Raw genomic sequence first — 111904 nt, 5'->3', positions numbered from 1 at the left:
CTCCCGGGCAACCCGCTGCCGGACAGCTGGTCCGACCCGGAGGTCCGGGCGGCGCTGCCGTACCACGAGACGGTCGGGACGGCGGCGATCTGCCTGCTGGCCGCGGTGGCCGCGGCCTGTCTGCGGACGGTCGTCCGGCACCTGCGGGTCCGGGCCCGGGCGCGCCGGGCGCTGGGCCGCCGCGTCGTGGGCGGCGCGGGTGGTGTGGGCGGCGCGGGCGGCACGGGGGCTGCCGGCGCAGGTGCACCGGGCGCCGACGACGTGGCCGTGCTGCCGGACGCGAGCCCGTACGCGTACGCGCTGCCCGGCTCGCCCGGGTGGGTGGTGGTCTCCACCGGAATGCTGGCCGGCCTGGCCGCCGACGAGCGGGCGGCACTGCTCGCCCACGAGCGGGCGCACCTGGAGCACCGGCACCACCGCTACCTGCTGGCCACGCAGCTCGCCGGCTGCGTCAACCCGTTCCTGCGGCCGCTGCAGCAGGCGGTGGCGTACAGCGCGGAGCGCTGGGCGGACGAGGAGTCGGCGCAGGCGGTGGGCGACCGGCGGGTCACGGCCCGGGCGGTGGCCCGCGCCGCGCTGGTCTCGCACCGGGCGCCGGTGCCGGGGTTCGCCGCCTTCGCCGCCCCCGGGCCGGTGCCGCGGAGGGTGGCCGCGCTGCTCGGCCCGGTGCCGGCCGCGCGGAACTGGCCCCCGGCCCACACCCGGGCGGGCGTCGCCGCCATGGTGGCGGCGATCGGGACGGCGGCCTCGGCGCTCTGCGCGGTCAACGCGGCGGTGGCCCTGCTGCTGGTCCTGAAGGCCGTCACCCCGCTGTAGGAGCGGACCGGCGCCGGCCGGTCCGGCCCGGTTCACCCCGCCGGGCCGACGCGGGGTCCCCCCACCGAGTGGATACGCCCCCGGGCGGGGATGATCGGTACCAAGTACCGGATGTCCACCGCGAGAGGGTGCTCGCCATGAAGGTCCTCGAAGTGATCCTGAACGTGATCTGGCTGATCTTCTGCGGCATCTGGATGGCGATCGCCTACGCGGTCGCGGGCATCATCTGCTTCATCCTGATCATCACCATCCCGTTCGGCATCGCGGCCTTCCGGATCGCCGGCTTCGTGATCTGGCCGTTCGGCCGGACGACCGTGGAGCGGTCGGACGCCGGGGCGCCGTCCTGCGTGGGCAACGTGATCTGGATGGTCTTCGCCGGGTGGTGGCTGGCGCTGGCGCACATCGCGACCAGCATTCCGCTGTTCCTGTCGATCATCGGGATCCCGTTCGGCTGGGCCAACCTCAAGATGATCCCGATCTCCCTGATGCCGCTCGGCCGCGAGGTGGTGTCGACCGACGAGCGCTTCGGCTGGGGCTGAGCCGGCCGCCGGGGTCGGTGCCGCGGCCCCGGCACCGCCCGCGGGCGGACCGGTCAGGGGGCCTCGGCGAGCTGGACGATCATCTTGCCGGTGTTGGCGCCGCGGAGCATGCCGAGGAACGCGTCCACCACGTGCTCGAAGCCCCGGACGACGGTCTCTCCCCGGTCGGGCGTCGGCCAACGCGCCGTGCAGGGGCGGAGGTCGGCGCGTCCGCGGAGCGGGCCTGCCGTCAGCGGGCGGCGGCCGCGACCGGCCGGTGCCGCAGCGCCCAGGCCGCCGCCGGGGCCGCGCAGGCCGCCGCGACCAGGACGCAGGCCGCCGCCACCGCGCCCATCGGCCGCCACGGCACGGTCCACGGCGCCGGCGCTCCGAGCGCGGCCAACCCGGCGCGCATCACGCCCAGTTGGACGGCGGTGACGAGACAGCCGAGGACGGCGCCGACGATCGCCACCAGTGCCGACTCGGCGGTCACCAGCCGCACCACCTGCGCCCGGGTGGCGCCCGCCAGGCGGAGCAGGGCCAGTTCGCGGCGACGGTCGGCGGTGGACGTCAGCAGGGTGTTGGCGAGCGCGATGCCGGTGTACAGCAGGGCGAGGCCGAGCACCAGGACGGTGCGCAGCCAGGCGATCCGCCCGTTGGACGGGGAGGTCGCCGCGAGCCAGCCGTCCCGGGTGAGCACCGTCGCGCCGTACGGCCGCGCGGCCTCGCGGAGCTGCGCGGTCGTGGCGGCCCGCTGCGCAGGGCCGGTGCCGGGGGTGAGCCGGACCTCGATCCGGTCGACCCGGGCGCCGGGGGCGTTGCGCGCCGTCACGTACAGGCCGTTGTCGCCGACACCGTCGCGCAGGACTGCGGCCACCCGGAGCGTGGTCCGGCTGCCGTCGGCGCGGATCACCGGGACCGGCTCGCCGACCGTCGTCCGGCCCCATTCGGCGGGGAGCACGATGGCGTCGTCGGCGAGGTCGGCGGGCGAGCCGGCCCGGACGGGCAGCCGGCCGAGGGCGACCAGCCCGGCCGGATCGGCCGCCCTGGCCTCGGTCGGGACGGTGGTGCCGTCCGGCTCGACCAGGGCCAGCCGGGTGGGCGCGGTGGGGGAGACGCCCGCCGTCCCGGGCACGGCGCGCAGGGCCTCGACGAGCCGCCCGGTCGCCGGGGCCGGCCCCGCGGGCGCTGCGGCGGGTCCGGCGCTCGCCGGCGCCGGTCCTTCGGCCGCCGCGGTGGATCCGTCGCCGGCCGGGGCCGGTCTTGCGGGCGCCGCGGCGGGCACGATCACCAGATCGGCCGCGGTCCGCGCGGCCGCCTCGGCGGTGCGGGCCGCACCCACCGTGTCCAGCGCCCCGGCCAGCGAACCGGTCAGCGCCACCGCCATCAGGACCGGTGCCGCCACCGCCCCCGTCCGGCGGACCGCCGCCGCGGCGTTCCCCCGCACCAGCCGGGCCGCGAACGCGGCCGACCGGGCGGGCCGGGACCGGAGCCGGCCGAGCGGCAGCCGCCCCAGCAGGTGGACCAGCGGGCGGGTGAGGACCGGCGCGAGCAGCCCGCAGGCGGAGATCAGCAGCATCGGCCGGGTGGTGTAGGTCTTGCGGTGCAACAGGTCGGCGGGGCCGGTGGCGAGCGCGACCGCGGTCAGGACGGCGGCGGTCAGCAGCAGTCCCAGACCCCAGAGGAGGCGGCCGGCGGTCATCGCCCCGGAGTCGAGGTCGGCGGCGCGCAGGGCGTCCAGCGGGCCGACCCGGCCGGCCCGGCGGGCCGCCGCCGCGACACCGGCCAGCGCCACCAGCAGGCCGGTCCAGAAGGCGCACGGCAGCGGCCAGGCGGCGTCGCGAAGAGCGAACCCGGCCGGTGCCATACCGACCTCGCCCAGCCACCGGACCAGCACGGGAGCGCCGAGCCGCCCGAGCGCGCAGCCCGCGGCGGAGGCGGCGGCGCCCAGGAGCAGCGCCTCGGCGAGGACGGTCCGCCGCACCTGCGCCGGGGTGGCGCCCGCCAGCCGGAGCAGGCCCAGCTCGCGGCGGCGCCGGGCCACGGCGTAGGAGAACGTCGACGCGACGACGAACGCCGAGACGAACGCGCTCACCCCGCCCGCCGTCCCGAGTGCGGCCACCAGCGAGACCAGCTCCTCCCCGCCGGGCGCCCCGACGGCGGAGGCCAGCCCGAGCAGCATCACCGACGTCATCGCCACCCCGAGGGCGAGCGCGGTGAACGCCCCGAGGAGCGAGGCCCAGCGGGCCTTCAGTGATCCGAGCGCGATTCGCAGCATCCTCATGCCCGCCAGCCAACCGGCGTTCCCGGCTCGGGTCAGCAGCCCGGGACCCACCCCGCGGGGTAGGGCGGTCCCTACCCCGCAGATCCCTCAGGCGTCGTCCGGGGGAGGGTGTGGCGCGGGAAGTCGGCCGGTCCGACTTCCTGCTCCGGGCGGTCCGACTTCCTGCTCCGGGCGGGCGGGGCGGGGCGGTCCGGGCGTCCGGGGCGGGGCGGGGCCCTCGGCCCGCTCCGGGAGGGTGGGGCCAGCCCTACCGACGGCCGGGACGGGGCTGCTTAGGGTGGCCGGACGGGTGGCTGGACGGGTGGCGGGCCTACGGGTGGTGGGCCCAAGGGGGGAACGGGATGCGGGAGATGGGCGAGCGGGGCGGGCGCCCGGCGGAGAGCCGGGCGAACGACAGCCCGGCGGGGGCCGTCGGGGTCGGCGGCGGCCGGGCACGGCGCCTCCGCGGCGAGTCGGCCCGGCCGGGCTTCCTGCGGTCCCGGGCGCCCTGGCGCGCCGCGGCCTATCTGCTGGTGAGCGGCTCGGCCGGGCTGCTGCTCTGCGCGCTGCTGCTGGTGGCCGGCGTGGCCGCCGGGGCCCTGGCGGCGCTGCTGGTCGGCCTGCCGCTGCTCGCGGCCCTGGCCCTCGTGGGGGTGCCGTACGCGGCGTGGGAGCGGCGGCTGTTGCGGCTGTTGGACGGCACTCGCGTGCCCGACCCGCACCTGGTGCCGGACCGTCCCGGCCTTCCGGCCTGGCTCCGCCTCCGCTTCCGCGAGCAGGCGACCTGGCGCGAACTCGGCTTCACGGTGCTGGCGGCCGTCGTCCTCTGGCCGATCGACCTGGTCGTGGCCGGCTGCGCCCTCGTCGTCCCCGGCCACCTGCTCGCCGCCCTGCCGCTCCTGCTGCTGGACGGCGAGCAGGTGAACGTGCTGAAGCTGTGGCAGGTGCACTCCCCGGCGACCGCCGCGCTCCTCGGAGCGGCCGGGATCGCCCTGCTCCCGTTGCTGGCCTACCCGTTGACGGTGGTGGCGGCCGGCCGGGCGGCCCTGGTCCGGATGGTGCTCGGGCCCGGCGCGCAGGAGGAGCGGATCGGTGAACTGGTCAACTCCCGTGCCCGGTTGGTGGATGCGTTCGAGGCGGAGCGCCGCCGGGTCGAGCGGGACCTGCACGACGGCGCCCAGCAGCGCCTGGTCGCCCTCACGATGACGCTCGGCCTGGCCCGGTTGGACGCCGAGCCGGGCGGCCCGCTCGCCGACCGGCTCGCCGAGGCGCACCGGCAGGCGGGCGAAGTACTCTCCGAGCTACGTGAGTTGATCAACGGCATCCACCCCCGGGTGCTCGCCGACCGCGGCCTCCCGGACGCCTGCGCGGACGTCGCCGACCGCTCACCGATCCCCGTCACCACCCGGTTCGACCTGCCCGGACGCCTGCCCGCGCCGGTCGAGTCGGCGGGCTACTTCGCCGTCTCCGAGGCGCTCGCCAACATCGCCAAGCACAGCGGTGCCGGCTCGGCCGGCGTCGAAGCCCGCTACGCCGGTGGGCGGTTGACCATCGAGGTCACGGACGACGGCTGCGGCGGCGCCGACCCGGCCGCCGGCACCGGACTGACCGGCCTGGCCGACCGGGTGGCCGTCGTGGACGGCAGACTGGCGCTGAGCAGTCCGCCCGGTGGCCCGACCCTGTTGCGCGTGGAGATCCCTTGCACCCCGATCAGCCCCTGACCGACACGGACACGGACACGGACGCGGCGGGGACGCCGGTGCCCGGGCCGCCGGTGCCCGGGATGCCGGTGCCCGGGCCGCCCCCGGTGGAGGCGCCGCGGAGCTACCCCCCGGCCGGGAGCCCGGGCCTGCGCATCGTGCTCGCCGAGGACGGTGTCCTGCTGCGCGAGGGCCTGATCGGCCTGCTGGGCCGGTTCGGCCACCGGGTGGTCGCCGCCGTCGGCGACGCGGACGCGCTGCGCACGGCGGTCGTCGAGCACGGGCCGGACCTGGTCATCACCGATGTCCGGATGCCCCCGGGCCAGACCGACGAGGGCCTGCGGGCGGCCGTCGCCCTGCGGGCGGAGCGCCCCGGCCTGCCCGTCCTGGTGCTCAGCCAGTACGTCCAGCGCTCCTACGCGGCCGAGCTGTTGGACTCCGGGGACGGATCCGGCGTCGGGTACCTGCTGAAGGACCGGATCGGCCAGATCGAGCAGTTCACGGCCGCGGTCGGCACGGTGGCGGCCGGCGGCACGGTGGTCGACCCGGAGGTGGTGCGCCAACTGCTGCGCCGCCGCCGGGACCCGCTGGAGCGGCTGACCCCGCGCGAGCGCGAGGTGCTGGCGCTGATGGCGGAGGGCCGCTCCAACGCGTCGATCTGCCGGGAGTTGGCGGTGTCGGACGCCGCCGTGGGCAAGCACATCGGCAACATCCTGATGAAGCTGGACCTGCCCCCGGCCGAGGAGACCCACCGCCGGGTGCTGGCCGTGCTGGAGTTCCTGCGCGCCTGAGCGCCTGAGCGCCTGACCGGGCGAATGGTCGAGCGGTTGAGCGGTTGAGCGGTTGAACGGTCGAGCGGTTGAACGGCGGAGCGCCGGCCGCTCCGCCGCTACTCCGCCGTCGGCTGCTCCACGGCCTCCCGCAGCCGACGGAACTCGGCCGCCAGCCCGTCCAGGGTGTAGTGCGCGTTGAGGCCGCTCGGGTTGGGCAGGACCCAGACCTCCGTCGTCCCGATGCCGTCCGGCTGGCGTCCGATCGCGGCCGTCCGCCGCCCGAACGCCGTGCGGTAGGCGCCGATGCCGAGGACGGCCAGGACGCGCGGACGCAGCCGCAGCACCCGTTCGGTCAGCGCGGCGCCGCCCTCGCGCAGTTCGTCGGCCGACAGCTCGTCGGCCTTGGCGGTGGCACGCGGGGCGACGTTGGTGATGCCGAGGCCGAGGGCGAGCAGCTCGCGCTGCTCGTCCGGGCGCAGCTGGTGCGGGGTGAAACCGGAGCGGTGCAGCGCCGGCCAGAAGCGGTTCCCGGGGCGGGCGAAGTGGTGGCCGGTGGCGCCGGACCAGAGACCCGGGTTGATGCCGCAGAAGAGCACGTCCAGGCCGGGCGCGACGATGTCCGGGATGGTGGTGTCACGGGCGGCCAGCAGCTGCTCGGCCGTCGGCTTCGCCACCGCCGGCGTCGCGGACTTCGCCGACCTCGCCGATGCCGTGGTCGCCGTGGGTTTCGTGGACTTCGTGGACTTCGCCGGACGCGGGGACTCGGCGTGCTTCGCGGGCTTGTCGGTCACCCGCCCAGTCTGCCCGGCCCACGCCCACCGCCGGGTTGCCGGGGGCCGCCGGGGCGCCGGATCCGGCCGGGACCCCGGGGACGGCGGCCCGCAGCCGTGCGTGGCGCCGCTCCCGCAGCCACCGCAGCCCGTACACGACGGCCGCCGCGTACGCCCAGCCCGCGAAGATGTCGACGATGAAGTGCTCGGCCCCGTAGACCAGGGTGAACGCCATCGCGAGCGGGTAGGCGACGAGCACCACCCGCATCCGGCGCGTCGCCGTCGGCCAGAAGAAGAACAGCAGCATCGCCGGGTAGGCGGAGTGCAGCGAGGGCATCGCGGCGACGTCGTTGGCGAACCGGCTGCCGTTCTCGAAGATCGAGCCGGCCCGTGGCAGCCCGCTCTGGACGAGGACGTCCGACACCACCCGGGTGAGCGCTGGCATGTTCCCCTCCTGGGCGGTGAGCCAGGGCGGGTCGGCGGGGTACAGCAGGTACGTCGCGAAGCCGGCGAAGGTGAGGGCGAGGTAGCAGGTGAGCAGCCGGCGGAACCGGTCGTGGCGCCGCCGCCAGAGCACGGCCAGCACCACGAAGACCACGAAGAAGTGCGACAGGTAGACGGTGACCGCCGCGTAGTCGTACCAGCGCGGCGAGCCGGGGGTGTAGAGCCCGTACTGGAGCCGGACGGTCCAGGTCTCGCCGAAGCCGAGCAGTTCGTCGGCGCGCAGCTGCGGCCGCCAGTGCGGTGCCCACGGGGTGTGCGCGCCGTAGCCGCGCAGCAGCGAGTACGCCCAGACGGCGGCCATCACCGGGACCCAGTCACGCAGGACGAGCAGGAAGCCGCGCGGCCCGTGGCCGCTGTGCACGGCGGCGGCCAGCAGCGCGCCGATGAGCCAGCAGAACACCACGTCGTTGGCGTACGGCAGCCCGTACGCGCGCAGGTACCAGAGCAGGGCGAGGAAGTAGAGCGGCCACGCCAGCAGCCGGAGTCGGGACAGGGCGCCGGCAGGCGCACCCGGCCGGGGCCGGTTCACCGGACGCAGCCGCCCGGCCCGCTCGGGTGGGAGCGGTGCCGGGCGGAGCAGTTTGGTCATGCCGGTCGAAGCTAGCAAGGCATTCTTTGAGGACTCTCTACGCGAACGGCCCGGCGCCCAGCAAAGGCTCAGAAAGCCGCCGGTCGGCGTAACCGCGGGCCGGTGGGAACGCCGGACCGGCCGCCCCGCGCGGCCGTGCCGCCCTACGCGATCGTGCGGCCCTACGCGACGATGCCCAGCTCGTGAGGGGTGTTGTTGAGCCGTCGCCCGCCGTTCTCGGTCACCGTCACGATGTCCTCGATCCGCACGCCGAACCGCCCCGGCAGGTAGATGCCGGGCTCGATCGAGAAGCACATGCCCGGGACGAGCGGCCGCTCCTCGCCCTCGACCAGGTACGGCGGCTCGTGGGTGGTGATGCCGATGCCGTGGCCGGTGCGGTGGATGAAGTACTCGCCGTAGCCGGCCTCGGTGATCACCCGGCGGGCGATCCGGTCGATCTCCTGGCAGCTCACGCCGGGCCGGACGGCCTCGAACGCGGTCTGCTGCGCCCGCCGGACGATGCCGTGGACCTTCCGGACCTCGTCCGGGACGTCCGTCCCGACGTGCACCGTCCGGGTGGTGTCCGAGCCGTAGCCGTCCTTGAGGCCGCCGAAGTCCAGCACCACGGTGTCGCCGGGCCGGATGACCCGGTCGCCGGCCTCGTGGTGCGGGTTGGCGCCGTTGGGGCCGGAGCCGACCACGGTGAAGTCGACCTGGCTGTGCCCGTACTGGATGAGCAGCGCGCTGAGGTCGGCGGCCACGTCGGTCTCCCGCCGGCCGGCGAACCGGACCTCCAGGATCCCCCGGTACGCGGCGTCGGCGGCGCCGCCGGCCGCGGCCAGGCGCTCCAGCTCGTCGCCGTCCTTGACCCCGCGCAGCATCGGCAGGGCCTCGGTGAGTGACGTCCAGCCGGTGCCGGCGAGGGCGGCCTGGAAGCCGAGCAGGTGCATGGCCCAGGCGTTGTCGGAGATGCCGTACCGGCCGGCGGGTTCGAGCAGCGGGACGGCGGCGGCGTACGGGTCGTCGCCGTCGGTCCAGTCGACCAGCCGGACGGCGGGGGCGCCGGGGGCCTTCTCGGCGTCCGGGCGCTCCAGCTTGGGGACGATCAGGGCGGGCTCGCGCCCGGCGGTGAGGACGAGCGCGGTCAGTCGCTCGGTGATCGCGGTGGGCTGGTAGCCGCAGAGGTAGACCAGGTCGGGGCCGGGGGCGACGACCAGGCCGGTGAGCCCGGCGGCGGTGGCGTCGGCGGCGGCCCGGGCCATCCGGGCGGTGTAGTCCTCGGTGGTGAACGGTCGTGGCACGGGTGTCTCCCGCCTTCCTGGATCGGCAGCGTCTCGGGGTGGGCACTGTTCTCGGGCGTCCGGCGACCCGGTCCGGCGGCGCGCGACGGATCCACCGCGCGCCGCCGGACGCCGGTGCGGCGGCCGTCACTGATGCCCTATCACGACCGGGTCGGGGCGGCGTAGTGCCGCAGGAACGAGGCCTGGACGGTGGCCTTGTGCTCGACCTCGCCGGGGTCGACGCTCTCGTTCGGAGGGTGGGCGAGGCCGCGCGGCTCCTCGACGTCCGTCGGGACGATCCCGGCGCCGGGGAAGGCCTGGGGGAACACGGCAGAGCGGGATCGAGCCGCTCCGGCCGAGGTAGGACGTCGGTTCCCCGGCCCCTTCCTCGCGGCGGTCCCGACGTCTGTTCCGGGGGAGATCCGGGCGGGCCCTGCCCGGTCAGTTCACCCGGTTGCCGGGTGTGCCGCATGCGGCGTACACCCGGACGGGTGAGCGGCTGTCAGGAACGACGGGCGCCGGGCAGTGTGCGGCGGGCGCCGGGTCGGCCAGCCGGTGCAGCCGGCCCACCAGGAGCGCGCCCGCCCGGCGCGCCCACCCCTCGCGTCCGCGGCTGTCATTCACGTTCCCGCAAATGATCACCCTGTAGTGATTGCTTGCGCAAGGGTGATTGCTAGTCCGGGCCGCGATCTGCCAGGGTGGTCCCGTGGCCGAGAACGCTGAGCAGCAGGCCGGTACCGCCGGCGAAGGCGGACGCCCCGACGGGCGCGTCGACGGACGCCCCGACGGACGCACCCCCGAGCGCCTCCCGGAGCGGCGGGTGGACGACGTTGCGACCCTGAAGGCGCTGGCCGACCCGCTCCGTCTCGCCATCCTGGGCGCCCTCGGCTCGGCGAGGTCGCAGCCCGGCCCCGGCGGCGGCTCGCTGACCGCCAAGGAGCTCGCAGCCGCCCTCGCGGAGCCGCAGACCAAGCTCTACCGCCACATCAAGCAGCTGGAGAAGGCCGGGCTGATCCGCGTCGCCGGCACCCGACTGGTCTCCGGCATCGTCGAGAGCCGCTACGCCGTCGCGCACGACTCGGTCCGGCTCTCGTCGGAGATCTTCTCCGCCGGCTCCCCGGCCCGCTCCGAGGCCCACGACGCGATGCTCGCCGCGGTCGACCGGGTCCGCGGCGACTTCCACGCCAAGGCGGCCTCCGGCCGGCTCGACCCGAGCGCCCCGAGGGACGGCTCGGCCGGGCCGCCCAGCCTGTTCGCGCACTCGGAGCTGCGGATCAGTCAGGACCGCCTGGTCCGGCTCCGGAGCCGGCTCGCCGAGGTCTTCGACGAGCTGTTCACCGAGGTGCGGAACGGGCCGCAGGAGGAGGCGGAGGACGCCGTGGACGTCACCGTGCTCACCCTGCTCTACGGCGTCCGGCCGGAGCGCCCCGCTCGGGCCGATTCCCATCCAGCCACGGATTCGTAAATCGCGGGCGGACTGTCGGCGCAGTGGTTCAGGATGACTGAATGCCATACGAACTTCAGGCGCTGATCGGCACGGCGGAGCTGCTCGCGGTGGCCGCCGCCGAGGTGCCGGTCGCCCGCCTCGCCCCGCTGTCGCAGGGGCTGGCCCTGATCCCGGCCACCCCCGCGTTCCTCGCGGCGCTCGCATACCAAGTCGGCGGCAATGAAGGTGCGTTGGGTGAGGCGGCCGGTTTCGACTGGCTTCCGGGCGGCTCCGCGCGGCGGCTCGCCGCCTGGTCCAAGGCCGGGCCGATCGCCTGCGTCGAGGCCTGCTTCTTCGGCGGCAGCGGTACCCAGCGCGCCGCCGTCTGGGCCGACGGCCGTCTCGCCCTCGGCCCGCTCACCAGCGCCGAGTTCGCCCCGTTCCCGCCCGAGGGCAGTCCGATCTCCCGCGCCCTGCGCCGCCTCGGTGCCCGCGTGGAGTCCGGCCGGGCCGACGAGGCCCACCACGTCGACGAGTTCGAGGCCGTCGGCCTCCCGGCCCACCGCAGCACGGCCCGCTGGGCGGCCCCCGCCTGAGTCGTTCCGCCCCTCCCCGGCTTCCCTCTCACCGTTCGGCGTACGCGCAGTGGCTGGCTCAACTGCCCTGCCCCAACGTGTGAACCAGGCGAACTCGCCTGATTCGCACCGAGAGGAAGCAACACCCATGCGTGCCACCTGGATGGCCGCCGCGCTGACCGCAGCCATCGTGCTGACCCCGGTCGCCACGGCGTCCGCCACCGCCGCCGGAAACGGATCCGCGGCCCCCCGAACCTCCCCCTTCGCCGCCGCCCTCCCGGGCTCGTCCGCCTTCGCGGCCGTTTCGGCGGTCCCCGTGCGCCCCGTGCTCCCCGCGGTTCCGGCCGTCCCGGCGATCCCGGCAGTGCCCAAGTCCGCCGGAGCCCCGGCGGTCCCCGCCCGCCCGGCCGACGCGCCGCTGCCCGTCACGGTGCCCCCGGCCGCGGACCCGGCGGCCGACGCCCCGGTCCTGCCGGTCACCCCCGAGTTGCCGGCCGCCCCCGAGCTGCCGACCCTGCCGGAGCTGCCCGCCACCCCCGACACGTCCGCGCTCCTCGGGACGGTCGGTGACCTCGCCGACACCGTCACCGGCCTGCTCTCGTCGCTGACGTCCGCGGTCGACCTCGGCGTCGTGCAACAGCTGGTCAGCTCGCTCCAGGCGGTCCTGCAGGGCCTGCTCGGTCAGCTGCCGACTCCGCCGGTGACCGTCCCGGCCCCGCCGACGATCCCCGGCAGCGGCACCCAGACCCGCTCGGACCAGCTCGCCTCCCTCAAGGCGCAGGCCCAGTCCTTGGCCGACACCGTGGCCGCGGCCCGCGCCGCCGCCCTCCACCCCCACCCGACCGCCGGCTGACCGGCCCGGCCGACGCACGAGGCCCCGCTCCCGAACCCGGGACCGGGGCCTCTCCGCACATCCCGCAGGGTCAGCGGTAGTTGACGAACTGGATCGCGAAGTCCAGGTCCTTGCCCTTGAGGAGCGCCTGCACTGCCTGCAGGTCGTCGCGGCTCTTCGAGCTGACCCGCAGCTCGTCGCCCTGGACCTGGGCCTTCACGCCCTTCGGGCCCTCATCGCGGATGATCTTCGCGACCTTCTTGGCATCGTCCTGGGAGATGCCCTCCTTCACGTCCGCGAAGATCTTGTACTCCTTGCCGGACAGCTGCGGCTCCTTGGCGTCCAGCGCCTTCAGCGACAGGCCGCGCTTGATGAACTTGCTCTGCAGCACGTCCAGAATGGCCTTCACGCGCTCCTCGCCGCTGGCCTTCATCTCGATCGTTTCGCCGGAGCGGCTGATCTCGGCGCCGACGTTCTTGAAGTCGAAGCGGGTGGCGATCTCGCGGGAGGTCTGGTTGATCGCGTTGTCGACCTCCTGCCACTCGACCTTCGAGACGATGTCGAAACTGGAGTCGGCCATGGGTGTTGGTCTCCTTGATGCTGTGGCTTCACTGACACGGCCCGCCCCACCGGGCGACCGCCGCCCCAGCCTATCCAGCACCACCCCGCCCCCGCCCGCGACGAGCGCGCCGCGCGCCTTGATCATCACGTGACCAACCGAGTGGCGAACCACCCCCTGGCATCGGGTATCGTTTACGGAGTCGAGCGGGGGAAGCCCACGCGAGACACCAATCCTGGCTGGTTGCCCGAGCGGCCAAAGGGAGCAGACTGTAAATCTGTCGCGCAAGCTACGCAGGTTCGAACCCTGCACCAGCCACAGGATAGAAAACAGGCCCTGATCTGCGGAAACGCAGATCAGGGCCTGTTTCGTTGTGCTCGAACACCGGTCACGCCGGATGGCCGTTTTGCGTGTTTTGTCTCACCTCGTTTCGCCCGGATCCCAGTCCTGACCAGCAGTTCCGGACCAGGTGCGGACCAGAATCAGGAGCCGTCGGGCGCCGGCCGGGGAGCGGGTCGCCGCTGGAGCCGTTCGGTGATCAGCCGGTTGGCGTGGTCCTCGTCACCGTGGATGCACTTGGCGTAGACCCGGAGCAGGACGGCGATGCTGTGCCCCGCGCGACGGGCGCACTCGGCCACCGGCACCCCGGAGGCCAGCCAGAGCGAGATCCCGGCGTGCCGGGCGTCGTACGGGCGCTTGGCGAGCGGGGTGGCCCGCTCCTCCTCGTTGAACACCTCGGCCCGTGCGGCGGCCCAGACGACGCCGTACCCGCTCTCCTGCACCATGCCGTTCCGGAAGGTCCGGAACAGGCGGCCGTCGGGTGCGGTGCCGTGCTGATCGATGTGCTCCCGCAGCAGCTTCACCAGCTCGGGCGGGATCGGGACCGGCCGGGTGGCCTTCTCCGGTCGATGCTTCAGGCTCCGGGGATCGTGGGATGCGCCGCTGTCGGTCCAGGACGATCCGACCCGGGGGCTGTTCCCGTTGAGGTTGAGCTTCCCCCAGCCCTCCGCCGGCAGCACGCACCGGTCCTTGCGGAGGTGGACGACCTCACCCGGACGCATGCCCGCGTAGTACATGCACCCGAAGAACGCCACCAGTCGCGGCCCGCGCCGCCCCTGACGGCCGACGGCTTCCAGCATCGCGGCGGCCTGCTCGGGGCTCATGACGTACTCGGGGTCGACCTCCTCCTCGGTCCGGGGCGGCTGCCACTGCACGGATGACAGAGGGTTGGCGGCCAGGAGCCCGTCCTCGACGGCGCGGCCCAGGACGTGGTTCAGGATCCGGCGCTTCCGGAGCGTGGTGGAGGCGGCGGCCTTTGTGCCGTCAAGCCTTACCGAGAGGGCGGCGAGCAGGCGGCGGACCATCTTCGGGTCCGCCAGCTCGGACACGTCCACGGAGTTCCGCGCCACCCACACCAAGGCCTTGGCGACCTCGGCCGGCGGCTCATCGGTCCAGCGGTTCACGTTGAACGCCCAGCTGTACAGCGCGCGCCGCACGAGCAGCTTGTCCGGCATCCCGGTCTTGCTCTTGACCAGCTCGAACGTGACGCTGGCCAGGGCGTCGGCCCACGTCGTTCGCGTCTTGGCCGGGGCGCCGTCCCATCGGGCCTCGACGTAGTTCCGTCCGTGCTGGTACCAGGTGACGGAGTTCTGCTCCTCCTGGCGCCGGCGAAGCTCCGTGAGCGGGAGGCCCGTCTCGGTGTCGAAGGGCTGGTGCGACGCCGCTGCGACGAGCAGTTCGGCCTTCCGGCCGTCCGCCTGGGTCTTCGTGAGGTAGGACTCGGAGAACTCCCGGCCGTTCACCGTCCACCGGACCATCCACGGTTTGCGACGGTCAGGACGGTGGCGGTGGTCCCAGAACGTGACCTTGTAGGAGGTGGGCATCAGGCGGCCACCTCGCAGGAGTCGAGCCACGTGTCCAGGTCGGCCCGGTCGACCCGGACCTGACCGTTGGGGAGCTTGATGAGGCGCGGGCCCTTGCCCCGGGCGCGCATCCGGTAGAAGGCGGCACGGGACATACCGAGTTCGGCGAGCACGACGGGGAGCTTGAGCAGTTCGCGCTTGGGCATGGCGAAGTCTCCTGCTGTGGGTGCGGATGGTGGTTGCGGAGTGTTGCGAGCCCTCTCGCGGGCGGATGCGGAGGGCGGAAAGCGTCAGGGATGTCAGGGGAACTCGGTGACCTGCCGGTATGGCCCCTGCTGGGGCGTCAGGGATTGTCAGGGATGTCAGGGGATCTCGGTTATCCCTGGCAACCCTGACGTTCCCTGACAGGGCGTCCGGTGACGTTTTGGGCTGGTCAGGGCTTTGTCCTGACATCCCTGACGGTTACGTCGTCGCGTCCGAGCCGGTGGGGGTGCTCACGACCGGGTGGACACGGTAGGTGAGGGCCTGGGGTCGCCCGCGCTGGCCACTGGCGGGGGGCTGGTCGGTGCGGAGCCAGCCGTGCTGTTCGAGCAGCTGCAGGGCAGGCTCGACGTCGGCGACCTTCTTGAAGCGGCGGCTGCTGGCTACGGCGTCGTGGGCCTTGATGTGGGTGCGGTGGGTGCCGTCCTTGCGGGGCCGTTGGAGCCACTGGAGGAGGGCGTGGGCGTCGTCGGTGGCGGGGTCGGCGGCGATGAGGTCGAAGACGGCGAGGGTGTGCGCGGTGAAGTACTCGGCGATCTCGGCCGCGCGGTCGACGGTGGCCGGCTCGACCGGGGCGCGCCAGTCGCCGGCGATGTGGTCGGCGAGGTGGAGCAGGGTGGCGATGCGGGCGATGTGGCCGACGAGCTTGCCGGCCCAGTCCTTGATGTGGGCGAGCGGCTCGTCCGGGCGGAGCTGGACCTCGAACCGCTCCTGGAGCCTCTCGACGGCGAGGTCGGCGGCCTCGGTCATCGTCACGGTGACGGGCTCGTCCAGGGCGGTCAGGGTGTGCAGGAGCGCGGTGAGGCGCACGTCGTAGGTGGTGGCGACCGGCGCGGGGACGGGTGTGGTGCGGATCTTTCGGTAGCCGAGGTTGGAGGGCGGGAGGGAGTAGAGGAAGCGGGCGAGGAGGCCGCGGTCGCGGGCGCCGGGGGCGGCGCCGAGTTCCTGCAGGACGGCCGGCTGCGGGGTGACGCCGATGGTCAGGGCGGGCTTGTCGACGGTGGGCTGCTCGCGGGTGATGCGGTCGGTCTGGAGCCGTTCACCCTTGTGCGCCTGCAGGAAGACGCCGAGGTTGGGCTTGCTGCTGTAGCGGCCGGCGATGCTGTCGAACAGGTCGCCCTCCGGGCTCAGCGCGGCCAGGCAGCGGTGGACGCCGAGGTGGTGGGTGACGGTCTCGGGGGTGAGGTCCCCGGACATCGTCAGGCGCGGAGTGGGCGGGACGGTGATGTCGTCGGCGACCATCCGGGCGGCGGTGATCTCGGCGACCAGGTGCGCGCGGTCGAGGTCGGGGTTCTTGCGTGCCTTGTTCATGAGGGCCTCGACCTCGGCGAGGGCGGTCTCCTTGGCGGTCTGGGCCTCGATGATGGCCATCTTGGCGCCGGCCTGGAGCTCGTCCTCGACCCGGTAGACGGGTCCGGTCATGAACGCGAACACGTCGGACTTGCGGCTGGCCGGGGGCATTGCACAGACCAGGTAGAGGTTGGACTGCTCGCGCCAGCCGGGCCTGATCTCCACGTTGACCCGGCCGCCGGCCGCGGTCGAGAGGGCGGCCAGGGCCATGGTGGCGGCCATGTCGGGCGGGGTCTGGGTGAACTCCGCGACTGCGTCCACGTAGGCGCCGACCCAGTCGGGCAGGGCGTGGACTGGGAAGGTCGGCAGCGCACCGTGGGAGCCGAGCGGGACAGGGTCGAGCCAGGTCTCGCCGGAGGCCAGGTCCGCGAGCGCGGCCAGGGCGGCGGTGCGGACGTCGGAGAGGTCGGCCTGCTGGTCGCCGGCCATGTGGGCGAGGCGGCTGGTGGCGATGTTGATTCGGCGGCGCTCGGCGCCGGCCCGGACGAGGTCGGCGTAGTACTCGCCGTTCGCGGCGGTGGGCGTGGCGGCGATGCAGGTGTGCAGGTAGCCGGGCCCGCCGACCTTGTTCAGGTCGCCCTGGGCGTGCAGGACGTCCGTCAGCAGCAGCGGGTCGACGGGATGCCCGGCCGCGCGCATGCGGGTGATAGTGCGCCAGATCGCCTCGTGGGCGGGGCGGTAGAACACTCCGGGGTCGCCGAGGATTTCGGCGATGGCGGGGATGCGTGTGGGGTCGAGCAGAGCGGCGCCGATGACGGCCTGCTCGGCGGCGAGGACCTCAGTGGGCTCCGGCCGGAACGGGATCACGTTCAGGGGGTTCTCGGTCACCGCTCGTCCTCGTTGGGGAGCTGGTGGTGGTCGAGCCAGGCGAACGCGGACGCGCCCTGGGCGCGGTTGTAGACCTCGATGGCCGCGCCGGGGACGCTGCCGGGGCGGACCCGGGGGTCGATGAGGCTGGCGTAGAGGCGCGTACCGTGGTGCACGCAGGCCTTGGCGGCGTCGCCGTGGCGGTCGAGGACGATCACGGCGTCGCGCGAGCCCTCGCAGGGGCTGGCGTCGCCGAGGTGGGCGGCCTCGCAGCGGGGCTGCGGCGCGGTGGTGTTTCCGGGCATGCTTGAAGACCTCTGGTCTCTGAGAGGGATCGGATCGGTCCCGCAGCAACCGCCAGTCACCCGGCAAGGTCGACGGTTGCTGCGGGGCTTCGTGTCGTGGTGTCAGTCAGTAGAGGGCGCTGGGACGGGTGTGCATCGGGTCGTCGGCGCAGTCCTCGGCCCAGCACTGGTGGGTCCAGCAGGTCCGACGGTCGTCGGCGTGCATGCCGGCGTCGTCCTCGACGAGGGCGGCGGCAAGCTTCTGGTCCATCGGGGTCTCCTCGCGTCGGTGAATCAGGCGGCGTTGGTGCGGCTGACGATGATCGTCCGGGCGGGGTTGTCGGGGTCGGTCCGCATGATGAACCCCTCTCGGGTGGACCACTCCTGACCGTTGTTGGCGTTGTTGTTGTTGCTCTGACCTGCGACAACAACGCGATCAGGGGCACTGTCGGAGGGGGAGGGGAGCGGGGGCACGTCGTCGTGGTGGATGCCGGGCACGCTGACGCCCTCCACGCGCACCCCTCCTCGGACCTCCACACCGGCCTCGTGGAGGAGGCCGCGGACGGCCTTCCCGGACCGCTTCCAGAGGGGGTGGTCGGCAGCCAGGCGGGCGGTCACGGCGGTGAGCGCGACGTGCGTGCCGGCGGCCCCGAGGAGGGCCACCGCGCGGCGGGCGTCGGCGGGGGTCGGGGAGGTCGCCGCCGAGGTCTCGCCGCGGGCCTCGGCGGAGGCCTGATCGGGGGTCGGCGGCGGTTGCTCCGAGACGTCCTCGGCGACGTTCTGCTCGGCCTCCTCCTCCTTCTCCTCGACGGCCTTCTTGCCGGGGGCGGGTGCGTGGATCAGCGCGGCGATCCACCACACGCCGATCAGCAGCCCGATGCCGGGCTCGATGAGGGGGCGGGCGAGGGCCCAGACCAGCGGGCCGCCGACGATCAGCATCAGCGCCGCGGCGCCGGCCGCGTCCCCGGCGCGGCCGCGCTTCTCCTGGCGGGTGGCCTTGGCCTGCTCCGCCTCGATCTCGCGGGCGGTGACCCGGGCGCTCTCCCGGGCGTGGATCATCGCGGCGCGCCGTGTCGGGTCGGGGGTCTCGGCGAGCTTTTTGGCGAACTCGGCGTCGGCCGCCTGGGCGGCCTCGGCGGCGAGCCGTTCCTGGTCCGCCTTGAGTGCGGCGGCCTCGGCCCGGCGCTCGCGCTGGGGGGCCGTCAGCCGGCGGATCAGAACGGGGGTGCCGGCGGCCAGGCCGGTGAGCGGCCACACCAGGGTGGCGCTCAGCTTCTCGGTGGGAAAGATCTTCTCCATCGTCGTCGCCCTCACTTGATGAACGCGCTGATCAGGCCACTGAGGATCGACGAGGGCAGGACCCAGAGCCCGCCGGCGGCGGCGAACAAGCTGGGGGCGACGGCCCCGCACAGCGCGTCCTTCCACGGCTTCGGCTTGAGTCCGAAGACGGCGAGGGTCAGGACGGCGGCGGTCGCGCCGGTCTGCCAGTCCCCCAGGGCGGCGTTGCCCTGGAACGCGTCGCTGAGCTGCGTGCCGATCCCGGCGAGCTGCTGGAACGCCGTGCCCGCGTTCGCGGCGAGCAGGCCGATCCCGAACGCCCAGTAGGGCACGTGATCGTCCTGGACGTTGATCTTGTTCTTGCCGCGGACGCCGACATACAGGTACATGGTCGCGACGGTGGCGGCGCCGCCGGTGCCCAGCGCGATGAGGCTGCTCATGGTGTGTAACTCCTTGGTGGCTAGAAGAGGGGCAGGGCGGCGAAGAGCGGGGAAAGGCCGGTGGCGACGGCGAGGCCGGAGGCGAGCGGGATGCGCAGGGCGACGAGGACCAGGAGGGGTCCGGCGCCCCGGACCTCGCTCACGCGCAGGCGGCCCCGGTCACGGGTGTGCAGGTCGAGGGCCCACCCTGCAGCGGCCAGCAGCAGGCCGACGTATGGCCCGCCGGGCTCGATCAGCGACACCAGGCCGGTGGTGTAGCCGCCCACCGCGCTGATCGCGGTGAGGATCGCCCAGCGGCGGAACCGGACCGCGCGGTCGGAAGGGTCGGCGGCGCGGGCGGCTCGGCGGCGCTCGCGCCGGGCCCGGGTGCGGGCCTCGCGTCGATCGGCCAGCTGCTGCTGACGATGGCGCAGGTCGCGTTGGGCGGGGGTCTCCCCGGCCGCGGCGCGCTCCCGGTCCTCCAAGGCGCGAGCGCGCTGCTTGGCGAGCTCGCGCTCGGACTCCCGGCGCTGGGCCCGGTCCTCCGGGGTCTCGGAGATCCGCTCGGCGAGCAGATCGGCGAAGCCGACCAGGTCGTCCTGCCGGGTGGGGCGGTCGGGGGCGAGGACGTCCTCGACGCGGTGGCGTTCGGCGCGCTCATTGGAGGTCTCCCCGACCTTGCCGAGCGCCGAGTCCATCCGGGCACGCTGCGCGGCGAGCAGGTCCTCGTACTCGACCTGCTGGCGGGCGGCGCGCTGGGCCTCGCTCTCGGTGAGGAGCTGTCCGACCTGGGAGGTGATCGTCGAGGCCTGCTCGGACAGGATCCGGCCGAACGGGGCCCAGAACGCGTGCGCGGCGTCCTCCATGGAGGCAGCCTGGGCGGGGCCGGCGTCGATCGGGACCGGGATGTGGACGTCGGGCTCCGGCTGGACCGGGGCGGGGATGCGGGGGCCGGACTTGCGCCACCACTCGTCCACCGGCTCCGGGTCGGAGCCCGGCATGCCGGCGGTGGGCGGCTCGGTCGGGGGCGGGGGGATCGTCACCGGAGCCACCCCCGGCGGGCCAACTCACAAAGGCCCCACACGGCGAGCCCGACGTCGACCAGGATCAGCAGCAGGCAGAGCAGGTAGATCACGGCTGTGTCCTCTTGGGAGAGAAGAGGGCCCGGCTGGGGCCGGGCCCTCGACGGCGGGTCAGGAGGAGCGCCACCAGGCGCGGACGGGGTTGGCCTCCAGGGCCGTGGTGCGGCGGGTCTTGGCGTCCATGGCGGCGTGCCCGGCGCGGTCCGCCTCGCGGACGGCCTTCGCCCTCCGCTGCTGGCGGGACTGCGCGGGCTGGGCGGGCTGCTTCTTGCCGAAGCCGAGCATCAGGAGCCCTCCCCGATCCGGCCGACCAGCACGAACGGCTCGCCGTCCAGCTCGCAGAGCGCGCGGAACTCGGCGGGGCACCGGCCGTCGGCGGAGGCGTCGGAGACTGTCAGGCGGCGGCACCAGGTCTCGCGGAGCAGGCCGGCGACCTCATCGATCGTCAGCGGCTCGGAGAGGCGGTAGGCGAGGCCGCCGCGGTCGAGGCGGGCGATGCCCAGGCCGGGCACTTCCTTGAGCGTGTTCACCGGGCACCGCCCCTCGCGCCGAGGAGGCGGGTGAGCAGGCGATCGGCGGCACCGGCCGCCTGGTCGCGGTCCTCGTCGGTGATGGGCGGGATGGGAGGCGGGGTACTGGTCAGGCTCATGACACTGCCCTCGATGTGCGAGTGGTGGGGCGAAGCTGGGTCAGCTGGTGGTCAGGCGGGGGGAGTAACCGGAGGCGATCAGCTCGGCCGCCTCGGCCCGGCGCCCGGAGGCGGTGGCGAGGGAGACGTCGAGGGCGTCGGCGATGGACTGGAGGGTGACGGCCTCGGGGTTGCCGCCGGCCGTGAGGACCATCCGGGCGACGCGGCGGGTGGCGCGGGCGGCGGGGGTCAGCTTCGCCGCGTCCTCCGCTTCAACCGCGTGCAGCTCGGCTTCAGCCGCGCGTCGGCGGGCTTCAGCAGCACGCAACCGAGCTGCCTCGGCGGCCTCTTCGGTGTCGGCCTGGGCGCGCTTGGCGGCGGCCGTGTCGCGCTCGGCTTCAGCCGTGCGGCGGCCCGCTTCAGCGGCGGCCTCCTCCACTTCAGCCGCGTGCTTGGCCGTTTCAGCCGCGCTCAGACGAGCGGCCTGGGCGGCTTGTTCGTTCTCGGCGCGGGCCCGCTCGACGGCGGCCGCCTCGCGGTCTGTTTCAGCGGCGCGGCGTCGAGTTTCAGCGGCGACCTGCTCCGTTTCAGCGGCGGTGCGGTGGGTTTCAGCGGCGCGCCGGCGGGCCTCGGCGGCCTGCTGTTCAGCGGCGGCGGCCTTCAGCTCCTCCTCTGCCTGGTCGAGCCGTTCGGCGGCCTCCGCCTCCCGGCCGGCGGCCAACGTCCGGGCTTGAGCCTGCGCCCGGGCGGCGGCGGTTTCGGCGCCGACCTCGTACCCGGCCGCCTCGATGCGGCCTGCCATGCGAAGGCTGGAGATCCGGGCATCGGCAGTCCGGGCCTCGGCGCGGGCGGTGACCTCGGCCTCGAATGCGGCCCGCCGTTCGGCCCGCAGGCGGGCGCGTTCCTCGGCTTCCAGCGGCAGGGCCAGGGCCTCGTCCACGCTCAGCCCGAAGCGCTCCATGGTGAGGGGAAGTCGCTGGTCAGCGGGAGCATTGCGCCAGTCGCCCTCGTGCTCGCGCTCCAGCATCACCCGGTAGACGAGGCGTTCGCGTTCCAGCTCGACCGCCTGGTCGTAGCTGGCGATGCCGTTGAGGCGCATCTGCCGGTACATCCGAAAGGACGGCCACGGGGCGAGGATCCAGCGGTGCAGCGGCACCCCGTCGTGCTGGTGGCCGGACTCGATCCGGGTGATCCGGATGACCAGGCGCCGCCCGGCCTCCACCACCGCGACGAACATGATCGGGATGACCGCGTGCATCGCGGTGCCGGTCGGGTTCTTCAGCAGCGGCCCGGCGGAGGCGGCGTTGAAGTAGATCGTCGCGGCGGTGAAGCCGTGAGCCAGCAGCCGCAGCATCGGCCACGGAGTGCCCTTGCGGATCAGGTGCAGATCCATCGCGAGCAGGGCCACGATCCCGGCGTCCACACCGACCGGGAACGCGTAGCTGAAGTCCCCGAAGCCGTGCCTGAAGCCGAGAACCCGCAGCGCGGTGTACGAGCCGCTGAAGCCGATGCCGGCCAGTGCCGCGCCGCCGACCGCGGCCAGGATCGTCAGCCCCAGCATCAGCGCGCCGGGGGTCGTCGCCGACGCGGTTGAAGCGGCGGGCCGTGTGGCTGAAACGGCCGCCGGCGCGGCCATGGTCGTCACGCGGCCACCCGCTCGACGCTCACCGTGCGGCGGACGACCGCCGGGAATCGCAGCGGCACCGGCGCCATCCTCAGCAGCCGCTCGGCGTAGGCGGCCAGCTCCGGGTCCTCCCGGCGCAGGTCCGCCAGCACCGCGTGCGCCACGTCCAACCGGGCCTGGCGCTCGATCGCCGACTCGCCGTGTACACCGGCGAACAGCTCCTCGTCCACGCCCAACGCCAGTTCCACGAACTGACCGGAGTCCAAGGCGTGTTGACCTGCAACAATCGACTTCACGGGTCTACCTCTTCCAGTGGGAGGTGGGCCCCAGGGGCTGCCGCGCGCCCGGCCAAGGAAAGCGCGGCGGCCCCGAATCCAGGGCCAGCTACTCGTCATGTCACGAGCAGCCATGACCCCCGACCCGCCGCGGGCGGCACGGATCGGGGACCAAAGACACTCGTTCGCTGAGACCGCGCCGGTCCGGAGCCGAGGAGTTCGGCGGTGAACTGGCGGGGGGTGCGTCTTCAAGGCAGACGCGGACCTCTCGGTCCATGCCATCCGCATGCCAAGGCGCGGTCGACCTCGGCCCGATCTGTCCCGGGCCCCTTCGCCTATCCCCATAGGCGCATTTGCGCAGCTCAGAGCAGCCCAAAGAAGGCCCCTCTGTGTCGCCCCTGTCTCACTTGGTGCGGCACTCACAACATAGACAACCTGCTTAGGCAGGTCAAGAGAGTTGGGTTTCTCGCGCCTGTTGGGCACCTCCCCTAGCATTGGCCCATGGCCCTAGACCCGGATGACTCTCGCCCCCCGTATCAGCAGGTCGGCAGCTCTCTGCGGGCCTCGATCCTCACGAAGAAGCCGGGCTTCGAGACCGGCGACAAGCTTCCTTCCGGCCCCGAGCTGGCGAAGCACTTCGGCGTGGCGCGCGGCACGGTGGACAAGGCGCTCGACCTGCTCCGCACCGAGGGGCTGATCGTGACCCGGCAGGGGAGCGGTTCCTTCGTCCGCGAGAGGACCTCTCGACCGGTCGGGCTGCGACCCCACCTTGAGGCGGCCTTCGAGCAGCAGCAGGTGACCCTCGACTTCGCCGGATTCTCCAGCGAGACGCTGCACAACGCGCTCCAGGAGCCGCTCGACAAGGTTCGCTCCGGCCGTCTGGCGCCGGAGTCCATCACGATCCGGCTGCTGCTGCCGGACACCACGGCACCGATGGCCGTGCCGGTCCTGGTCGACGGGCTCCAGGACGAGGCCGCCCTCCGGGAGCGCGCGCGCAACATCGCCCTGACGAACGCCGGCGGGATCGCCCACTCGGTGGAGATGCTGGCGGAGCTGGGCCTCGTCCAGAAGGCGAGCGTCCAGGTCAAGGTGCACCGGGCGTCCAGCCTGTTCAAGCTGTACATCCTGAACCGGTCTGAGGCGTTCTTCGGCTTCTACCCGCTCCGCGAGCGCACCGTAGCGATCGACGGCACGGCCCACACCTTCTACGACGTGACCGGCAAGGACACCACCCTGTTCCACCACGCCGCCGGCCCGGACGACGCCTCGCTCGGATCGCAGTACGTCCAGCAGGCCCAGATGTGGTTCGACAGCGTGTGGAGCACGATCGCCTACGAGCGGCAGTCATGAGCGCCACCCCTCAGCAACTCGCTGCCGTGCTGCGGCCGGTGAAGCACGTGCTCCTCGACTTCGACGGCCCCGTGTGCTCGGTCTTCGCCGGCCTGCCCGCTCCGGAAGTCGCGCGCCGACTTCGTGAGGGCCTGCTCGCCAGCGGCGAGCAGGCCCCGGCCGGGGCGGAGGAGGAGACCGACCCGCTCGCCCTGCTCCGGCTAATCTCAGATGCCCGGCCCGACCTCACGGAGAGCACGGACGCCGCGCTGGCCGCGCTGGAGACCGAAGCTGTTCGGGTAGCCCGCCCGACCCCGGGCGGAGAATCGGTTCTGCGCACTGCTGTCCGCTCCGGCCGGCTGGCCTCCGTGGTCAGCAACAACGCGGGCATGGCCATCGAGGCCTACCTGACCGAGCACGGTCTCAGCGACTACGTGGCCGGCGTCTTCGGGCGCGCCCCGGGCGACCCCTCGTCAATGAAGCCGAACCCGCGCCTCCTGCTCGAAGCCATGGACGCCGCTGGCACCAGGCCGGAGCACTGCATCTTCATCGGCGACGCGGCCCGCGACATCGAGGCAGGGACGGCCGCTGGCATCCCGACGATCGGCTACGCCAACAAGCCGGGGAAGGCCGAAAAGCTGGGCGCTGCTGGCGCCGTGGTGATCGTGGACTCGATGGAGCTCATCGCGGACGCCCTGACCCGATGAACAAGTTCTGATTAGGCACCCTGCTGGCCTGCGAACGGATCCGATTCCGGCTCGCTGGCCAGCAGGATCGCTGTCGCCGGTTGTCATCGTTGATTGGCGCTGGCTGACCTCACGCGGCCCAGAGACGGTCCCGGGACTCACTGCCCGGGGCCGTCTGCGTTGGTTGGCACCTTGCAGGCCGGGACTTACGTCGCCCAGTGGCCAAATCCGCTTGATGGGCGCCAGCCCGTGCGGAACCCCTCGGAGACATGGACGACACCGCTGATGAGATCGGGCTGTCTCGCAGGCTGAGTGAAGCACCCGGTTCGAGAGCTATCGCACGTCATCGCCCATGCAGCTCACCACAGGCGGCGCTCATGAGATCCCCATGCGATGTTGGTCGGACCAGGGATGCTCAGAAAGAGGCATGGTCGGTGTGAGTTACTACGCGAGAGGAAGACGCGAACGCCTGCAACTTGCACTGGATACGCTGAATCGCTACTTCGAGGAACTCAGTAAGTCGATCGATTCGCAGCAAACCAGGGCGGGTAATCTCGTCGCGATTTCAGCTTTTGTTGTCACCTTCGCTTCGGCCTCCGGATTCATCGGCAAGGACGCTGCTCTAAGATTTCCGGCGTGGGCATCTACGGCCCTATGGGCCGTCATTGCTGTGCAAGTGATCGCTGTGGCGTATGTCCTGCTTCCTCGCCCCTACGTGCGAGGACCAGACGTCAAGGAAATGATGGAAGGAGACGCTTCCGAGCCGTGGTTGACAGATGATCGGATCGCAGATCTCCGTATAAAGCTAAATTCAACCGCGAAAATGTATCGCCACTCAGGCATTGCTTACGAATTTGCCCTACTGTGCCTACTGGGCGAGATTTCAGTGATTCTGGCTGCGGTCATCTCTTCAACCTAGGGGAGTGTCGATGGACAAGCAGGAGGCATATTCCTTCTTTGGTCGTCGCAGAAAGAAGGGTAATTCTGCAGATCAAGGGGTTTTCGAGTACACCGGTCGGTACATGATCTCGCTTGACCCGAGTAATCAGGAGAGCGGGCTGAACGCACTACGGTCCTCCGCCGGCGTCGCGGCCGTCGAACGAGTCCGAGGAGCTGACTTCATGAACGTCGCCGAACTCCTCGAGCGCCCCGACGTCTCGGTGTTCTTCGAAGACCTCGCCGTCGCGGTCGTCGAGGTGCGGCCCGAGCAGCGGCACGCGCTGGTGACCGCGGCCGAGGCGGAGCCGTCGATCATCGCGGCGGAGCCGGAGCGCGTGGTATATGCCATGACGAGCGCCGGCCCGACGCAGGCGCGGACCGAGTTCTATCCGGCGTACCGCAGCGACGAGGACGTCGTTGCAGGCCAGACCAGGGCCGAGACCGCCATGGCACAGGGCCCTGCCTGGGACGAGCAGAGCTTCACCTGGGGCCTGCAGGCGATCCGGGCCACCGAGTCCGGACTGACCGGACGCGGTGTGAGGGTCGCCGTCCTGGACACGGGCGTGGACACCGATCACCCCGACCTGGTCGGGTGCATCGAGGAGAAGATGTCCTTCGTGGCCGGCGAGGCGGTCGAGGACGGCGCCGGCCACGGCACGCACTGCATCGGCATCGTCGCCGGTCCGGCCCGCCCCCAGCAGGGACCCCGCTACGGCGTGGCCTGCGACGCCCAGATCCTCGCCGCCAAGGTGCTCAGCAACGCGGGCAGCGGCTTCGACGGCCAGATCCTAGCGGGCATCGCCTGGGCCATCGCCCGGGGCGCTCGGGTGATCTCCATGTCACTCGGCGCTCCGGTCCAACAGGGTGAGCCCTTCCCGCAGACTTACGAGATCCTGGCCCAGCGCGCGCTCGAGCGCGGGGCGGTGATCGTCGCCGCCGCGGGCGACGACAGCCAGCGGCCCCTGAGCATCAAGCCCGTCAGCCGACCCGCCAACTGCCCTTCAATCCTTGCGGTGGCCGCGCTCGACAAGTCGCTCGCCCCATCGTTCTTCTCCAATGGCGGCATCAACGACCAGGGCGGCGAGGTAAACATCGCCGCACCCGGCAGGGATGTGCACTCGGCCGCCCCCGACGGCGGGTACCAGACCATGAACGGCACGAGCATGGCCACGCCGCACGTTGCTGGTGTCTTGGCCCTGCTGGCCGAGGCACACCCAGACGCTTCCGCGGCCGATCTCGTGGCCGGTCTGAAGGCCGGCGCGTTCCCGCTGACGCAGCCAACCAGGGACATCGGCGCGGGCCTCCTCCGGGCCCCGTGAGCGGGTCGAGCAGGTGAGTGAAGCCGCCGCCGACAGAATCGTCGCGCCCGGGCTCGACTGGGCAACAGCGTAGCGAAATGCCGCAGTCCCCGGGGCGGATCCGCCCCGGGACTGCTGCGTGAATCGTTGACCGCCGCAGGGTCGATCCCGTCCTTGTTGGTCATGGGGTTCATAGTGAAGTCGCGGCTGTTTTCGGCAGTTCTGCCGGTGTTCTCCCTGATGTGGAAGGTGATGTTGTATTGGATCAGCGGCAGGGATGCCGAGTTTGGGAACTGCCGAATTCATCGCCTTGCTGACCCTTGCTCCTGCCGCCCTCTTCGGAAGCAACCGATTGGGAATTAGGCCAGGCTCACTCATTGCCCTGATCCGGCAGAACTCCGACAGTGGTGGTGCAGCTGATCCTCGCCTACCCCATCAGCGTACTGATGTGGCGAGCAACCGTAGCGACGCGCCCACTGACGCGACGGCCTAGAGACGGGCGGGGGGCGGTTTTCGCCGGTGTCCCGTCCGGTCTGGGATCGAGCATGATCGGGGAGTCGTAAGTTTGGCCCGCTAATCGGGCAGGCTTCTCGCCTGCCCGCCAATTGCCCGAGTGGCCCCCGGTCTTGCTCGATGCGGGTCGCAGGTGCGGGGCGGCGGATAGACCTGCGGAGCCGCCCGCCCCAGCGCTGGCAGGGTTCTGGGCTCAGCTTCTCCCTGGCGTCTGGCCGCCAGCGCGGCCGGGCCGCCGCCGGAAGCGGGGCGAGGACACGAGCGCCGGCGAGCAGCCAGGGCCACGCGCTGGCGCGCCGTGCGTGCCTTGATGAAGTAGCGAAACTCGTAACAGTCAGCCCCCCCAATCCCGCCCACACGCACCCGTTGGTAGGGGTCGCCGAGACCATGATCCGGACCAGCGGCGGACCAGATTCGGTCCGTGATCAGGAGCCCGCAGGTCAGAACGCCCCTGGTCAGCGGCCTGTAAATCTGTCGCGCAAGCTACGCAGGTTCGAACCCTGCACCAGCCACTGGATTACCAGACCGGCCCCGAACAGCGGAAACGCTGTTCGGGGCCGGTTCTGTTTTGGGGGGTCAGGGGGTGGCGAGGAGGAGGGTGGTGGCGGTGGGGGTGTCGGGGGCGGTGTAGGTGGGGGTGGGGTGGGACGGCGGGAGCGCCGGGGGCGGGGCGGGGGTGATCCAGATGGAGCGCAGGCCGACGGCGTGGGCGCCCCGGAGGTCGGTGGCGGGGTTGTTGCCGACCATCCAGGCGTCGGGGGTGAGGGTGCGGCCGAGGCGGGCGGCGGCGAGGTGGAAGATCTCCGGGGCCGGCTTGCGGGCGCCGGCCTCCTCGGAGACGCAGACGGCGTCGACGGCCGCGAGCAGGCCGGTGCGGGCGAGTTTGGCGCGCTGGATGTCGGTGCAGCCGTTGGTGACGACGGCGATGGCCCAGCCGGCCTCGCGGAGGGTGGCGAGGGCGGCTGGGACGCCGGGGATCAGGTGGGTGCGGGCGGCTTCGTGGGCGACGTGTTCCTCCCAGAGGGTCTCGCCGGAGTGCGGGAGCCCGTAGGCGGCGGCGATCCGGGCGAAGCCGGCGGGGGAGCGGTCGGCGAGGAAGAGGTCGAAGACGGCGGGGGCGGCCTCGGCGGGGAGGCCGTGGGTGGCGCAGAAGGCCGGGGTCCAGGCGTCGGCGTCGCCGTCGCGCTCGACCAGGGTGTGGTCCAGGTCGATCAGGAGCAGGGGCGGAGAGTGGTCGGACATGCGCGGAGAGTAACGCATGGTCGAGGACGTGTCGGGGGTGGGCTTGTTGCGCATTACTTGCAATTACCCTCACCAGGCAGCAGAGTGTCATCAGGGGCGGTCGGGCCGTTCGGCCTTTCCGCTGAGACGTTCCGGACGTGCCGAGGTGCGCCGGAGTCCTCCGTATGAGCTGATCGTCTTCCCAACCGGCGCCCGCCGGGACACCGGTCCGCCCGCCCCGCGCACTCCCCCCCCCGCGGCGCCTCTCCCGACTGCCCGCACCCGCCCCGGCGGGCGCCCGTCAAGGGGGCGTCAAGAGTGCCTGTCGGGGCGTCAGGAACTCGTAGGGGCGGAGGGGGCGGGGAAGGAGCGGCCCGCAGGATCGGGAGCACTACCCGACCGCGGAGGTTCCCGTCCGATGTCCAGCCCCGTCACCCCGGCGCTCACCGCCGAGCCCCAGCCGCCCGATACCGGCCGGGAGGCGGCCGGGGCCCCGGACGAGCGCCACCGCCTCTCCGTGCTCGGCGGGTTGGCCGCGCTGTCGTTGGACGCGATGGCGTCGGTGGCGTACGGGCCGGAGTCGATCGTGCTGGTGCTGGCCGCGGCCGGGGCGTACGGGCTCGGCTTCACGCTGCCGGTGACGGCGGCGATCGCGGTGCTGCTCGCGGTGCTGGTGGCCTCCTACCGGCAGGTGATCGCGGCGTTCCCGGACGGCGGCGGCTCGTACGCGGTCGCCAGGGCGCACCTGGGGCGGCGGACCGCGCTGACCGCGGCGGCGTCGCTCGTCGTCGACTACGTGCTGAACGTGGCCGTCTCGGTGACGGCCGGGGTGGCGGCGCTGACCTCGGCGGTGCCGGGGCTCTACGGCGAGCGGGTCTGGCTCTGCCTGGGCGTGCTGGTGCTGGTCACCGCGCTGAACCTGCGCGGGATCGCCGAGTCCGCCCGCTGGTTCCTGGCGCCGACGGCCGTGTTCGTGCTCTCGATCCTGACGATCATCGTGGTCGGCCTGTTCCGGGACGCCCCGGCGAGCACGGCCGCCGCCGCCGGGCACGCGTCCGCGCTGGCGGACGACGCCACCACCGTGGGCGCGCTGCTGCTGCTCAAGGCCTTCGCGGCGGGCTGCTCGGCGCTGACCGGCGTGGAGGCGGTGGCGAACGCCGTCCCGTCCTTCCGCACGCCCGGCGTGAAGCGCGCACAGCACACCGAGGTCGCGCTCGGCGCGCTGCTCGGCGTGATGCTGATCGGACTGGCCGTGCTGATCGGCCGCTTCCACCTCCGGCCGGTCGAGGGCGTCACCGTCCTCGCCCAGCTCGCCGACGCCTCGCTCGGCCACGGCGCCGGCTTCTACCTCGTCCAGTTCGCCACCGTCGTCCTGCTCGGCCTCGCCGCCAACACCTCCTTCGGCGGCCTGCCCGTCCTGCTCCACCTGCTCGCCCGCGACAACCACCTCCCGCACGTCTTCGCGCTGCGCGCCGACCGCCAGGTGCACCGGCACGGCGTCCTCTTCCTCGCCGCCGTCTCCGCCGCCCTGCTGGTCGGCTCGGGCGGCGACGTCAACAGCCTCGTCCCGCTCTTCGCGATCGGCGTGTTCGTCGGCTTCACCATCTGCCAGATCGGCATGGTCCGGCACTGGTCGCAGCAGAGACCGGCCCACTGGCGGGCCAAGGCCGCCCTGAACGGCTTCGGCGCCCTGCTCACCGGCACCGCCACCCTCGTCGTCACCGGCACCAGGTTCACCGAGGGCGCCTGGGGCATCTGCCTGGCCCTGCCCCTGCTCGTCCTCCTCTTCGAGGCCGTCCACCGCGCCTACGCCCGCATCGGCGAACGCCTCGAACTCGGCCGCGTCCCCGGCGCCCTCACCCCGCAGCGCAGCCTCGTCGTCGTCCCCGTCACCGCCATCACCCGCCTCACCCGCGACGGCCTCTCCGCCGCCCTCTCCCTCGGCGACGAGGTGATCGCCGTCACCGTCGCCCACGACACCGCCGCCACCGAAGCGCTGCGCCGGGACTGGGAGCTGTGGCGGCCGGGGGTGCCGCTGGTGGAGATCCCGGACGCGCACCGCCGCCTCGGCCCGCCGATCGCCGACTTCGTCAACACGCTCGCCACCGAGCACGTCTACGACCGCCTCACCGTCCTGATCCCCGAGGTCGAGCCGGTCCGGCCCTGGCAGCGGGCGCTGCAGAACCGGCGCGGCGCCGTCATCGACCGGGCCCTGCGCCGGCACACCGACGCGGTGGTCTGCCAGCTCCGGATGCGGATGTAGGGCTGTCCGATATCGACTGATACGAGGCAAAGATCCGGGTCGATCGTCATATTTTGACGATGTCTTAACGCCCCCTCTCGACGCCCCCGAAACGCCACCGCCCGGCCCGGCGCGCCGCGCCCTCCGCGGCTCCGACCTGCGAGAACGCCCCGCCCGTCGGGCGTGCCGGGCGCTTTCGGACGCTCCGCGACGGCCCATTGCGCGCCGGTTCGGCGCCCTTACGCTCGCCCATGTGTTCAACGTGCCCCAGGCGCTCAAGCGCCTAGTGATCGGCAGAGCCATGCGCAGCGAAGAGCTGGGCGAGACGCTGCTCCCCAAGCGGCTGGCGCTGCCGATCTTCGCTTCCGACCCGCTCTCCTCGGTCGCCTACGCGACCCAGGAGATCCTGCTGGTGCTCACCGTCGGTGGCACCGCGTTCCTGTACCTGACCCCGTGGGTCGCGGCCGGCGTGGTCGCGCTGATGGCGGTCGTGGTGATGTCCTACCGCCAGGTCGTGCACGCCTACCCGAGCGGCGGCGGCTCGTACGAGGTGGTGTCCCGTAACCTCGGCGCCAACTCCGGCCTGGTGGTGGCGGCGTCGCTGCTGGTCGACTACGTGATGACGGTCGCGGTGTCGGTGGCGTCCGGCGTCGACAACATCATCTCGGCGCTGCCCTCGCTGGCCGACCACCGGGTCGAGCTGGCGCTCGGCTTCGTCGTCCTGCTCGCGGCGATGAACCTGCGCGGGGTCCGGGAGTCGGGCAAGGCGTTCGCGGCGCCGACGTACCTCTTCATCGGCGGCATCCTGCTGATGGTGGTCACCGGGCTGATCAAGGCGGTCTTCGGGGAGACCCCGGTGGCGGCCAGCGCCGCGTACGGGGTCCTGCCGGTGGACGGCAAGGACACCCTGGCCGGTCTGGGCCTGCTGATGCTCGGCCTGCGGGCGTTCGCCTCCGGCTGCACGGCCCTGACCGGGGTGGAGGCGATCTCCAACGGAGTGCCGGCGTTCCGCGCGCCCAAGTCGAAGAACGCCGCCGCGACGATGGCCGTGATGGGCACCACGGCCGTGGTCATGTTCGTCGGCATCACCGCGCTGGCCCTGATGGCGAAGGTGCACATCACCGACGACGCCTGCCAACTGACCGGCTTCGCCGGGGACTGCCACACCGCGCCGCAGCAGACCGTGATCGCCCAGCTGGCGGCCGCGATCTTCGGCGGGGACCAGAGCGTCCTCTTCTACTTCATCCAGGCCGTCACCGCGCTGGTGCTGATCCTGGCGGCCAACACCGCGTTCAACGGGTTCCCGCTGCTGGCCTCGATCCTGGCCGAGCACCGCTACCTGCCCCGGCAGATGCACACCCGCGGCGACCGCCTCGCCTTCTCCAACGGCATCATCGCGCTCGCGGTGGTGGCCGGCGGGCTGCTCTGGCTGTACGACGCGGACGTCACTAGCCTGATCCACCTCTACATCCTGGGCGTCTTCACCTCCTTCACGCTCTCCCAGATCGGGATGGTGAAGCACTGGAACCGCGTCCTGACCACCGAGACCGACCCGGCCGTGCGCGGCTCGGCGCAGCGCTCCCGGGTGATCAACGCCTTCGGCGCGGTGACCACCGCGCTGGTGCTGGTGATCGTGCTGCTGACCAAGTTCACCCAGGGCGCCTGGCTGGCCGTGGTCGCCGCGGCCGTGCTCTGGGTGATGATGCGCGGCATCCGCCGGCACTACGACGGCGTGGCCGCGGAGCTGGCGGTGGACGACCCGGACGCGGAGTCGGTGCGGCCGTCCCGGGTGCACGGGATCGTGCTGGTCTCCAAGCTGCACAAGCCCACGCTGCGGGCGCTCGGCTACGCGGAGGCGTTCCGGCCGGACTCGCTGGAGGCGCTGACGGTCGCGGTGGAGAAGGACGCCACCGCCGAGCTGGAGCGGCAGTGGGAGGAGCTGGACGTCCAGGTGCCGCTCCGGGTGCTGGAGTCGCCCTACCGGGAGATCACCAAGCCGGTGCTGCAGTACGTGCGGGAGTACCGCCGGAGCAGCCCGCGGGAGGCGGTGGCGGTCTTCATCCCCGAGTACGTGGTCGGGCACTGGTGGGAGCACCTGCTGCACAACCAGTCGGCGCTCTGGCTCAAGAGCCGGCTGCTGTTCACCGCGGGGGTGATGGTGATCAGCGTGCCGTGGCAGCTCACCTCCTCCGGCCGGGCGCACCGCCCCTCCGGCCGGGCGCCCGGCGCGGTGCGGCGCGGTGAGCCGAAGGCGCGGTCGGAGTACGAGAAGCTCCCGGCGCCCGAGAACGCCTGAGGCGGCGACCGCCCGAGGCCGGACCACCGAGGGCGGCCACGGACAGCCGGCACCGAGAGCCCCGGGCACCCGCCCGGGGCTCTCGCCGTGCCCGAGCCGTCCCCGAGCGGTCCGCGAGCTGTTCCGGAGCCGTCCCCGAGCGGTCCGCGAGCTGTTCCGGAGCTGTTCCGGAGCCGTGCCCGAGCCGTCCCCGAGCGGTCCGCGAGCCGCTCCGGCGCCGTCCCCGAACGGCACCCCGGTGACCTCCGTATGGACCCCGTCAACAATCGAACGGGCGGCGTATGGAGGCCGTCAAGAGCGGCGGTAACGGCCCGTGAACGCGGTTGGCTGGCATCGCCGGCCCGCCGCCGGTGCCGCGCCGAGCCCGCCGGGCCGGGGCTGCGGCCACCTCCGAACCACCGTGGTGGAGCCCATGTCCGATCTCATCTACGTCGGTGTCACGGTCGTCGTGTTCGCCGTCATCGCCCTGATCGCGCGGGGGGTGGAGAAGCTGTGAGCGCCGAGAACGTCGCAGGTCTCATCGTCGCCGTCGCCCTCGTCGGGTACCTCGTCGTGGCGCTGATCTACCCGGAGAAGTTCTGACATGAGCTCCACTCTCGCGGGCTGGCTGCAGGCCCTGGCGCTCGTCGGCGCACTGGTCCTGTGCTACCGCCCCCTGGGCGACTACATCGCCCGCACCCTGACCACCTCCAAGCACCTCAGAGCCGAGCGCGGCCTGTACAAGGTGGTCGGCGTCGACGCCGACGCCGACCAGCGCTGGCCGGTCTACCTGCGCTCGGTGCTGGCCTTCTCGGCCGTCTCGGTCCTCTTCCTCTACGGCCTGATCCGGCTCCAGCAGCACCTGCTGCTGAACCTCGGGGTCGAGCAGATGGCGGGGCACCAGGCGTGGAACACCGCGATCTCGTTCGTCACCAACACCAACTGGCAGTCCTACAGCGGTGAGTCCGCGATGGGGCACCTGGTGCAGATGGCGGGCCTGGCGGTGCAGAACTTCGTCTCCGCCGCCGTCGGCATCGCCGTCGTCGCGGCGCTGATCCGCGGGTTCACCCGCAACCGCACCGACCGCCTGGGCAACTTCTGGGTGGACCTCACCCGGATCTGCCTGCGCCTGCTGCTGCCGCTGTCGATCGTGTTCGCGCTGGTCCTGGTGGCCAACGGCGTGCTGCAGAACTTCCACGGCTTCCACGAGGTGGCCACCCTGGCCGGCGACCCGCAGTCGATCCCGGGCGGGCCGGTGGCCTCGCAGGAGGTCATCAAGGAGCTGGGCACCAACGGCGGCGGCTTCTTCAACGCCAACTCGGCGCACCCGTTCGAGAACCCGACCGGCTTCACCAACGTCCTGGAGATCTTCCTCATCCTGCTGATCCCGTTCGCGCTGCCGCGGGCGTTCGGCCGGATGGTCGGCGACAACCGCCAGGGGTACGCGATCGTCGCGGTGATGGGCCTGTTCTGGGTCGCCTCGGTGGCGCTGATCACCTTCTTCGAGTCGCAGCACTCGGGTGCGGCGATGAACGCGGCCGGCGGGGCGATGGAGGGCAAGGAGCAGCGGTTCGGCATCGCGGCCTCCAGCCTGTTCGCCGCCTCGACGACGCTGACCTCGACCGGTGCGGTCAACTCCTTCCACGACTCGTTCACGCCGTTCGGCGGCGGGATCACGATGTTCAACATGATGCTGGGCGAGATCGCGCCCGGCGGGGTGGGTTCCGGCCTGTACGGGATGCTGGTGCTGGCGATCGTGGCGGTCTTCGTGGCCGGCCTGATGGTCGGCCGCACCCCGGAGTACCTGGGCAAGAAGCTCGGCGGCCGGGAGATGAAGTTCGCCTCCCTGTACATCCTGACCACGCCGGCGATCGTGCTGGTCGGCACCGGCGTCGCGATGGCACTGCCGGGTGAGCGGGCCGGGATGCTCAACTCGGGCGCCCACGGCTTCTCCGAGGTGCTGTACGCGTTCACCTCGGCCGCGAACAACAACGGCTCGGCCTTCGCCGGCATCACGGTGAACACCGACTGGTACGACACGGCGCTGGGTCTGGCGATGGTGTTCGGCCGGTTCCTGCCGATGGTCTTCGTCCTCGCCCTGGCGGGTGCGCTCGCGCAGCAGCAGCCCGTCCCGGCCACCCCGGGCACCCTGCCCACCCACAAGCCGCTGTTCGTGGGCCTGCTGTCGGGCGTCGTCCTGATCGTCGTCGGCCTCACCTACTTCCCGGCCCTGGCTCTCGGGCCGATCGCGGAAGGTCTCTCCTGATGTCGTCCACCCTTACCGACAAGCCGGCCGCCCAGCCGGAGGCGCCCGCCGCGGCGCCGCACAGAGTGGCCAGCGGACTGCTGGACCCGAAGCTGATCGTCTCGTCCCTGCCGGACGCGGTGAAGAAGCTCGACCCCCGGGTGATGGTCAAGAACCCGGTGATGTTCGTGGTCGAGGTCGGCTCGGTGGTCACCACCGTGGCCGCGATCGCCGACCCCGGCGTGTTCGCCTGGTCGATCACCGTCTGGCTCTGGCTGACCACGATCTTCGCCAACCTGGCGGAGGCCGTGGCCGAGGGCCGCGGCAAGGCGCAGGCCGACACGCTGCGCAAGACCAAGACCGACACCCTGGCCCGCCGCCTGACCGACTGGCCGGCGAGCCGGGCCGAGGAGGAGGTCTCCGGTACCGCGCTGCGGCTGGGCGACCACGTCGTGGTCGAGGCCGGCCAGGTCATCCCCGGTGACGGCGACGTCGTCGAGGGCGTGGCCTCGGTGGACGAGTCGGCGATCACGGGCGAGTCCGCGCCGGTGATCCGCGAGTCGGGCGGCGACCGCTCGGCCGTGACCGGCGGCACCAAGGTGCTCTCCGACCGGATCGTGGTGAGGATCTCCTCCGAGCCCGGCAAGACCTTCATCGACCGGATGATCGCCCTGGTCGAGGGCGCCGCCCGGCAGAAGACGCCGAACGAGATCGCGCTCAACATCCTGCTGGCCTCGCTGACCATCGTCTTCCTGGTCGCGGTGGTCACCCTGCAGCCGATGGCCACCTACGCGGGTGCGCCGCAGTCGATGATCGTGCTGGTCGCCCTGATCGTGGCGCTCATCCCGACCACGATCGGTGCGCTGCTCTCCGCGATCGGCATCGCGGGCATGGACCGGCTGGTGCAGCGCAACGTGCTGGCGATGTCCGGCCGCGCAGTCGAGGCCGCGGGCGACGTCAACACCCTGCTGCTCGACAAGACCGGCACCATCACCCTCGGCAACCGCCAGGCCGCCGAGTTCCTGCCCGCGCCCGGCACCTCCACCGAGGAGCTCGCCGACGCCGCCCAGCTCTCGTCCCTCGCGGACGAGACGCCCGAGGGCCGCTCGATCGTCGTGCTCGCCAAGACCGGGTACGGCCTGCGGGCCCGGGCCCAGGGCGAGCTGACGCACGCCACCTGGGTGCCGTTCACCGCCCAGACCCGGATGTCCGGTGTCGACCTCGACGAGGCCGCCGGCCTCCACCAGGTCCGCAAGGGCGCGGCCAACGCCGTGACCAACTGGGTGAGCGCCCAAGGCGGTTCGGTCGGCCCGGAGGTGTCCTCGTTGGTCGACGGGATCTCCGCCGCCGGTGGCACGCCGCTCGTGGTGGCGACGAAGACCGGTGCCGATCCCGCCCGCGTCCTGGGGGTCATCCACCTCAAGGACGTGGTCAAGGAGGGCATGCGGGAGCGCTTCGACGAGCTGCGCCGGATGGGCATCAAGACCGTCATGATCACCGGCGACAACCCGCTGACCGCCAGGGCGATCGCGGAGGAGGCGGGCGTGGACGACTTCCTCGCCGAGGCCACCCCCGAGGACAAGATGGCCCTGATCAAGAAGGAGCAGGAGGGCGGCAAGCTGGTCGCGATGACCGGCGACGGCACCAACGACGCCCCAGCCCTCGCCCAGGCCGACGTCGGCGTCGCGATGAACACCGGGACCATGGCGGCCAAGGAGGCCGGCAACATGGTCGACCTCGACTCCAACCCGACCAAGCTGATCGAGATCGTCGAGATCGGCAAGCAGCTGCTGATCACCCGCGGTGCGCTGACCACCTTCTCCATCGCCAACGACGTCGCGAAGTACTTCGCGATCATCCCGGCGATGTTCGCGGCGGTCTACCCGGGCCTGGACAAGCTCAACATCATGCAGCTGCACAGCCCGCAGTCCGCGATCACCTCGGCGATCGTCTTCAACGCCCTGGTCATCGTCGGCCTGATCCCGCTCGCCCTGCGCGGGGTGAAGTACCGCCCGTCCGACGCCGGCTCGCTGCTGCGCCGCAACATCGGCATCTACGGCTTCGGCGGTCTGGTGGTGCCGTTCGTCGGCATCAAGCTGATCGACCTGGTCGTCCAGTTCATCCCCGGCCTGAGCTGAGAGAGGAGTACCCGGAATGTCCAAGCCCCTGCCCACCCTCCTGCGCACGCACTTCAGCGCCCTGCGGATGCTGCTGGTGATGACGGTGATCCTCGGGATCGCCTACCCGCTGCTGGTCACCGGCATCTCCCAGGCCGCCTTCGGCCAGAAGGCCAACGGCTCGATCGTGAAGACGGCCGACGGCAAGGAGATCGGCTCCAGCCTGCTGGGCCAGAACTACAACCTGCCCAAGCAGAACCCCGACGACGAGAACGAGCAGGCCCGGCCGGACCCGAAGTGGTTCCAGCCCCGCCCCTCGGCCAACCAGTACGACGGCAAGGTCTCCGGCGCCTCCAACCAGGGCCCCGACAGCGAGGACCTCACCAAGGCGATCGAGGAGCGCCGCCAGGCGGTCGCCGCCTTCGACGGCGTCGACCCGGCGAGCGTGCCGGTGGACGCGGTCACCGCCTCCGGCTCCTCCCTCGACCCGCACATCTCGGCGGCCTACGCCGAGGAGCAGGTCGCCCGGGTCGCCAAGGAACGCAACCTCCCGGCCGACACCGTGACCAAGCTGGTCGAGAAGTACACCGAGAGCCGCTCGCTCGGCTTCCTCGGACAGCAGGGCGTCAACGTCGTCCTGCTCAACACCGCGCTGGCGGAAGAGAAGTGACGGATCCCCGAGCGGATCCGTGAGACCGGGCCGACCCGGGCGAGGGGCACCACCCCGCGCCCGGGTCGGCCGCCGCACGTCCCGCCCCTCGCCCCGAAGACGAAAGAGCAGCGCCCATGGCCCGCGACCTCGCCCCCGGCAGCGGTACCCGCCGCGGCCGGCTGAGGGTGTACCTCGGCTCCGCCCCCGGTGTCGGCAAGACCTACCGGATGCTGGACGAGGCCCGCCGCAGACAGGAGCGCGGCGCGGACGTCGTGGTCGGCTACATCGAGTGCCACGGCCGCCGCCACACCGAGGGCATGCTCACCGGCCTGGAGGTCCTGCCGCGCGTCCGGCGCTCCTACCGCGCAGCGGACTTCGAGGAGATGGACGTCGACGCCCTGCTCGCCCGCAGGCCCTCGGTGGTCCTGGTGGACGAGCTCGCCCACACCAACATCCCCGGCGGCCGCCACGCCAAGCGCTGGCAGGACGTCGAGGAGCTGCTGGCCGCCGGCATCGACGTCATCACCACCGTCAACGTCCAGCACCTGGAGTCGCTGAACGACGTCGTCCGGAAGATCACCGGCATTCCGCAGCGCGAGACCGTCCCGGACGAGGTGGTCCGCCGGGCCGACCAGATCGAACTCGTCGACATGGCCCCCGAGGCGCTGCGCCGCCGGATGGCCCACGGCAACATCTACCGGGCGGAGAAGGTGGACGCCGCGCTCTCCAACTACTTCCGGGTCGGCAACCTGACGGCCCTGCGCGAGCTCGCCCTGCTCTGGGTGGCCGGGCGGGTCGACGAGGGGCTGCGCGACTACCGGGCCACCCACAACATCGACCGCGTCTGGGAGACCCGCGAACGCGTCGTGGTCGCCCTCACCGGCGGCCCCGAGGGCGAGACGCTGATCCGGCGCGCCGCCCGGATCTCCGACCGCACCGCCGGCGGCGACCTGCTCGCCGTCCACGTCACCCGCAGCGACGGCCTGGCCGGCGCCTCCTCCGGCGCGCTCGCCCAGCAGCGGCAACTGGTGGAGACCCTCGGCGGCAGCTACCACGTGGTGGTCGGCGACGACATCCCCACCGCACTGCTCGCCTTCGCCCGCGCCCACGACGCGACCCAGCTGGTGCTCGGCACCAGCCGCCGCGGCCGGCTCAACCGGTTCCTCACCGGCCCCGGCATCGGCGAGACCACCGTGGACGCCTCCGAGGACATCGACGTCCACATGGTCACCCACGAGTTCACCGGCCGCGGCCGGCTGCCCTCGCTCGGCCGCCGCCACTCCAGGCGCCGCACCGTCGCGGGGTTCGCGGCGGGCCTGGCGGTGCCCTCGCTGCTCACCCTCCTGCTCTCCCGGTTCCACGAGACGGTCAACCTGACCACCGACGCGCTGATCTTCCAGCTCGGCGTCGTCGCGGTCGCCCTGCTCGGCGGCGCCACCTCGGCGCTGCTGGCCTCGCTGGTCGCCTCGGTGCTGCTCAACTACTTCTTCATCCCGCCCGTCCACACCCTGACCATCGGCGAGACCAACAACCTCGTCGCCCTGATCGTCTTCGCCGCCGTCGCGCTGACCGTCTCGACCGTGGTCGACCACGCGAGCCGGCTCACCACCCGGGCCGCCCGGGCCACCGCCGAGGCCGAGACCCTCTCCACCCTGGCCGGCAGCGTGCTGCGCACCCCGCACATCGGCGGCTCCGCCGCGGGCTCCGCCCTGCCGGTCCTGCTGGAGAAGTCCCGCACCACCTTCGGGATGGACGCCGTCGCCCTGCTGGAGCGCACCGGCGGCGAGGTGCTGGCCGCCAGCGAGAGCGAGGGCCGGCCCGAGCCCGGCCGGGCCGCGGAGGCCACCGAGGTCCCGGTCGGCCCCGACGCCGTGCTCGTCCTCACCGGCCGCCGGCTGCCCGCCGCGGACCAGCGCGTGCTGACCGCCTTCGCCGCCCACGTCGCCGCCGCCCTGGAACGCGACCGGCTCGCCGTGGTCGCCGCCGAGGTCGAGCCGATCAAGGCCGCCGACCGGATGCGCACCGCCCTGCTGGCCGCCGTCAGCCACGACCTGCGCACCCCGCTCGCCGCGGCCCTCGCCTCGGTCGGCTCGCTGCGCAGCCCCGACGTCGAGTTCTCGCCCGAGGACCAGGCCGAACTGCTGGCCACCGCCGACGAGTCGCTGGTCAGACTCACCCGGCTGGTGGACAACCTGCTCGACATGAGCCGCCTCCAGGCCGGCGCGCTCACCCTGCACCTGGCCGAGACCCACCTCGACGAGATCCTGCCGCGCGCGCTGGACACCCTCCCCGACCCGTACGCGCCGGTCCGGCCGCTCGACCTCGACACCGCCCCGGCGGTCCTCGCCGACCCGCCGCTGCTGGAGCGCGTCCTGGCCAACGTCATCACCAACGCGCTGCGCCACAACGCCCCCGGCGCACCCGTCCTGGTCACCGCCAGCCACCACCTGGACCGGGTCGAGGTCCGGGTCGTCGACCGCGGCCCCGGCATCGCCCCCGAGGACCGCGACCGCGTCTTCCTCCCCTTCCAACGCCTGGGCGACACCGACAACACCACCGGCGTCGGCCTCGGCCTCGCCCTCTCCCGCGGCCTCGCCGAGGCCATGGGCGGCAGCCTGGAGGTCGAGGACACGCCCGGCGGCGGCACCACGATGCTGCTCACCCTGCCCGCCGCACACCCAGGGGGTCCCGCACATGAGTGAGATCCTGATCGTCGACGACGAACCGGCGCTGCTGCGCACCCTGCGGATCAACCTCAGCGCCCGCGCCTACGCCGTCCGGACGGCCGCCAGTGGTGGCGAGGCCCTGGACCGGGCCGCGCACACCGCGCCCGACGCCGTCCTGCTCGACCTCGGGCTGCCCGACCTGGACGGCATGGAGGTGATCCGCGGCCTGCGCCGCCGCAGCGCCGTGCCGATCATCGTGCTCTCCGGCCGCTCCGACGCCACCGACAAGGTGAACGCGCTCGACGCCGGTGCCGACGACTACCTCACCAAGCCGTTCCTGATGGAGGAACTGCTGGCCCGGCTGCGCGCCGTGCTGCGCCGGCTCCCGGGTGCGCCCGCCCCGGCCGCGCCGGTGATCGGCGACCACACCGTGGACCTCGCCGCCACCACCGTCACCGGCCCGCACGGACAGGTCCGGCTCACCCCCACCGAGTGGCGGATCCTCGCGCTGCTGCTCGCCCATCCGGGCCGGCTGGTGCCCGGGCGGCAGATCCTGCGCGAGGTGTGGGGCCCCGCGCAGGAGGGGCGCGGCAACTACCTGCGGGTCTACCTGGCCGGGCTGCGGCGCAAGCTGGAGCGCGACCCGGCCCGCCCGCGCCACCTGATCACCGAACCCGGCATCGGCTACCGCTACGAGCCCTGAGCGGCGCACCGCGTCAACGGGGCGTCAGGAGCCGCCCGGGCGGCTCAGCCCCCGCCCGGGCTCCCCGACTGCCGGGGCAGCGCCAGCGCCACCGTGTCCGCGAACTCCCGCACCGCGCTGGTGCGGCTGACCACCCGTCCGCTGTGCACCACCAGGCGGCTGTGCCCGCCGGCCAGCGCGCCCGCCAGGCTGTCCCCGCGCACCGCCAGCAGCTCCGCCGGGAACCCGGCGTCCACCCGCACCGGCGGCAGCCCCAGCGCCGCCCGCGCCTGGTTGGCCACCGCGTCGTACGCCGCCTCCGGGTCCAGCACCCCGCCCGACGCCAGCAGGTACGCGGCCTCCAGCGGATCCGCCCGGCCGACCGGGTTGGCCGGGTCGCGCAGCGAGCCGCTGCCCGCGGCCAGCGGCACCCGGGCCGTCACCAGCTCCCGCAGCAGCCCCGGCCGCATCCCCGAAGCCCGGCCCTCCAGCCCGGTGCAGCAGCCGTTCTGCGGCAGGCAGACCACCCGCACACCGCTGGTGGCCAGCGCCGTCGAGGCGCCCGGGGCCAGCGCCCCGCACGGGCCGAGCACCACCCGGGGCCGCAGCGGCGCGAGCGCACCGGCCAGCCGGGCCAGCTGCGCCGGGTCGGTGCCGGTGGTGTGCAGGTCCACCGGGCAGTCCGCCTCCCGGGCGGCCTCCAGCAGGACCTGGACGTACCCCGCCGGGTCCGGGTCCAGCTCGGGGCAGCCGCCGGCCGCCGTCGCCCCCAGCTTCAGCGCGTCGCGCAGCTGCGCCCGGCCGTCCGCCCCGGCCCGGCCGGTCAGCAGCCGGGGCATCGCGACCGCCTGCAGCTCGGCCAGCCCGCGCAGCGCCTGCCGGGCGGTGAGCACCGCCTCCAGCCGGCCCAGCCCGTGCACGTCGCCGATCCGGACGTGGGTGCGCTGCGCGGTGGCGCCGTAGCCGAGCGAGGTCAGCGCGGCCTCGGTGACCCGCCGGGTGAGGTCGGCCGAGCTGTCCGGGGGCGGGGCGGGCAGGGCGGCGGCGAACGCGGTGTCGTAGTGGGCGTGCGCCTCGGCGGGGGCCGGCAGCAGGAGGTAGCCCTTGAGGTCGATCCGGGCGCCGGTGGTGGCGGTGGGGGTGCCGGGCAGGGCGGGCAGCGGGCCGAGGCTGCCGGCGGTGCCGACGGCCTGGATCCGGTCGCCGCTGATCCGTACGTCCACCACCCGGCCGTCGGCCAGTCGGGCATCGGTGAGCAGCAGGACCGGGCCGTGCCCGAGGGGGTTGGCCGACGGGCCGGGCCCGGAGTGCGGCCCGTCGGCGGCTGCGCTGTCCATCGCCCGGCTCCTCCTCGCGCTGGCCCGTGCGGGGCCCGGCCCGTCCCGATCAATGAGGGTCGAGCCTATGGCGCGTGGGCGCGGGGGGCGGGGAGGCGGGCAATAGTCGTATCGGGTCGGGCCGCACCGCCGGAGGCCGGTCGAACGCCCGGCCTTCGATCGCTCGCCCGTTCACCGCGTCGACCTGCGGACTTCGCGGCGGGATACGGATTTCACCTCTGGGCGCGGAACGTGTAATGTCTTCCTCGTTCGCCCCTATAGCTCAGTCGGTAGAGCGTCTCCATGGTAAGGAGAAGGTCTGCGGTTCGATTCCGCATGGGGGCTCTGGTGAAAAGGAGTCAGCTTCGGCTGGCGTCCGGCTCACTGTGGCGGTGTAGCTCAGTTGGTAGAGCAAGCGGCTCATAATCGCTGTGTCACCGGTTCAAGTCCGGTCACCGCTACCCCGCGTAGTCGGTCGGGAGATCGCACTCCCGGTCGGCTACTCTTGTTGTGTTCTTATTCATTGTCCAAGGAAGGCACTCCCGTGGCTGCCACCGACGTCCGCCCGAAGATCACGCTGGCCTGCGTGGAGTGCAAGGAGCGGAACTACATCACCAAGAAGAACCGGCGCAACGACCCGGACCGTCTTGAGATGAAGAAGCACTGCCCCCGCTGCAACTCGCACACCGCGCACCGCGAGACCCGCTGACCCTGTCGCGTGTCACCGGGCCTGTGTGATTCAGGTCTCCGACTCCGGGCCGCACCCCTCCAGGGTGTGGCCCGGAGTCTTTTTGTCACCCGCACACGCGTCACCCGCACGCACTTCCGAGGAGTTGCCCATGGCGCTCGACCCCTCCTTCATCGGGCGGACCTATCCGCCCACCGAGCCGTACGAGGTCGGCCGGGAGAAGATCCGCGAGTTCGCGGTCGCCGTGGGCGACGCCAACCCGGCGTACACCGACCCGGAGGCCGCCAAGGCGCTCGGGCACTCCGACGTCATCGCCCCGCCGACCTTCCCGTTCGTGATCACGTACCGGGCGGCCGGTCAGGTGGTCGAGGACCCGCAGCTCGGCCTGGACTACACCCGCGTGGTGCACGGTGACCAGAAGTTCAGCTACACCCGCCCGGTGCGGGCCGGCGACCGGCTCTCGGTCGAGGTGACGATCGACAACATCAAGTCCCTCGCCGGCAACGACGTGCTGACCGTGCGCGGCGAGGTGACCGACGCGAGCGGCGAGCACGTGGTGACGTCGGTCATGACCCTGGTGGCCCGGGCCGCCGACGAGGCAGGGGAGTAACGCCATGGCGATCCGTTACGACGAGACCGTGGTCGGCACCGAGCTGCCCGCGCAGTCCTTCCCGGTGACCCGCGCCACGCTGGTGCAGTACGCGGGCGCCTCCGGCGACTTCAACCCGATCCACTGGAACGAGAAGTTCGCCAAGGAGGTCGGCCTGCCGGACGTCATCGCCCACGGCATGTTCACCATGGCCGAGGCCGTCCGGGTGGTCACCGACTGGGTCGGCGACCCGGGCGCGGTCGTCGAGTACGGCGTGCGGTTCACCCGCCCGGTGCCGGTGCCCAACGACGGTGTCGGCTCCGTGATCGAGGTCACCGGCAAGGTGGCCAAGCTGCTGGAGGACCGCAAGGTCCAGGTCGACCTGGTCGCGACCTACGGCGGCCAGAAGGTGCTGGGCATGTCCCGCGCCGTCGTCCGCCTGGCCTGAGCGCCCGGTGGGGGAGGGGCCGCCCGGCCCCTCCCCGTACGCTGGGGGCGTGCTGGTAGAACTCGACGCCCCCCTCGCCCCGCTGACCACCCTCCGGCTCGGCGGCCCGGCCCGCCGCCTGGTGACCGCGACCACCGACGACGAGGTGGTCGCCGCCGTCCGTGAGGCCGACGCGGCCGGCGAGCCGCTGCTCGTCCTCGGCGGCGGCTCCAACCTGGTGATCGGCGACGCCGGCTTCCCCGGCACCGTGCTGCGGATCGCCACCGAGGGCTTCGCGCTGGACGGCACCGCCCTGGAGCTGGCCGCCGGCGAGGTCTGGGCCGACGCGGTCGCCCGTACGGTGGAGCGCGGCCTGGCCGGCATCGAGTTCCTGGCCGGCATCCCGGGCTCGGCCGGTGCCACCCCGGTGCAGAACGTCGGCGCCTACGGCCAGGACGTGGCCCAGTCGATCACCGAGGTGGTCGCGTACGACCGCCGGGCCGGCCGGGTGGTCACCCTCTCCAACGCCGAGTGCGCCTTCTCCTACCGGCACAGCCGCTTCAAGGCCGACCCGGACCGCTACGTCGTCCTGCGGGTGCGCTTCGAGCTGGAGGACAACGCCGGGCTCTCCACCCCCGTCCGGTACGCCGAGACCGCCCGCCACCTGGGGGTCGAGCAGGGCGAGCCGGTCCCGCTGGCCGACGCCCACGGCGCCGTCCTGCGGCTGCGCTCGGGCAAGGGCATGGTGCTGGACCCGGCCGACCACGACACCTGGTCCGCCGGCTCCTTCTTCACCAACCCGGTGCTGAGCGCCGAGCAGTACACGGCCTTCCTGGCCCTGACCGTCGAGCGCGAGCTCACCGCCCCCGCCTATCCGGCGCCGGACGGCTGCACCAAGACCTCGGCCGCCTGGCTGATCGACCGGGCGGGCTTCGGCAAGGGCTACGGCCGCGGCCCGGCCACCCTCTCGACCAAGCACACCCTGGCCCTCACCAACCGCGGCGCGGCCACCGCCGAGGACCTGCTCGCGCTCGCCCGGGAGATCCGGGACGGAGTGCGGGCGGCCTTCGGCGTGGAGCTGGTGAACGAGCCGGTGATGGTCGGCGTCACGCTGTAGCGGCGCCGTCCACCAGCCAGGCGTCGATGTCCGCCAGCAGCTCCTTGCGCACGCTCTCCGGCGCGCACGAGCCGCGGACCGACTGGCGGGCCAGCTCGGCCAGTTCGGCCTCGCCGAAGCCGAGCACGTCCCGGGCCAGCTCGTACTGGTCGGCCAGCCGGCTGCCGAAGAGCAGCGGGTCGTCGGCGCCCAGCGCCAGCGGCACGCCCGCGTCGAACAGCCGCCGCAGCGGCACGTCCTCGGCGCGCTCGTAGACGCCCAGCGAGACGTTGGAGGACGGGCAGACCTCGCAGGTCACCTGACGGTCGGCCAGCCGCTGCATCAGCCGCGGGTCGTCCGCGGCCCGGACGCCGTGGCCGATCCGGCCAGCGCCGAGGTCGTCCAGGCAGTCCCGGACGGACTCCGGGCCGGCCAGCTCGCCCCCGTGCGGGGCGGCCAGCAGGCCGCCCTTGCGGGCGATCTCGAAGGCCCGGTCGAAGTCCCGGGCCAGGCCGCGGCGCTCGTCGTTGGAGAGGCCGAAGCCCACCACACCGTGGTCGGCGTACCGGACGGCCAACCGGGCCAGCGTCCGGGCGTCCATCGGGGACTTCATCCGGTTGGCCGCGACCAGCACCCGGATGCCGACGCCGGTGGCCGTGGAGGCGTGCTCCACCGCGTCCAGGATCAGCTCCAGGGCGGGGATCAGACCGCCGAGCCGGGGGGCGTACGAGGTCGGGTCGACCTGGATCTCCAGCCAGCGCGAGCCGTCCCGCCGCTCGTCCTGGGCGGTCTCCAGCACCAGCCGGCGGATGTCGGCCTCGTCCCGCAGCACCGAGCGGGCCGTGTCGTAGAGGCGCTGGAACCGGAACCAGCCGCGCTCGTCGGTCGCCCGCAGCCTGGGCGGCTCGGCGGAGCTGAGCGCCTCGGGCAGCCGGACGCCGTGCTTGTCGGCCAGTTCGAGCAGGGTGGCCGGGCGCATCGAGCCGGTGAAGTGCAGGTGCAGGTGGGCCTTCGGGAGGTCCCTGACGTCTCGCGGGTTCAACAGGCGTTCCATTCGCCGATCCTGCCGTATCCGGCCCCGATACGGGAACCGCCCCCTTCCCATCCCCCGAAGGGGTGAAAAGGGGGCGGCTGCCGGGTGGTGTCGCCGCGAGGTCAGGCGGTGGCCTCGCCGAGCAGCTTCTGGATCCGGCTGACGCCCTCGACCAGGTCGGCGTCGCCCAGCGCGTACGACAGGCGCAGGTAGCCCGGGGTGCCGAAGGCCTCGCCCGGGACGACCGCGACCTCGGCCTCGTCCAGGATCAGCGCGGCCAGCTCGCCGGAGGTCTGCGGGCGCTTGCCGCGGATCTCCTTGCCGAGCAGGGCCTTGACCGACGGGTAGACGTAGAAGGCGCCCTCGGGCTCGGGGCAGACGACGCCCTCGATCTCGTTGAGCATCTTCACGATGGTCCGGCGGCGGCGGTCGAACGCGGTGCGCATCTCGTGCACGGCGGAGAGGTCGCCGGTGACGGCGGCGATCGCGGCGCGCTGCGCGACGTTGGAGACGTTCGAGGTGGCGTGCGACTGCAGGTTGGTCGCGGCCTTGACGACGTCCTTGGGGCCGATCACCCAGCCCACCCGCCAGCCGGTCATCGCGTAGGTCTTGGCGACGCCGTTCACCACGATGCACTTGTCGGCCAGCTCGGGCAGCAGGGCCGGCAGCGAGGTGAAGGTCGCGTCGCCGTAGACCAGGTGCTCGTAGATCTCGTCGGTCAGCACCCAGAGGCCGTGCTCCAGCGCCCAGCGGCCGATCTCCTCGGCCTCGGCCCGGGTGTACACCGCGCCGGTCGGGTTGGACGGCGAGACGAAGAGGACGACCTTGGTGTTCTCGGTGCGGGCGGCCTCCAGCTGCTCGACCGAGACCTTGTACCCGGTGGTCTCGTCCGACACGACCTCCACCGGCACGCCGCCGGCCAGCTGGATCGACTCCGGGTAGGTGGTCCAGTACGGCGCCGGGACGATGACCTCGTCGCCCGGGTCGAGGATCGCGGCGAAGGCCTCGTAGATCGCCTGCTTGCCGCCGTTGGTCACCAGGATCTGGGCGGGGTCCACCTCGTAGCCCGAGTCGCGCAGCGTCTTGGCGGCGATGGCGGCCTTCAGCTCGGGCAGGCCGCCGGCGGGGGTGTACCGGTGGTTCTTGGGGTCGCGGCAGGCCTCGACGGCGGCCTCGACGATGTAGTCCGGGGTCGGGAAGTCCGGCTCGCCGGCGCCGAAGCCGATCACCGGCCGGCCGGCCGCCTTGAGGGCCTTGGCCTTGGCGTCCACGGCGAGGGTCGCGGACTCGGCGATCGCGCCGATCCGGGCGGAGACGCGCCGGTCGGCGGGGCGGACGGAACTGTCGGGCTGCGGGGTGGAAGCGCTCATGCCTGCATGGTCCCAGAACCGGGACGGACCGGGTGTGGTGGTTTCACCATATGTACGTGCCCGTCCGTATCGCGGCGCGCGAATCCCGCCGCAATCCCGCCGCAATCCGCTGCGCGGTCCGGCCCGTAGCGCGGCCCGCGGCGCCGGGGGAGGAACGGGGGGAAACCGCCCGGGACCGGCCGGGAAACGGAAGAGGTTCGACCAAACACCCCTCGACCACGTACACTCACTCCTCGACGGCCACCGAGAAGCCACAGCTTCCACCACCTGTGCATACAGCGGCGGAAGATGCGGTACGTTGGTGGCCGCTACTGGAGCCGCGAGGCACCGTAGGGCAATAGCTCAATTGGTAGAGCACCGGTCTCCAAAACCGGCGGTTGGGGGTTCGAGTCCCTCTTGCCCTGCTGCTTGATCCGCATTCAGCCCGTTCGCTCCACAGAGCGAGCGGGCTTGATGCGGAGAGGGCACCGAACAGCACCGCTTAAGCCGGCCGCTCGTGCCCGATCGGGTACGCAGGTGATGATCGGCAGGACCCGGATTCAGGTGAGGACGAGTGACGGAGACCACGGGCTCCACCGCAACGCCTGAGAGCGGCAACCCCGAGGGTGCCGACGGCGCTGCCGAGACCACGCCTGCCGAGTCGCGCCGCGACCGCAAGCGGGGCGAGAAGAAGTCCGGCAAGCGTGCCAAGAAGGGCGTGTTCGCCCGCCTTGCCCTCTTCTACCGCCAGATCATCGCCGAGCTGCGCAAGGTCGTCTGGCCCAGCCGGAACGAGCTGGTCAACTACACCACCGTCGTGGTCGTGTTCGTCGTCGTCGTGATGGCCTTCGTGGCCGGCCTCGACTACGGGTTCTCGAAGCTCAGCCTCTGGATCTTCGGCTGACCGAGCCGCACCGCCTCCACCACAGCCTCCCGACCCGGGCCGATTCTTCGGTCCGGGTCGAGCTGTCGGCGCCGGACGTACGGGGCCGCTACCGTTGACTCGGTACTGTTGAAGTCTCCGAGGCATCCGTCGGCGCCCGCGTGAGCGAGCGGCGCCGGAGCGGTCCCGGAGCGCGCCACCTTCACCATCTCCAGGAAAGAAGCAGCCACCGTGTCTGAGTCCCCCCTGTACGACGCCGACGAGACCGTCCGCGAGGCGGATGTCGCCGCCGAGCTGGACGCGGCCGAGCTGGCTGACGACACCGAGTCCGCCGAGCAGATCGTCGACGCCGCGGACAGCGACGAGGACGAGGCCGAGGCGTACGACGAGGCCGAGGCCGGCGAGCCCGCCGAGGAGGCCGCGCTGCACGTGGAGTCCGAGGAGTCCGAGGAGTCCGACGAGTCCGACGAGGAGCCCGCTGCCGAGGACGAGGCCGAGGCCGTCGAGCCGGCCGTCGAGGTCGACCCGGTCGCCAAGTTCCGCGAGGACCTGCGCTTCATGCCCGGCGAGTGGTACGTGATCCACACCTACGCCGGCTACGAGAACCGGGTGAAGCAGAACCTGGAGCAGCGCGCGGTCTCCCTCAACGTGGAGGAGTACATCTTCCAGGCCGAGGTGCCCCAGGAGGAGGTCGTCCAGATCAAGAACGGCGACCGCAAGACCATCCGCCAGAACAAGCTCCCCGGCTACGTCCTGGTGCGCATGGACCTCACCCCGGAGTCCTGGGGCGTCGTGCGCAACACCCCCGGTGTCACCGGCTTCGTCGGCAACGCCTACGACCCGTACCCGCTGACCCTGGACGAGGTCGTCAAGATGCTCGCCCCGGACGTCGAGCGCCAGGCGGCCAAGGAGGCCGGCAAGGCCTCGCCGGTGCGCCCGGTCGAGGTCCAGGTGCTCGACTTCGAGGTCGGCGACTCGGTCACCGTCACCGACGGCCCGTTCGCCACCCTGCAGGCGACCATCAACGAGATCAACCCCGACTCCAAGAAGGTCAAGGGCCTGGTCGAGATCTTCGGCCGGGAGACCCCGGTCGAGCTCTCCTTCGACCAGATCCAGAAGAACTAGCCGTCACGTACTTCGGCTTCGGGGCGGGGGCTGCGGCTCCCGCCCCGAAAGCCGTTTTGGTCCAGCGGCGCATCCGCGTTAGCCTGGTCCGATGTGTGTGCTGGCGACCGGGTGTCGCCCCGGTTCGGCACGCACCAGCAATCACCTCTCGGAAGGACCCGGAGAGACATGCCTCCCAAGAAGAAGAAGGTCACGGGGCTTATCAAGCTCCAGATCAACGCCGGCGCGGCCAACCCGGCGCCGCCGGTCGGCCCCGCGCTGGGTCAGCACGGCGTCAACATCATGGAGTTCTGCAAGGCCTACAACGCTGCGACCGAGTCGCAGCGCGGCATGATCGTGCCGGTGGAGATCACGGTCTACGAGGACCGCACCTTCACCTTCATCACGAAGACGCCGCCGGCCGCGCGCCTCATCCTGAAGGCCGCGGGCATCGACAAGGGCTCCAGCGAGCCGCACAAGACCAAGGTCGCGAAGCTCACCAGCGCCCAGGTCCGCGAGATCGCCACCACCAAGATGCCCGACCTGAACGCCAACGACCTGGACGCGGCGGCGAAGATCATCGCCGGCACCGCCCGGTCGATGGGCATCACCGTCGAGGGCTGAGCAGCCCCGTCCCGCCAGGGACTGATGTCTCAGTCTCGTCCCCCGTGGTAGGGCCTGCGCAGGCCCGAGGCACCACAACTCCCATCACCATTCAGGAGCAGCAGTGAAGCGCAGCAAGGCTCTGAAGGCCGCGGACGCCCAGGTCGACCGCCAGCGCCTTTACGCCCCCCTCGAGGCCATCCGCCTCGCCAAGGCGACCAGCACCACCAAGTTCGACGGCACCGTCGAGGTCGCCATGCGTCTGGGTGTCGACCCGCGCAAGGCCGACCAGATGGTCCGCAGCACCGTGATCCTCCCGCACGGCACCGGTAAGACCGCTCGGGTCCTGGTCTTCGCGACCGGCGAGCGTGCCGAGGCCGCGCGTGCTGCGGGCGCCGACATCGTCGGTGCCGACGAGCTCATCGACGAGGTCGCCAAGGGCAAGCTGGACTTCGACGCCGTCGTCGCCACCCCGGACCTCATGGGCAAGGTCGGCCGCCTCGGCCGCGTGCTCGGTCCCCGTGGTCTGATGCCGAACCCGAAGACCGGCACCGTCACCCCCGATGTCGCCAAGGCTGTCAACGACATCAAGGGCGGCAAGATCGAGTTCCGCGTCGACAAGCACTCGAACCTGCACTTCATCATCGGTAAGGTCTCCTTCACCGACGAGCAGCTGGTCGAGAACTACGCCGCCGCGCTGGACGAGGTGCTCCGCGCCAAGCCGTCCGCCGCCAAGGGCCGCTACATCAAGAAGACCGCGGTCTCCACCACCATCGGCCCCGGCATCCCGGTGGACCCGAACCGCACCCGCAACCTCCTGGTCGAGGAGGACCCGGCCGCCCTCTGAGCCTCGTGCTCCGACCGGTAGCCGCGTCCTGGGCGCAGCAGTAGACCGTACGGCGGGCCCGTATCCCTTTCACCGGGGGTGCGGGCCCGCCGTCGTGTCCGGGGGCGGGCCGCCGGTGGCGGAGGCGGGTTGTGTCCGGATCGAGACCGGAGCGGGGGCCGAGCGGCGCGCGCCGCGTCGTACGCTCGGCCGGTCCGACGATATGACCGGACCTTTGCCCGCGAGCCGACCGCCGGAGTGTGCAGTGCCACCCGCCCTTCGCCCCGCCGCCCAGGGGGCCGCCCTGCTGCTGCTCGCCGGCGCGCTGACCGCCTGCAGTCTGATGGCCGTCTCGGGGGACCGGACCCCGGACGACGGGGCCGCCACCGTCCGGCCGCCCAAGCAGGTGCTGCTCTCGGCCGCGCAGGCCCTGGACGACGTGGGCGGCGCGCGGATCGAGGCGGTGGAGGAGGGCCCGGAGGGGCGCCGCTCCGCCTCCGGCACGGTGTCCTGGGGAGCCCGGGACGACGCCGAGCTGACCCTCACCGACGAGCGGGGCAGTGGTCGGCTGCGGGTCCAGGACGGCACCCTCGACCTCGGCTACGACGGGGCCCCGGCCCGGCGCGCGGAGCGGGCCGACGCCGAGTCGCTCGACCCGCGCGCCAACGGCGGCGGGTACGCGGGCGGCTGGCTGACCGGACTGGTCACCAACCCGGGCGGCCGCGCCCACGCCATGGCGCTGGCCGGCAAGCTCACCTCGCTCGGCGGCGAGCAGCTGGCCGGCACCACCGTGGCGCACTACCGGGGCTCGGCCTCGGTCGCCGAGTTCTTCGCCGCCGACGAGGGGATCGGCGAGGCGCGGCTCGCCGCGGTGCTGGTGTACTACCGCGAGCGCGGGGTCGCCACGATCGGCTACGACTTCTGGGTCGCGCCCGGCGACCACCTGCTCAGGCTCCGGGCCACCGCCCAGGGCAGCGCGGGAACCGTGGTCACCACGACGGACGTCTCGGAGACCGGGACAGCCCCGGAGGGCCCGGCCGCGGCGGGGTGACCGGGCCGGGGATATCCGGTGGGGAGCGGGCTCGGCGATTGGTTAGAGTCTGCTGGGAACGACCCGGGACCGGGTCGCAACGGGGGGATCTGCTCATGCGCGCTCTGCGGCTCGGTGCCGTCGTCGTCACGTCCGCCGTCCTGGTCGCCGCCCTGGCGGCCTGCGGCAGCAGCGGCAAGTCGGACGCCGGGACGGATCCGAAGTCCGCGGCCGACGCGATCGCGGGCCAGGTGGCCGACCTCGACCCCAAGGCGGCGCTGGCCGCCTCGGCCCTGGTGATGCAGAAGGCCGGCAACGGCAGCATCAGCGTGGTCACGCCCGAGGACACCGGCACCGGCGCCGCCGACTGGCGGCAGAAGCTCGCGGTCGACCTGTCCGGCCAGGGGAGCGGCGGTACCAAGGCCCGCGTCGTCGGCGACGACCTCTACCTCGGCGGCGGCCCCGCGACGGCCGCCCTCGGCGGCAAGCACTGGGCCAGGACGGACCCCAAGGACCCGCTCCTCGGGCCGACGGCCGGGGTCTTCCTGACCACCGCGCAGATGGTCAACCCGGTCCTGCAGCTGACCGTTGCGGCCCAGGCCGGCAAGCCGACCAAGGTCGGACCGGAGACCGTCGACGGGGTCCAGACCACGCACTTCCACGCGGTCGAGGACGCCGCCAAGCTCGTCGAGGGCCTGGGTGCGCTCAGCGCCGACCAGCGCGCCGCCGTGCAGAAGACGCTCGCCGAGGACGGCAAGACGCTGACCGTCGACCTCTGGATCAACGCCAAGCAGGAGCTCGTGCAGCTCAAGGAGTACGGGGACAAGGGCGGCGAGAAGTCGACCGTCACGGTCAAGTACTCCGGCCTGGGCGCCGCTCCCAAGATCGAGGCACCCGCCGCGAGTGACGTGGGCAAGGCGGCCGACCTCGCCAAGCTCTTCAACTGAGCCCACCGGGCTCGTCTTTCACCTGCTTCCGCGCCTGGCCCACCGCGCGCCCGGGAGCTCCTCGGAGGGGGAATCATGGCTGGAACCACCACCCGCAACACCGCCGTGGCCGTCGTGCTGGCCGCACTGGCCCTGACCGCGACCGCCTGCAACGACGACAAGAGCGGCAGCGCCGCGCCCGCCGCGCCGACCTCGGCCGCCGCACAGCCGGCCACGGCCACCCCGGCCGCGGCGACCCCGACCGCCGAGCCGACCAAGGAGGCCCCGGTCAAGCTGACCCCGGCGGCCTACCTGAAGCTGGTCACCGAGAAGACCGGCGCGCAGACCTCCGCGAAGGTCACCGAGGAGATCAGCATCGGCGGCGGCACGATCAAGGCGACCGGGGCCCTCTCCTGGGCCGCCGGCCTCCAGGGCGAGCTGCAGATGGACATGTCGGCGACGGCCGCGGGCAAGCAGCTCTCCGCGCTCACCGGCGGCTCCACCCTCACCGCCCGGTACCTCAAGGACGGGATGTACATGCGGGTGGGCGGCCAGGCCGTCCAGGAGCTCGGCGGCAAGCACTGGCTGCACTACAGCTACGAGGACCTCGGCAAGGCCCAGGGCGGGATCGGCGGCAACCAGCTGAAGGGCGCCGACCCGGTCGAGGGCGTGCGGACCCTGATCGCCTCGGGCAAGGTCAGCGAGGCCGGCACGGAGACCGTCGGCGGCAAGCAGACCACCCACTACACCGGTGAGCTGACCGTCGCCGACCTGGCCGCCGCGGGCGGCAGCGGGCTGACCGACGAGCAGTTCGCGCAGGTGAAGAAGAACCTCAAGGCCGCCGGGGTCACCAGTGAGACGGTGGACGTCTGGGTCGACTCGGACAACCTGGTGGTGAAGCGGACCGAGGAGGCCGACACCAAGGCCGGCCCGTTCAAGGTCACCGTCACCTACTCGGACTACGGCACCAAGGTGGCCACCACGGCGCCGGACCCGTCCGACGTCGCCGAGTTGGCGGACGTCGCCGGGGCGGCCAAGGGGGGCGCCGCGAGCTGACCGGCCCGCTGGTGGCATGGTGGCTCGCAGGACGTGGCCGCGCGGGCGGCCGGGCGGTGACGGGACGGAACGGGAGACGGGCATGGCGGTGCGGCGGCGGCTGGCGGCCGGGACGGCCGCGGTGCTGCTGGCGGGCGGCCTGACGGCGTGCGGGAGCGACGGTGCGCCCGCGCCGACGCCCTCGCGCACGCCGACGCCGACCAGCGCCTCCCCGACCGGCCCGGCCAAGCCGACCGACCGCTCCCCGCACGGCGTCCTGCTCTCGGCCCAGCTCAACGCCCAGACCGCCCGCCGGGCCAAGGTCAACTACCGGCTGGGGTCGGACGCCGGCACCGGCCCGCTGTTCTGGTTGCCGAAGACGGCGCTCCAGGTGAAGCGCACCACCCCGGCCGAGGCCGAGCAGCTGATCGTCGTGGACACCGTCGCCTACCAGGGCGGCGACGCGGCCGCCACGGCCCGGCTCGGCGGGCGGCACTGGGAGCGGTTCTCCGTCCCGCCGGGCCCGGACGGCCACAAGGAGATCCCGTACGCCGGGCTGATCGACCTGCTCAACCCGGCCGAGGCGCTGGCCGCCGCCACCGCGGACGGGGTGGAGGCGCAGTTCGTCGGCGAGGAGAAGTTCGAGGACGCGACGGTCGCGCACTACCGGGTCACCACCGACGCCGAGCGGTACGCGGCGGCGCAGACCCAGCTGAGCCCGGCCCGGCGGGACGGGCTGCGCGCCGCGCTGACCCCGGGCGGCTCGGTCTCGCTGACCCTGGACCTCTGGCTGAACGACAGGGACCAGTTGGTGAAGCTGCAGCGCACCGGCACCGGGGAGATCGGCCGGGCGGACGACTCGGTGGTCTACTCGGAGTTCGCCGGCCCGCTCTCGGTGCAGGCCCCGGCCGAGGGGGACACCGTGGACGCCGGCACCCGCAGCGTCTCCCCGCTGGCCCGCTGAGCGCCGGTCGGCTGACCGCCGGCCCGCTGATCGCCGAAGCCGGTCGCCGACCGGCGGCGGGGCCGGCCGCCGGCCCCGCGGAGGGCGATTTGCCCCGGACGGCGGAGTCCGGCTACTGTTGCCGAAGCCAAAGACCGCTGGTTGTCGCCGTACGTCCGCAAGGACGTTCGCGACCGAAGGATCTGCGCTTCGTCGCAGGCAGCCCGCGCAGGACTGTTTGGAGCTTGGACTTCCGGGTCGTGTGTGTCCGCACACGGGACCTGTCGAGGTCGTGCTGAGCCCCGTGCGCCTGCGCACCGGGGCTCATCTGCTTTTCCGCAGAGGCTTTCCTTCCGTCCGGTGGTCCGCGGCGCGAATGGTCGACTCTCGCGGTCGGCCGGACTTCGACATCACGGAAGGAGGCGTAAGCCTATGGCTAGGCCCGACAAGGCTGCTGCCGTCGCCGAGATCACGGAGATGTTCCGTGGCTCGAACGCGGCCGTACTGACCGAGTACCGCGGTCTGACGGTGAAGCAGGTCAAGACCCTGCGTCGCTCGCTGGGTGACAACGCCCAGTACGCCGTGGTGAAGAACACGCTGACCAAGATCGCGGCCAACGAGGTCGGGATCACGGAGCTCGACGACCTGTTCGCCGGTCCGACGGCTGTTGCCTTCGTCACCGGTGACCCGGTGGAGTCGGCGAAGGCTCTGCGTGACTTCGCCAAGGAGAACCCCGCTCTCGTCATCAAGGGCGGTGTTCTTGATGGCAAGGCACTGTCCGCCGATGACATCAAGAAGCTCGCGGACCTCGAGTCCCGCGAGGTGCTGCTCGCCAAGCTGGCGGGTGCCCTGAAGGCCAAGCAGTCCCAGGCTGCCGCGCTCTTCCAGGCCCTGCCGTCGAAGCTCGTCCGCACTGTGGACGCGCTGCGCGACAAGGTCGAGCAGGGCGGTGCCGGTACGCCGGCTCCCGCCGCCGAGGACGAGGCCGCGGAGTAATTCCGCAGGCTCACGCCTCGCTGCGGGCCCGTGCCCGCCCAACCCGTACATACGGCACCACCTGCCGATTTAGTGGAAGGACGCCATCATGGCGAAGCTGTCCCAGGACGAGCTGCTCGCGCAGTTCGAGGAGCTCACCCTCATCGAGCTCGCCGCCTTCGTGAAGGCCTTCGAGGAGAAGTTCGACGTCACCGCCGCCGCTCCGGCCGCCGCCGTCATGGTCGCCGGCCCGGGTGCCCCGGCCGAGGCCGCTGAGGAGCAGGACGAGTTCGACGTCATCCTCGACGCCGCCGGTGACAAGAAGATCCAGGTCATCAAGGAGGTGCGCACCCTGACCTCCCTCGGCCTGAAGGAGGCCAAGGACCTCGTTGACACCGCTGGTGCCAAGGTCCTGGAGAAGGTTGCCAAGGACGTTGCCGAGAAGGCCAAGGCCGCCCTCGAGGGTGCCGGCGCCAAGGTCACCGTCAAGTGACTCTCCCCCGGCCCTAGCGGCCGGGAGGTGCCCCTGCGCCCCCTCTGAGGGGGCCGGAGCTCCGAGGCCGGGCCGATCACCCTTGCGGGTGGTCGGCCCGGCCTTTTCGCGTACCCGGGCCCGGGGCGGCCCGCGCGGCCGAACCACCGGTCCGGCCCAGAGCGCACTCGGCACTGTCGGTGCGGGCGGGTATGGTGATCGCTGACGTCGGCAGTGGCCCCGACCACGGCTTCTGTAACGCCGGGCGGGTCCGCGGCGATAGACGTGTCGAGGCCCGCGCCGGAGGCGGGCCCTTGACGAACCAGGCGCGGCGCGCGATTCTCAAGGCGCGAGTCCGCCCCGGTTGGTCCACTGCTGGATGCATAACCAGTGGCTCCGGCGGGAAGTGACTCCACGTGAGTGGTGGAGGTCCGGGAGTTCCCGGGCCGTGCAGTACCCGGCGGGCGTACGCGCCCGTCGGCGACCGGGAGGAGTCTCCGATTCGGTTTCCGAATCAGAGCTGGACAGCAGTGTGCCGTTTGGCTACACTGTCCCTTTGCGCTGCCTGTTAGCTGCTCCGTGACTCGTCGCCCGGAGTCTGCGTTGCCCTGAAGGGGTCTGGCATCGCCTCCGCAAAGCGGCTCTGACCTGGGATTTCCCCCGGCGGAGGCCGACGGTCACGGAGGCGGATCCAAGCCCGTGAAGGCCCGGCTGGTATGCGCGTAGTGAGCTCCGAGCCCTCGGAAGGACCCCCCTCTTGGCCGCGCCGCGCAACGCCTCGAACAATTCCGCCGCATCCACCGCCCCGCTCCGCGTCTCCTTCGCGAAGATCAAGGAGCCCCTCGAGGTCCCGAACCTCCTGGCCCTGCAGACCGAGAGCTTTGACTGGCTGCTCGGCAACGCGGCCTGGAAGTCCCGGGTCGAGCAGGCGCTGGAGTCTGGTCTGGACGTCCCCACCAAGTCCGGTCTGGAGGAGATCTTCGAGGAGATCTCGCCGATCGAGGACTTCAGCGGGTCGATGTCCCTGACCTTCCGCGACCACCGTTTCGAGCCGCCGAAGAACTCCATTGACGAGTGCAAGGACCGCGACTTCACGTTCGCGGCTCCGCTCTTCGTCACGGCCGAGTTCACCAACAACGAGACCGGTGAGATCAAGTCTCAGACGGTCTTCATGGGCGACTTCCCGCTCATGACCCACAAGGGCACGTTCGTGATCAACGGCACCGAGCGTGTCGTCGTGTCGCAGCTGGTCCGCTCCCCGGGTGTGTACTTCGACTCCACCCTGGACAAGGTGTCCGACAAGGACATCTACTCCTGCAAGGTCATCCCCTCGCGTGGTGCCTGGCTGGAGATGGAGATCGACAAGCGCGACATGGTCGGCGTCCGCATCGACCGCAAGCGCAAGCAGTCCGTCACCGTGCTGCTCAAGGCGCTCGGCTGGACCAACGAGATGATTCTCGAGGAGTTCGGCGAGTACGAGTCCATGCGCGCCACCCTGGAGAAGGACCACACCCAGGGCCAGGACGACGCGCTGCTGGACATCTACCGCAAGCTGCGTCCGGGCGAGCCGCCGACGCGTGAGGCCGCGCAGACGCTGCTCGAGAACCTCTACTTCAACCCGAAGCGCTACGACCTCGCGAAGGTCGGCCGCTACAAGGTCAACCGCAAGCTGGGCAACGCCGAGTCGCTGGACTCCGGCGTGCTCACCGAGCCCGACATCATCGGTGCGATCAAGTACCTGGTGAAGCTGCACGCCGGTGAGGCCGAGTGGCGCGACGAGAACGGCCGCGACATCGTGGTCGAGGTCGACGACATCGACCACTTCGGCAACCGCCGCCTGCGCAACGTCGGCGAGCTCATCCAGAACCAGGTCCGTACGGGTCTCGCCCGTATGGAGCGCGTCGTGCGCGAGCGCATGACCACCCAGGACGTCGAGGCGATCACGCCGCAGACCCTGATCAACATCCGGCCGGTCGTCGCCTCCATCAAGGAGTTCTTCGGCACCAGCCAGCTGTCGCAGTTCATGGACCAGACGAACCCGCTGTCGGGCCTGACCCACAAGCGCCGTCTGTCCGCCCTCGGCCCCGGTGGTCTCTCCCGTGAGCGCGCCGGCTTCGAGGTCCGTGACGTGCACCCCTCGCACTACGGCCGCATGTGTCCGATCGAGACCCCCGAAGGCCCGAACATCGGTCTGATCGGGTCGCTGGCCTCGTACGGCCGGGTCAACGCCTTCGGCTTCATCGAGACCCCGTACCGCAAGGTCGTCGACGGTGTGGTCACCGAGCAGGTGGACTACCTGACCGCCGACGAGGAGGACCGCTACGTCATCGCCCAGGCGAACGCGCCGCTGACCGCGGACCTGCACTTCGCCGAGCCGCGCGTCCTGGTCCGCCGCCGTGGTGGCGAGATCGACTACATCCCGGGCACCGAGATCGACTACATGGACGTCTCGCCGCGCCAGATGGTGTCGGTCGCGACCGCCATGATCCCGTTCCTCGAGCACGACGACGCCAACCGCGCGCTCATGGGCTCGAACATGATGCGCCAGGCGGTGCCGCTGCTGAAGAGCGAGGCTCCGCTGGTCGGTACCGGCATGGAGTACCGCTGTGCCGTCGACGCCGCCGACGTGATCACCGCCGAGAAGGCCGGCGTCGTCCAGGAGGTCTCGGCCGACTACGTCACCGTGGCCAACGACGACGGCACGTACACCACGTACCGCGCCGCCAAGTTCACCCGCTCGAACCAGGGCACCTCCTTCAACCAGAAGGTGCTCGTGGACGAGGGCGCCCGCGTCGAGGCCGGCCAGGTGCTGGCCGACGGCCCGTGCACCGACGAGGGCGAGATGGCGCTCGGCAAGAACCTCCTCGTGGCGTTCATGTCGTGGGAGGGCCACAACTACGAGGACGCGATCATCCTGTCGCAGCGCCTCGTGCAGGACGACGTCCTCTCCTCGATCCACATCGAGGAGCACGAGGTCGACGCCCGTGACACCAAGCTCGGCCCCGAGGAGATCACCCGGGACATCCCGAACGTCTCCGAGGAGGTCCTCGCCGACCTCGACGAGCGCGGCATCATCCGCATCGGCGCCGACGTCGTCACCGGCGACATCCTGGTCGGCAAGGTCACCCCGAAGGGTGAGACCGAGCTGACCCCGGAGGAGCGCCTGCTCCGCGCGATCTTCGGCGAGAAGGCGCGCGAGGTCCGCGACACCTCGCTGAAGGTGCCGCACGGTGAGTCCGGCAAGGTCATCGGCGTCCGCGTCTTCGACCGCGAGGAGGGCGACGAGCTTCCCCCGGGCGTGAACCAGCTGGTCCGCGTCTACGTGGCCCAGAAGCGCAAGATCACCCACGGTGACAAGCTCGCCGGCCGTCACGGCAACAAGGGTGTCATCTCCAAGATCCTTCCGGTTGAGGACATGCCGTTCCTCGAGGACGGCACCCCGGTCGACATCATCCTCAACCCGCTGGGTGTCCCGTCCCGAATGAACCCGGGACAGGTCCTGGAGATCCACCTCGGCTGGCTCGCCAAGCAGGGCTGGGACGTCTCCGGCCTCGCCGACGAGTGGGCCAAGCGCCTGCAGGTGATCGGCGCGGACAAGGTCGAGGGCGGCACCAACCTCGCCACCCCGGTCTTCGACGGCGCCCGCGAGGACGAGATCACCGGTCTGCTGGACAACACCACCCTCACCCGTGACGGTGAGCGCCTGGTGAACTCCACCGGCAAGGCCCGACTGTTCGACGGCCGCTCCGGCGAGCCGTTCCCGATGCCGGTCTCGGTCGGCTACATGTACATCCTCAAGCTGCACCACCTGGTCGACGACAAGCTGCACGCCCGCTCGACCGGCCCGTACTCGATGATCACCCAGCAGCCGCTGGGTGGTAAGGCGCAGTTCGGTGGTCAGCGCTTCGGTGAGATGGAGGTGTGGGCCCTTGAGGCGTACGGCGCGGCCTACGCGCTGCAGGAGCTGCTCACCATCAAGTCCGACGACGTGCTCGGCCGCGTGAAGGTCTACGAGGCCATCGTCAAGGGCGAGAACATCCCCGAGCCCGGCATTCCCGAGTCCTTCAAGGTCCTCATCAAGGAAATGCAGTCGCTCTGCCTCAACGTGGAGGTGCTGTCCTCGGACGGCCAGTCCATCGAGATGCGGGACTCCGACGAGGACGTGTTCCGCGCCGCCGAGGAGCTCGGCATCGACCTGTCCCGGCGCGAGCCGAGCAGCGTCGAAGAGGTCTGACGGAGGTTGGGCCGGCTGCCCGCTGAGCAGCCGGCCCGCCCCCAGGCCCCCCTCAGACCACACGAACGACTCTCGACTTACGAAAGAGGGCTTGACGACCAGTGCTTGACGTCAACTTCTTCGACGAGCTCCGCATCGGCCTGGCCACCGCCGACGACATCCGCCAGTGGTCGCACGGCGAGGTCAAGAAGCCGGAGACCATCAACTACCGCACCCTGAAGCCCGAAAAGGACGGACTCTTCTGCGAGAAGATCTTCGGCCCCACCCGGGACTGGGAGTGCTACTGCGGCAAGTACAAGCGCGTCCGCTTCAAGGGCATCATCTGTGAGCGCTGCGGCGTCGAGGTGACCCGCGCCAAGGTGCGCCGTGAGCGGATGGGCCACATCGAGCTGGCCGCCCCGGTCACCCACATCTGGTACTTCAAGGGTGTCCCGTCCCGCCTGGGCTACCTGCTGGACCTGGCGCCGAAGGACCTCGAGAAGGTCATCTACTTCGCCGCCTACATGATCACCTGGGTCGACGACGAGCGCCGCCAGCGCGACCTGCCGTCCCTGGAGGCGCACGTCTCGGTCGAGCGTCAGCAGATCGAGAACCGCCGCGACTCCGACCTCGAGGCCCGTGCCAAGAAGGCCGAGACCGACCTGGCCGAGCTGGAGGCCGAGGGCGCCAAGGCCGACGTGCGCCGCAAGGTGCGCGAGGGCGCCGAGCGTGAGATGAAGCAGCTGCGCGACCGCGCGCAGCGCGAGCTCGACCGCCTCGACGAGGTGTGGGCCCGCTTCAAGAACCTCAAGGTCCAGGACCTCGAGGGCGACGAGCTGCTCTACCGCGAGCTGCGCGACCGCTTCGGCACCTACTTCTCCGGCTCGATGGGCGCGGCGGCCCTCAAGGACCGCCTGGAGACCTTCGACCTGGCGGAGGAGTCCGAGCGCCTGCGCGAGATCATCCGCACCGGCAAGGGCCAGAAGAAGACCCGTGCGCTCAAGCGCCTCAAGGTCGTCTCCGCGTTCCTGCAGACCACCAACAAGCCCAACGGCATGGTGCTGGACTGCGTCCCGGTCATCCCGCCGGACCTGCGTCCGATGGTGCAGCTGGACGGTGGCCGCTTCGCGACCTCCGACCTGAACGACCTGTACCGCCGCGTCATCAACCGCAACAACCGCCTGAAGCGGCTTCTCGACCTCGGCGCGCCCGAGATCATCGTGAACAACGAGAAGCGCATGCTCCAGGAGGCCGTCGACGCGCTGTTCGACAACGGCCGTCGTGGCCGTCCGGTCACCGGCCCGGGCAACCGTCCGCTGAAGTCCCTCAGCGACATGCTGAAGGGTAAGCAGGGTCGTTTCCGCCAGAACCTGCTCGGCAAGCGAGTCGACTACTCGGCCCGTTCGGTCATCGTCGTCGGCCCGCAGCTCAAGCTGCACCAGTGCGGTCTGCCGAAGGCCATGGCGCTGGAGCTCTTCAAGCCGTTCGTGATGAAGCGCCTGGTCGACCTGAACCACGCGCAGAACATCAAGTCGGCCAAGCGCATGGTCGAGCGCGCCCGCCCGGTCGTGTGGGACGTGCTCGAAGAGGTCATCGCCGAGCACCCGGTGCTGCTGAACCGTGCACCCACCCTGCACCGCCTCGGCATCCAGGCCTTCGAGCCGCAGCTGGTCGAGGGCAAGGCCATCCAGATCCACCCGCTCGTCTGCACCGCGTTCAACGCGGACTTCGACGGTGACCAGATGGCCGTCCACCTGCCGCTCTCCGCGGAGGCGCAGGCCGAGGCCCGCATCCTGATGCTGTCCTCGAACAACATCCTGAAGCCGGCCGACGGTCGCCCCGTCACCATGCCGACCCAGGACATGGTGCTCGGTCTGTTCTTCCTCACCTCGGACCGCGAGAACGTGAAGGGCGCCGGCCGCTCCTTCTCGTCGACCGCCGAGGCGATCATGGCCTTCGACGCCCGCGACCTGGACGTCCAGGCCCCGATCGAGCTGCGCCTGCCGATCGGCACCGTCCCGCCCCGCGGCTGGACCGCGCCGGTGGACGAGGAGGGTCGCCCGACCTGGTTCGAGGGCGAGTCCTTCCGCCTGAACACCACCCTGGGCCGCGCGCTCTTCAACGAGCTGCTGCCCGAGGACTACCCGTTCGTCGACTACGAGGTGGGCAAGAAGCAGCTCTCCGCGATCGTCAACGACCTGGCGGAGCGCTACCCGAAGGTCGTCGTCGCGGCGACCCTGGACAACCTGAAGGCGTCCGGCTTCCACTGGTCGACCCGCTCGGGTGTCACCGTCTCGATCTCGGACGTCATCGTCCCGCCGAGCAAGCCCCAGATCCTGGAGGGCTACGAGGCGAAGGCGGAGAAGGTCCAGAAGCAGTACGAGCGCGGTCTGATCACCAACGACGAGCGCAAGCAGGAGCTCGTCGGCATCTGGACCCAGGCGACCAACGAGGTCGCGGACGCCATGGCCGCGAACTTCCCGAAGACGAACCCCATCTTCATGATGGTCGACTCGGGTGCTCGTGGAAACATGATGCAGATGCGCCAGATCGCCGGTATGCGTGGTCTGGTGTCCAACGCGAAGAACGAGACCATCCCGCGACCCATCAAGGCGTCGTTCCGTGAGGGTCTCACCGTGCTGGAGTACTTCATCTCCACCCACGGTGCCCGTAAGGGTCTCGCGGACACCGCCCTCCGTACCGCCGACTCCGGTTACCTCACCCGTCGTCTGGTCGACGTCTCCCAGGACGTCATCATTCGCGAGGAGGACTGCGGCACCGAGCGCGGCCTGAAGCTGGCGATCGGTTCCGTCGGTGCCGACGGCGTGCTGCGCAAGGCCGACGACGTCGAGACCAGCGTCTACGCCCGCATGCTCGCCGAGGACATCACGGTGGACGGCAAGCTCCTTGCCACCGCCAACACCGACCTCGGTGACGTGCTGATCGACGAGCTGATCCGCCACGGCATCAGCGAGGTCAAGACCCGCTCGATCCTGACCTGTGAGTCGGCCGTCGGCACCTGTGCCATGTGCTACGGGCGCTCGCTGGCCACCGGCAAGCTGGTCGACATCGGTGAGGCGGTCGGCATCATCGCCGCCCAGTCCATCGGTGAGCCCGGTACCCAGCTGACCATGCGTACCTTCCACACCGGTGGTGTGGCCGGTGACGACATCACCCAGGGTCTGCCGCGTGTCGTCGAGCTCTTCGAGGCCCGTACCCCCAAGGGTGTGGCCCCGATCTCGGAGGCGCAGGGCCGGGTCCGCATCGAGGACACCGAGAAGACCCGCAAGCTGGTCATCACGCCGGACGACGGCACCGACGAGATCGCCTACCCGGTCTCGAAGCGTGTGAAGCTGCTCGTCAGCGAGGGCGAGGCGGTCGAGGTCGGCCAGAAGCTGACCATGGGTGCCACCAACCCGCACGACGTCCTGCGCATCATGGGCCAGCGTGCCGTCCAGGTCCACCTGGTCGCCGAGGTCCAGAAGGTCTACAACTCGCAGGGTGTGTCGATCCACGACAAGCACATCGAGATCATCATCCGGCAGATGCTCCGCCGCGTGACGATCATCGAGTCGGGCGACGCCGAGCTGCTCCCGGGCGAGCTCGTCGAGCGCGGCCGCTTCGAGCAGGAGAACCGTCGCGTGGTCTCCGAGGGCGGTCACCCCGCCTCCGGCCGTCCGCAGCTGATGGGTATCACCAAGGCCTCGCTGGCCACCGAGTCCTGGCTGTCGGCCGCCTCCTTCCAGGAGACGACCCGGGTCCTCACCGACGCGGCGATCCACGCCAAGTCGGACCCGCTGCTGGGCCTCAAGGAGAACGTCATCCTCGGTAAGCTCATCCCGGCCGGTACGGGTCTGCCCCGCTACCGCAACATCCGGGTCGAGCCGACCGAGGAGGCCAAGGCCGCCATGTACTCGGCCGTCGGCTACGACGACTACGACCTGTCGCCCTTCGGCGCCGGCTCCGGCCAGGCGGTCCCGCTGGACGACTACGACTACGGCCCGTACACCGGCTGAGTCCACGGTCACTGAACGCCGCAGGGCGGTCACCCCATCCGGGTGGCCGCCCTGCGGCGTTCCCGCATCCGGATCCGTCGCGCGGGGGAGGCGGCGGAACCGCTCCTGCGGGCGAGGCGCCGGCGGGCCCGCCCGGGGGAGCCTCGGAGCGTCGAGACACGGATGCGGGAGGAGCCGGGAATGAAGCGGGTACTGGGTGCGGTGGCGATCACGGGGGCGGTGCTGGCCGGGATGTCCGGCTGCTTCGTCGGGGACGACGAGGAGCGCCGCGACGTCAGCTACGCGGTGGCCGAGCCGGTCCGGGTGCTGGTCGTCCAGGGCCGGATCGGCGGGGTGGTCGTGCGCGGTGGCGAGGGAACCGGGGCCCGGGTCACCGAGCACCAGAACTACCGGGGGGAGGCGCCCCGCAGCAGCCACGAGCTGAAGGACGGGACGCTCACGCTGACCTACGACTGCGACGACTGCGGGCTCGGCTACGAGGTGGACGTGCCGGCCGGGACGACCGTGCGGGTGACGGCGGAGACCGGCGGTGTGCGGCTGAGCGGGCTGGCCGGCGAGGTGGAGGCGACGGTCTCCACCGGCGGGGTGGAGGCGAGCGGGCTGACCTCGCCGACGGCGCTGCTGCGGTCCGACACGGGCGGGATCGAGGCCTCCTTCGCCGCTGCGCCGGCGAAGGTCGAGGCCCGGGCCGGGACCGGCGGGGTGCGGCTGCGGGTGCCGGCCGGAGACGCCTACGCAGTGGACGCGAGCGCCGGGACGGGCGGGGTGGACGTGGCGGTGCCGCGGCAGCCGGGGGCGCCGCGCGGCATCCTCGCCCGGGCCGAGACGGGGGGCGTGACGGTCGCGCATGGCTGAGCTCCGGGTGCCGAGCGTGCTGCCGGTGGGGCATGATCTTCTCCGCGGGGGCGGTGCCCCCGGGCTCGGGGGAGGGGTCGCGGTGGGACGAGTGGCGCAGTGGTGGGCCAGGTTGGCCGGGGGGAACCCGTACCTGCTGGACGTGCCGCTGGCGGTGTTCTCGTTCGCGGTCTCGCTCTGGTCGGTCCGCAACGACGACACGGACTGGCCCTGGTGGGTCTACGCGATGACGATCGGCACCGCCCTGCCGCTGCCCTGGCGCCGCCGGGCGCCGCTGACGGTGGCCGCCCTCAGCGGTCTGGCGTCGATCCCGGTGTCGGTCGTCGCCCACTCGGTGATGCCGCAGATCCCGGTGTACGCGGTGGTCAGCATCTACACGGTGGCGGACCGGGCCCGGGACTGGCAGCGCCGGCTGCTGCTGGGGGTCCTGGTGGTCTCCAACATCCTGGGCACGCACTCGGTGAACGGCGCGTTCTTCAGCCTGCTGCTGACGATCGGCACCTTCGTCTTCGGCTCGCTGGTGCGCGAGCTGCGCCGGCTGGCCCGGGTGGAGGCCGACCGGGCGCTGGAGGCCGGGCGGCGGGCGGCTAGCGACGCGGCCCGCGCGGTGGTCGAGGAGCGGGCCCGGATCGCCCGCGAGATGCACGACATCCTGGCTCACGCCGTCTCGTTGATGGTCATTCAGGCCGAGGCGGGGCCGCTGGTGGTGCGCGACAACCCGGATCGGGCCATCCGTGCCTTCGACGACATCGCCGGCGCGGGCCGCGACGCGATGGTCCAACTGCGCCGGGTACTCGGGGTGTTGAAGGAGGACGGCGCGGCGCCGGAGCTGGCTCCGCAGCCGCGGCTGGCCGAACTGCCGGCGCTGGCCGAGCGGGTGCGCAGCACCGGGCCGGTGGTCGAGCTGGAGGTGGACGCCACCGCCGGGCCGTTGCCGGCCGAGGTGGAGGCTGCGGCCTACCGGATCGTGCAGGAGGCGCTGACCAACACGGTGAAGCACGCCGAGGCCTCGCGGGTGGAGGTACGGGTGGTCCGCGCGGGGGAGGAGCTGTCGGTCACGGTGGCCGACGACGGGCGCGGGCTGCGACTGTCGTCGGAGCACGTGGCGAGCGGCTGGTCCGGCGGGCGGGGCCTGGTCGGCATCCGGGAACGGGCGGTGGCCTGCGGCGGCCGGGCCGAGGCCGGGCCGGGGCCGGGCGGCAGGGGTTTCCTGGTGAGCGCCCGGCTGCCCCTGGGTGCAGCGGGCCTGGCGGAGAAGGTGGGCTGATGCAGCCGATACGGGTGGTCGTCGCGGACGACCAGGAGCTGGTGCGGGCCGGGTTCGGGATGATCCTGGACGCGCAGCCGGACATCGAGGTGGTCGGCGAGGCCTGCGACGGGGCGGAGGCGATCGAGGCGGTGCGGGTGCACGAACCGGACGTGCTGCTGCTGGACGTCCGGATGCCCGTGATGGACGGGTTGGAGGCGGCCCGGCGGGTCTGCGCCGAGTACCCCGCCACCAAGGTGATCATGCTGACCACCTTCGACATCGACGACTACGTCTTCGACGCGCTGTACGCCGGGGCCAGCGGCTTCCTGCTGAAGGACGTCCGCCGGGACGACCTGGCCCACGGCGTACGGATGGTGGCCTCCGGCGAGGCGCTGCTGGCGCCGTCGGTGACGCGCCGGCTGATCGGCGAGTTCGCCGCCCGCCGGCCGGGCGGGCCGGGCGCCGCGGCCCAGGGGGTGCAGGGCGTCCGGGCGCCGTCCCGGCTGCTGGAGCAGCTGACCGTGCGGGAGCAGGAGACGCTGCGGCTGCTGGCCCGCGGGCTCTCCAACGCGGAGATCGCGGCCGAGCTGGTGGTGAGCGAGCACACCGTGAAGACGCACGTCAGCAACGTGCTGGCCAAGCTCGGGCTGCGGGACCGGGTGCACGCGGTGGTGTTCGCCTACGAGGCGGGCGCGGTGGTGGCCGGGCAGGGCTGAGCGCGGGTCAGGGCCGGGCGGCGCGGGGCCGGGCTGCTCAGGGCTGAGCGCGGCTCACCCGCGCGGGGGAGGCGGGCACTTCGCCGGTACGGGCGATCCGCGACGAGGGCCGGAGCGGACAGCATCGGTGGTGTCGGAACGGACCCACGGATTCGGAGCGCACCCATGAACACCTCGAAGCCCGCCCGCCTCACCCCGCTCGCCGTCGTCGGCGCCCCCGCCCTGATGGGCCTGTACGGCGGCGTGCGGCTGCTGGAGGGCTCCCGCGACCCGGGCCCCGGCTGGCTGGTCGGCCACGGCCTGATGTTCGTCGGGCTGCTGCTGTTCGGCGTGGTGCTGGCGGCGCTGCGCCGGGGGCTGCGGCCCCGCGGGGCGGTGGGCCGGCTCGCCGCGGACGCGGCCGCGGGGACGGCCTTCGCGGGCCTGGTGGCCTCGTTGGGGCAGATCGGCATCGACCTCTACGTCGGGGCGGTGGCCGTCGACAAGGCGGACCAGCACCGGCTGTTCGACGTCGTCCAGAGCCGGCCGGGGGTGCTGCCGGCCTTCTACACGGTCGGTCCGCTGCTGTTCTACGTCGGCCTGCTGGCGCTGCTGGTGGCCGCCGCGGCGGGCCGGACGCGCACGCTGCGCTGGTGGAGCCCGGTGCTGGTGCTGGTCGGCACCGCGATGACGGCGGCCGACCTGGCGCTGATCCCGTTGGCCGCCGTGCTCTACCTGGCGGCCCTGGCCCCGCTGGCGGGCTTCACCGCGGTGCGCCGACCGGTGGCCGCCCGGGCCTGAGCGGGTCGGCCCGGGCCCGAGCGGGCGGTGGCGGGGCCGCCGGCGGAATTCGCTGGCGGCCCCGACGGCCGGACCGTACCGTCCGGGGCATGAACGCGAAGCGTCCGCTGATCGCCGTGCTCACCGGAGCAGGCATCTCCACCGACTCCGGCATCCCCGACTACCGCGGCCCGAACGGCCTCTGGCAGCGCGACCCGAGCGCCCAGGACCTGGTCACCATCGGCCCGTACCTGGCCGACCCGGACGTCCGCCGCCGCTCCTGGCTGCTGCGCCGGGACGCCGGCGCGCTGGCCGCCGAGCCGAACGCGGGCCACCGGGCCCTGGTCGAGCTGGAGCGCAGCGGGCTGCCGATGCGGGTGCTCACCCAGAACGTCGACGGCCTGCACCAGCGGGCCGGTCTGACGCCCCGCAAGGTGCTCGAACTGCACGGCACCGCCCGGGAGGTGCAGTGCGTGGACTGCCGGGTGGTGGGTTCGATGGAGGAGGCGCTGGAGCGCGTCGCGGCCGGCGAGCCGGACCCGGCCTGCCGGGCCTGCGGCGGTGTGCTCAAGCCCCGTACGGTGATGTTCGGTGAGGCGCTGGACCAGGTGGTCCTCCAGCAGGCCGACGCCATCGCCAGGAACTGCGACCTCTTCATCGCCGTCGGCACCAGCCTCCAGGTCTACCCGGTGGCCGCGCTCCCGCAGATCGCCCTGGAGTCCGGCGCCCGCCTGATCGTGGTGAACGGCGAGCCCACGCCGTTCGACGCGGCGGCGGCCGAGGTGATCCGCGAGCCGATCTCCACCGCCCTCCCGGCGCTGGTGCGGCGGCTGCTGGCCGAGGCGTCCTGAGGCCGGGCACCCGGAGGCCGAACGCTCCCGGGCCCTGTCCGGCCGATCTCCTCGTGCGCGCGGGACGACCGGACAGGGCCTTAAACCGGACAGGCCGCGTGCGTACGATGATCATCCCGGCTCTCCCCCTCACGGCCAGGAGTGATCGATCGATGACGACGACGGCGAAGTTCGACCCCTGGTCGGCGGCGTTCGTGGCCCACCCGTACGACGCGTACGCCGAGCTGCGCGAGCACGCGCCGGTGACGTACTTCGAACCGACCGGCCAGTGGCTGGTGTCCCGGTACGAGGACGTCAGCGCGCTGCTGCGGGACCGGCGGCTCGGGCGGACGTACACCCACCGCTTCACCCACGAGGAGTTCGGCCGGCCCGCGCCCGACCCGGCGCACGAGCCGTTCCACACGCTCAACGACCACGGGCTGCTCGACCTGGAGGGCCCGGACCACACCCGGATCCGCCGTCTGGTCTCCAAGGCGTTCACCCCGCGGATGGTCGAGGGCCTGCGGCCGACCGTGCAGCGGCTCGCCGGCGAACTGGTGGACGGGCTGCTCGCGGCCGGCGGCGGCGACCTGATCGCGACCGTCGCCGAGCCGCTGCCGGTCGCGGTGATCGCCGAGATGCTCGGCGTCCCGGAGGCGGACCGGCACCTGCTGCGGCCCTGGTCCGCCGACATCACCGGCATGTTCGAGCTCAACCCCACCGAGGAGGCCGCCCGCCGGGCGGTCACCGCGAGCACCGAGTTCTCCGACTACCTGCGGGCGCTGATCCGCGAGCGCCGGGCCGCCCCCGGCGGGGACCTGATCAGCGCGCTGATCCAGGCCCAGGAGGGCGCGGACGCGCTCAGCGAGCAGGAGATGGTCTCCACCTGCGTGCTGCTGCTCAACGCCGGCCACGAGGCGACCGTCAACACCACCGGCAACGGCTGGTGGGCACTGTTCCGCAACCCCGACGAGCTGGCCGGGCTGCGCGCCGACGTGGACGGCCTGCTGCCGACCGCCGTCGAGGAGCTGATGCGCTGGGACACCCCGCTGCAGATGTTCGAGCGCTGGGTGCTGGAGGACATCGAGGTCCGCGGCGTCACCGTCCCGCGCGGAGCCGAGATCGCCCTGCTCTTCGGCTCCGCCAACCGCGACCCGGCCCGCTTCGCCGACCCCGACCGGCTCGACCTCGGCCGCACCGACAACCCGCACATCACCTTCGGCGCGGGCATCCACTTCTGCCTCGGCGCCCCGCTCGCCAGGCTGGAGCTGAGCGAGTCGTACGGCGCGCTGCTGCGCCGGGCGCCGGGCCTGCGGCTGGTCCGCGAGCCCGAGTGGCGCCCGGGCTACGTGATCCGCGGGCTGCGGGAGCTGCTGGTCGAGGTCTGATCCGGCCGGCGGCGCCCCGGCCGGGCGAAGCGGGCGGGCCCGGGCGGCCCGGTGCGGGCCGTGGAACCGGCCGGGCGGCGGGCACGTCGAACCGCCATGACGAGCCGCACGCACGGAACCCGGTTCCCCGCCCGCCGCCCGGCGGTCCTGCTCCTCACCGCCGCGCTCGCCGCGCCGCTGCTCGCCGGGTGCGGCAGCGGCGCCGCCGGCGCACCGATCGTCGTCCGGGCCTCCGCACCCGCCTCCCTGCCGCCCGCCGACCCGGCCCAGCTCGAAGCGACCGCGGCCGCCGCCAACGCCTTCGGTCTCGACCTCCTGCACACCCTGACCGCGACGCCCGACCAGGCCGGCCGCAACCTGGTGCTCTCCCCGGCCGGCCTGGCCACCGTGCTCGCCATGGTGCTGCCCGGCGCCCGCGGCACCACCGCCGACGAGCTCGCCCGGGCGCTGCACACCGACCTCACCCCGCAGCAGTACGCCGTCGCCACGGGCGCCCTCGGCCGCGGCGTCCCGCCCGCCGACGGCCTGACCCTCCGGCAGACCGACGACCTCTGGGTCCAGCAGGGCTTCCCGCTCGGCCAGGACTACCTGGGCACGCTGGCCGCCGCCTTCGACACCGGCGTGCACCCGGTCGACTTCCAGAAGCACCCGGACGACGCCCGCAGGACGGTCAACTCGGCGGTGGAGAAGGCCACCGAGGGGCGGATCAAGGACCTCTTCGGCCCGGACGGGCTCAACCGGGACACCCGGCTGGCCCTCACCGACGCGCTCTACCTCAAGGCGAAGTGGGCCGCCCCGTTCCAGGCCGCGAACACCGCGGAGCGGCCGTTCCACCGCCTCGACGGCTCCACCCCGGCGGTCGGCACGATGAGCCGGACCGCGACCCTGCGCTACGCCGAGGGCTCCGGCGGCATCCTCGGCGAGCCGTGGCAGGCCGTCGAGCTGCCCTACGCCGGCGGCCGGCTCGCGATGGACGTGGTGGTGCCCGCGCAGGGCGGGTTCGAGGCCTTCCGCAAGGGCCTGGACCAGACGCAGCTGGCGCTGATCCTGGACTCGCTCGCCGAGCGGCAGGTCGACCTGGCGCTGCCGCGCTTCCACTTCGACACCGCCAACGAGCTCACCCCCGCACTGCGCGCGCTCGGTGTGCAGGCGGCCTTCGGCCCGGCCGACCTCAGCGGCATCCCCGGCCCCGGCAACAACGAACGGCTGGTGATCGGCACCGTCGTGCAGAAGGCCACCGTCCAGGTGGACGAGGAGGGCACGGTGGCCGCCGCCGGCAGCGGCGTCGGCCTGGAGGCGACGGCCGCGCAGGCCCCCCGGGAGCCCGCCGTGCTGCACGTCGACCGGCCGTTCCTCTTCCTGATCCGGGACACCGCCAACGGGCGGCCGCTCTTCCTCGGCCAGGTCACCGACCCCCAGGCGCACTGAGCCCCGGCGCACCGATCCCCGGTCGCCCCGGCGCGCGTCAGGGCGACCGGGGCGACCGGGGCCGCTACCAGGCCGGGTAGCGGTCGCCGAGCGCCGGGTGGGCCGGCTCCCGGCTGCCGAACAGCACCAGCAGGTCGTCCGCGACCCGCAGCAGCGTCTCGTTGCCCTCCACCGCGTCGGTCCAGGCCGTCGGCAGCGCCGCGGCGCCGTACGCCGCGCCGACCAGGTTGCCGCAGACCGCACCGGTGGAGTCGCTGTCCCCGGAGTGGTTCACCGACAGCAGCAGGGCGCCCCTGGCCGGGTCCGGTCCCGAGGCGGTGGCCAGCAGGCAGTACACCGCGATGGCCAGGCACTCCTCGGCGATCCAGCCGAGCCCGACCCGCTCCACCGCCTCCGCCGACGGCTCGGCCTCCTCGGCCACCCGGACGGCCCTCGCCAGTGCCTGGACGGTCTCCTTGGAGGACGGCCAGTCCCGGGTCTGCTCGACGGTCAGGCCGACCGCCGTCCACGGCTCCACGCCGTCCGCCAGCCGCTCCACCAGCGACGCGAACGCACCCGCCGCCAGGTACCCGGTGGGGTGCCCGTGGGTCAGCTGGGCGCACTGGGCCGCCAGGCCGAAGGACTGCTCGGCGCCCAGCCGGGCCAGCCCGAACGGCGCCGAGCGCATCACCGTGCCGCACCCCTTGGAGTGCGCGTTGATCGGCCCGGGCTGCCCGAACGGGGCCGGCGCCTCGAACTCCGGGTGGTAGGACACCCCGCTCAGGCAGGCGTTGCCCGGCGCCCGCCGCGCGTACAGGAACGGCTGCCGCAGCAGCCAGCCGTCGTACGGGCGGGGGAGCGGGTGGCGGTCCGGCGCGCCCTGGTTCTGCGTCAGCAGCCAGCGCCGGTAGGCGCCGTGCACGGCCTCCGGCACCGAGCCGCCGCCGCCCGACCAGCCGCGGACGAAGCCGCGGATCAGGCCCTCGGCGGTGAACAGCGTCATCTGGGTGTCGTCGGTGACCTCGGCGATCCGGCCGCCGGACGGCAGGCCGGTCACGCCGGCCCGGCCGTACTGCCCCCGGATCTGGTGCAGCTGCTGGAACTCCACCGGCCAGCCCAGGGCGTCGCCGACCGCGCCGCCGAGCAGCGCGCCGCGCACCCGGTCCGGGTATTTGGGCTCGGTCACCGTCGCTCCCCCTCGTTCGTCCCGGAGTCCGTTCTATCAGGCCGGCCCGCGGCCGCCGGGCCGTCCCGGCCGGGACGGCCCGGATCTCCCCGGGACCCGCCCGCTACCGGCGGATCTCCCCGGCCCGGCCGTGCAGGGCGGCCCGGTCGGCCGCCGCGCGGCCCGCCACCCAGCCCTCGCCGTCGCTCACCCGGACGCGCTGCGAGACCAGCTTCGGGAACATCCGCCCCACCTCCTGGTCCACCGCCTCGGTGCGGGCCGCCAGCGCCGGCAGCAGCCGCTCGTCCGGCACCAGGTGCTCCTCGGTGCCGTCCTCGCGCAGGTGCCGCCCGGCCGCCGCGTCCTCGGTGGCCCGCTCGGTCGCGGCGGTCAGCCGTTCACGGATCCGCGCCGCGTACGCCACCAGGAAGGACTGCCGGAACGCCTTGGTGCGGGAGGCGCCGTCCAGGTGCTGGCGGGAGCCCGCCTTCTGCATCGCGTGCGTCATCTGCACCAGCAGCGAGGTGTAGAGCAGCTCGACGCCGTCCAGGTCGCCGTCGAAGCCGACGACCGTGCAGAAGCCGAACTCCTTCGCCCAGACCACCCGGCACCGGTTGGCCGCCGCCACCGCGTCCAGCAGCATCGTCTTGGGGCTCTCGTACGGGTTGTCCACGCCGATCCGCAGCGCCCCCGGGGCGTTCCGGTCGGCGCCGCCGGCGGCCAGCAGCGCCTCGTCGATGCTGTGCTGCGCCATCAGCTGCTGGGCCTTGGCGGTCAGCGCCTCGGCCTCCTCCGGGTACTCGGTCGACTCGGCCTTCGCCAGCAGCGCCCGGATCCGGGAGAGCATCCGCGGTTCGCCCGGCACCGGCCCCTGCGCCTGCCGATCCGCCCGGGGCGCGCCTCCGGCCCGGCCACCGGGCCCCGGGCCCGGGCCGACCGGCGCGATCGGGGGCAGCCGGCCCCAGGTCCGCAGCAGCTCCAGCGCCGCCGTCGCCAGCGCGAAGCGGTCCAGCCGGTGCCGGTGGGCGAAGGCGGCCAGGTACGCCTCGTCGCCCTGCCACCAGACCTCGGCCTCCAGCTCGCGCAGCTGCTCGTGCCAGCGCCGGTCGAGCGCGGCCGCCGGGTGGCGCCGGCCCTCGGCGGCGATCAGGTCCACCGCCAGCGCCAGGTGCACCGGCTTGAGCTCCCGCCGGACCACCCGCGCCAGGTCGGCCGGCCGCCAGCCCGCCGACCAGCAGCGCCCGACCGCGGTGTCCGCGTACCCGAGCAGCGCCCGGCTCACCGCCGGCCACTGGGCCGGGACGGCCGCCATCAGCGAGGCACCGGTGTCCAGGGCGAGGTCCAGCCCGTCCTCGGGCGCGGTCAGCACCGCCCGGACCGCCTGGTCCAGCAGCGGCGCCGCGCCCCCGTCCGCCCCGGCCTGCCCCTGCTGCCTGCGCCTGCCCACGGTGTGCCTGCCCTCGTCGCTCGTCCCGCCCTGCGGTCAGGACAGCCTCCCGCCCATGATGCCGGAGCGCCCGGCCCGGCGACCGGGAACGGGCGCCCGCACGGGCGGCGCGGGGCCCGGCACCGGAACTCCGGCACCGACAGCCGGAACCCGACCCGGGAACCCGACCCGGGAACCCGACCGCCGGAATCCGACCCCCGGTTCGGCCCCGGCGAGCGCCTCCGGGATGATTCCGGCAGGCCGTGGGTCGCGCGCGGCGCCACGGGGTTCGGGCGGGGCGCCGGACGGCGGGCCGGAGCCGTTCGAACGGGTGGGTCGCGGGACCGGCCCGGAGCCCGCCGCGCAAAGTGGCAACTACTCAGGGCCCGGGTTCGTCCTGCACTATGAAGAGCAGTGAGCGCGCGGAGCGCGCCGGGGTGTCGGAGGTGTCGGATGGCCGTTCAGCCGTGGGGCGAGCAGGGCTCCGGGTACGGGGCGCCGCCGCCGCACGTGCCGGTCAAGCCGTATGCCCAGCCGTGGCAGCCCGCGCAGGCGCCGCAGATGCCGCAGGCGGCCATGCGGGCCGCCCACACGGACCGGGACCGCACGGTGGACGTGCTGAAGGCCGCGTACGCCGAGGGGCGGCTCTCCGCCGACGAGTACGGTCAGCGCTTCGAGGCCGCGAGCTCGGCGCAGACCTACGGCGAGCTCGCCCGGCTGGTCGCCGACCTGCCGTCCGGCCCGATGGTCACGCCGATGACGATGGCCGGCGCGCCGGTGCCGCAGACCTTCCTGCCGCCCCCGCCGCCGCCGGCGCGGCCGACCAACGGCGCCGCGGTCGCCTCGCTGGTGCTCAGCCTGGTCGGGCTGGGGCTGCCGGCGGTGATCGCCGGCCACATCGCCAAGGGCCAGATCCGCGAGCGCAACGAGGACGGCGACGCGATGGCCACGGTCGGTCTGGTCCTCGGCTACCTGGAGTGCGTGATCTGGAGCCTGTTCATGCTGGTGGTGCTCGCCGTCGGCTGACCCCGGGCGTCGGCCGACCCCGCCCCCCGGCGTCGGCCGATCCCCGTCGGCGCGCCTCCGGTGGCGGGCGCCGCCGAGGTGTGATAGAGCGGCATGAGGAGCGGCCCGACACCGGGCGGCCGCGCGCGGGACACCCTCGCGACACCCGGCCGACGGCCGCGACCTGCGGTGTTCCATTTGTTTTGACCGCGCCGGATGCGCTAGGTACGCTCTGACCTTGTGCCTGGGGTGTCCCCGGGTCCTTGTGCGTGCATGCACACCGGTCGCCGCGCCAAGCCGGAGCGCCTTTTCGGCGCGCCGCGCGTGAGCGCCGTCGCTGTACAGCAGCCCATGGGATTCCGTGCCGGAATAAACCCAACACACCCGACCGCGTGGGTCGACCACGGGGCCGTGTGCGACGGGAACACCGCAGGTTAGTTCCACCAAGCCTTGGCACACAGAAAACGGAGAAACGGTGCCTACGATCCAGCAGCTGGTCCGAAAGGGCCGGCAGGACAAGGTCGAGAAGAACAAGACTCCCGCGCTGAAGGGCTCCCCGCAGCGCCGTGGGGTCTGCACGCGTGTGTACACGACCACCCCGAAGAAGCCGAACTCGGCTCTCCGCAAGGTCGCCCGTGTGCGCCTCACCAGCGGGATCGAGGTCACCGCTTACATCCCGGGCGAGGGCCACAACCTGCAGGAGCACTCCATCGTGCTGGTGCGCGGTGGTCGTGTGAAGGACCTTCCTGGTGTCCGCTACAAGATCATCCGCGGTTCGCTCGACACCCAGGGTGTCAAGAACCGCAAGCAGGCCCGCAGCCGCTACGGCGCCAAGAAGGAGAAGTAAGAATGCCTCGTAAGGGCCCCGCCCCGAAGCGCCCGGTCATCATCGACCCGGTTTACGGCTCCCCGGTCGTCACCCAGCTGGTCAACAAGATCCTGCTGCACGGCAAGCGCTCCACCGCCGAGCGGATCGTCTACGGCGCCCTCGAGGGCGTCCGTGAGAAGACCGGCTCCGACCCCGTCGTGACGCTGAAGCGCGCGCTGGAGAACGTCAAGCCGGCCCTCGAGGTCAAGTCCCGCCGTGTCGGTGGCGCGACCTACCAGGTTCCGGTCGAGGTCCGCCCGGGCCGCGCCAGCACCCTGGCGCTGCGCTGGATGGTCGGTTACTCCCGCGCCCGTCGCGAGAAGACCATGACCGAGCGCCTCATGAACGAGATCCTCGACGCCAGCAACGGCCTGGGCGCTTCCGTGAAGCGTCGCGAGGACACCCACAAGATGGCCGAGTCCAACAAGGCCTTCGCGCACTACCGCTGGTAGTCCGTACCCCGTCACTAGACAGAGAGAGAACGAGCCACCATGGCTGCAACCTCCCTTGACCTGGCCAGGGTCCGCAACATTGGGATCATGGCCCACATCGACGCGGGCAAGACCACCACCACCGAGCGGATCCTGTTCTACACCGGTGTCTCGTACAAGATCGGTGAGGTCCACGATGGCGCTGCCACCATGGACTGGATGGAGCAGGAGCAGGAGCGCGGCATCACGATCACGTCGGCCGCGACGACCTGTCACTGGACGGTCGACGACGTCGACAACACCATCAACATCATCGACACCCCGGGCCACGTCGACTTCACCGTCGAGGTGGAGCGTTCGCTGCGCGTGCTCGACGGTGCCGTGACGGTGTTCGACGGTGTCGCGGGTGTCGAGCCCCAGTCCGAGACCGTGTGGCGGCAGGCTGACCGCTACGGCGTCCCGCGCATCTGCTTCATCAACAAGCTGGACCGCACGGGCGCGAACTTCTTCTTCTGCGTCAAGACCATCGTGGACCGCCTCGGCGCGACCCCGCTGGTCATGCAGCTGCCGATCGGTGCCGAGTCGGACTTCCAGGGCGTTGTCGACCTGGTCCGCATGAAGGCGCTGGTCTGGTCCGCCGAGGCCGCCAAGGGCGAGATGTACGACATCGTCGACATCCCGGCCGACCTGGAGGAGCAGGCCGCGGAGTACCGCGAGCAGCTGATCGACACCGTGTCCAACGTCAGCGACGAGATCATGGAGCTCGCCCTCGAGGGCGAGGAGATCCCGGTCGAGCTGCTGCAGGACGCGATCCGCAAGGGCACGCTGAACTCGGACTTCACCCCGATCTTCTGCGGCACCGCGTTCAAGAACAAGGGCGTTCAGCCCCTGCTCGACGCCGTCGTCAAGTACCTGCCGTCCCCGCTGGACATCGAGTCCATCGAGGGCACCAAGCCGGGCGACGACACCGTCAAGATCTCCCGCAAGGCCTCGGACGACGAGCCGCTCGCCGCGCTCGCGTTCAAGATCATGTCGGACCCGCACCTCGGCAAGCTCACCTTCGTCCGGGTTTACTCGGGCCGCCTGGAGTCCGGCACCTCGGTGCTGAACGCCGTCAAGGGCAAGAAGGAGCGCATCGGCAAGATCTACCGCATGCACGCGAACAAGCGTGAGGAGATCGACTCGGTGGGCGCCGGCGACATCATCGCCGTCATGGGCCTGAAGCAGACCACCACCGGTGAGACGCTGTCCGACGAGAAGAACCCGGTCATCCTGGAGTCCATGGACTTCCCGGCCCCGGTCATCCGCGTCGCGATCGAGCCCAAGTCCAAGGGTGACCAGGAGAAGCTGGGTGTCGCCATCCAGCGTCTCGCCGAGGAGGACCCGTCCTTCCAGGTCAACACGGACGAGGAGACCGGCCAGACCATCATCGCGGGTATGGGCGAGCTGCACCTCGAGGTGCTCGTCGACCGTATGCGCCGTGAGTTCAAGGTCGAGGCCAACGTCGGCAAGCCGCAGGTCGCGTACCGCGAGACGATCCGCCAGGCCGTCGAGCGCATCGACTACACCCACAAGAAGCAGACCGGTGGTTCCGGTCAGTTCGCCAAGGTGCAGATCGCGATCGAGCCGCTCGAGCAGGCCGAGGGCTACGAGTTCGTCAACCTGGTCACCGGTGGCCGCGTGCCGCGGGAGTACATCCCGTCGGTCGACGCCGGCTGCCAGGAGGCCATGGAGTTCGGTATCCTCGCCGGCTACCCGCTCCAGGGCGTTCGCGTGAAGCTGCTCGACGGTGCGGCGCACGACGTCGACTCCTCCGAGCTCGCGTTCAAGATCGCCGGTTCGATGGCCTTCAAGGAAGGCGCCAAGAAGGCCAAGCCGGTCCTTCTTGAGCCGATGATGGCCGTCGAGGTCACCACGCCCGAGGACTACATGGGCGACGTGATCGGCGACATCAACTCTCGCCGTGGCCAGATCCGGTCCATGGACGAGCGTCACGGTGCCCGCGTCGTCACGGCGCTGGTGCCCCTCTCCGAGATGTTCGGCTACGTCGGTGACCTGCGCAGCAAGACCTCCGGTCGCGCGAGCTACTCGATGCAGTTCGACTCGTACGCCGAGGTTCCGCGGAACGTGGCGGACGACATCATCGCCAAGGCCAAGGGCGAGTAAGGACCGGCGCCAGCCGGCCCCTTATCCGAGGCCGCAGTACGTCCCGACATTCGGGACGATTGCGAACCCTTAGGCTATTAGGAGGCGACCCGGGAGGATCCAGCCGGATTCTCCCGGGGGCCTCCGGCCCCCACCCGCGGGACGGCATGGGGTGCTCCGGCACCCCGTACCCAACCCGATCAAAGACCAACTGACGTCAGCACGGCGTACAGAACTGTCCTCAGGAGGACTGCAGTGGCGAAGGCGAAGTTCGAGCGGACGAAGCCCCACGTCAACATCGGCACCATCGGTCACATCGACCACGGTAAGACGACCCTTACCGCGGCCATCACCAAGGTGCTGCACGACGCGTACCCGGAGATCAACCCCTTCACGCCGTTCGACCAGATCGACAAGGCGCCGGAGGAGCGGCAGCGCGGTATCACCATCTCGATCGCGCACGTCGAGTACCAGACCGAGGCGCGTCACTACGCCCACGTTGACTGCCCGGGTCACGCGGACTACATCAAGAACATGATCACCGGTGCGGCCCAGATGGACGGTGCGATCCTCGTCGTCGCCGCCACCGACGGCCCGATGCCGCAGACCAAGGAGCACGTCCTCCTGGCCCGCCAGGTCGGCGTCCCCTACATCGTCGTCGCCCTGAACAAGGCCGACATGGTGGACGACGAGGAGATCCTGGAGCTCGTCGAGCTCGAGGTCCGTGAGCTCCTCTCCGAGTACGAGTTCCCGGGCGACGACCTGCCGGTCGTCCGCGTCTCCGCGCTGAAGGCGCTGGAGGGCGACAAGGAGTGGGGCGAGAAGCTCCTCGGCCTGATGCACGCGGTCGACGAGAGCATCCCGACCCCGGCCCGCGCCGTGGACCAGCCGTTCCTGATGCCGATCGAGGACGTCTTCACGATCACCGGTCGTGGCACCGTCGTCACCGGTCGTATCGAGCGCGGTATCCTCAAGGTCAACGAGACTGTCGACATCATCGGCATCAAGGAGACCAAGACCACCACCACGGTCACCGGCATCGAGATGTTCCGCAAGCTGCTCGACGAGGGCCAGGCCGGTGAGAACGTCGGTCTGCTGCTCCGTGGCATCAAGCGCGAGGACGTCGAGCGCGGCCAGGTCATCATCAAGCCGGGCTCGGTCACCCCGCACACCGAGTTCGAGGCCCAGTCCTACATCCTGTCGAAGGACGAGGGTGGCCGCCACACCCCGTTCTTCAACAACTACCGCCCGCAGTTCTACTTCCGTACCACGGACGTGACCGGCGTCGTGACCCTTCCCGAGGGCACCGAGATGGTCATGCCGGGCGACAACACCGCCATGACGGTCGTGCTGATCCAGCCGATCGCCATGGAGGAGGGCCTGAAGTTCGCCATCCGTGAGGGTGGCCGCACCGTCGGCGCCGGCCAGGTCACCAAGATCCTCAAGTAATTTGACGGTCTAGACCTGCCTGCTCCACAGGCATCCGAAGGGCCCCGCACACCCCGGTGTGCGGGGCCCTTCGGCCTTCTCAGCAGCGCCTCATCAGCCTTCACGGACCGCTCAGAGGCGGCTGCTATCTTTGCCGAAACCAAGCCCCAGCAGTGGAAAGCGGGACCAGCTCATGCCCACGGCTCCCCAGTTGTCGATCGTGATGCCGATCTACAACGAGCAGGAAGCGCTGCCGCTGACGGTCGAGCGACTGCGACCGATCCTGGACGGGCTCGGCGTCACCTACGAGGTCGTCGGCGTCGACGACGGCAGCACCGACGCGACCCCGGTGCTGATGCAGAAGATCCGCCAGGACTGGCCCGAGTTCCGCATCGTGCGCTTCGCCCGCAACTCGGGGCACCAGGCGGCGCTGGCCGCCGGCATCCACCGGGCCTTCGGCGACTACGTGGTCTCCATCGACGCCGACCTCCAGGACCCGCCCGAGAAGATCCCCGAGATGCTCTCGCTCGCCCGCGAGCAGAACCTCGACATCGTCTACGGCGTGCGCGGGGACCGCGGCACCGACACCTTCTTCAAGCGCCACACGGCCGGCGCGTACTACTGGCTGATGCGCAGGCTGGTCGGCAAGCGGATGCCCAACCAGGCCGGCGACTTCCGGCTGCTCAGCCGGGCCGCGGTCGACGCGCTGAAGGCGCTGCCCGAGCAGCAGCCGGTCTACCGGATGCTCGTGCCGTGGCTGGGCTTCCCCAGCGGCGAGGTCGTCTACGTGCGCGAGGAGCGGGTGGCCGGCAGCACCCACTACCCGCTGTCCAAGATGGTCCGGCTCGCCCTCGACAGCATCACCAACTTCTCCGCCAGCCCGCTGCGGCTGGCCACCTGGCTGGGCCTGCTGAGCTTCCTGGTCTGCATCGGCCTGGCGGTCTACACCACCGTCGAGTACGCGCTCGGGTCGACGGTGCCGGGCTGGTCGTCGCTGTTCATAGGCATGCTCTTCATCGGCGCCGTCCAGCTGGTCTGCGTCGGCCTGCTCGGGGAGTACGTCGGCCGGATCTACTCGGCCGTCCAGGCCCGGCCGGCCTACTTCGTCGGCTACGACTCCGCCGACGACGAGTCGGAGGGGCAGGCCTGATGGCGTCCGCCGGCGGCCCGACGCCGCCCCCCTCGCCGACCGCGTCCGCTCCCGCCGCGTCGCCGGCGAGCGGGTCGACCCGGCGTCAGCTCCCGTCGTTCCTGGTCATCGGCGTCCTCAGCACGCTCTTCTACCTGCTGCTGTTCGTCGTCGCGCGCTGGTTCACCGGCCCGCAGGCCGCCAACCTGATCGCGCTCGCCGTCAGCGCGGTCGCCAACACGGCGGCGAACCGGCGCTTCACCTTCGGGGTCACCGGATCGGAGGGGATGATCCGTCATCAGCTCCAGGGCGCGGTGGCGTTCGTGATAGGACTGGGCCTCAGCGCCGGAGCGCTCGCCCTGCTCGACCTCGCCGTCCCGGACGCGTCCCGGGTGGTGGAGGTCGTCGGTCTGGTGGCCGCGAACGGACTCGCCACGGTGGCCCGGTTCCTGTTGTTGAAGGTGTGGGTCTTCCGGAGCAAGCCGTCCGGGTTGTCCGACAGTTGACGGCGCGCCCCGCGATCGTTCGGGGACGCAGGCTGTCTATATGATTGCCCTTTGTAGCCTACCCGTGCGCTGTTGTGTCGTTTCGGTGGACGGGGGCCCGCCCGGCCCAGAGGGGGGCATTGGCGGAGATCCGACCGAAGGGGCACTCCGCGTGTCGACCGCACAGTCCGAGCTGACCAGAGGAGCTCGGAACCGGCCGCAGCCGGCCGAGCCGGCCGGACCCGTCGGGCCGAGAAGCCGGGCCGGGGCCCGGGGGCCCCGGCGCAACCCGCTCCACCTGGCCCTGGCCCTGCTGCTGTCCTGGCTGGTGCCGGCCGGGCTGGTCGCGGTGCACCTCGGCGTCCTGCTGCTGCCGCTGCTCGTGCTGGCGGTCGCGGCCGTGATCCGCACCGGCGGCGTGCTGCTGGACCGCCTGGTGGTCGCCGGCCTGATCGTGGCCGGCTCGGTGCTCACCCTCGGCCTGCTGTACTCGCTCTGGCCGTGGGGCCTCGCCCCGGTGCCGACCACCGGGGTGATGTTCACCCTGATCTCGGTGGGCGGCTGGCTCGCGCGCCGGCGCCCGCGGCTGCCGCTGCGCTTCCGGGGTTCGGACCTCCTGGTCCTGGGCACCGTCGCGGTGGTCGGGCGCTACCTCCTCCACCCGCTCATGGGGGAGACGGCGGCCGAGCGGGTGGCGCTGTTCGCCACCTCCGAGGACCGGCTCGCACACTTCTCGTTCTTCTCCGGCATCCAGGGCGTCGGCGGCTTCAACTTCCTCCACCAGGAGGCGGCCAAGGCCTACCTGATCCCGCCGTCCGAGGTGACCTACCCGCAGGGCTCGCACTTCCTGCTGGCCTGGGTGGACGCGCTGGTCCACTCCTCCGCCGACCCCGGCGCGATGATCTACACGGTCAACCGCTACTTCCTGTACCTGCTGGTCTGCTACGCGCTGTTCTGCGGCGGGCTGGTCTGGGCCGCCCGCTGGATCGGCGGGCCGCGGCTGCGCGGCTGGCGGTGCACCGCGGTGTGCGCGACCGTCGGCGCCGTCATGCTGGCGACCAACTACCTGGACCTGCTCGCCCACGGCTTCGACTCCACCTTCATCGGGCTCTTCTTCGTGACCCTGACGCTGGCGGTCGCCGTCCGGCCGGCCATGGGGGTGGGCGAGTTCCTGCTGGCCGGCGCCGCCGGCATGATCACGGTCACCTACGCCTACAACATCTACGGCGCGTTCGCCGGGGTCGCGCTGTTCGGCGCGCTCGTCGTGCACCGCCGCAAGTTCGCCGGCCGCTGGTTCTGGGTGATCGGCGCACTGGTGGTGACGCTCGGTGTCGCCGCGCTGCCGAGCGCCCTGTCGCTGATGGGCGACCTGGACGTGGCCAGCGCCTCCAACATGAACGGGCCGTCCGTCAGCGCCGACAACTCGGTGCTGATCGGCGGCGGCCTGCTGGGCCTGCTGGCCGCGGTGATGCCGCGCAACCGCCGCACGGCCACCGGCCAGGCGCACCTGGCGGTGCTGCTCGGCACCGGCGCGCTGCTGAGCGCCTTCGCGCTGTACCAGCTGCACACCATCCAGCGGTACTCCTACTACTTCCACAAGATGACCGGCGTCGGCGTCGTGGTGAGCCTGATCTCGCTCGGCGCGGTCGGCGTCGTGCTGCAGGGCCAGTACCGGGGGAGCACCCGGACGCTGCCGCGGCGGGCCGGCGAGCTGGTCGTCTCCGTCCTGACCGTCGCCACCGCGCTCAGCCTCTTCGCGGGCGTCCAGTGGGGCTTCCTCAGCACCGAGGACAAGCGCGCCGACTGGTACGCCAACCCGCTGGTGGCCTGGGGCCGCGGCGAGTGGCGCAGCGACATGGGCCCCAAGGGCGCCGAGGCGCTGCAGCTCCCCGGTGTGACCGGCCCGGTCGTCTTCCTGGTGGCGAACGACGACTACAAGAACCTCAAGGCGACCTGGCTCGCCGCGCTGCTCAACCGGCGCGGCGGCGACATGGCCGCGCTGTACGACATGCACCCGCACATCGGCATCGGCGGTCCGTCCCCCAAGGAGGAGGACTACCGGAAGTCGGTCGGGAAGCTGAAGGAGTTCATCGCCAAGCTGCCCGCCCCGCCGACGATCGTGACGGCCGACCGCTCCGTGGGCGACCGGATCAAGCACGACCTGGCCGCCCAAGGTGTCAAGGTGACGGTGCTGAGCGATCCTCAGAACCTCTGGACCGAACCGTGGAAGCGCACCTTCCCCGGTGGCTGACGGTCCCGGGAGGGTCACCGAGCATTCACGGTGACCCGCTACTATTCACAGCAATCGCACGGAGGGGGCCGACCGCGTGCGGAGACGGGAGCCCAGGTCGGCCGGTGAACTCGGTGATCATGTGATGAAGAACCCGATCGCCAAGCTGCTCGGGATTCTCCCCCCGGGGGCCCGGCTCGTGGTCGGTGGCACGGTTGTGCTCGGAGCCTCGGCGTACGTCTACATGGCGCTCGTCGGCTACAGCCTCGGCACCGCCGGGGCCGCCCGGGTGACGATGCTCTGGACCGTCGTCATGTCGGTCGGCTGGGGACTGTTCCAGCCGGTCGAGCTGGAGCTGACCAGACTGGTGGCCGCCCGCAAGGTGGCCGGAGCCGGCGCACTGCCGGCCGTCCGGCGGATGCTGCTGCTCGCGCTGGCGATCCTGGCCGGCGCCTGCGGCGTCCTGGCCGCCGCCGCGCGCCCGATCGCCGACCTGCTCTTCGGCGGCGACACCTCGCTCGTGCTGGCGCTCGCCGGCGGCCTGGCCGGCCTCGCGGTGAGCTCGGTCTCCCGCGGCGCCCTGGCCGGCCTCGGCCTGTTCGGCCCCTACGGCACCCAGCTGGCCGTCGACGGCGCCCTGCGGATCGGCCTGGCCGCGCTGACCGCCGTGGCCGGGCTGCACTCGGCGCTGGCCTTCGGCCTGATCCTGGTGGTGGCCCCGGTCGTGGCGGCCCTGATCGGCCTGCGCGGAATCCTGGCCGACCGGGCACCCGGCCCCGAGGTGGCCTGGAAGGAGCTGACCGGCGGCCTGGGCCTGCTGATCGCCTCGGTGATGCTCTCCCAGCTGGTGGTCAACGCCACCGTGGTCTGCGTCCGGCTGCTCGCCCCCAAGCACTCCGAGGCCTCCGACGCGCTGGTGTTCGCGCTCGGCCAGGCCGTGGTGATGGCCCGGGTGCCGCTCTTCGCCTACAGCGCGCTCCAGGCCTCGATGGTCTCGGCGCTCTCCGGCGCGGCCGCGGCGGGGGACCACGGCGAGTTCCGCAAGGTGCTGACCCGGACCACCGCGGTGGTCGCGGCGATGTGCATCGGCGGCGGTCTGCCGGTCATCGCTCTCGGTGCCTGGCTCAACCCGCTGCTCTTCAACGCCAAGGACCTGCTCGGCCCGCTCGACTTCACCTGGCTGGTCCTCGGGACGCTCTGCTACGTCCTGGCCACCGTCTTCGGCCAGGCCCTGATGTCGCGCTCGCAGCACCGCCTCCAGTTGGTGGGCTGGGCCACGGGTTCCGTAGCATTGGTCGCCGTCGCGTGCGCCCCCGGTGCCGTCGGCCTGCGCGCCGAGCTCGCCTACCTGGCCGGTGCGGCGGTCAGCGCCGTGCTGATGCTGTGGGCCCTGTACCGGGCGATGCCCTCCCGTCCCCGCCCGTCCGGCGACGCCCGCCCGCGCCCGGACGGGGACCGGGCGACCGAGCCGCTCCGCACCTCGTGACGGTGAGGACCCGACTGTGACTGGCCGACGACGCCCATGAGCAGCACCGACGACAGACCGACCCAGGCACGCACCGGCGTGCCGATCGCCAAGCATGGAGCCCCTGTGTCCGAGTACGACAACGTCTGGCTGGTGATCCCGGCCTACAACGAAGGCCAGGTGATCGCCGAGGTCGTGGAAGGGGCACGCAAGACCTTCCCCAACATCGTCGTGGTGGACGACGGCTGCACCGACGACACGGCGCAGCACGTCATGACGACCGGTGCGCACCTCGTCCGCCACCCGGTGAACCTCGGCCAGGGTGCCGCGCTGCAGACCGGTCTGAAGTACGCGCTGGAGCAGCAGGGCGCGGAGTACTTCGCGACCTTCGACGCGGACGGCCAGCACCAGACCGGCGACGTCGAGAAGATGGTGGCGCTGCTGCGCCAGGGCGAGGCCGACATCGTGCTCGGCTCCCGCTTCATCGAGCAGACCGGCCAGGTGCCGTGGATCAAGCGCGTGGTGCTGCGGACGGCCGCCGCGGTCAGCCCCACCGCCCGCAAGCTGAAGCTCACCGACGCGCACAACGGTCTGCGCGTCATGAACCGCGAGGCCGCCGGCCGCATCCGGATCACCATGAACGGCATGGCCCACGCTTCGGAGATCGTCTCCTTCCTCGCCGGCTCGGATCTGCGGGTCGCCGAGGTGCCGGTGGACATCCTGTACACCGACTACTCTCGCGCCAAGGGTCAGTCCCTGATCAATGGCGTCAACATCCTCTTCGACATCTCGCTGCGGGAGCGTAACCGCCGATGAACCACCTCTGGATTCAGCTGATCCTCGTCGTGGCCGCCGTGGCCATGGCCCTCCTGTTCGTCCGGCGCTGGGACGCCGCGAACACCAGGGCGTGGAAGCGCATCGCCTTCTCGCTCTTCGTGATCGCGAACATCGTCGCGATCCTGTGGCCGACCGGCGTGACCAAGCTGGCCACCGCGCTGGGCGTGGGCCGCGGCACCGACCTGGTGCTGTACCTGATGGTGATCGGGATGGGCTTCCTGACGCTCAACACCTACCTGCGCTTCCGCTCCCTGGAGAAGAAGATCACCGACCTGGCGCGTACGGTGGCCATCACCGAGGGCATCCGCCACAACAACGACCGCCTCGACGTCCCGGTCAGCTCCGAGCGCTGACCCGGGGCCGCCGGGCGAGGACACCGACGAGAGAACGGGACCCCCGTGCGGGGTACCGTTCCTCTTCGCGTCACCGGGCAGGCGCGCCGGTGCACCGAAGCGCGACCAAGACCAGGAGGTGCGGCGCCGCCATGAGCGTCGATTTCGTCATTCCGTACTACGGCGACCCGGAGTACCTGTTCGCCACCATCGACAGCATCCGGGCGCAGCACCAGGAGGACTGGCGGCTGACGATCGTGGACGACCAGTACCCGGGTTTCCGGGCGCTGGAGTACATCGAGAGCCTGGGCGACGAGCGGATCCGCTACATCCGCAACGAGGAGCGGCTGGGCCCCAACGGGAACACCTACAAGGCCTCGACCCTGGCCGAGCGCGAGTTCGTCTCGATGATGGGCGCCGACGACCTGCTGGAGCCGAACTACCTCGACGTCGTCCTGGAGCGCCTGCGGGCCGACCCGAAGGCGATCGCGGTCCAGCCCGGCGTGCGGGTGATGGACAGCGAGGGCACGATCCTCACCTCGGTCGGCATCGGCGACAAGGTCAAGCGCAAGATCAGCGCCCCGGCCCGCAAGGCCGGCGTGATCGGCGGCGAGGAGGCGGTGAAGAGCCTGCTCTCCGGCAACTGGCTGTACACGCCCTCGCTCACCTACCGCCAGTCCGCCCTGTCGAAGATCCCGTACCGCCCGGACATCGACGCCATCCACGACCTGGCCTTCATGGTCGACATGCTGATGGAGGGCGGCAACCTCCTGGTCGACGAGCGCGAGGTGTTCCGCTACCGCCGCCACCAGGCCAGCGACTCCTCGACCCGGGTCAAGGACGGCAAGCGCTTCGACGAGGAGCTGCACTACTACGCGCTGATCGCCAAGGAGCTGCGCGCCAAGGGCTGGAACGCCGCCGCCCGCTCCGCCGACCTGCACCTGTCCTCGCGCCTGCACGCGCTGATGGTGGCGGCCGGCCGGCTCGGCGCCGGTGACTTCGCGCACGCCGGGGCCATGGTGGGACGGGCCGTCCGTACCGGCTGACCGTCCCGGGCAGCGCCGAAGCAGGCATTCGGCAGCGGCCGGGGGACCGGGCGGCGCCCCCACGACGTCCGTTCGACCGTCGCCACATCCGCGGCACTCCACGAAAGCGACTGACATGACTGATCTGGCTGCCGACCCGGTCGGCGGCTCCACCACGGAGCCGCGCCGGCCGGGCGGTGTGACGACGGACCCGGCCGGCTCGCGGGCCCCGGGCCTGCTGGCCCGGCCCTGGGCCGCCCGTACCGCCGAGGCGGTGGTGTCGGTCGTGGCGGCCTTCGGCTTCGCCCTGCTCTGCACCCGCATCGACGTCAACCCGCTCGCCCGGGTCGGCCAGGTCAGCGGCCTGGCCATGATCCAGAAGTACGCGGCGCTGGTGGGCCTGCCGGTCCTGGCCGTGCTGCTCTACACCGCCTACCGGGGCAGCGTGGCACGCGCCCAGCTCGCCCAGCGGCTGGTCTGCGCCGCCGTCGCGGGCCTGTCCACCGGTGTGGTGGCCGGCGGCATCGCGGTGGCGCTGAACGGCACCCAGTGGGGTCTGGGCGGCCAGGAGGGCGACCCGGGCAACCTCATCGGCATGGCCAACGACATGCTGCGCGGTCAGGGCGTGCCCGGCGTCTACCCGCCCGGGTTCCCGGGGGCCCTGGCGGTCTGGTCGAAGCTCTTCTACGGCGGTGTCGGCGGCGGTGGCTACGCGCTCAAGGACCTCCAGCTGATCTGCAGCGCGCTTGTCGGCCCGATGGCCTACCTGTCCTGGCGGCTGCTGCTGCGGCCGGTCTGGGCCCTGCTGATCGCGGTCCCGTCGGCGATCCTCTTCCTCGACCCGATCCGCCCGTACAGCCACGTCACCATGATCGTGATGGTGCCGATGCTGGCGGGCGCCCTGCGCGAGCTGCGCCGCGCCCACGAGCTGTCGACCCGCTCGGTCGTGCTCCGCGCCCTGAGCTTCGGCGGCTCCTTCGGCGTGATGTTCCTCTGGTACAACGGCTGGTTCGTCTGGGCGGCCCCCGGGGTCTTCGTCCTGACCATGTTCGTCGTGCCGTGGCGCCAGGGCGCCGCGCGGCTCAAGCGGGCCCTGCTGTTCCTCGGCGTGACGGTGCTGAGCGCCGGCGTCATCGCCTCGCCGCTGCTGTACCAGCTGGTCAAGCTGGGCGCGCAGGCCAAGGACCGGTACGCCTACCTGCCGGTCTACATCGACCCGGCGTACATCATGGGCTGGGCCTCGGACCGCTCCGGCCGCCTCACCTACCACGACTGGCCCTGGCGCGGCGAGCTCGCCGGCCAGAGCGCCTACACGCTGCTGCTGCTGGCCGGCGCGGCGCTGGCGCTGGGCCTCGGCCTGCGCAGCATCGCGGTCCGGACGGTCGCGGCGACCCTGATCGGCGCCTGGCTGCTGCGCTTCTGGTTCGCCTCGCACCTGGCCCAGGACAAGGCGATCCAGCTCTACCCGCGCACCACCTGGATCATCCTGTACGCCCTGATGATCCTCGCCGTGCTCGGCCTGATGTTCGCCGTGCAGCGCGGGGCGACCTGGGCGCGCACGCTGCAGCGGGTCGAGGACGGCAAGCCGGTCGCGGGGGCGATCCGCCCGGCGGTCACCGGCCGGATGGTCGCGGGCGTGGTCTGTGCGCTCGCGCTGTTCGCCACCATGGGTGCCTCCTGGTCGGCCGACCGCTACATGCCGACCACCGACCCGAAGGCCATCCCGGACGGCAAGTCGGAGGTCATCGACATGGGCGCCGACGCCTGGCGCGCGCACATCCTGGTGAACCGCAACGGCAAGTGCCCCAAGTACGACCCGGCCGGTCCGACGGACTGCGCGCCGGTGAACTACAAGCTCAAGGAGTACAACAACGAGCCCGACAAGGGGCAGCTGTGGTGCGCCAACGTGAAGGCCGAGGAATGGGCCCTGGTCTGCGGCTCCAAGCGCCCCTGGTAGCGGAGCGGACCGGCTGAGCGGCCCCGGCGTGGTGCGGACCACGCCGGGGCCGATTGGCATCCGGGCTGCTCCCTGTGGCAGTATGTCCAAGTTGCTCGGTTGAGTGCCGATGCTGCGCGCCTCCCGCCGGGAGGACTGGAAGCGAGTCCCAAGTACTCGTCGTTCCCGTGATGGCCGTTCATGTGTTCACGTGAAGTGTGTGAATGCAGTGGTGTGAAGTCGACACCGCGGCAGCTGCGGGGCGGACGTACGGGAATCTTCCGGGAAGCGTGGGCGGGGCCTCGACCCGGCGCCTGGTGGGTGCAAGACCTCACCGACTCACAGCGAGAACACCGAGAAGAGGACACACTCTTCCGGTTTTTTGCAAGCGGGAGTGCGACACGCCCGACCGCGTGGGTCGGAGGTAACCACCCAGGGGTGCCACCGGACACAGTCCACCCGGACGAATCCGGCCGCAGAAGCAGCAGACGACACAAAGGACTACTGAGTAGCCATGGCGGGACAGAAGATCCGCATCCGGCTCAAGGCCTACGACCACGAGGTCATCGACTCCTCGGCGAAGAAGATCGTCGAGACGGTGATCCGTACTGGTGCGCAGGTCGCGGGCCCGGTGCCGCTGCCCACTGAGAAGAACGTGTACTGCGTCATCCGCTCGCCGCACAAGTACAAGGACTCGCGCGAGCACTTCGAGATGCGTACTCACAAGCGTCTGATCGACATCCTCGACCCCACGCCGAAGACGGTTGACTCGCTGATGCGTCTCGACCTGCCGGCCGGTGTCGACATCGAGATCAAGCTCTGAGAGGCGCACCGAAGATGGCTAAGCAGATTAAGGGCATCCTGGGCGAGAAGCTCGGCATGACCCAGGTCTGGGACGAGAACAACCGGATCGTTCCGGTGACCGTCGTCAAGGCCGGGCCGAATGTCGTGACCCAGGTCCACACCGCCGACAGCCCGGCCGGCTACGACGCCGTCCAGATCGGCTTCGGCGAGATCGACCCCCGCAAGGTGAACAAGCCCCTCGCGGGCCACTTCGCCAAGGCCGGTGTCACCCCGCGCCGCCACCTGGTCGAGCTGCGTACCTCGGACGCGTCCGAGTACACCCTGGGCCAGGAGATCACCGCCGAGCTGTTCGAGGCGGGTGTCAAGGTCGACGTGACCGGCACCTCCAAGGGCAAGGGCTTCGCCGGTGTCATGAAGCGTCACAACTTCAAGGGTCTCGGCGCCGGCCACGGCACCCAGCGCAAGCACCGTTCGCCCGGTTCCATCGGTGGCTGCGCCACCCCGGGCCGCGTGTTCAAGGGCCTGCGCATGGCCGGTCGGATGGGTCACGAGCGTGTGACCACCCAGAACCTGACCGTGCACGCGGTCGACGCGGAGAAGGGCCTGCTGCTCATCAAGGGCGCCGTCCCGGGCCCGAACGGCGGCCTCGTCCTCGTCCGCACCGCGGCGAAGGGGCTGTGAGGAAATGAGCACCATTGACATCCTGTCGCCGGCTGGCGACAAGACCGGCAGCCTCGAGCTGCCGGCCGAGATCTTCGACGCGAAGGTCAGCGTTCCGCTGATGCACCAGGTCGTCGTGGCGCAGCTCGCTGCGGCCCGTCAGGGCACCCACAAGACCAAGACTCGTGGCGAGGTCCGCGGTGGCGGCAAGAAGCCGTACCGCCAGAAGGGCACCGGCCGCGCCCGTCAGGGCTCGACCCGTGCGCCGCAGTTCGCCGGCGGTGGCGTCGTGCACGGTCCCGTGCCGCGCGACTACTCGCAGCGGACCCCGAAGAAGATGATCGCCGCCGCCCTGCGCGGTGCGCTCACCGACCGGGCCCGCCACAACCGCATCCACGTCGTCACCGGCGTGACCGCGACCGAGGCGCCGTCGACCAAGGCCGCCAAGAGCCTGTTCGGCAAGATCACCGACCGCAAGAACGTCCTCCTGGTCGTCGAGCGTGCGGACGAGCTGGGCCTCAAGTCCGCTCGCAACCTGCCGAACGTGCACATCCTGGACGCCGGTCAGCTGAACACCTACGACGTGCTCGTCTCCGACGATGTGGTCTTCACCCAGGCCGCCTTCGAGCGTTTCGTGGCCGGTCCGGCCGCGTCCGCCAAGGCCGTTGCCGCTGAGGGCGAGCTCGAAGGGAGCGCCGCCTGATGAGCGACGTTACGAGCAAGACGTTCACGGACCCCCGTGACGTCCTGGTGAAGCCGGTCATCTCCGAGAAGAGCTACAGCCTTCTCGACGAGAACAAGTACACGTTCATCGTGTCGCCGGGCGCCAACAAGACCCAGATCAAGCAGGCCGTCGAGGCGGTCTTCTCGGTCAAGGTCGAGGCTGTCAACACGATCAACCGTCAGGGCAAGCGCAAGCGCTCCAAGACGGGCTTTGGCAAGCGCAAGGACACCAAGCGCGCCATCGTGACGCTGGCCGAGGGCAACCGCATCGACATCTTCGGTGGTCCGGTCTCCTGAATAGGGAGATCGTGATCGTCGATTAGGACGAGGACGAGAGAGCCAAATGGGCATCCGCAAGTACAAGCCGACTACGCCGGGCCGTCGTGGCTCCAGCGTGGCCGACTTCGTAGAAATCACGCGGTCCACGCCGGAGAAGTCGCTGGTTCGCCCCCTGCACAGCAAGGGCGGCCGTAACAACGCCGGTCGTGTCACCGCTCGCCACCAGGGTGGCGGTCACAAGCGCGCCTACCGCGTGATCGACTTCCGTCGTCACGACAAGGACGGCGTGCCGGCCAAGGTCGCGCACATCGAGTACGACCCGAACCGCACCGCGCGCATCGCGCTCCTGCACTACGCGGACGGCGAGAAGCGCTACATCATCGCTCCGCGCGGCATCACGCAGGGTGACCGGATCGAGAACGGCCCCGCGGCCGACATCAAGCCGGGCAACAACCTGCCGCTGCGCAACATCCCGGTCGGTACCACCATCCACGCGGTGGAGCTGCGTCCCGGCGGCGGTGCCAAGCTGGCCCGCTCGGCCGGCTCCGGCATCCAGCTGCTGGCGCGTGAGGGCAAGATGGCGCACCTGCGCATGCCCTCCGGTGAGATCCGCCTGGTGGACGCGCGCTGCCGCGCCACCGTCGGTGAGGTCGGCAACGCCGAGCAGTCGAACATCAACTGGGGCAAGGCCGGCCGTATGCGCTGGAAGGGCGTTCGCCCGACCGTGCGTGGTGTGGCCATGAACCCGATCGACCACCCGCACGGTGGTGGTGAGGGTAAGACCTCCGGTGGTCGCCACCCGGTCTCGCCGTGGGGTAAGCCCGAGGGCCGTACCCGTCGCCCGAACAAGGCGTCGGACAAGCTCATCGTGCGCCGCCGCAAGACCAACAAGAAGCGCTAGGAGCAGGTCAGATGCCGCGCAGCCTCAAGAAGGGCCCCTTCATCGACGGCCACCTCATCAAGAAGGTGGACGCTCAGAACGAGGCGGGTACCCAGAACGTCATCAAGACCTGGTCCCGTCGCTCCGTGATCTCCCCGAGCATGCTCGGCCACACGATCGCGGTTCACGATGGTCGCAAGCACGTCCCGGTGTTCGTCACCGAGTCGATGGTCGGCCACAAGCTGGGCGAGTTCGCTCCGACCCGCACCTTCCGCGGCCACGTCAAGGACGACCGCAAGTCGAAGCGTCGCTAGTCGCCTGAGCTTCACCGCCAGAACGACTCAATGACTTACTCCATTAAGGGGACAACCATGGAAGCCAGGGCCCAGGCGCGGTACATCCGCGTCACGCCCATGAAGGCCCGCCGCGTGGTGGACCTCATCCGTGGCCTGAACGCCACGGAGGCCCAGGCCGTCCTGCGTTTCGCTCCGCAGGCCGCCACCGTGCCGGTCGGCAAGGTGCTCGACAGCGCCATCGCCAACGCCGCGCACAACTACAACCACTCCAACGTGGACGACCTCTACATCTCTGAGGCGTACGTTGACGAGGGCCCGACCCTGAAGCGGTTCCGTCCGCGCGCCCAGGGCCGTGCCTACCGGATCCGCAAGCGGACCAGCCACATCACCGTGGTCGTCAGCAGCAAGGAAGGGACCCGGTAATGGGCCAGAAGGTTAACCCGCACGGGTTCCGCCTCGGCATCAGCACGGACTTCAAGTCCCGCTGGTACGCCGACAAGCTGTACAAGGACTACGTCAAGGAAGACGTCGCCATTCGTCGCATGATGACGAAGGGCATGGAGCGCGCCGGCATCTCCAAGGTCGAGATCGAGCGCACCCGCGACCGCGTCCGCGTTGACATCCACACCGCTCGCCCCGGCATCGTCATCGGCCGCCGTGGCACCGAGGCCGACCGCATCCGCGGCGACCTCGAGAAGCTGACCGGCAAGCAGGTCCAGCTGAACATCCTCGAGGTCAAGAACCCCGAGCTGGACGCCCAGCTCGTGGCTCAGGGCGTCGCGGAGCAGCTGTCCTCCCGCGTCTCCTTCCGTCGTGCCATGCGCAAGTCGATGCAGGGCACCATGAAGTCCGGCGCCAAGGGCATCAAGGTCCAGTGCTCCGGTCGTCTCGGCGGCGCCGAGATGAGCCGTTCGGAGTTCTACCGCGAGGGCCGTGTGCCGCTGCACACCCTGCGCGCGAACGTCGACTACGGCTTCTTCGAGGCCAAGACGACCTTCGGCCGCATCGGCGTGAAGGTCTGGATCTACAAGGGCGACGTCAAGAACATCGCCGAGGTCCGCGCTGAGAACGCCGCTGCCCGCTCGGGCAACCGCCCGGCCCGTCCCGAGGGTGGTCGTCCCGCCCGCGGTGGCGAGCGCCGTGGTGGCGAGCGCGGTGGCCGTGGCCGTCGTCCCGCCGCCGAGGCCCCCGCGGCCCCGGTGACCGAGGCTCCGGCTGCTGAGAACACCGGAACGGAGGCCTGACCCCAATGCTGATCCCCCGTCGGGTCAAGCACCGCAAGCAGCACCACCCGAAGCGCCGCGGCGCTGCCAAGGGTGGCACCGAGCTGGCGTTCGGCCAGTTCGGCATCCAGGCCGTGACCCCGGCCTACGTGACGAACCGTCAGATCGAGTCCGCTCGTATCGCGATCACCCGTCACATCCGCCGTGGCGGCAAGGTCTGGATCAACATCTACCCGGACCGCCCGCTCACCAAGAAGCCGGCCGAGACCCGCATGGGTTCCGGTAAGGGTTCGCCGGAGTGGTGGATCGCGAACGTGCACCCGGGTCGGGTCATGTTCGAGCTGTCGTACCCGAACGAGAAGGTTGCTCGTGAGGCGCTCACCCGCGCTGCTCACAAGCTTCCGATGAAGTGCCGGATCGTCCGGCGCGAGGACGGTGAGAGCTGATGTCGGCCGCTACCAAGGCTGCTGACCTCCGCCAGCTGGACAACGAGGCTCTCGTTGCCAAGCTGCGTGAGGCCAAGGAGGAGCTGTTCAACCTCCGCTTCCAGGCGGCGACCGGGCAGCTCGACAACCACGGACGGCTGAAGCTCGTTCGTAAGGACATCGCGCGGATCTACACCCTGATGCGCGAGCGCGAGCTGGGCATCGAGACGGTGGAGAACGCCTGATGACTGAGAACACCAACGAGACGCGCGGTTTCCGCAAGACCCGTGAGGGTCTCGTCGTCAGCGACAAGATGGACAAGACCGTCGTCGTCGCCGTCGAGGACCGCGTCAAGCACGCTCTGTACGGCAAGGTCATCCGCCGTACGAACAAGCTGAAGGCGCACGACGAGCAGAACGCGTGCGGCATCGGTGACCGGGTCCTCCTCGCGGAGACCCGCCCGCTGTCCGCGACGAAGCGCTGGCGCGTCGTCGAGATCCTCGAGAAGGCCAAGTAACGAAGCCGATGAGGTACGGCCGTATGTGCACCGGGTCCCCCGTGGACGCCGGTGTGAGCAGCGGCCGGCCCGTCGACTCTCGTTGACGATCAGGAGAAAGCTGTGATCCAGCAGGAGTCGCGACTGCGGGTCGCCGACAACACTGGTGCCAAGGAGATCCTTTGCATCCGTGTTCTCGGTGGCTCCGGTCGCCGCTACGCCGGTATCGGGGACGTCATCGTCGCGACCGTCAAGGACGCGATCCCCGGTGGTTCGGTGAAGAAGGGTGACGTCGTCAAGTGCGTCGTCGTCCGCACCGTCAAGGAGCGTCGTCGTCCGGATGGCTCGTACATCCGCTTCGACGAGAACGCCGCGGTCGTTCTGAAGAACACCGAGGGTGACCCTCGCGGCACCCGCATCTTCGGCCCGGTCGGCCGTGAGCTGCGCGACAAGAAGTTCATGAAGATCATCTCGCTTGCGCCGGAGGTGCTCTAACTCATGGCGAACAGCATGAAGATCAAGAAGGGTGACCTGGTCCAGGTCATCACCGGCAAGGACCGCGGCAAGCAGGGCAAGGTCATCCAGGCCCTCCCCGCCGAGAACAAGGTCCTGGTCGAGGGTGTCAACCGGGTCAAGAAGCACACCAAGCCGGGCCCGGGCACCCAGGGTGGCATTGTCACCGTCGAGGCCCCGGTGCACGTCTCCAACGTCCAGCTGGTCGTGGAGAAGGACGGCAAGAAGGTCGTCACCCGCGTTGGCTACCGCTTCGACGACGAGGGCAACAAGATCCGCGTTGCCAAGCGAACCGGTGAGGACATCTGATGTCTGAGACGTCTGTTGAGAAGGTGACCCCCCGTCTCAAGGAGCGTTACAACTCCGAGATCAAGGGTCAGCTGCAGGAGCAGTTCTCGTACGAGAACGTCATGCTGACGCCCGGCCTGGTCAAGGTCGTCGTCAACATGGGTGTCGGCGAGGCCGCCCGTGACAGCAAGCTGATCGAGGGCGCGATCCGCGACCTGACCGCGATCACCGGTCAGAAGCCGGCCGTGACCAAGGCTCGCAAGTCCATCGCGCAGTTCAAGCTGCGCGAGGGCCAGCCGATCGGCACCCACGTCACCCTCCGTGGTGACCGCATGTGGGAGTTCCTGGACCGTCTGGTGTCGCTGGCCCTGCCGCGTATCCGTGACTTCCGTGGCCTCTCCCCGAAGCAGTTCGACGGCCGTGGCAACTACACCTTCGGTCTGACCGAGCAGGTTATGTTCCACGAGATCGACCAGGACAAGGTCGACCGTCAGCGCGGTATGGACATCACCGTCGTGACCACCGCTCAGACCGACGACGAGGGCCGGGCGCTCCTGCGCGCCCTGGGCTTCCCGTTCAAGGAGGCGTGAGCCAATGGCGAAGAAGTCCCTCATCGCGAAGGCCGAGCGGAAGCCGAAGTTCGGCGTCCGGGCCTACACCCGGTGCCAGCGCTGCGGTCGTCCGCACTCGGTGTACCGCAAGTTCGGCCTCTGCCGTGTCTGCCTCCGTGAGATGGCGCACCGCGGCGAGCTGCCGGGCGTGACCAAGAGCTCCTGGTAGTCCAGGCAGTTCTAGTCAGCTAGCGAAGCAGAGGTGCCCGACCCCACATCGCCCGTTTTTGGGCTCCCGTACGGAATCCCGTAAGGTAGTGGGGTCGGGCCCCCTGTCACGGCCGTCCCATGGCGGCAGGTGATCCTCTTCGGAGGGCTCGCACCCAGTCTTACTACGTCGTAGGTCCCCTGCGCCTGTGCCCCGTACTCCACCGGAGTGCGGGGGACCTTGTGCGGAGAAACCACGGCGAGAGAGGCCTGAGGCCATCATGACCATGACCGACCCCATCGCAGACATGCTCACGCGTCTGCGTAACGCTAACTCGGCGTACCACGACTCCGTGGCGATGCCGGCCAGCAAGATCAAGGCGCACGTCGCCGAGATCCTGCAGCAGGAGGGGTACATCTCCTCCTACAAGGTTGAGGAGCCCGCTGAGGGCGAGGTCGGCAAGAAGCTGACCATCGAGCTCAAGTTCGGCCCCAACCGTGAGCGCTCGATCGCTGGCATCAAGCGGATCAGCAAGCCGGGCCTGCGGGTCTACGCAAAGTCCACCAACCTGCCGAAGGTCCTCGGCGGCCTGGGCGTGGCGATCATCTCCACGTCCTCGGGTCTCCTCACGGACAAGCAGGCTGCCAAGAAGGGCGTAGGCGGAGAAGTTCTCGCCTACGTCTGGTAATTCGGGAAACGGAGGTACAGCAATGTCGCGCATTGGACGGCTGCCCATCCCGGTTCCCGCCGGCGTGGACGTCACCATCGATGGCCAGGCGGTCTCGGTGAAGGGCCCCAAGGGCTCCCTCACCCACGTTGTCGCCGCGCCGATCGAGATCGGCAAGGGCGAGGACGGCACTCTGGCTGTCACCCGCCCCAACGACGAGCGTCAGTCGAAGGCCCTGCACGGCCTGACCCGCACGCTGGTGGCGAACATGATCACCGGCGTGACCGCGGGCTACCGCAAGTCGCTGGAGATCAGCGGTGTTGGTTACCGAGTCGCTGCGAAGGGCTCCTCCATGGAGTTCCAGCTCGGCTACAGCCACCCGATCCTGGTCGAGGCCCCGGAGGGCATCTCCTTCGTGGTCGAGTCGCCCACCAAGTTCCACGTGGACGGCATCGACAAGCAGAAGGTCGGCGAGGTCGCCGCGAAGATCCGCAAGCTGCGCAAGCCCGACCCGTACAAGGCCAAGGGCGTCAAGTACGCGGGCGAGGTCATCCGCCGCAAGGTCGGAAAGAGTGGTAAGTAAGCGATGAGCGTCTCTGTCAAGATCGGCAAGGGCAACGCCTACAAGAGCGCCGCTCGCAAGCGCCGCGCGATCCGCGTTCGCAAGCGCGTCGTCGGCACCGAGGTGCGTCCGCGCCTCGTCGTGACGCGCTCGAACCGTCACATGGTCGCCCAGGTCATCGACGACGCCAAGGGTCACACCCTGGCGTCGGCGTCCACCCTCGACGTGTCCATCAAGGGCGCCGAGGGCGACAAGACCGAGCTGGCCAAGAAGGTCGGGAGCCTGGTCGCCGAGCGCGCCAAGGCCGCCGGCATCGAGTCGGTCGTCTTCGACCGCGCGGGCAACCGGTACGCCGGCCGCATCGCCGCTCTGGCCGATGCTGCCCGTGAGGCCGGGCTCGACTTCTAAGCCGCTCGTCGGCTCAGTCGACGGACGTAATCGAGAGAGGTAATTCCAATGGCTGGACCCCAGCGCCGCGGTAGCGGCGCCGGCGGCGGCACCGGCGGTGGCGAGCGGCGCGACCGTAAGCGTGACGACCGGGGTAACGCCCCCGCCGTCGAGAAGACCGCTTACGTCGAGCGCGTCGTTGCGATCAACCGTGTCGCCAAGGTTGTCAAGGGTGGTCGTCGTTTCAGCTTCACCGCGCTGGTCGTGGTGGGCGACGGTGACGGCACCGTGGGTGTCGGTTACGGGAAGGCGAAGGAGGTTCCGGCCGCCATCGCCAAGGGTGTTGAGGAGGCCAAGAAGAACTTCTTCAAGGTCCCCCGTATCCAGGGCACCATCCCGCACCCCATTCAGGGCGAGAAGGCCGCCGGCGTCGTGCTGCTGAAGCCGGCCGCCCCCGGTACCGGTGTTATCGCCGGTGGCCCGGTGCGCGCCGTCCTGGAGTGCGCCGGCATCCACGACATCCTGTCGAAGTCGCTCGGCTCGGACAACGCGATCAACATCGTGCACGCCACCGTGGCTGCTCTGAAGGGCCTCGTGCGCCCCGAGGAGATCGCCGCCCGTCGTGGCCTGCCGCTGGAGGACGTGGCCCCCGCCGCTCTGCTGCGGGCGCGTGCTGCAGGGGTGAGCGCCTGATGGCTCGCCTGAAGATCACGCAGACCAAGTCGTACATCGGCAGCAAGCAGAACCACCGTGACACCCTGCGTTCGCTTGGTCTCAAGCGCATGCACGACGTCGTGGTGAAGGAGGACCGTCCCGAGATCCGCGGGATGGCCCACACGGTCCGTCACCTCGTGACGGTTGAGGAGGTGGACTGATCATGGGCGACAACCCGATCAAGATCCACAACCTGCGGCCCGCCCCGGGTGCCAAGACCGAGAAGATCCGTGTGGGTCGTGGTGAAGGCTCCAAGGGTAAGACCGCCGGTCGTGGTACCAAGGGCACCAAGGCCCGCTACCAGGTTCCGCAGCGCTTCGAGGGTGGCCAGATGCCGCTCCACATGCGTCTGCCGAAGCTGAAGGGCTTCAAGAACCCGTTCAAGATCACGTTCCAGGTCGTCAACCTCGACAAGCTGGCCGAGCTCTACCCGCAGGGTGGCGAGGTCACGGTCGAGGACCTGGTCGCCAAGGGCGCGGTTCGCAAGAACTCCCTCGTCAAGGTGCTCGGCACCGGCGAGATCTCGGTTGCGCTGCAGGTGACGGTCGACGCCGTCTCCGGCTCCGCCGCCGAGAAGATCACCGCCGCCGGCGGTACCGTCACCGAGCTCGTCTGAGCCCGCTGACCTTCCGCGAGCCCCGCACCGCCCTTTCCGGGCGGTGCGGGGCTCGCGCCTTTCCGGGCCCGGGCGGGTCGTGTTCCGCACGCCAACCGTCCGCGCCTCGCCGCGGCGCGTTCCCGCGTCCCTTCGCGTTCCTTCCCGCGCCATTCCCCGGCCGCGGCGGCGCGCCGGCCGGGCCGCGTTCCCGGGCGGCCGGGGCCCTCGTTCTTTTGTGTGGCAAACCCGGGCATCCCGTACCCCGTGAGTGGGGGAGGGGCCGTACGCGCTTCTTTCGAGTGGCCGCGCACTGTTAGAGTCCGTGGAGTTCCCTTGTAGGCTGCGCGTAGGCTCGCCTGTGCCGTCTGTACGGGGGCCCGAACCGCAAACTCCCCAATTCAGGACCGACCCTCCCGCCGACGACGCGCGGGAGGCGCAGGAGGCACCGTGCTCAGTGCGTTCGCGCGGGCGTTCCAGACGCCCGACCTGCGCAAGAAGCTGCTGTTCACGCTGGGCATCATGGTGCTGTTCCGGCTGGGATCGCACATCCCGGTACCCGGGGTGGATTTCCAGGCCGTCAACGCCTGTGTGAAGGAGACCAAGAACAGCGGCCTGTTCGGGCTCGTCAACCTGTTCAGCGGTGGCGCGCTCCTCCAGCTGACGATTTTCGCGCTCGGCATCATGCCGTACATCACGGCCAGCATCATCCTCCAGCTCCTCACCGTCGTGATCCCGCGACTCGAGGCGCTGAAGAAGGAGGGTCAGGCCGGGACCGCCAAGATCACCCAGTACACCCGCTACCTGACCATCGCGCTCGCCGTGCTCCAGGGCACCGGCATCGTCGCGACGGCCTCCAGCGGCGCGCTGTTCTCGGGCTGCCCGTACGCGAACCAGATCGTGCCGGACACCGGCGTGTTCCGGATCGCCGTCATGGTGCTCACCATGACCGCCGGCACCACCGTGATCATGTGGCTCGGCGAGCTGATCACCGACCGCGGCATCGGCAACGGCATGTCGCTGCTGATCTTCACCTCGATCGCGGCGCAGTTCCCGTCCTCGATGTGGGCGATCAAGCAGTCCGGCACCATCGGCGACGGCTGGGTCGAGTTCCTCTCCGTGGTCGCGGTCGGCATCATCGTTGTGATGCTGGTCATCTTCGTGGAACAGGCCCAGCGCCGGATCCCGGTCCAGTACGCGAAGCGGATGATCGGCCGGCGCGCGTTCGGCGGCACCTCGACCTACATCCCGCTCAAGGTGAACCAGGCGGGTGTCATCCCGGTCATCTTCGCCTCGTCGCTGCTGTACATCCCCGCCCTGGTGGTGCAGCTGACCAACAGCCAGGCCGGCTGGGCGGTGTGGATCCGGACGAACTTCGTCAAGGGTGACCACCCGATCTACATGGCCACCTACTTCCTGCTGATCGTCTTCTTCGCCTTCTTCTACGTCGCGATCTCCTTCAACCCCGAAGAAGTTGCCGACAATATGAAGAAGTATGGTGGGTTCATCCCGGGTATCCGGGCCGGCCGGCCGACGGCCGAGTACCTGAACTACGTGCTCACCCGAATCACGTGGCCGGGTTCGCTCTACCTGGGCCTGATCGCGTTGATCCCGATGATCGCCCTGGTCGCCTTCGGACAGCAGACCAACTTCCCGTTCGGCGGCACCAGCGTGCTCATCGTCGTCGGCGTCGGACTCGAAACTGTGAAGCAGATCGAGAGCCAGCTCCAGCAGCGCAATTACGAAGGGTTCCTCCGCTGATGCGTATCGTCCTCGTCGGGCCTCCCGGGGCCGGGAAGGGTACTCAGGCGCACCTGCTCGCCAAGACCCTGTCCATCCCCCACATCTCCACCGGTGACCTGTTCCGCGCCAACATCGGTCAGGGCACCCCGCTGGGGCTCGAGGCCAAGAGCTACATGGACGCGGGTCGCCTGGTGCCGGACGAGGTCACCATCGGGATGGCCAAGGACCGCATGCTCCAGGCGGACGCCGCCAACGGCTTCCTGCTCGACGGCTTCCCGCGCAACCTCGGCCAGGCCAAGGCGCTGGACGAGTTCCTCGCCGAGCAGGGCATCAAGCTCGACGGCGTGCTGGACCTGGAGGTCCCCGAGGAGGAGGTCGTCAAGCGCATCGCCGGCCGTCGCCTCTGCCGCAACGACGGTGGTCACGTCTTCCACGTCGACTACAACCCGTCGAAGGCCGAGGGCGTCTGCGACGAGTGCGGCGGCGAGCTGTACCAGCGCTCGGACGACACCGAGGAGAAGGTGCGCACGCGCCTGGAGGTCTACCACACGGAGACCGAGCCGATCATCGACTACTACCGTCAGCAGGGCCTGGTGGAGGTCATCCCGGCCCTCGGCAAGGTGGACGAGGTCACCCAGCGCGCGATCGAGGCGCTGAAGCAGGACAGCTGAGTCATATCGACGTTCGTACGGCCGCGCACGCCCGCTCCGGGGCGGCGCGGCCGTACGGCGTCGTACGGTGGAACGAGTGCACGGCCGCCCGGCAAGGACCGGGCGGGAACCCAAGGAAGGCGTTACCAGATGGTGGAGATCAAGACCCCCGAGCAGATCGCGAAGATGCGAGCGGCCGGGCTGGTCGTCGCCGAGGCGCTGAAGGCCTGCCGCGAGGCGGTCGCTCCGGGGGTGACCACCCAGGAGCTCAACGACGTCGCGGACAAGGTCATCACCGAGCACGGCGCCACCTCGAACTTCCGCGCCCACCACGGCGGCCTCTGGTTCCCGGGCGTGATCTGCGCCTCGGTGAACAACGAGGTCGTCCACGGCATCCCCGGCGAGCGGGTGCTGCAGGAGGGCGACGTCATCTCGATCGACTGCGGCGCCATCCTGGACGGCTGGCACGGCGACGCGGCGATCACCGTCGCGGTCGGCGAGGTCCGCCCCGAGGTCGAGATGCTGAGCCGGGTCACCGAGGGCTCGATGTGGGCCGGCATCGCCCAGATGAAGAAGAGCAACCGCCTGGTCGACGTCTCCAAGGCGATCGAGGGCTTCATCCGGCGCCAGCCGCTGCCGCCCAAGGGCAAGTGGGGGATCACCGAGGGCTACGGCGGCCACGGCATCGGCACCGCGATGCACATGGAGCCGCACGTGCTGAACTACGTCGAGCGCGGCCGCGGCAAGGGCCCCAAGCTGGTCCCCGGCACCGTGCTGGCGATCGAGCCGATGGTCTCGCTCGGCACCCCGCACACCACGGTGCTGGAGGACGAGTGGACCGTCGTCACCAACGACGGCACCTGGGCCTCGCACTGGGAGCACTCGGTCGCGGTCACGGAGCAGGGCCCGCTGGTGCTGACCGCCTTCGACGGCGGCAAGGCCGAGCTCGCGAAGCTGGGCGTCACCGCGGCCCCGGACCCGCTGGTCTGACCGCGGTCCCGCCGCCGGCCCGATGGCCGGCGCCCCGGCCTGACCGCCGGCGCGGCCGAGCGCCGCTGAGAACGGACCGGAGCCCTGGAGGTTTGGACCTCCAGGGCTTTTGTCCTACTTTTATCGGCTGGCAGTGGCTGTTGCCGTTGGACTGGCTTCGAGCGAGCAGGAGAGAGCAGTGCTCAAGGGATTCCGCGACTTCATGATGCGCGGCAACGTCGTCGACATGGCGGTCGGTGTGGTGATCGGTGCCGCCTTCACCGGGGTGGTGACCGGCTTCGTCTCCGCCTTCCTCACCCCGCTGGTCGGCGTGGTGGTCGGCGCGGCCGGCGACTTCAGCTCGTACAAGGCCACCGTGGCCGGCGTCACGTTCCCGTACGGGCAGTTCCTGAACGTGCTGATCGCCTTCTTCATGACCGCCGCGGTGCTGTACTTCTGCATCGTGCTGCCGGTCACCAAGGCCACCGCCCGGTACATGCCGAAGAAGCCGAAGACCCCGAAGCGCCCCTGCCCCGAGTGCCTGACGGACATCCCGGAGGCGGCCCGCCGCTGCTCGGCCTGCACCGCCCACGTCGAACCGCTGACCGTGGCGGCGCAGCGCTGATTCGGGTGCCCCCGGTTTTGGTCCATCCCGTGCACTGGCGTAGGATGGACCGTCGGCTCACTCGTAGCGTGCTTCAGCACGCCCTCTTCCCCTCCGGGGGGCGGGGTGGACCCAGGTTCGCACGAGCGTTCCGCATACGGTAGCCGGTCCCGGAAGGTGGATCTCGCAGTTCATGGCTAAGAAGCAAGGCGCCATTGAGATCGAGGGCACCGTGATCGAGTCTCTTCCGAACGCGATGTTCAAGGTCGAGCTGCAGAACGGTCACAAGGTCCTCGCGCACATCAGTGGCAAGATGCGCATGCACTACATCCGCATCCTGCCGGACGACCGGGTCGTGGTGGAGCTCAGCCCCTACGACCTCACGCGCGGCCGGATCGTCTACCGCTACAAGTAAAGAACCACCGCCTGACGGCGGTGGCGTCAGATCTAGACCCGGAGAACCTGAGACATGAAGGTCAAGCCGAGCGTCAAGAAGATCTGCGACAAGTGCAAGGTGATCCGCCGTCACGGCCGGGTCATGGTGATCTGCGACAACCTGCGCCACAAGCAGCGCCAGGGCTGATCTCTCCCCAGCATTTCTCGTAGTACTTCGCGCGACGCGAAAACGTCATAAGCGGGCTGCCCGATCCCCCTCTCGCAGGGCGGACTGCCGCCCCCGGTCAGAGGCCGGGGCTCCCTCACCGTGAGGTGTCGGAGTAGGTAGCACGCAAGACCTCTGAAGAACCACAGGAGCCTTGAATGGCACGCCTCGCCGGCGTTGATCTCCCCCGTGAGAAGCGGATCGAGATCGCCCTCACCTACGTGTACGGCATCGGCCGTACCCGCGCCCAGCAGACCCTGGCCGAGACCGGCGTCAACCCGGATGTCCGCGTTCGCGACATCTCCGAGGACGACCTCGTCAAGCTGAGCCAGTACATCGACGCCAACTTCACGGTCGAGGGTGACCTCCGCCGCGAGGTGGCCGCCGACATCCGCCGCAAGGTCGAGATCGGCTGCTACGAGGGTCTGCGTCACCGCCGCGGCCTGCCGGTCCGCGGCCAGCGCACCCACACCAACGCGCGTACCCGCAAGGGCCCGCGTCGCGCGATCGCCGGTAAGAAGAAGCCGGGCAAGAAGTAGTCCGTCCCGTAACCGGACATCCCTCCGGCCCGCGGGTCAGCGGACCGACCACCTCAGTAGGAGAACAGACTTATGCCCCCCAAGGGTCGTCAGGCTGCCGGCGCGAAGAAGATCCGCCGCAAGGAAAAGAAGAACGTCGCTCACGGCCACGCGCACATCAAGAGCACGTTCAACAACACCATCGTTTCGATCACCGACCCGTCGGGCAACGTGATCTCCTGGGCCTCCGCCGGCCACGTCGGCTTCAAGGGCTCGCGCAAGTCCACCCCGTTCGCCGCGCAGATGGCCGCCGAGGCCGCTGCCCGTCGCGCGCAGGAGCACGGCATGCGCAAGGTTGACGTCTTCGTGAAGGGTCCGGGCTCCGGCCGCGAGACCGCGATCCGTTCGCTCCAGGCCACCGGCCTGGAGGTCGGCTCGATCCAGGACGTCACCCCCACCCCGCACAACGGCTGCCGTCCGCCGAAGCGCCGCCGCGTCTGACGCGGTGCCTTCGGGCACACCGGTAGTGCTGTAAACCTCGTACGGGGTCCCGTTCTCTACGGGACCCCGTACGCTTGGCGTGAGGCCACCGCCTCAAGGCCATTCGTTCGGCGTCAAATAGTGGGCGTCGAAGACTGGAGGATCGAAACATGCTCATCGCTCAGCGTCCCTCGCTGACCGAAGAGGTCGTCGACGAGTTCCGCTCGCGGTTCGTGATCGAGCCGCTGGAGCCGGGCTTCGGCTACACCCTCGGCAACTCCCTGCGCCGCACGCTGCTCTCCTCGATCCCGGGTGCCGCTGTCACCAGCATCCGCATCGACGGTGTCCTGCACGAGTTCACCACCGTGCCGGGCGTCAAGGAGGACGTGACCGACCTCATCCTCAACATCAAGCAGCTGGTCGTCTCCTCGGAGCACGACGAGCCGGTCGTGATGTACCTGCGCAAGCAGGGCCCGGGTGTGGTCACCGCCGCCGACATCGCGCCGCCGGCCGGTGTCGAGGTGCACAACCCCGAGCTCGTCCTCGCCACGCTGAACGGCAAGGGCAAGCTGGAGATGGAGCTGACCGTCGAGCGCGGTCGCGGCTACGTCTCCGCCGTGCAGAACAAGGCTTCCGGCCAGGAGATCGGCCGCATCCCGGTCGACTCGATCTACAGCCCCGTGCTGAAGGTCACCTACAAGGTCGAGGCCACCCGTGTCGAGCAGCGGACCGACTTCGACAAGCTGATCGTCGACGTCGAGACCAAGCCCGCCATGCGTCCGCGCGACGCCATGGCCTCGGCCGGCAAGACCCTGGTGGAGCTGTTCGGTCTCGCCCGCGAGCTGAACATCGACGCCGAGGGCATCGACATGGGCCCGTCCCCGACGGACGCCGCCCTGGCCGCCGACCTGGCGCTGCCGATCGAGGAGCTGGAGCTCACCGTTCGGTCCTACAACTGCCTCAAGCGCGAGGGCATCCACACCGTGGGTGAGCTCGTCGCCCGCTCCGAGGCCGACCTGCTCGACATCCGCAACTTCGGTGCGAAGTCGATCGACGAGGTCAAGGCGAAGCTGGCCGGCATGGGCCTGGCCCTCAAGGACAGCCCGCCCGGGTTCGACCCGACCGCCGCCGCCGACGCCTTCGGCGCCGACGACCTGGACGACGCGGGTTACGCGGAGACCGAGCAGTACTGAGAGACTTGACCGCGGGGGCGGTTCCCCGGAACCGCCCCCGTCGTCGTGAAAGTCGTGCGGGCACAGTGCCCGTACGCCCGCTGCGGTACCTGGTACGGCCGCAGTCGGAGATTCGAGGAGTAATTCCATGCCGCGTCCCACCAAGGGTGCCCGTCTGGGCGGTGGCCCGCACCACGAGCCGCTGCTGCTCGCCGGTCTGTGTCGGGAGCTGTTCCAGTACGGCCGCATCACCACGACCGAGGCGAAGGCCCGTCGGATGCGCCCGCTGGCGGAGAAGCTGATCACCAAGGCGAAGAAGGGCGACATCCACAACCGTCGCCTGGTTCGCAAGACGATCACCGACATCGCCGTGCTGCACACTCTCTTCACCGAGATCGCGCCGCGCTACGAGAACCGCCCGGGTGGCTACACCCGCATCACCAAGATCGGTCCCCGTCGTGGCGACAACGCCCCGATGGCCGTGATCGAGCTGGTCGAGGCGCTGACCGTCGCGCAGACCGCCGTCGGCGAGGCCGAGGCCGCCACCAAGCGTGCCGTCAAGGAGGCCGACGCCAAGGCTGAGGAGACCAAGGTCGAGGAGGCCCCCGCGGCCGCCGAGACCGAGGCCGCCGAGCAGGCCTGACACCGCTAGGTGTTGTCGCGGGCCCGCTTCCCCATCCGTGGGGGAGCGGGCCCGTTCCTCATGTCCAGGGAGTGGAGAGCAGTGGTCAACGATTGCGCCGAGCAGCCGCCGGTGAAGGACGGCCCGGCGGACGGGTACGTCCGCGTCCGGCTGGACCTCGCCTACCACGGCGCCGAGTTCTCCGGCTGGGCCCGCCAGCGCGGCGGCCGCCGGACGGTGCAGGAGGAGATCGAGACCGCGCTGCAGATCGTCACCCGCAGCTCCGAGCTCTTCCCGCTCACCGTGGCCGGCCGCACCGACGCCGGGGTGCACGCCCGCGGCCAGGTCGCGCATGTGGACCTGCCGGCCGAACTCTGGGCCGAGCACCGGGAGAAGCTGCTGCGCCGGCTGGCCGGGCGGCTGCCCGGGGACGTCCGGATCTACCGGCTCGGCGAGGCGCCGGCCGGTTTCGACGCCCGGTTCTCCGCGATCTGGCGCCGCTACGCCTACCGGGTCGCCGACCACCCCGGCGGCGTGGACCCGCTGCTGCGCGGTCACGTGCTCTGGCACGACCGGCCGCTGGACCTCGACCGGATGAACGCCGCGGCCGCGCTGCTCGTCGGCGAGCACGACTTCGCCGCGTACTGCAAGAAGCGCGAGGGCGCGACGACCATCCGCACCCTGCTGGAGCTGCACTGGGACCGCGTCCCGGTGGACGCCTACGCCGCGCAGGAGGGCTCGCTGGCGGTCGCCACCGTCCGCGCCGACGCCTTCTGCCACAACATGGTCCGCGCCCTGGTCGGCGCGATGCTGCTGGTCGGCGACGGGCACCGGCCGGTGGAGTTCCCCGGCGAGGTGCTGGCCGGCGGGGTGCGCAACTCCGCGGTCAACGTGATCCGGCCGTACGGGCTGACGCTGGAGGAGGTCGGCTACCCGGCGGACGACCAGCTCGCCGAACGCAGCCGGCTCGCCCGCCGGATCCGCACGCTGCCGGAGCGGCCGGCGCCGGCCGCCGGGTAATCCGTTTTGGTCCTGGGCGGACGATGGGGACAATCGTCCGCATGGGACACGTCGAGATTTCGCACCTGGAGTACTACCTGCCGGACGGGCGGGTGCTGTTCGACGACGCGTCCTTCCGGGTCGGCGAGGGCGCCGCGGTCGCCCTGGTGGGCGCCAACGGCGCCGGCAAGACCACGCTGCTGCGCATGATCGCGGGCGACCTCCAGCCGCACGGCGGCTCGGTGACGATCAGCGGCGGGCTCGGCGTGATGCGCCAGTTCGTCGGCACCACCGGCCGCGAGGACCAGAAGGAGACGCCGGGCGCGCTGCCCGCCGACGCCTCCGTCCGCGACCTGCTGGTCTCGGTCGCCCCCGAGCGGATCGCCGTCGCGGCCCGCGCGGTCGACGCCGCCGAGCTGGCGATGATCGCCCAGGACGACGAGAAGACGCAGATGGCCTACGCCCAGGCGCTCTCCGACTGGGCCGACGTCGGCGGCTACGACTACGAGACCGACTGGGACGTCTGCACCATGGCGGCCCTCGGGATGCCCTTCGAGAAGGCGCAGTGGCGCGGGCTGAACACCCTGTCCGGCGGTGAGCAGAAGCGGCTCGTGCTGGAGGCGCTGCTGCGCGGCCCCGAAGAGGTGCTGCTGCTGGACGAGCCGGACAACTACCTCGACGTGCCGGGCAAGCGCTGGCTGGAGGAGGCGATCCGGTCCACCTCGAAGACCGTGCTGTACATCTCGCACGACCGCGAGCTGCTCTCCCGGACCGCCGAGAAGATCATCAGCGTCGAGGCCGGCGCGGCCGGTTCCAGCGTCTGGGTCCACGGCGGCGGTTTCGACTCCTTCCACGACGCCCGCAAGGACCGCTTCGCCCGCTTCGAGGAGCTCGGCCGGCGCTGGGACGAGGAGCACGCCAAGCTCAAGAAGCTGGTCGTCACGCTCCGCCAGGCCGCCTCGGTCAGCCACGCGCTCGCCACCCGGTACGCGGCCGCCCAGACCAGGCTGAAGAAGTTCGAGGAGGCCGGCCGGCCGGAGGAGCCCCCGCGCGAGCAGACCATCACCATGCGGCTCAAGGGCGGCCGGACCGGCGTGCGCGCCTTCACCATGGAGCAGCTGGAGCTCACCGGCCTGATGAAGCCCTTCGACCTGGAGGTCTTCTACGGCGAGCGGGTCGCCGTGCTGGGCTCCAACGGCTCCGGCAAGTCGCACTTCCTGCGGCTGCTCGCCGGCGACGAGACGGTCGCGCACACCGGTAGCTGGAAGCTCGGCGCCCGGGTGGTACCCGGCCACTTCCGGCAGACCCACGCCCACCCGGAGCTGTTCGGCCGGACGGTCCGCTCGATCGTCGAGGAGGAGCACGCGCTCAGCCGCGGCGCCGCGATGGGCGTGCTGCGCCGGTACGAGCTGGACCGCCAGGAGGAGCAGAAGTTCGAGTCGCTGTCCGGCGGGCAGCAGGCGCGGCTCATGATCCTCAAGCTCGAACTCTCCGGGGTGACGGCCCTGTTGCTGGACGAGCCGACCGACAACCTGGACCTGGAGAGCGCCGAGGCGCTGCAGGCCGGCCTGGAGGCCTTCGACGGCACGGTGCTCTGCGTCACGCACGACCGCTGGTTCGCCAAGACCTTCGACCGCTTCCTGGTCTTCGGCGCGGACGGCCGGGTCTACGAGTCGCCCGAGCCGGTCTGGGACGTCACCCGCGTGGAGCGCGAGCGCTGACGGGGCCGGACTCCCGCTCCCGGCGCCGCCGTTGGCCCTGGCCGCGGCGGTCGCCGGGCGGGTCGGCACCGGGGATTTTGACCCACCCCGGCGCGCCCGGTAATCTGGGTGCTTGTTGTGCGTATTGGCTCGCTCTATCTCACGTGAGAGGTCGGTACGCCGGAGATACCAGGTCGACGACCCAGCGGCCCCCCTTGAATTGCGTCCAAGGCGGCCAGGCTGATGCCCTCGACCAGGTGCTCCTGTCAGGACTCACTCACTGAAAAGCGAAGGCTACGACCGTGCGTACGTACAGCCCCAAGCCCGGCGACGTCCAGCGTCAGTGGCACGTCATCGACGCGACCGACGTCGTGCTCGGCCGTCTGGCCTCCCAGGCCGCCAACCTCCTCCGAGGCAAGCACAAGGCGATCTACGCGCCGCACGTTGACACTGGTGACTTCGTCATCATCATCAACGCGGACAAGGTGCACCTGTCGGGTAACAAGAAGACCCAGAAGATGGCCTACCGCCACAGCGGCTTCCCGGGCGGTCTCCGCTCGGTCCGCTACGACGACCTCCTGGACAAGAACCCGGAGAAGGCCGTCGAGAAGGCCATCAAGGGCATGGTCCCCAAGAACAGCCTGGGCCGCCAGATGCTCTCCAAGCTGAAGGTCTACTCGGGCGACCAGCACCCGCACGCTGCCCAGCAGCCGGTGCCGTTCGAGATCACCCAGGTCGCGCAGTAATTCCGGCCACCAAGCCCCCCATCACTGAAAAGAGCTGAGGAACACCGTGGCCGAGACCACTGAAACCCTTGAGGTCGACTTCGACGAGAACGTCGAGGGCGAGTACACCTCCGAGGAGAGCTACACCTCCGAGTCGCTGGCCGGCCGCTTCGGCGAGGCCACCCCGGGCGCCGGCCTCGGCCGCCGCAAGGAGGCGATCGCCCGCGTGCGCATCGTCCCCGGCACCGGGCAGTGGAAGATCAACGGTCGCACCCTGGAGGGCTACTTCCCCAACAAGGTGCACCAGCAGACCGTCAACGAGCCCTTCAAGCTGCTGGAGCTCGACGGTCGCTACGACGTCGTCGCCCGCATCTCGGGTGGCGGCGTGTCCGGCCAGGCCTACGCGCTGCGCCTCGGCGTCGCCCGTGCCCTGAACGAGGCCGACGTGGACAACAACCGCGGCGCCCTCAAGAAGGCCGGCTTCCTGACCCGTGACTCCCGCGCCGTCGAGCGCAAGAAGGCCGGTCTGAAGAAGGCCCGCAAGGCGCCGCAGTACAGCAAGCGCTAATCGCGCCCGAGGGGTGTGTACCGCCCTGGTGGTGCACACCCCCGGTTGCGCTCTCACGCCCCGGAGTACCCCGTGTACTCCGGGGCGTCGTGCTCCCCGGCCATTGTGCGGAGGCCGGGGATTCGATCGGATTTGATGCTGGACGACTGCCAGCAGCGGCGATGGAGGACGGGACAGTGGGACGACTCTTCGGTACGGACGGCGTACGCGGTGTGGCCAACGTGGGGCTGACGGCCGAGCTGGCGCTCGGGCTGTCGGTCGCGGCGGCGCACGTGCTCGGCGAGGCGGGGGCCTTCGACGGCCACCGGCCGGTCGCGGTCGTCGGCCG

General features: G+C 71.2%; 116 protein-coding genes and 4 tRNA genes (2 of these 120 running past the window's edge). 95 read left to right on the top strand and 25 right to left on the bottom strand.

The genetic code is table 11. The annotated features are described in order from the left end of the window. Together RMN57_RS17295 and RMN57_RS17290 are read left to right on the top strand one after the other, a co-directional pair. Window positions 1-816, top strand: partial view of a M56 family metallopeptidase gene (locus RMN57_RS17295; protein ID WP_313764257.1) — the 3' portion only. Its footprint begins 180 nt before the window's first position; the window shows 816 of its 996 coding nt (coding positions 181-996); its start codon lies beyond the left edge, outside the window; it ends in the stop codon at window positions 814-816. A gap of 137 nt (window positions 817-953) precedes the next feature. Then, window positions 954-1355: a YccF domain-containing protein gene (locus RMN57_RS17290; RefSeq protein WP_313764256.1), complete on the top strand. Its 402-nt coding sequence runs from the start codon at window positions 954-956 to the stop codon at window positions 1353-1355. A gap of 229 nt (window positions 1356-1584) precedes the next feature. Here the strand turns inward: RMN57_RS17290 and RMN57_RS17285 are convergent, their stop codons facing one another. Next, window positions 1585-3618, bottom strand: coding sequence for an FtsX-like permease family protein (locus tag RMN57_RS17285; protein ID WP_313764255.1), 2034 nt, complete (start codon window positions 3616-3618; stop codon window positions 1585-1587). A gap of 341 nt (window positions 3619-3959) precedes the next feature. Here RMN57_RS17285 and RMN57_RS17280 point away from each other — a divergent pair, with 341 nt between their 5' ends. Both RMN57_RS17280 and RMN57_RS17275 read left to right on the top strand, forming a co-directional pair. Continuing rightward, window positions 3960-5318, top strand: coding sequence for a sensor domain-containing protein (locus RMN57_RS17280; RefSeq protein WP_313764254.1), 1359 nt, complete (start codon window positions 3960-3962; stop codon window positions 5316-5318). A gap of 137 nt (window positions 5319-5455) precedes the next feature. Beyond that, complete coding sequence (locus RMN57_RS17275; protein ID WP_313767862.1) at window positions 5456-6088, top strand: response regulator transcription factor; 633 nt, start codon at window positions 5456-5458, stop codon at window positions 6086-6088. Window positions 6089-6186: 98 nt separating this feature from the next. Here the strand turns inward: RMN57_RS17275 and mug are convergent, their stop codons facing one another. From mug to RMN57_RS17255, 4 genes are all read right to left on the bottom strand, one after another. Then, window positions 6187-6744, bottom strand: coding sequence for a G/U mismatch-specific DNA glycosylase (gene mug, locus RMN57_RS17270; RefSeq protein ID WP_313764253.1), 558 nt, complete (start codon window positions 6742-6744; stop codon window positions 6187-6189). Next, entirely contained in the window at window positions 6704-7933 is a 1230-nt protein-coding gene (locus RMN57_RS17265; protein ID WP_313764252.1) for a phosphatase PAP2 family protein, read from the bottom strand. The genes mug and RMN57_RS17265 overlap by 41 nt, the downstream gene beginning before the upstream one ends. Before the next feature lie 161 nt (window positions 7934-8094). Next, on the bottom strand, window positions 8095-9174 hold the full coding sequence (locus RMN57_RS17260; RefSeq protein ID WP_313767861.1) for an aminopeptidase P family protein: 1080 nt from the start codon (window positions 9172-9174) through the stop codon (window positions 8095-8097). Window positions 9175-9353: 179 nt separating this feature from the next. Continuing rightward, the gene (locus RMN57_RS17255) at window positions 9354-9521 is read right to left on the bottom strand and encodes a hypothetical protein (RefSeq protein ID WP_313764251.1); all 168 of its coding nucleotides are present in this window, start codon (window positions 9519-9521) and stop codon (window positions 9354-9356) included. 377 nt (window positions 9522-9898) lie between these two features. Between RMN57_RS17255 and RMN57_RS17250 the strand changes: the two genes are divergently transcribed. The 3 genes from RMN57_RS17250 to RMN57_RS17240 all read left to right on the top strand — a co-directional run bounded on the left by RMN57_RS17250 (window position 9899) and on the right by RMN57_RS17240 (window position 12046). After that, entirely contained in the window at window positions 9899-10657 is a 759-nt protein-coding gene (locus RMN57_RS17250) for a helix-turn-helix domain-containing protein (protein WP_313764250.1), read from the top strand. Window positions 10658-10698: 41 nt separating this feature from the next. Continuing rightward, entirely contained in the window at window positions 10699-11214 is a 516-nt protein-coding gene (locus RMN57_RS17245) for a hypothetical protein (protein WP_313764249.1), read from the top strand. Between the two features lie 127 nt (window positions 11215-11341). Further along, window positions 11342-12046 (top strand): hypothetical protein, encoded by a 705-nt coding sequence (locus RMN57_RS17240; RefSeq protein ID WP_313764248.1) that lies wholly within the window; start codon window positions 11342-11344, stop codon window positions 12044-12046. Between the two features lie 70 nt (window positions 12047-12116). Here the strand turns inward: RMN57_RS17240 and RMN57_RS17235 are convergent, their stop codons facing one another. Continuing rightward, window positions 12117-12605 carry a YajQ family cyclic di-GMP-binding protein gene (locus tag RMN57_RS17235; protein WP_313764247.1) on the bottom strand — a complete coding sequence of 163 codons (489 nt, stop codon included), beginning with the start codon at window positions 12603-12605 and terminating at the stop codon, window positions 12117-12119. Between the two features lie 216 nt (window positions 12606-12821). Between RMN57_RS17235 and RMN57_RS17230 the strand changes: the two genes are divergently transcribed. Next, window positions 12822-12902 (top strand) — tRNA-Tyr (locus RMN57_RS17230). A gap of 164 nt (window positions 12903-13066) precedes the next feature. On the opposite strand, the gene RMN57_RS17225 is transcribed toward RMN57_RS17230, so the two are convergent. The 13 genes from RMN57_RS17225 to RMN57_RS17165 all read right to left on the bottom strand — a co-directional run bounded on the left by RMN57_RS17225 (window position 13067) and on the right by RMN57_RS17165 (window position 22445). Next, window positions 13067-14467: a site-specific integrase gene (locus tag RMN57_RS17225; RefSeq protein WP_313764246.1), complete on the bottom strand. Its 1401-nt coding sequence runs from the start codon at window positions 14465-14467 to the stop codon at window positions 13067-13069. Further along, complete coding sequence (locus RMN57_RS17220) at window positions 14467-14652, bottom strand: helix-turn-helix domain-containing protein (RefSeq protein ID WP_313764245.1); 186 nt, start codon at window positions 14650-14652, stop codon at window positions 14467-14469. The genes RMN57_RS17225 and RMN57_RS17220 overlap by 1 nt, the downstream gene beginning before the upstream one ends. Before the next feature lie 256 nt (window positions 14653-14908). Beyond that, window positions 14909-16885, bottom strand: a complete 1977-nt coding sequence (locus tag RMN57_RS17215; protein WP_313764244.1) for a DUF3987 domain-containing protein — start codon at window positions 16883-16885, stop codon at window positions 14909-14911. Continuing rightward, window positions 16882-17169, bottom strand: a complete 288-nt coding sequence (locus RMN57_RS17210; protein WP_313764243.1) for a hypothetical protein — start codon at window positions 17167-17169, stop codon at window positions 16882-16884. The genes RMN57_RS17215 and RMN57_RS17210 overlap by 4 nt, the downstream gene beginning before the upstream one ends. Window positions 17170-17275: 106 nt before the next feature. Then, window positions 17276-17419, bottom strand: a complete 144-nt coding sequence (locus RMN57_RS17205; RefSeq protein WP_313764242.1) for a hypothetical protein — start codon at window positions 17417-17419, stop codon at window positions 17276-17278. A gap of 23 nt (window positions 17420-17442) precedes the next feature. Next, window positions 17443-18447, bottom strand: a complete 1005-nt coding sequence (locus RMN57_RS17200; RefSeq protein ID WP_313764241.1) for a hypothetical protein — start codon at window positions 18445-18447, stop codon at window positions 17443-17445. 11 nt (window positions 18448-18458) lie between these two features. Then, complete coding sequence (locus RMN57_RS17195; RefSeq protein WP_313764240.1) at window positions 18459-18866, bottom strand: hypothetical protein; 408 nt, start codon at window positions 18864-18866, stop codon at window positions 18459-18461. 20 nt (window positions 18867-18886) lie between these two features. Then, a complete protein-coding gene (locus tag RMN57_RS17190; protein WP_313764239.1) occupies window positions 18887-19888 on the bottom strand; it encodes a hypothetical protein in 1002 nt (333 codons plus the stop codon). Window positions 19889-20038: 150 nt separating this feature from the next. Then, window positions 20039-20212 carry a hypothetical protein gene (locus RMN57_RS17185; protein ID WP_313764238.1) on the bottom strand — a complete coding sequence of 58 codons (174 nt, stop codon included), beginning with the start codon at window positions 20210-20212 and terminating at the stop codon, window positions 20039-20041. Beyond that, complete coding sequence (locus tag RMN57_RS17180) at window positions 20212-20457, bottom strand: hypothetical protein (RefSeq protein ID WP_313764237.1); 246 nt, start codon at window positions 20455-20457, stop codon at window positions 20212-20214. Before RMN57_RS17180 ends, RMN57_RS17185 begins: the two co-directional genes overlap by 1 nt. After that, window positions 20454-20576, bottom strand: a complete 123-nt coding sequence (locus RMN57_RS17175) for a hypothetical protein (RefSeq protein ID WP_313764236.1) — start codon at window positions 20574-20576, stop codon at window positions 20454-20456. The genes RMN57_RS17180 and RMN57_RS17175 overlap by 4 nt, the downstream gene beginning before the upstream one ends. Before the next feature lie 40 nt (window positions 20577-20616). Next, entirely contained in the window at window positions 20617-22116 is a 1500-nt protein-coding gene (locus RMN57_RS17170) for a DUF2637 domain-containing protein (protein WP_313764235.1), read from the bottom strand. An 80-nt stretch (window positions 22117-22196) separates the two neighbouring features. After that, a complete protein-coding gene (locus RMN57_RS17165) occupies window positions 22197-22445 on the bottom strand; it encodes a hypothetical protein (RefSeq protein WP_313764234.1) in 249 nt (82 codons plus the stop codon). 510 nt (window positions 22446-22955) lie between these two features. On the opposite strand from RMN57_RS17165, the gene RMN57_RS17160 reads away from it, so the two are divergent. The 4 genes from RMN57_RS17160 (at window position 22956) to RMN57_RS17145 (ending at window position 26727) form a co-directional block, all read left to right on the top strand. After that, entirely contained in the window at window positions 22956-23804 is an 849-nt protein-coding gene (locus tag RMN57_RS17160) for a GntR family transcriptional regulator (RefSeq protein ID WP_313764233.1), read from the top strand. After that, window positions 23801-24490, top strand: coding sequence for an HAD-IA family hydrolase (locus RMN57_RS17155; RefSeq protein WP_313764232.1), 690 nt, complete (start codon window positions 23801-23803; stop codon window positions 24488-24490). The genes RMN57_RS17160 and RMN57_RS17155 overlap by 4 nt, the downstream gene beginning before the upstream one ends. Window positions 24491-24905: 415 nt before the next feature. Beyond that, window positions 24906-25388 carry a hypothetical protein gene (locus RMN57_RS17150; RefSeq protein WP_313764231.1) on the top strand — a complete coding sequence of 161 codons (483 nt, stop codon included), beginning with the start codon at window positions 24906-24908 and terminating at the stop codon, window positions 25386-25388. A gap of 10 nt (window positions 25389-25398) precedes the next feature. Next, window positions 25399-26727, top strand: coding sequence for a S8 family serine peptidase (locus RMN57_RS17145; protein WP_313764230.1), 1329 nt, complete (start codon window positions 25399-25401; stop codon window positions 26725-26727). A gap of 1068 nt (window positions 26728-27795) precedes the next feature. On the opposite strand, the gene RMN57_RS17140 is transcribed toward RMN57_RS17145, so the two are convergent. Beyond that, on the bottom strand, window positions 27796-28461 hold the full coding sequence (locus tag RMN57_RS17140; RefSeq protein ID WP_313764229.1) for an HAD family hydrolase: 666 nt from the start codon (window positions 28459-28461) through the stop codon (window positions 27796-27798). Window positions 28462-28858: 397 nt separating this feature from the next. On the opposite strand from RMN57_RS17140, the gene RMN57_RS17135 reads away from it, so the two are divergent. From RMN57_RS17135 to RMN57_RS17100, 8 genes are all read left to right on the top strand, one after another. Next, entirely contained in the window at window positions 28859-30703 is a 1845-nt protein-coding gene (locus RMN57_RS17135) for an APC family permease (protein ID WP_313764228.1), read from the top strand. A 280-nt stretch (window positions 30704-30983) separates the two neighbouring features. Continuing rightward, window positions 30984-32978: an APC family permease gene (locus RMN57_RS17130; RefSeq protein WP_313767860.1), complete on the top strand. Its 1995-nt coding sequence runs from the start codon at window positions 30984-30986 to the stop codon at window positions 32976-32978. 492 nt (window positions 32979-33470) lie between these two features. After that, entirely contained in the window at window positions 33471-33560 is a 90-nt protein-coding gene (gene kdpF, locus RMN57_RS17125) for a K(+)-transporting ATPase subunit F (protein ID WP_238863773.1), read from the top strand. Between the two features lies 1 nt (window position 33561). Then, a complete protein-coding gene (kdpA, locus tag RMN57_RS17120) occupies window positions 33562-35223 on the top strand; it encodes a potassium-transporting ATPase subunit KdpA (RefSeq protein WP_313764227.1) in 1662 nt (553 codons plus the stop codon). Next, a complete protein-coding gene (kdpB, locus tag RMN57_RS17115) occupies window positions 35223-37340 on the top strand; it encodes a potassium-transporting ATPase subunit KdpB (protein ID WP_313764226.1) in 2118 nt (705 codons plus the stop codon). Before kdpA ends, kdpB begins: the two co-directional genes overlap by 1 nt. A 16-nt stretch (window positions 37341-37356) precedes the next feature. Continuing rightward, the gene (gene kdpC, locus RMN57_RS17110; protein WP_313764225.1) at window positions 37357-37989 is read left to right on the top strand and encodes a K(+)-transporting ATPase subunit C; all 633 of its coding nucleotides are present in this window, start codon (window positions 37357-37359) and stop codon (window positions 37987-37989) included. A 116-nt stretch (window positions 37990-38105) separates the two neighbouring features. Beyond that, window positions 38106-40673: a sensor histidine kinase KdpD gene (locus tag RMN57_RS17105; RefSeq protein ID WP_313764224.1), complete on the top strand. Its 2568-nt coding sequence runs from the start codon at window positions 38106-38108 to the stop codon at window positions 40671-40673. Continuing rightward, entirely contained in the window at window positions 40666-41340 is a 675-nt protein-coding gene (locus RMN57_RS17100) for a response regulator (protein WP_313764223.1), read from the top strand. The genes RMN57_RS17105 and RMN57_RS17100 overlap by 8 nt, the downstream gene beginning before the upstream one ends. A 44-nt stretch (window positions 41341-41384) precedes the next feature. On the opposite strand, the gene RMN57_RS17095 is transcribed toward RMN57_RS17100, so the two are convergent. Next, window positions 41385-42656 (bottom strand): hydrolase, encoded by a 1272-nt coding sequence (locus tag RMN57_RS17095; protein ID WP_313764222.1) that lies wholly within the window; start codon window positions 42654-42656, stop codon window positions 41385-41387. 251 nt (window positions 42657-42907) lie between these two features. Here RMN57_RS17095 and RMN57_RS17090 point away from each other — a divergent pair. From RMN57_RS17090 to RMN57_RS17065, 6 genes are all read left to right on the top strand, one after another. After that, window positions 42908-42980 (top strand) — tRNA-Thr (locus RMN57_RS17090). Between the two features lie 43 nt (window positions 42981-43023). Beyond that, a tRNA-Met gene (locus RMN57_RS17085) sits at window positions 43024-43096 on the top strand. Between the two features lie 83 nt (window positions 43097-43179). Continuing rightward, on the top strand, window positions 43180-43344 hold the full coding sequence (rpmG, locus tag RMN57_RS17080) for a 50S ribosomal protein L33 (protein ID WP_006604855.1): 165 nt from the start codon (window positions 43180-43182) through the stop codon (window positions 43342-43344). A gap of 130 nt (window positions 43345-43474) precedes the next feature. Further along, entirely contained in the window at window positions 43475-43933 is a 459-nt protein-coding gene (locus RMN57_RS17075; protein WP_313764221.1) for a MaoC family dehydratase N-terminal domain-containing protein, read from the top strand. A gap of 4 nt (window positions 43934-43937) precedes the next feature. Then, on the top strand, window positions 43938-44360 hold the full coding sequence (locus RMN57_RS17070) for a MaoC family dehydratase (RefSeq protein WP_313764220.1): 423 nt from the start codon (window positions 43938-43940) through the stop codon (window positions 44358-44360). Window positions 44361-44409: 49 nt separating this feature from the next. Further along, window positions 44410-45456, top strand: coding sequence for a UDP-N-acetylmuramate dehydrogenase (locus RMN57_RS17065; protein ID WP_313764219.1), 1047 nt, complete (start codon window positions 44410-44412; stop codon window positions 45454-45456). Here RMN57_RS17065 and RMN57_RS17060 read toward each other — a convergent pair. Continuing rightward, window positions 45446-46489: an adenosine deaminase gene (locus RMN57_RS17060; RefSeq protein WP_313764218.1), complete on the bottom strand. Its 1044-nt coding sequence runs from the start codon at window positions 46487-46489 to the stop codon at window positions 45446-45448. The two genes, RMN57_RS17065 and RMN57_RS17060, sit on opposite strands and share 11 nt — an antisense overlap. A gap of 101 nt (window positions 46490-46590) precedes the next feature. Further along, window positions 46591-47838 carry a pyridoxal phosphate-dependent aminotransferase gene (locus tag RMN57_RS17055; RefSeq protein ID WP_313764217.1) on the bottom strand — a complete coding sequence of 416 codons (1248 nt, stop codon included), beginning with the start codon at window positions 47836-47838 and terminating at the stop codon, window positions 46591-46593. 331 nt (window positions 47839-48169) lie between these two features. On the opposite strand from RMN57_RS17055, the gene RMN57_RS17050 reads away from it, so the two are divergent. The 20 genes from RMN57_RS17050 (at window position 48170) to RMN57_RS16955 (ending at window position 72068) form a co-directional block, all read left to right on the top strand. After that, window positions 48170-48242 (top strand) — tRNA-Trp (locus RMN57_RS17050). Window positions 48243-48391: 149 nt separating this feature from the next. After that, on the top strand, window positions 48392-48721 hold the full coding sequence (gene secE, locus RMN57_RS17045) for a preprotein translocase subunit SecE (RefSeq protein WP_313764216.1): 330 nt from the start codon (window positions 48392-48394) through the stop codon (window positions 48719-48721). Window positions 48722-48931: 210 nt separating this feature from the next. Then, window positions 48932-49825, top strand: coding sequence for a transcription termination/antitermination protein NusG (gene nusG, locus RMN57_RS17040; RefSeq protein WP_380234317.1), 894 nt, complete (start codon window positions 48932-48934; stop codon window positions 49823-49825). A 168-nt stretch (window positions 49826-49993) separates the two neighbouring features. Continuing rightward, window positions 49994-50428, top strand: coding sequence for a 50S ribosomal protein L11 (rplK, locus tag RMN57_RS17035; RefSeq protein ID WP_313764215.1), 435 nt, complete (start codon window positions 49994-49996; stop codon window positions 50426-50428). A gap of 103 nt (window positions 50429-50531) precedes the next feature. After that, window positions 50532-51254 carry a 50S ribosomal protein L1 gene (gene rplA / locus RMN57_RS17030; protein ID WP_313764214.1) on the top strand — a complete coding sequence of 241 codons (723 nt, stop codon included), beginning with the start codon at window positions 50532-50534 and terminating at the stop codon, window positions 51252-51254. A gap of 244 nt (window positions 51255-51498) precedes the next feature. Beyond that, window positions 51499-52284, top strand: coding sequence for a hypothetical protein (locus RMN57_RS17025; RefSeq protein ID WP_313764213.1), 786 nt, complete (start codon window positions 51499-51501; stop codon window positions 52282-52284). 95 nt (window positions 52285-52379) lie between these two features. Then, window positions 52380-53210 (top strand): hypothetical protein, encoded by an 831-nt coding sequence (locus RMN57_RS17020; protein WP_313764212.1) that lies wholly within the window; start codon window positions 52380-52382, stop codon window positions 53208-53210. A gap of 75 nt (window positions 53211-53285) precedes the next feature. Further along, window positions 53286-54245, top strand: coding sequence for a hypothetical protein (locus tag RMN57_RS17015; RefSeq protein ID WP_313764211.1), 960 nt, complete (start codon window positions 53286-53288; stop codon window positions 54243-54245). Between the two features lie 82 nt (window positions 54246-54327). Continuing rightward, entirely contained in the window at window positions 54328-55188 is an 861-nt protein-coding gene (locus RMN57_RS17010) for a hypothetical protein (RefSeq protein ID WP_313764210.1), read from the top strand. A 411-nt stretch (window positions 55189-55599) separates the two neighbouring features. Beyond that, window positions 55600-56163: a 50S ribosomal protein L10 gene (gene rplJ, locus RMN57_RS17005; RefSeq protein WP_238863793.1), complete on the top strand. Its 564-nt coding sequence runs from the start codon at window positions 55600-55602 to the stop codon at window positions 56161-56163. Between the two features lie 88 nt (window positions 56164-56251). Next, complete coding sequence (rplL, locus tag RMN57_RS17000; RefSeq protein WP_313764209.1) at window positions 56252-56635, top strand: 50S ribosomal protein L7/L12; 384 nt, start codon at window positions 56252-56254, stop codon at window positions 56633-56635. Between the two features lie 736 nt (window positions 56636-57371). Continuing rightward, window positions 57372-60848, top strand: coding sequence for a DNA-directed RNA polymerase subunit beta (gene rpoB / locus RMN57_RS16995; protein WP_313764208.1), 3477 nt, complete (start codon window positions 57372-57374; stop codon window positions 60846-60848). A 101-nt stretch (window positions 60849-60949) separates the two neighbouring features. Beyond that, complete coding sequence (locus RMN57_RS16990; RefSeq protein ID WP_313764207.1) at window positions 60950-64843, top strand: DNA-directed RNA polymerase subunit beta'; 3894 nt, start codon at window positions 60950-60952, stop codon at window positions 64841-64843. Between the two features lie 180 nt (window positions 64844-65023). Beyond that, the gene (locus tag RMN57_RS16985) at window positions 65024-65698 is read left to right on the top strand and encodes a hypothetical protein (RefSeq protein WP_313764206.1); all 675 of its coding nucleotides are present in this window, start codon (window positions 65024-65026) and stop codon (window positions 65696-65698) included. 82 nt (window positions 65699-65780) lie between these two features. Then, complete coding sequence (locus RMN57_RS16980; RefSeq protein ID WP_313764205.1) at window positions 65781-66965, top strand: sensor histidine kinase; 1185 nt, start codon at window positions 65781-65783, stop codon at window positions 66963-66965. Beyond that, complete coding sequence (locus tag RMN57_RS16975) at window positions 66965-67663, top strand: response regulator transcription factor (protein ID WP_313764204.1); 699 nt, start codon at window positions 66965-66967, stop codon at window positions 67661-67663. Before RMN57_RS16980 ends, RMN57_RS16975 begins: the two co-directional genes overlap by 1 nt. A gap of 165 nt (window positions 67664-67828) precedes the next feature. Continuing rightward, window positions 67829-68443, top strand: a complete 615-nt coding sequence (locus RMN57_RS16970) for a hypothetical protein (RefSeq protein ID WP_313764203.1) — start codon at window positions 67829-67831, stop codon at window positions 68441-68443. A gap of 89 nt (window positions 68444-68532) precedes the next feature. Then, a complete protein-coding gene (locus RMN57_RS16965) occupies window positions 68533-69273 on the top strand; it encodes an NAD-dependent deacylase (protein ID WP_313764202.1) in 741 nt (246 codons plus the stop codon). A 152-nt stretch (window positions 69274-69425) separates the two neighbouring features. Beyond that, the gene (locus tag RMN57_RS16960) at window positions 69426-70640 is read left to right on the top strand and encodes a cytochrome P450 (protein WP_313764201.1); all 1215 of its coding nucleotides are present in this window, start codon (window positions 69426-69428) and stop codon (window positions 70638-70640) included. 96 nt (window positions 70641-70736) lie between these two features. Further along, entirely contained in the window at window positions 70737-72068 is a 1332-nt protein-coding gene (locus RMN57_RS16955; RefSeq protein WP_313764200.1) for a serpin family protein, read from the top strand. Between the two features lie 64 nt (window positions 72069-72132). On the opposite strand, the gene RMN57_RS16950 is transcribed toward RMN57_RS16955, so the two are convergent. Both RMN57_RS16950 and RMN57_RS16945 read right to left on the bottom strand, forming a co-directional pair. Further along, window positions 72133-73233, bottom strand: coding sequence for an ADP-ribosylglycohydrolase family protein (locus RMN57_RS16950; RefSeq protein ID WP_313764199.1), 1101 nt, complete (start codon window positions 73231-73233; stop codon window positions 72133-72135). A gap of 103 nt (window positions 73234-73336) precedes the next feature. Next, window positions 73337-74659 (bottom strand): DUF2786 domain-containing protein, encoded by a 1323-nt coding sequence (locus RMN57_RS16945; protein WP_313764198.1) that lies wholly within the window; start codon window positions 74657-74659, stop codon window positions 73337-73339. 432 nt (window positions 74660-75091) lie between these two features. On the opposite strand from RMN57_RS16945, the gene RMN57_RS16940 reads away from it, so the two are divergent. From RMN57_RS16940 to glmM, 49 genes are all read left to right on the top strand, one after another. After that, window positions 75092-75664 (top strand): DUF1707 and DUF4190 domain-containing protein, encoded by a 573-nt coding sequence (locus RMN57_RS16940; protein WP_313764197.1) that lies wholly within the window; start codon window positions 75092-75094, stop codon window positions 75662-75664. A gap of 454 nt (window positions 75665-76118) precedes the next feature. Continuing rightward, window positions 76119-76490, top strand: a complete 372-nt coding sequence (rpsL, locus tag RMN57_RS16935; RefSeq protein ID WP_014144289.1) for a 30S ribosomal protein S12 — start codon at window positions 76119-76121, stop codon at window positions 76488-76490. 2 nt (window positions 76491-76492) lie between these two features. Further along, window positions 76493-76963, top strand: a complete 471-nt coding sequence (gene rpsG, locus RMN57_RS16930) for a 30S ribosomal protein S7 (RefSeq protein WP_030055803.1) — start codon at window positions 76493-76495, stop codon at window positions 76961-76963. Between the two features lie 39 nt (window positions 76964-77002). Then, window positions 77003-79108 (top strand): elongation factor G, encoded by a 2106-nt coding sequence (fusA, locus tag RMN57_RS16925; protein ID WP_313764196.1) that lies wholly within the window; start codon window positions 77003-77005, stop codon window positions 79106-79108. 234 nt (window positions 79109-79342) lie between these two features. After that, window positions 79343-80536 (top strand): elongation factor Tu, encoded by a 1194-nt coding sequence (gene tuf / locus RMN57_RS16920; RefSeq protein WP_313764195.1) that lies wholly within the window; start codon window positions 79343-79345, stop codon window positions 80534-80536. A gap of 172 nt (window positions 80537-80708) precedes the next feature. Then, window positions 80709-81665 (top strand): glycosyltransferase family 2 protein, encoded by a 957-nt coding sequence (locus RMN57_RS16915; RefSeq protein ID WP_313764194.1) that lies wholly within the window; start codon window positions 80709-80711, stop codon window positions 81663-81665. After that, window positions 81665-82150 (top strand): GtrA family protein, encoded by a 486-nt coding sequence (locus tag RMN57_RS16910; RefSeq protein ID WP_313764193.1) that lies wholly within the window; start codon window positions 81665-81667, stop codon window positions 82148-82150. The genes RMN57_RS16915 and RMN57_RS16910 overlap by 1 nt, the downstream gene beginning before the upstream one ends. 151 nt (window positions 82151-82301) lie before the next feature. Then, entirely contained in the window at window positions 82302-84380 is a 2079-nt protein-coding gene (locus RMN57_RS16905; protein ID WP_313764192.1) for a hypothetical protein, read from the top strand. A 124-nt stretch (window positions 84381-84504) separates the two neighbouring features. After that, complete coding sequence (locus tag RMN57_RS16900; RefSeq protein ID WP_313764191.1) at window positions 84505-85845, top strand: hypothetical protein; 1341 nt, start codon at window positions 84505-84507, stop codon at window positions 85843-85845. 105 nt (window positions 85846-85950) lie between these two features. Beyond that, window positions 85951-86640, top strand: coding sequence for a glycosyltransferase family 2 protein (locus RMN57_RS16895; protein WP_238862994.1), 690 nt, complete (start codon window positions 85951-85953; stop codon window positions 86638-86640). Then, window positions 86637-87014: a DUF2304 domain-containing protein gene (locus tag RMN57_RS16890; RefSeq protein ID WP_313764190.1), complete on the top strand. Its 378-nt coding sequence runs from the start codon at window positions 86637-86639 to the stop codon at window positions 87012-87014. The genes RMN57_RS16895 and RMN57_RS16890 overlap by 4 nt, the downstream gene beginning before the upstream one ends. 131 nt (window positions 87015-87145) lie before the next feature. Then, window positions 87146-88039: a glycosyltransferase gene (locus tag RMN57_RS16885; protein WP_313764189.1), complete on the top strand. Its 894-nt coding sequence runs from the start codon at window positions 87146-87148 to the stop codon at window positions 88037-88039. Between the two features lie 115 nt (window positions 88040-88154). Next, window positions 88155-89975, top strand: a complete 1821-nt coding sequence (locus RMN57_RS16880; protein WP_313764188.1) for a hypothetical protein — start codon at window positions 88155-88157, stop codon at window positions 89973-89975. A gap of 493 nt (window positions 89976-90468) precedes the next feature. Then, window positions 90469-90777: a 30S ribosomal protein S10 gene (gene rpsJ / locus RMN57_RS16875; protein ID WP_012785157.1), complete on the top strand. Its 309-nt coding sequence runs from the start codon at window positions 90469-90471 to the stop codon at window positions 90775-90777. Between the two features lie 14 nt (window positions 90778-90791). Continuing rightward, a complete protein-coding gene (rplC, locus tag RMN57_RS16870) occupies window positions 90792-91439 on the top strand; it encodes a 50S ribosomal protein L3 (RefSeq protein WP_030263524.1) in 648 nt (215 codons plus the stop codon). A gap of 4 nt (window positions 91440-91443) precedes the next feature. Next, window positions 91444-92121 carry a 50S ribosomal protein L4 gene (rplD, locus tag RMN57_RS16865; RefSeq protein WP_313764187.1) on the top strand — a complete coding sequence of 226 codons (678 nt, stop codon included), beginning with the start codon at window positions 91444-91446 and terminating at the stop codon, window positions 92119-92121. Continuing rightward, complete coding sequence (rplW, locus tag RMN57_RS16860) at window positions 92121-92438, top strand: 50S ribosomal protein L23 (RefSeq protein WP_030280768.1); 318 nt, start codon at window positions 92121-92123, stop codon at window positions 92436-92438. Before rplD ends, rplW begins: the two co-directional genes overlap by 1 nt. Before the next feature lie 46 nt (window positions 92439-92484). Next, on the top strand, window positions 92485-93321 hold the full coding sequence (rplB, locus tag RMN57_RS16855) for a 50S ribosomal protein L2 (RefSeq protein WP_209414068.1): 837 nt from the start codon (window positions 92485-92487) through the stop codon (window positions 93319-93321). Between the two features lie 11 nt (window positions 93322-93332). Then, complete coding sequence (rpsS, locus tag RMN57_RS16850) at window positions 93333-93614, top strand: 30S ribosomal protein S19 (RefSeq protein WP_035848164.1); 282 nt, start codon at window positions 93333-93335, stop codon at window positions 93612-93614. Window positions 93615-93671: 57 nt separating this feature from the next. Next, window positions 93672-94019, top strand: coding sequence for a 50S ribosomal protein L22 (gene rplV / locus RMN57_RS16845; RefSeq protein ID WP_030232471.1), 348 nt, complete (start codon window positions 93672-93674; stop codon window positions 94017-94019). Beyond that, the gene (gene rpsC / locus RMN57_RS16840) at window positions 94019-94840 is read left to right on the top strand and encodes a 30S ribosomal protein S3 (protein WP_209414069.1); all 822 of its coding nucleotides are present in this window, start codon (window positions 94019-94021) and stop codon (window positions 94838-94840) included. The genes rplV and rpsC overlap by 1 nt, the downstream gene beginning before the upstream one ends. A 5-nt stretch (window positions 94841-94845) precedes the next feature. Next, window positions 94846-95265 carry a 50S ribosomal protein L16 gene (gene rplP / locus RMN57_RS16835; RefSeq protein ID WP_030232476.1) on the top strand — a complete coding sequence of 140 codons (420 nt, stop codon included), beginning with the start codon at window positions 94846-94848 and terminating at the stop codon, window positions 95263-95265. Beyond that, complete coding sequence (rpmC, locus tag RMN57_RS16830) at window positions 95265-95489, top strand: 50S ribosomal protein L29 (RefSeq protein WP_209414070.1); 225 nt, start codon at window positions 95265-95267, stop codon at window positions 95487-95489. The genes rplP and rpmC overlap by 1 nt, the downstream gene beginning before the upstream one ends. Continuing rightward, window positions 95489-95761 carry a 30S ribosomal protein S17 gene (gene rpsQ / locus RMN57_RS16825; protein ID WP_110670527.1) on the top strand — a complete coding sequence of 91 codons (273 nt, stop codon included), beginning with the start codon at window positions 95489-95491 and terminating at the stop codon, window positions 95759-95761. Before rpmC ends, rpsQ begins: the two co-directional genes overlap by 1 nt. A 102-nt stretch (window positions 95762-95863) precedes the next feature. After that, window positions 95864-96235: a 50S ribosomal protein L14 gene (gene rplN, locus RMN57_RS16820; RefSeq protein ID WP_030232481.1), complete on the top strand. Its 372-nt coding sequence runs from the start codon at window positions 95864-95866 to the stop codon at window positions 96233-96235. A 15-nt stretch (window positions 96236-96250) separates the two neighbouring features. Further along, window positions 96251-96562 (top strand): 50S ribosomal protein L24, encoded by a 312-nt coding sequence (gene rplX, locus RMN57_RS16815; RefSeq protein ID WP_148644962.1) that lies wholly within the window; start codon window positions 96251-96253, stop codon window positions 96560-96562. Further along, a complete protein-coding gene (rplE, locus tag RMN57_RS16810; protein ID WP_030300393.1) occupies window positions 96562-97131 on the top strand; it encodes a 50S ribosomal protein L5 in 570 nt (189 codons plus the stop codon). Before rplX ends, rplE begins: the two co-directional genes overlap by 1 nt. Before the next feature lie 4 nt (window positions 97132-97135). Next, window positions 97136-97321 (top strand): type Z 30S ribosomal protein S14, encoded by a 186-nt coding sequence (locus RMN57_RS16805; protein ID WP_030393303.1) that lies wholly within the window; start codon window positions 97136-97138, stop codon window positions 97319-97321. Window positions 97322-97580: 259 nt separating this feature from the next. Then, window positions 97581-97988, top strand: a complete 408-nt coding sequence (gene rpsH, locus RMN57_RS16800; protein WP_238862988.1) for a 30S ribosomal protein S8 — start codon at window positions 97581-97583, stop codon at window positions 97986-97988. A gap of 22 nt (window positions 97989-98010) precedes the next feature. Then, window positions 98011-98550 carry a 50S ribosomal protein L6 gene (gene rplF, locus RMN57_RS16795; RefSeq protein WP_313764186.1) on the top strand — a complete coding sequence of 180 codons (540 nt, stop codon included), beginning with the start codon at window positions 98011-98013 and terminating at the stop codon, window positions 98548-98550. Window positions 98551-98553: 3 nt separating this feature from the next. After that, window positions 98554-98937, top strand: a complete 384-nt coding sequence (gene rplR / locus RMN57_RS16790) for a 50S ribosomal protein L18 (protein ID WP_030280785.1) — start codon at window positions 98554-98556, stop codon at window positions 98935-98937. A 48-nt stretch (window positions 98938-98985) separates the two neighbouring features. Further along, on the top strand, window positions 98986-99609 hold the full coding sequence (gene rpsE / locus RMN57_RS16785) for a 30S ribosomal protein S5 (RefSeq protein ID WP_030055834.1): 624 nt from the start codon (window positions 98986-98988) through the stop codon (window positions 99607-99609). Then, window positions 99609-99791, top strand: a complete 183-nt coding sequence (gene rpmD, locus RMN57_RS16780) for a 50S ribosomal protein L30 (protein WP_030055835.1) — start codon at window positions 99609-99611, stop codon at window positions 99789-99791. The genes rpsE and rpmD overlap by 1 nt, the downstream gene beginning before the upstream one ends. A gap of 2 nt (window positions 99792-99793) precedes the next feature. Continuing rightward, window positions 99794-100246: a 50S ribosomal protein L15 gene (gene rplO / locus RMN57_RS16775; RefSeq protein ID WP_380234346.1), complete on the top strand. Its 453-nt coding sequence runs from the start codon at window positions 99794-99796 to the stop codon at window positions 100244-100246. Window positions 100247-100675: 429 nt separating this feature from the next. Beyond that, window positions 100676-101986, top strand: a complete 1311-nt coding sequence (gene secY / locus RMN57_RS16770; protein WP_238862985.1) for a preprotein translocase subunit SecY — start codon at window positions 100676-100678, stop codon at window positions 101984-101986. Then, complete coding sequence (locus RMN57_RS16765) at window positions 101986-102639, top strand: adenylate kinase (RefSeq protein WP_313764185.1); 654 nt, start codon at window positions 101986-101988, stop codon at window positions 102637-102639. The genes secY and RMN57_RS16765 overlap by 1 nt, the downstream gene beginning before the upstream one ends. A 129-nt stretch (window positions 102640-102768) precedes the next feature. Next, window positions 102769-103608 (top strand): type I methionyl aminopeptidase, encoded by an 840-nt coding sequence (gene map / locus RMN57_RS16760; RefSeq protein ID WP_313764184.1) that lies wholly within the window; start codon window positions 102769-102771, stop codon window positions 103606-103608. Between the two features lie 178 nt (window positions 103609-103786). Then, window positions 103787-104212 (top strand): large conductance mechanosensitive channel protein MscL, encoded by a 426-nt coding sequence (gene mscL / locus RMN57_RS16755; protein ID WP_313764183.1) that lies wholly within the window; start codon window positions 103787-103789, stop codon window positions 104210-104212. A 172-nt stretch (window positions 104213-104384) separates the two neighbouring features. Beyond that, on the top strand, window positions 104385-104606 hold the full coding sequence (infA, locus tag RMN57_RS16750) for a translation initiation factor IF-1 (RefSeq protein ID WP_003956442.1): 222 nt from the start codon (window positions 104385-104387) through the stop codon (window positions 104604-104606). A 54-nt stretch (window positions 104607-104660) separates the two neighbouring features. Then, a complete protein-coding gene (rpmJ, locus tag RMN57_RS16745) occupies window positions 104661-104774 on the top strand; it encodes a 50S ribosomal protein L36 (RefSeq protein ID WP_003956441.1) in 114 nt (37 codons plus the stop codon). A gap of 176 nt (window positions 104775-104950) precedes the next feature. Next, window positions 104951-105331 carry a 30S ribosomal protein S13 gene (gene rpsM, locus RMN57_RS16740; protein ID WP_313764182.1) on the top strand — a complete coding sequence of 127 codons (381 nt, stop codon included), beginning with the start codon at window positions 104951-104953 and terminating at the stop codon, window positions 105329-105331. Window positions 105332-105403: 72 nt separating this feature from the next. Next, window positions 105404-105811: a 30S ribosomal protein S11 gene (gene rpsK / locus RMN57_RS16735; RefSeq protein WP_014136257.1), complete on the top strand. Its 408-nt coding sequence runs from the start codon at window positions 105404-105406 to the stop codon at window positions 105809-105811. A gap of 149 nt (window positions 105812-105960) precedes the next feature. After that, complete coding sequence (locus tag RMN57_RS16730) at window positions 105961-106983, top strand: DNA-directed RNA polymerase subunit alpha (RefSeq protein ID WP_030055844.1); 1023 nt, start codon at window positions 105961-105963, stop codon at window positions 106981-106983. Between the two features lie 127 nt (window positions 106984-107110). Next, a complete protein-coding gene (rplQ, locus tag RMN57_RS16725; RefSeq protein ID WP_313764181.1) occupies window positions 107111-107605 on the top strand; it encodes a 50S ribosomal protein L17 in 495 nt (164 codons plus the stop codon). Window positions 107606-107686: 81 nt separating this feature from the next. After that, entirely contained in the window at window positions 107687-108604 is a 918-nt protein-coding gene (gene truA / locus RMN57_RS16720) for a tRNA pseudouridine(38-40) synthase TruA (protein WP_313764180.1), read from the top strand. 41 nt (window positions 108605-108645) lie between these two features. Then, a complete protein-coding gene (locus tag RMN57_RS16715) occupies window positions 108646-110304 on the top strand; it encodes an ATP-binding cassette domain-containing protein (RefSeq protein ID WP_313764179.1) in 1659 nt (552 codons plus the stop codon). A 281-nt stretch (window positions 110305-110585) separates the two neighbouring features. After that, window positions 110586-111029, top strand: coding sequence for a 50S ribosomal protein L13 (gene rplM, locus RMN57_RS16710; RefSeq protein WP_313764178.1), 444 nt, complete (start codon window positions 110586-110588; stop codon window positions 111027-111029). 46 nt (window positions 111030-111075) lie between these two features. Continuing rightward, window positions 111076-111576 (top strand): 30S ribosomal protein S9, encoded by a 501-nt coding sequence (gene rpsI / locus RMN57_RS16705; protein WP_313764177.1) that lies wholly within the window; start codon window positions 111076-111078, stop codon window positions 111574-111576. 176 nt (window positions 111577-111752) lie between these two features. Continuing rightward, a protein-coding gene (gene glmM, locus RMN57_RS16700; protein WP_313764176.1) for a phosphoglucosamine mutase crosses the window boundary here: on the top strand, window positions 111753-111904 show its 5' portion. 1213 nt of this gene lie beyond the right edge of the window; 152 of the gene's 1365 nt are visible here — the first part of the coding sequence; the start codon lies at window positions 111753-111755; its stop codon lies beyond the right edge, outside the window.

The sequence above is a fragment of the Kitasatospora sp. CM 4170 genome (genome assembly GCF_032110285.1).
In the GTDB taxonomy this organism is placed as follows: Bacteria; Actinomycetota; Actinomycetes; order Streptomycetales; family Streptomycetaceae; genus Kitasatospora; species Kitasatospora aburaviensis.
Note: the sequence above shows the minus strand (reverse complement) of the source record. Positions and strands in the feature narration are given on the sequence as shown.

Excerpts from the sequence above, each read along its gene's own strand:
- RMN57_RS17135 (WP_313764228.1), top strand. The coding sequence starts at position 28,859 with ATGTCCAGCCCCGTCACCCCGGCGCTCACCGCCGAGCCCCAGCCGCCC.
- rplX (WP_148644962.1), top strand. The coding sequence starts at position 96,251 with ATGAAGATCAAGAAGGGTGACCTGGTCCAGGTCATCACCGGCAAGGAC.
- kdpB (WP_313764226.1), top strand. The coding sequence starts at position 35,223 with ATGTCGTCCACCCTTACCGACAAGCCGGCCGCCCAGCCGGAGGCGCCC.
- RMN57_RS17245 (WP_313764249.1), top strand. The coding sequence starts at position 10,699 with ATGCCATACGAACTTCAGGCGCTGATCGGCACGGCGGAGCTGCTCGCG.
- RMN57_RS17130 (WP_313767860.1), top strand. The coding sequence starts at position 30,984 with ATGCGCAGCGAAGAGCTGGGCGAGACGCTGCTCCCCAAGCGGCTGGCG.
- RMN57_RS16940 (WP_313764197.1), top strand. The coding sequence starts at position 75,092 with ATGGCCGTTCAGCCGTGGGGCGAGCAGGGCTCCGGGTACGGGGCGCCG.
- rplJ (WP_238863793.1), top strand. The coding sequence starts at position 55,600 with ATGGCTAGGCCCGACAAGGCTGCTGCCGTCGCCGAGATCACGGAGATG.
- rplD (WP_313764187.1), top strand. The coding sequence starts at position 91,444 with ATGAGCACCATTGACATCCTGTCGCCGGCTGGCGACAAGACCGGCAGC.
- RMN57_RS17060 (WP_313764218.1), bottom strand. The coding sequence starts at position 46,489 with ATGGAACGCCTGTTGAACCCGCGAGACGTCAGGGACCTCCCGAAGGCC.
- RMN57_RS16910 (WP_313764193.1), top strand. The coding sequence starts at position 81,665 with ATGGCGTCCGCCGGCGGCCCGACGCCGCCCCCCTCGCCGACCGCGTCC.
- RMN57_RS16965 (WP_313764202.1), top strand. The coding sequence starts at position 68,533 with ATGAACGCGAAGCGTCCGCTGATCGCCGTGCTCACCGGAGCAGGCATC.
- RMN57_RS16885 (WP_313764189.1), top strand. The coding sequence starts at position 87,146 with ATGAGCGTCGATTTCGTCATTCCGTACTACGGCGACCCGGAGTACCTG.
- rpsK (WP_014136257.1), top strand. The coding sequence starts at position 105,404 with ATGCCCCCCAAGGGTCGTCAGGCTGCCGGCGCGAAGAAGATCCGCCGC.
- RMN57_RS17140 (WP_313764229.1), bottom strand. The coding sequence starts at position 28,461 with ATGTCCGACCACTCTCCGCCCCTGCTCCTGATCGACCTGGACCACACC.
- rplB (WP_209414068.1), top strand. The coding sequence starts at position 92,485 with ATGGGCATCCGCAAGTACAAGCCGACTACGCCGGGCCGTCGTGGCTCC.
- RMN57_RS17260 (WP_313767861.1), bottom strand. The coding sequence starts at position 9,174 with ATGGCCCGGGCCGCCGCCGACGCCACCGCCGCCGGGCTCACCGGCCTG.
- rpsG (WP_030055803.1), top strand. The coding sequence starts at position 76,493 with ATGCCTCGTAAGGGCCCCGCCCCGAAGCGCCCGGTCATCATCGACCCG.
- rplF (WP_313764186.1), top strand. The coding sequence starts at position 98,011 with ATGTCGCGCATTGGACGGCTGCCCATCCCGGTTCCCGCCGGCGTGGAC.
- rplL (WP_313764209.1), top strand. The coding sequence starts at position 56,252 with ATGGCGAAGCTGTCCCAGGACGAGCTGCTCGCGCAGTTCGAGGAGCTC.
- RMN57_RS16955 (WP_313764200.1), top strand. The coding sequence starts at position 70,737 with ATGACGAGCCGCACGCACGGAACCCGGTTCCCCGCCCGCCGCCCGGCG.
- map (WP_313764184.1), top strand. The coding sequence starts at position 102,769 with ATGGTGGAGATCAAGACCCCCGAGCAGATCGCGAAGATGCGAGCGGCC.
- rpsS (WP_035848164.1), top strand. The coding sequence starts at position 93,333 with ATGCCGCGCAGCCTCAAGAAGGGCCCCTTCATCGACGGCCACCTCATC.
- RMN57_RS17280 (WP_313764254.1), top strand. The coding sequence starts at position 3,960 with ATGCGGGAGATGGGCGAGCGGGGCGGGCGCCCGGCGGAGAGCCGGGCG.
- RMN57_RS17010 (WP_313764210.1), top strand. The coding sequence starts at position 54,328 with ATGGCGGTGCGGCGGCGGCTGGCGGCCGGGACGGCCGCGGTGCTGCTG.
- rplP (WP_030232476.1), top strand. The coding sequence starts at position 94,846 with ATGCTGATCCCCCGTCGGGTCAAGCACCGCAAGCAGCACCACCCGAAG.
- RMN57_RS16960 (WP_313764201.1), top strand. The coding sequence starts at position 69,426 with ATGACGACGACGGCGAAGTTCGACCCCTGGTCGGCGGCGTTCGTGGCC.
- RMN57_RS16985 (WP_313764206.1), top strand. The coding sequence starts at position 65,024 with ATGAAGCGGGTACTGGGTGCGGTGGCGATCACGGGGGCGGTGCTGGCC.
- rplQ (WP_313764181.1), top strand. The coding sequence starts at position 107,111 with ATGCCGCGTCCCACCAAGGGTGCCCGTCTGGGCGGTGGCCCGCACCAC.
- RMN57_RS17055 (WP_313764217.1), bottom strand. The coding sequence starts at position 47,838 with ATGAGCGCTTCCACCCCGCAGCCCGACAGTTCCGTCCGCCCCGCCGAC.
- rpsM (WP_313764182.1), top strand. The coding sequence starts at position 104,951 with ATGGCACGCCTCGCCGGCGTTGATCTCCCCCGTGAGAAGCGGATCGAG.
- RMN57_RS16805 (WP_030393303.1), top strand. The coding sequence starts at position 97,136 with ATGGCGAAGAAGTCCCTCATCGCGAAGGCCGAGCGGAAGCCGAAGTTC.
- rpsQ (WP_110670527.1), top strand. The coding sequence starts at position 95,489 with ATGACTGAGAACACCAACGAGACGCGCGGTTTCCGCAAGACCCGTGAG.
- RMN57_RS17070 (WP_313764220.1), top strand. The coding sequence starts at position 43,938 with ATGGCGATCCGTTACGACGAGACCGTGGTCGGCACCGAGCTGCCCGCG.
- RMN57_RS17100 (WP_313764223.1), top strand. The coding sequence starts at position 40,666 with ATGAGTGAGATCCTGATCGTCGACGACGAACCGGCGCTGCTGCGCACC.
- rplC (WP_030263524.1), top strand. The coding sequence starts at position 90,792 with ATGGCTAAGCAGATTAAGGGCATCCTGGGCGAGAAGCTCGGCATGACC.
- rpsE (WP_030055834.1), top strand. The coding sequence starts at position 98,986 with ATGGCTGGACCCCAGCGCCGCGGTAGCGGCGCCGGCGGCGGCACCGGC.
- RMN57_RS17170 (WP_313764235.1), bottom strand. The coding sequence starts at position 22,116 with ATGCTGGGGCTGACGATCCTGGCCGCGGTCGGCGGCGCGGCACTGGCC.
- RMN57_RS17015 (WP_313764211.1), top strand. The coding sequence starts at position 53,286 with ATGGCTGGAACCACCACCCGCAACACCGCCGTGGCCGTCGTGCTGGCC.
- RMN57_RS17075 (WP_313764221.1), top strand. The coding sequence starts at position 43,475 with ATGGCGCTCGACCCCTCCTTCATCGGGCGGACCTATCCGCCCACCGAG.
- RMN57_RS17200 (WP_313764241.1), bottom strand. The coding sequence starts at position 18,447 with ATGGAGAAGATCTTTCCCACCGAGAAGCTGAGCGCCACCCTGGTGTGG.
- RMN57_RS17020 (WP_313764212.1), top strand. The coding sequence starts at position 52,380 with ATGCGCGCTCTGCGGCTCGGTGCCGTCGTCGTCACGTCCGCCGTCCTG.
- RMN57_RS17145 (WP_313764230.1), top strand. The coding sequence starts at position 25,399 with ATGGACAAGCAGGAGGCATATTCCTTCTTTGGTCGTCGCAGAAAGAAG.
- RMN57_RS17220 (WP_313764245.1), bottom strand. The coding sequence starts at position 14,652 with ATGCCCAAGCGCGAACTGCTCAAGCTCCCCGTCGTGCTCGCCGAACTC.
- kdpA (WP_313764227.1), top strand. The coding sequence starts at position 33,562 with ATGAGCTCCACTCTCGCGGGCTGGCTGCAGGCCCTGGCGCTCGTCGGC.
- RMN57_RS16900 (WP_313764191.1), top strand. The coding sequence starts at position 84,505 with ATGAAGAACCCGATCGCCAAGCTGCTCGGGATTCTCCCCCCGGGGGCC.
- RMN57_RS16730 (WP_030055844.1), top strand. The coding sequence starts at position 105,961 with ATGCTCATCGCTCAGCGTCCCTCGCTGACCGAAGAGGTCGTCGACGAG.
- RMN57_RS17175 (WP_313764236.1), bottom strand. The coding sequence starts at position 20,576 with ATGAGCCTGACCAGTACCCCGCCTCCCATCCCGCCCATCACCGACGAG.
- RMN57_RS17160 (WP_313764233.1), top strand. The coding sequence starts at position 22,956 with ATGGCCCTAGACCCGGATGACTCTCGCCCCCCGTATCAGCAGGTCGGC.
- RMN57_RS17105 (WP_313764224.1), top strand. The coding sequence starts at position 38,106 with ATGGCCCGCGACCTCGCCCCCGGCAGCGGTACCCGCCGCGGCCGGCTG.
- RMN57_RS17290 (WP_313764256.1), top strand. The coding sequence starts at position 954 with ATGAAGGTCCTCGAAGTGATCCTGAACGTGATCTGGCTGATCTTCTGC.
- RMN57_RS16975 (WP_313764204.1), top strand. The coding sequence starts at position 66,965 with ATGCAGCCGATACGGGTGGTCGTCGCGGACGACCAGGAGCTGGTGCGG.
- rpsC (WP_209414069.1), top strand. The coding sequence starts at position 94,019 with ATGGGCCAGAAGGTTAACCCGCACGGGTTCCGCCTCGGCATCAGCACG.
- RMN57_RS17235 (WP_313764247.1), bottom strand. The coding sequence starts at position 12,605 with ATGGCCGACTCCAGTTTCGACATCGTCTCGAAGGTCGAGTGGCAGGAG.
- rpmD (WP_030055835.1), top strand. The coding sequence starts at position 99,609 with ATGGCTCGCCTGAAGATCACGCAGACCAAGTCGTACATCGGCAGCAAG.
- RMN57_RS17095 (WP_313764222.1), bottom strand. The coding sequence starts at position 42,656 with ATGGACAGCGCAGCCGCCGACGGGCCGCACTCCGGGCCCGGCCCGTCG.
- RMN57_RS16915 (WP_313764194.1), top strand. The coding sequence starts at position 80,709 with ATGCCCACGGCTCCCCAGTTGTCGATCGTGATGCCGATCTACAACGAG.
- RMN57_RS16970 (WP_313764203.1), top strand. The coding sequence starts at position 67,829 with ATGAACACCTCGAAGCCCGCCCGCCTCACCCCGCTCGCCGTCGTCGGC.
- rplR (WP_030280785.1), top strand. The coding sequence starts at position 98,554 with ATGAGCGTCTCTGTCAAGATCGGCAAGGGCAACGCCTACAAGAGCGCC.
- RMN57_RS16890 (WP_313764190.1), top strand. The coding sequence starts at position 86,637 with ATGAACCACCTCTGGATTCAGCTGATCCTCGTCGTGGCCGCCGTGGCC.
- kdpC (WP_313764225.1), top strand. The coding sequence starts at position 37,357 with ATGTCCAAGCCCCTGCCCACCCTCCTGCGCACGCACTTCAGCGCCCTG.
- rplE (WP_030300393.1), top strand. The coding sequence starts at position 96,562 with ATGTCTGAGACGTCTGTTGAGAAGGTGACCCCCCGTCTCAAGGAGCGT.
- rpmJ (WP_003956441.1), top strand. The coding sequence starts at position 104,661 with ATGAAGGTCAAGCCGAGCGTCAAGAAGATCTGCGACAAGTGCAAGGTG.
- fusA (WP_313764196.1), top strand. The coding sequence starts at position 77,003 with ATGGCTGCAACCTCCCTTGACCTGGCCAGGGTCCGCAACATTGGGATC.
- RMN57_RS17185 (WP_313764238.1), bottom strand. The coding sequence starts at position 20,212 with ATGCTCGGCTTCGGCAAGAAGCAGCCCGCCCAGCCCGCGCAGTCCCGC.
- RMN57_RS17210 (WP_313764243.1), bottom strand. The coding sequence starts at position 17,169 with ATGCCCGGAAACACCACCGCGCCGCAGCCCCGCTGCGAGGCCGCCCAC.
- rplO (WP_380234346.1), top strand. The coding sequence starts at position 99,794 with ATGGGCGACAACCCGATCAAGATCCACAACCTGCGGCCCGCCCCGGGT.
- RMN57_RS17265 (WP_313764252.1), bottom strand. The coding sequence starts at position 7,933 with ATGACCAAACTGCTCCGCCCGGCACCGCTCCCACCCGAGCGGGCCGGG.
- rplV (WP_030232471.1), top strand. The coding sequence starts at position 93,672 with ATGGAAGCCAGGGCCCAGGCGCGGTACATCCGCGTCACGCCCATGAAG.
- RMN57_RS17225 (WP_313764246.1), bottom strand. The coding sequence starts at position 14,467 with ATGCCCACCTCCTACAAGGTCACGTTCTGGGACCACCGCCACCGTCCT.
- rplW (WP_030280768.1), top strand. The coding sequence starts at position 92,121 with ATGAGCGACGTTACGAGCAAGACGTTCACGGACCCCCGTGACGTCCTG.
- rpsJ (WP_012785157.1), top strand. The coding sequence starts at position 90,469 with ATGGCGGGACAGAAGATCCGCATCCGGCTCAAGGCCTACGACCACGAG.
- RMN57_RS16765 (WP_313764185.1), top strand. The coding sequence starts at position 101,986 with ATGCGTATCGTCCTCGTCGGGCCTCCCGGGGCCGGGAAGGGTACTCAG.
- RMN57_RS16715 (WP_313764179.1), top strand. The coding sequence starts at position 108,646 with ATGGGACACGTCGAGATTTCGCACCTGGAGTACTACCTGCCGGACGGG.
- RMN57_RS17285 (WP_313764255.1), bottom strand. The coding sequence starts at position 3,618 with ATGAGGATGCTGCGAATCGCGCTCGGATCACTGAAGGCCCGCTGGGCC.
- infA (WP_003956442.1), top strand. The coding sequence starts at position 104,385 with ATGGCTAAGAAGCAAGGCGCCATTGAGATCGAGGGCACCGTGATCGAG.
- RMN57_RS17205 (WP_313764242.1), bottom strand. The coding sequence starts at position 17,419 with ATGGACCAGAAGCTTGCCGCCGCCCTCGTCGAGGACGACGCCGGCATG.
- rpmC (WP_209414070.1), top strand. The coding sequence starts at position 95,265 with ATGTCGGCCGCTACCAAGGCTGCTGACCTCCGCCAGCTGGACAACGAG.
- RMN57_RS17155 (WP_313764232.1), top strand. The coding sequence starts at position 23,801 with ATGAGCGCCACCCCTCAGCAACTCGCTGCCGTGCTGCGGCCGGTGAAG.
- rplK (WP_313764215.1), top strand. The coding sequence starts at position 49,994 with ATGCCTCCCAAGAAGAAGAAGGTCACGGGGCTTATCAAGCTCCAGATC.
- RMN57_RS16880 (WP_313764188.1), top strand. The coding sequence starts at position 88,155 with ATGACTGATCTGGCTGCCGACCCGGTCGGCGGCTCCACCACGGAGCCG.
- rpsH (WP_238862988.1), top strand. The coding sequence starts at position 97,581 with ATGACCATGACCGACCCCATCGCAGACATGCTCACGCGTCTGCGTAAC.
- RMN57_RS17240 (WP_313764248.1), top strand. The coding sequence starts at position 11,342 with ATGCGTGCCACCTGGATGGCCGCCGCGCTGACCGCAGCCATCGTGCTG.
- RMN57_RS17195 (WP_313764240.1), bottom strand. The coding sequence starts at position 18,866 with ATGAGCAGCCTCATCGCGCTGGGCACCGGCGGCGCCGCCACCGTCGCG.